The 115,343-nt window shown below is 64.1% G+C and carries 94 protein-coding genes, 1 tRNA gene and 3 pseudogenes (2 of these 98 cut by a window edge); 46 read left to right on the forward strand and 52 right to left on the reverse strand.

The window, feature by feature from the left end; translation table 11 throughout:
* A protein-coding gene (locus U0C82_RS07305; RefSeq protein ID WP_322186415.1) for a glucose/sorbosone family PQQ-dependent dehydrogenase crosses the window boundary here: on the forward strand, positions 1–712 show its final stretch. The gene continues 1,220 nt to the left of window position 1, outside the view; only the last 712 of its 1,932 coding nucleotides appear in the window; the start codon falls outside the window, past its left edge; its stop codon occupies positions 710–712.
* A 331-nt stretch (positions 713–1,043) separates the two neighbouring features.
* Here the strand turns inward: U0C82_RS07305 and U0C82_RS07310 are convergent, their stop codons facing one another.
* From U0C82_RS07310 to U0C82_RS07320, 3 genes are all read right to left on the reverse strand, one after another.
* Entirely contained in the window at positions 1,044–1,814 is a 771-nt protein-coding gene (locus tag U0C82_RS07310; protein WP_322186417.1) for an amino acid ABC transporter ATP-binding protein, read from the reverse strand.
* Positions 1,811–2,491, reverse strand: coding sequence for an ABC transporter permease subunit (locus U0C82_RS07315; protein ID WP_322186418.1), 681 nt, complete (start codon positions 2,489–2,491; stop codon positions 1,811–1,813). The genes U0C82_RS07310 and U0C82_RS07315 overlap by 4 nt, the downstream gene beginning before the upstream one ends.
* Before the next feature lie 124 nt (positions 2,492–2,615).
* Entirely contained in the window at positions 2,616–3,377 is a 762-nt protein-coding gene (locus U0C82_RS07320; RefSeq protein WP_322186419.1) for an amino acid ABC transporter substrate-binding protein, read from the reverse strand.
* Positions 3,378–3,708: 331 nt separating this feature from the next.
* Between U0C82_RS07320 and U0C82_RS07325 the strand changes: the two genes are divergently transcribed.
* From U0C82_RS07325 to U0C82_RS07345, 5 genes are all read left to right on the forward strand, one after another.
* On the forward strand, positions 3,709–4,647 hold the full coding sequence (locus U0C82_RS07325) for a 2-hydroxyacid dehydrogenase (RefSeq protein ID WP_322186420.1): 939 nt from the start codon (positions 3,709–3,711) through the stop codon (positions 4,645–4,647).
* A 285-nt stretch (positions 4,648–4,932) separates the two neighbouring features.
* Positions 4,933–5,619 (forward strand): pyridoxamine 5'-phosphate oxidase family protein, encoded by a 687-nt coding sequence (locus tag U0C82_RS07330; RefSeq protein ID WP_322186421.1) that lies wholly within the window; start codon positions 4,933–4,935, stop codon positions 5,617–5,619.
* Positions 5,620–6,041: 422 nt separating this feature from the next.
* Entirely contained in the window at positions 6,042–7,331 is a 1,290-nt protein-coding gene (locus tag U0C82_RS07335) for a PQQ-dependent sugar dehydrogenase (protein ID WP_322186422.1), read from the forward strand.
* 406 nt (positions 7,332–7,737) lie between these two features.
* The gene (locus tag U0C82_RS07340; RefSeq protein WP_322186423.1) at positions 7,738–7,986 is read left to right on the forward strand and encodes a hypothetical protein; all 249 of its coding nucleotides are present in this window, start codon (positions 7,738–7,740) and stop codon (positions 7,984–7,986) included.
* 261 nt (positions 7,987–8,247) lie between these two features.
* Positions 8,248–8,511: a hypothetical protein gene (locus tag U0C82_RS07345; protein WP_322186424.1), complete on the forward strand. Its 264-nt coding sequence runs from the start codon at positions 8,248–8,250 to the stop codon at positions 8,509–8,511.
* Here the strand turns inward: U0C82_RS07345 and U0C82_RS07350 are convergent.
* On the reverse strand, positions 8,505–10,010 hold the full coding sequence (locus tag U0C82_RS07350; RefSeq protein WP_322186425.1) for a VWA domain-containing protein: 1,506 nt from the start codon (positions 10,008–10,010) through the stop codon (positions 8,505–8,507). The two genes, U0C82_RS07345 and U0C82_RS07350, sit on opposite strands and share 7 nt — an antisense overlap.
* 220 nt (positions 10,011–10,230) lie before the next feature.
* On the opposite strand from U0C82_RS07350, the pseudogene U0C82_RS07355 reads away from it, so the two are divergent.
* Positions 10,231–10,377 (forward strand): annotated as a pseudogene (locus U0C82_RS07355) (IS3 family transposase); the annotation flags it as partial.
* 244 nt (positions 10,378–10,621) lie between these two features.
* Complete coding sequence (locus tag U0C82_RS07360) at positions 10,622–10,969, forward strand: hypothetical protein (protein ID WP_322186426.1); 348 nt, start codon at positions 10,622–10,624, stop codon at positions 10,967–10,969.
* A gap of 269 nt (positions 10,970–11,238) precedes the next feature.
* Here U0C82_RS07360 and U0C82_RS07365 read toward each other — a convergent pair whose 3' ends face one another.
* From U0C82_RS07365 to U0C82_RS07390, 6 genes and pseudogenes are all read right to left on the reverse strand, one after another.
* Complete coding sequence (locus tag U0C82_RS07365) at positions 11,239–11,907, reverse strand: helix-turn-helix transcriptional regulator (protein ID WP_322186427.1); 669 nt, start codon at positions 11,905–11,907, stop codon at positions 11,239–11,241.
* A gap of 226 nt (positions 11,908–12,133) precedes the next feature.
* Positions 12,134–13,329, reverse strand: a pseudogene (locus U0C82_RS07370) (IS256 family transposase).
* Positions 13,330–13,622: 293 nt separating this feature from the next.
* Positions 13,623–14,222 (reverse strand): hypothetical protein, encoded by a 600-nt coding sequence (locus U0C82_RS07375; RefSeq protein ID WP_322186428.1) that lies wholly within the window; start codon positions 14,220–14,222, stop codon positions 13,623–13,625.
* A 2-nt stretch (positions 14,223–14,224) separates the two neighbouring features.
* On the reverse strand, positions 14,225–15,538 hold the full coding sequence (locus U0C82_RS07380; RefSeq protein ID WP_322186429.1) for an HlyD family type I secretion periplasmic adaptor subunit: 1,314 nt from the start codon (positions 15,536–15,538) through the stop codon (positions 14,225–14,227).
* Entirely contained in the window at positions 15,528–17,252 is a 1,725-nt protein-coding gene (locus tag U0C82_RS07385) for a type I secretion system permease/ATPase (protein ID WP_322186430.1), read from the reverse strand. The genes U0C82_RS07380 and U0C82_RS07385 overlap by 11 nt, the downstream gene beginning before the upstream one ends.
* Before the next feature lie 99 nt (positions 17,253–17,351).
* Positions 17,352–34,058 carry a carbohydrate-binding protein gene (locus tag U0C82_RS07390; protein ID WP_322186431.1) on the reverse strand — a complete coding sequence of 5,569 codons (16,707 nt, stop codon included), beginning with the start codon at positions 34,056–34,058 and terminating at the stop codon, positions 17,352–17,354.
* A gap of 460 nt (positions 34,059–34,518) precedes the next feature.
* Here U0C82_RS07390 and U0C82_RS07395 point away from each other — a divergent pair.
* Positions 34,519–35,598: pseudogene (locus U0C82_RS07395) on the forward strand (IS5 family transposase).
* A gap of 231 nt (positions 35,599–35,829) precedes the next feature.
* Here the strand turns inward: U0C82_RS07395 and U0C82_RS07400 are convergent.
* Positions 35,830–35,919: transfer RNA gene (locus U0C82_RS07400), tRNA-Ser, on the reverse strand.
* A 492-nt stretch (positions 35,920–36,411) separates the two neighbouring features.
* Between U0C82_RS07400 and U0C82_RS07405 the strand changes: the two genes are divergently transcribed.
* The 7 genes from U0C82_RS07405 (at position 36,412) to U0C82_RS07435 (ending at position 44,116) form a co-directional block, all read left to right on the forward strand.
* Positions 36,412–36,696 carry a hypothetical protein gene (locus U0C82_RS07405; protein WP_322186432.1) on the forward strand — a complete coding sequence of 95 codons (285 nt, stop codon included), beginning with the start codon at positions 36,412–36,414 and terminating at the stop codon, positions 36,694–36,696.
* 108 nt (positions 36,697–36,804) lie between these two features.
* Complete coding sequence (msrA, locus tag U0C82_RS07410; RefSeq protein ID WP_322186433.1) at positions 36,805–37,473, forward strand: peptide-methionine (S)-S-oxide reductase MsrA; 669 nt, start codon at positions 36,805–36,807, stop codon at positions 37,471–37,473.
* Between the two features lie 195 nt (positions 37,474–37,668).
* Positions 37,669–38,610 (forward strand): nucleoside hydrolase, encoded by a 942-nt coding sequence (locus U0C82_RS07415; RefSeq protein WP_322186434.1) that lies wholly within the window; start codon positions 37,669–37,671, stop codon positions 38,608–38,610.
* A gap of 227 nt (positions 38,611–38,837) precedes the next feature.
* Positions 38,838–40,130 (forward strand): imelysin family protein, encoded by a 1,293-nt coding sequence (locus U0C82_RS07420; protein ID WP_322186435.1) that lies wholly within the window; start codon positions 38,838–38,840, stop codon positions 40,128–40,130.
* Between the two features lie 200 nt (positions 40,131–40,330).
* Positions 40,331–41,860, forward strand: coding sequence for a di-heme oxidoreductase family protein (locus tag U0C82_RS07425; RefSeq protein WP_322186436.1), 1,530 nt, complete (start codon positions 40,331–40,333; stop codon positions 41,858–41,860).
* On the forward strand, positions 41,860–42,990 hold the full coding sequence (locus U0C82_RS07430) for an imelysin family protein (protein ID WP_322186437.1): 1,131 nt from the start codon (positions 41,860–41,862) through the stop codon (positions 42,988–42,990). The genes U0C82_RS07425 and U0C82_RS07430 overlap by 1 nt, the downstream gene beginning before the upstream one ends.
* 7 nt (positions 42,991–42,997) lie before the next feature.
* Entirely contained in the window at positions 42,998–44,116 is a 1,119-nt protein-coding gene (locus U0C82_RS07435; RefSeq protein WP_322186438.1) for a DUF1513 domain-containing protein, read from the forward strand.
* Here U0C82_RS07435 and U0C82_RS07440 read toward each other — a convergent pair.
* From U0C82_RS07440 to U0C82_RS07455, 4 genes are read right to left on the reverse strand one after another with little or no spacing between them, the layout of a single operon-like run.
* Positions 44,086–44,505: a helix-turn-helix domain-containing protein gene (locus U0C82_RS07440; RefSeq protein ID WP_322186439.1), complete on the reverse strand. Its 420-nt coding sequence runs from the start codon at positions 44,503–44,505 to the stop codon at positions 44,086–44,088. The two genes, U0C82_RS07435 and U0C82_RS07440, sit on opposite strands and share 31 nt — an antisense overlap.
* Entirely contained in the window at positions 44,502–45,041 is a 540-nt protein-coding gene (locus tag U0C82_RS07445; RefSeq protein ID WP_322186440.1) for a Smr/MutS family protein, read from the reverse strand. Before U0C82_RS07445 ends, U0C82_RS07440 begins: the two co-directional genes overlap by 4 nt.
* Positions 45,038–46,111, reverse strand: a complete 1,074-nt coding sequence (gene mltA / locus U0C82_RS07450; RefSeq protein WP_322186441.1) for a murein transglycosylase A — start codon at positions 46,109–46,111, stop codon at positions 45,038–45,040. The genes U0C82_RS07445 and mltA overlap by 4 nt, the downstream gene beginning before the upstream one ends.
* Before the next feature lie 54 nt (positions 46,112–46,165).
* Entirely contained in the window at positions 46,166–46,888 is a 723-nt protein-coding gene (locus U0C82_RS07455; protein WP_322186442.1) for a Tim44/TimA family putative adaptor protein, read from the reverse strand.
* A 215-nt stretch (positions 46,889–47,103) separates the two neighbouring features.
* Between U0C82_RS07455 and U0C82_RS07460 the strand changes: the two genes are divergently transcribed.
* The 3 genes from U0C82_RS07460 (at position 47,104) to U0C82_RS07470 (ending at position 49,151) form a co-directional block, all read left to right on the forward strand.
* Positions 47,104–47,664, forward strand: coding sequence for an FxsA family protein (locus U0C82_RS07460; protein ID WP_322186443.1), 561 nt, complete (start codon positions 47,104–47,106; stop codon positions 47,662–47,664).
* A gap of 242 nt (positions 47,665–47,906) precedes the next feature.
* A complete protein-coding gene (secB, locus tag U0C82_RS07465) occupies positions 47,907–48,437 on the forward strand; it encodes a protein-export chaperone SecB (RefSeq protein WP_322186444.1) in 531 nt (176 codons plus the stop codon).
* A gap of 96 nt (positions 48,438–48,533) precedes the next feature.
* On the forward strand, positions 48,534–49,151 hold the full coding sequence (locus tag U0C82_RS07470; RefSeq protein WP_322186445.1) for a trimeric intracellular cation channel family protein: 618 nt from the start codon (positions 48,534–48,536) through the stop codon (positions 49,149–49,151).
* A gap of 71 nt (positions 49,152–49,222) precedes the next feature.
* On the opposite strand, the gene dnaQ is transcribed toward U0C82_RS07470, so the two are convergent.
* Entirely contained in the window at positions 49,223–49,954 is a 732-nt protein-coding gene (dnaQ, locus tag U0C82_RS07475) for a DNA polymerase III subunit epsilon (RefSeq protein WP_322186446.1), read from the reverse strand.
* A gap of 323 nt (positions 49,955–50,277) precedes the next feature.
* On the opposite strand from dnaQ, the gene U0C82_RS07480 reads away from it, so the two are divergent.
* Complete coding sequence (locus tag U0C82_RS07480; RefSeq protein ID WP_322186447.1) at positions 50,278–51,264, forward strand: DUF808 domain-containing protein; 987 nt, start codon at positions 50,278–50,280, stop codon at positions 51,262–51,264.
* 42 nt (positions 51,265–51,306) lie between these two features.
* On the opposite strand, the gene U0C82_RS07485 is transcribed toward U0C82_RS07480, so the two are convergent.
* Positions 51,307–51,438 (reverse strand): hypothetical protein, encoded by a 132-nt coding sequence (locus U0C82_RS07485; RefSeq protein ID WP_322186448.1) that lies wholly within the window; start codon positions 51,436–51,438, stop codon positions 51,307–51,309.
* A gap of 223 nt (positions 51,439–51,661) precedes the next feature.
* On the opposite strand from U0C82_RS07485, the gene U0C82_RS07490 reads away from it, so the two are divergent.
* Together U0C82_RS07490 and queF are read left to right on the forward strand one after the other, a co-directional pair.
* Positions 51,662–52,504, forward strand: coding sequence for a fumarylacetoacetate hydrolase family protein (locus U0C82_RS07490; RefSeq protein ID WP_322186449.1), 843 nt, complete (start codon positions 51,662–51,664; stop codon positions 52,502–52,504).
* Positions 52,505–52,519: 15 nt separating this feature from the next.
* Positions 52,520–52,987 (forward strand): preQ(1) synthase, encoded by a 468-nt coding sequence (gene queF, locus U0C82_RS07495; RefSeq protein WP_322186450.1) that lies wholly within the window; start codon positions 52,520–52,522, stop codon positions 52,985–52,987.
* A 46-nt stretch (positions 52,988–53,033) separates the two neighbouring features.
* Here the strand turns inward: queF and U0C82_RS07500 are convergent, their stop codons facing one another.
* Positions 53,034–53,933: a bifunctional helix-turn-helix domain-containing protein/methylated-DNA--[protein]-cysteine S-methyltransferase gene (locus tag U0C82_RS07500; RefSeq protein WP_322186451.1), complete on the reverse strand. Its 900-nt coding sequence runs from the start codon at positions 53,931–53,933 to the stop codon at positions 53,034–53,036.
* A gap of 518 nt (positions 53,934–54,451) precedes the next feature.
* Here U0C82_RS07500 and U0C82_RS07505 point away from each other — a divergent pair.
* Positions 54,452–54,949 (forward strand): MarR family winged helix-turn-helix transcriptional regulator, encoded by a 498-nt coding sequence (locus tag U0C82_RS07505; protein WP_322186452.1) that lies wholly within the window; start codon positions 54,452–54,454, stop codon positions 54,947–54,949.
* A gap of 117 nt (positions 54,950–55,066) precedes the next feature.
* Here U0C82_RS07505 and ggt read toward each other — a convergent pair whose 3' ends face one another.
* Complete coding sequence (gene ggt / locus U0C82_RS07510) at positions 55,067–56,893, reverse strand: gamma-glutamyltransferase (protein WP_322186453.1); 1,827 nt, start codon at positions 56,891–56,893, stop codon at positions 55,067–55,069.
* A 345-nt stretch (positions 56,894–57,238) separates the two neighbouring features.
* The gene (locus U0C82_RS07515) at positions 57,239–58,126 is read right to left on the reverse strand and encodes a branched-chain amino acid aminotransferase (RefSeq protein ID WP_322186454.1); all 888 of its coding nucleotides are present in this window, start codon (positions 58,124–58,126) and stop codon (positions 57,239–57,241) included.
* Positions 58,127–58,428: 302 nt separating this feature from the next.
* Between U0C82_RS07515 and U0C82_RS07520 the strand changes: the two genes are divergently transcribed.
* From U0C82_RS07520 to U0C82_RS07530, 3 genes are read left to right on the forward strand one after another with little or no spacing between them, the layout of a single operon-like run.
* Positions 58,429–58,974 carry a MarR family winged helix-turn-helix transcriptional regulator gene (locus U0C82_RS07520; protein WP_322186455.1) on the forward strand — a complete coding sequence of 182 codons (546 nt, stop codon included), beginning with the start codon at positions 58,429–58,431 and terminating at the stop codon, positions 58,972–58,974.
* Positions 58,971–59,693 (forward strand): response regulator, encoded by a 723-nt coding sequence (locus U0C82_RS07525; protein WP_322186456.1) that lies wholly within the window; start codon positions 58,971–58,973, stop codon positions 59,691–59,693. The genes U0C82_RS07520 and U0C82_RS07525 overlap by 4 nt, the downstream gene beginning before the upstream one ends.
* A 14-nt stretch (positions 59,694–59,707) precedes the next feature.
* On the forward strand, positions 59,708–61,204 hold the full coding sequence (locus U0C82_RS07530) for an ATP-binding protein (RefSeq protein WP_322186457.1): 1,497 nt from the start codon (positions 59,708–59,710) through the stop codon (positions 61,202–61,204).
* A gap of 121 nt (positions 61,205–61,325) precedes the next feature.
* On the opposite strand, the gene fae is transcribed toward U0C82_RS07530, so the two are convergent.
* The 4 genes from fae to U0C82_RS07550 form a co-directional block, all read right to left on the reverse strand.
* A complete protein-coding gene (gene fae / locus U0C82_RS07535) occupies positions 61,326–61,865 on the reverse strand; it encodes a formaldehyde-activating enzyme (RefSeq protein WP_322186458.1) in 540 nt (179 codons plus the stop codon).
* Between the two features lie 278 nt (positions 61,866–62,143).
* Positions 62,144–63,133: an MBL fold metallo-hydrolase gene (locus U0C82_RS07540; protein ID WP_322186460.1), complete on the reverse strand. Its 990-nt coding sequence runs from the start codon at positions 63,131–63,133 to the stop codon at positions 62,144–62,146.
* A gap of 195 nt (positions 63,134–63,328) precedes the next feature.
* Complete coding sequence (locus U0C82_RS07545) at positions 63,329–63,865, reverse strand: DUF1993 domain-containing protein (RefSeq protein ID WP_322186461.1); 537 nt, start codon at positions 63,863–63,865, stop codon at positions 63,329–63,331.
* 319 nt (positions 63,866–64,184) lie between these two features.
* Positions 64,185–65,024 (reverse strand): MOSC domain-containing protein, encoded by an 840-nt coding sequence (locus tag U0C82_RS07550; RefSeq protein WP_322186462.1) that lies wholly within the window; start codon positions 65,022–65,024, stop codon positions 64,185–64,187.
* Positions 65,025–65,474: 450 nt separating this feature from the next.
* Here U0C82_RS07550 and U0C82_RS07555 point away from each other — a divergent pair, with 450 nt between their 5' ends.
* On the forward strand, positions 65,475–65,615 hold the full coding sequence (locus U0C82_RS07555) for a hypothetical protein (RefSeq protein ID WP_322186463.1): 141 nt from the start codon (positions 65,475–65,477) through the stop codon (positions 65,613–65,615).
* A gap of 340 nt (positions 65,616–65,955) precedes the next feature.
* Here the strand turns inward: U0C82_RS07555 and U0C82_RS07560 are convergent, their stop codons facing one another.
* Complete coding sequence (locus tag U0C82_RS07560) at positions 65,956–70,860, reverse strand: NAD-glutamate dehydrogenase (RefSeq protein WP_322186464.1); 4,905 nt, start codon at positions 70,858–70,860, stop codon at positions 65,956–65,958.
* 192 nt (positions 70,861–71,052) lie between these two features.
* Here U0C82_RS07560 and U0C82_RS07565 point away from each other — a divergent pair, with 192 nt between their 5' ends.
* The 4 genes from U0C82_RS07565 to U0C82_RS07580 all read left to right on the forward strand — a co-directional run bounded on the left by U0C82_RS07565 (position 71,053) and on the right by U0C82_RS07580 (position 74,033).
* Entirely contained in the window at positions 71,053–71,310 is a 258-nt protein-coding gene (locus U0C82_RS07565; RefSeq protein ID WP_322186465.1) for a hypothetical protein, read from the forward strand.
* Positions 71,307–72,221, forward strand: a complete 915-nt coding sequence (gene pdxY, locus U0C82_RS07570) for a pyridoxal kinase (RefSeq protein ID WP_322186466.1) — start codon at positions 71,307–71,309, stop codon at positions 72,219–72,221. The genes U0C82_RS07565 and pdxY overlap by 4 nt, the downstream gene beginning before the upstream one ends.
* A 140-nt stretch (positions 72,222–72,361) precedes the next feature.
* Positions 72,362–73,015, forward strand: coding sequence for a carbonic anhydrase (locus tag U0C82_RS07575; protein WP_322186870.1), 654 nt, complete (start codon positions 72,362–72,364; stop codon positions 73,013–73,015).
* A gap of 448 nt (positions 73,016–73,463) precedes the next feature.
* Positions 73,464–74,033 carry a protease inhibitor Inh/omp19 family protein gene (locus U0C82_RS07580; RefSeq protein ID WP_322186467.1) on the forward strand — a complete coding sequence of 190 codons (570 nt, stop codon included), beginning with the start codon at positions 73,464–73,466 and terminating at the stop codon, positions 74,031–74,033.
* Between the two features lie 209 nt (positions 74,034–74,242).
* Here U0C82_RS07580 and U0C82_RS07585 read toward each other — a convergent pair whose 3' ends face one another.
* The 3 genes from U0C82_RS07585 to hemE all read right to left on the reverse strand — a co-directional run bounded on the left by U0C82_RS07585 (position 74,243) and on the right by hemE (position 77,411).
* Positions 74,243–75,709, reverse strand: a complete 1,467-nt coding sequence (locus U0C82_RS07585; protein ID WP_322186468.1) for a phosphomannomutase — start codon at positions 75,707–75,709, stop codon at positions 74,243–74,245.
* A gap of 115 nt (positions 75,710–75,824) precedes the next feature.
* Positions 75,825–76,349 (reverse strand): protoporphyrinogen oxidase HemJ, encoded by a 525-nt coding sequence (hemJ, locus tag U0C82_RS07590; protein ID WP_416186633.1) that lies wholly within the window; start codon positions 76,347–76,349, stop codon positions 75,825–75,827.
* A 42-nt stretch (positions 76,350–76,391) separates the two neighbouring features.
* Positions 76,392–77,411 (reverse strand): uroporphyrinogen decarboxylase, encoded by a 1,020-nt coding sequence (hemE, locus tag U0C82_RS07595; protein ID WP_322186469.1) that lies wholly within the window; start codon positions 77,409–77,411, stop codon positions 76,392–76,394.
* A 1,179-nt stretch (positions 77,412–78,590) separates the two neighbouring features.
* Between hemE and U0C82_RS07600 the strand changes: the two genes are divergently transcribed.
* The 5 genes from U0C82_RS07600 to U0C82_RS07620 all read left to right on the forward strand — a co-directional run bounded on the left by U0C82_RS07600 (position 78,591) and on the right by U0C82_RS07620 (position 83,476).
* Entirely contained in the window at positions 78,591–79,685 is a 1,095-nt protein-coding gene (locus U0C82_RS07600; protein ID WP_416186634.1) for an ABC transporter substrate-binding protein, read from the forward strand.
* A gap of 129 nt (positions 79,686–79,814) precedes the next feature.
* Entirely contained in the window at positions 79,815–80,666 is an 852-nt protein-coding gene (locus U0C82_RS07605) for an ABC transporter permease (protein WP_322186471.1), read from the forward strand.
* Positions 80,663–81,487 carry an ABC transporter permease gene (locus tag U0C82_RS07610; RefSeq protein WP_322186472.1) on the forward strand — a complete coding sequence of 275 codons (825 nt, stop codon included), beginning with the start codon at positions 80,663–80,665 and terminating at the stop codon, positions 81,485–81,487. Before U0C82_RS07605 ends, U0C82_RS07610 begins: the two co-directional genes overlap by 4 nt.
* Positions 81,484–82,536, forward strand: coding sequence for an ABC transporter ATP-binding protein (locus U0C82_RS07615; RefSeq protein ID WP_322186473.1), 1,053 nt, complete (start codon positions 81,484–81,486; stop codon positions 82,534–82,536). Before U0C82_RS07610 ends, U0C82_RS07615 begins: the two co-directional genes overlap by 4 nt.
* A 13-nt stretch (positions 82,537–82,549) precedes the next feature.
* Positions 82,550–83,476: a PHP domain-containing protein gene (locus tag U0C82_RS07620; RefSeq protein ID WP_322186475.1), complete on the forward strand. Its 927-nt coding sequence runs from the start codon at positions 82,550–82,552 to the stop codon at positions 83,474–83,476.
* A 290-nt stretch (positions 83,477–83,766) separates the two neighbouring features.
* Here the strand turns inward: U0C82_RS07620 and U0C82_RS07625 are convergent, their stop codons facing one another.
* Both U0C82_RS07625 and U0C82_RS07630 read right to left on the reverse strand, forming a co-directional pair.
* The gene (locus U0C82_RS07625) at positions 83,767–85,104 is read right to left on the reverse strand and encodes an 8-oxoguanine deaminase (RefSeq protein ID WP_322186476.1); all 1,338 of its coding nucleotides are present in this window, start codon (positions 85,102–85,104) and stop codon (positions 83,767–83,769) included.
* A gap of 145 nt (positions 85,105–85,249) precedes the next feature.
* On the reverse strand, positions 85,250–85,762 hold the full coding sequence (locus U0C82_RS07630) for an urease accessory protein UreE (RefSeq protein ID WP_322186477.1): 513 nt from the start codon (positions 85,760–85,762) through the stop codon (positions 85,250–85,252).
* Positions 85,763–85,911: 149 nt separating this feature from the next.
* Between U0C82_RS07630 and U0C82_RS07635 the strand changes: the two genes are divergently transcribed.
* On the forward strand, positions 85,912–86,562 hold the full coding sequence (locus tag U0C82_RS07635) for a hypothetical protein (protein WP_322186478.1): 651 nt from the start codon (positions 85,912–85,914) through the stop codon (positions 86,560–86,562).
* Positions 86,563–86,653: 91 nt separating this feature from the next.
* Here U0C82_RS07635 and U0C82_RS07640 read toward each other — a convergent pair whose 3' ends face one another.
* Positions 86,654–87,049 carry an MliC family protein gene (locus U0C82_RS07640; RefSeq protein ID WP_322186479.1) on the reverse strand — a complete coding sequence of 132 codons (396 nt, stop codon included), beginning with the start codon at positions 87,047–87,049 and terminating at the stop codon, positions 86,654–86,656.
* 264 nt (positions 87,050–87,313) lie between these two features.
* On the opposite strand from U0C82_RS07640, the gene U0C82_RS07645 reads away from it, so the two are divergent.
* From U0C82_RS07645 to typA, 3 genes are all read left to right on the forward strand, one after another.
* A complete protein-coding gene (locus U0C82_RS07645) occupies positions 87,314–87,919 on the forward strand; it encodes a hypothetical protein (protein ID WP_322186480.1) in 606 nt (201 codons plus the stop codon).
* 120 nt (positions 87,920–88,039) lie between these two features.
* A complete protein-coding gene (locus U0C82_RS07650; protein WP_322186481.1) occupies positions 88,040–88,687 on the forward strand; it encodes a hypothetical protein in 648 nt (215 codons plus the stop codon).
* 164 nt (positions 88,688–88,851) lie between these two features.
* Positions 88,852–90,678 (forward strand): translational GTPase TypA, encoded by a 1,827-nt coding sequence (gene typA, locus U0C82_RS07655; RefSeq protein ID WP_322186482.1) that lies wholly within the window; start codon positions 88,852–88,854, stop codon positions 90,676–90,678.
* Between the two features lie 396 nt (positions 90,679–91,074).
* On the opposite strand, the gene U0C82_RS07660 is transcribed toward typA, so the two are convergent.
* Complete coding sequence (locus U0C82_RS07660) at positions 91,075–91,641, reverse strand: Uma2 family endonuclease (RefSeq protein WP_322186483.1); 567 nt, start codon at positions 91,639–91,641, stop codon at positions 91,075–91,077.
* 396 nt (positions 91,642–92,037) lie between these two features.
* Here U0C82_RS07660 and mnmG point away from each other — a divergent pair, with 396 nt between their 5' ends.
* The 4 genes from mnmG (at position 92,038) to U0C82_RS07680 (ending at position 96,783) form a co-directional block, all read left to right on the forward strand.
* Positions 92,038–93,945, forward strand: a complete 1,908-nt coding sequence (gene mnmG, locus U0C82_RS07665; protein ID WP_322186484.1) for a tRNA uridine-5-carboxymethylaminomethyl(34) synthesis enzyme MnmG — start codon at positions 92,038–92,040, stop codon at positions 93,943–93,945.
* Between the two features lie 94 nt (positions 93,946–94,039).
* Complete coding sequence (rsmG, locus tag U0C82_RS07670; protein WP_322186485.1) at positions 94,040–94,750, forward strand: 16S rRNA (guanine(527)-N(7))-methyltransferase RsmG; 711 nt, start codon at positions 94,040–94,042, stop codon at positions 94,748–94,750.
* A gap of 249 nt (positions 94,751–94,999) precedes the next feature.
* Positions 95,000–95,800: a ParA family protein gene (locus U0C82_RS07675; RefSeq protein ID WP_322186486.1), complete on the forward strand. Its 801-nt coding sequence runs from the start codon at positions 95,000–95,002 to the stop codon at positions 95,798–95,800.
* 56 nt (positions 95,801–95,856) lie between these two features.
* Entirely contained in the window at positions 95,857–96,783 is a 927-nt protein-coding gene (locus U0C82_RS07680) for a ParB/RepB/Spo0J family partition protein (protein WP_322186487.1), read from the forward strand.
* Positions 96,784–96,952: 169 nt separating this feature from the next.
* On the opposite strand, the gene U0C82_RS18940 is transcribed toward U0C82_RS07680, so the two are convergent.
* From U0C82_RS18940 to urtA, 19 genes are all read right to left on the reverse strand, one after another.
* The gene (locus U0C82_RS18940; RefSeq protein ID WP_416186652.1) at positions 96,953–97,309 is read right to left on the reverse strand and encodes a hypothetical protein; all 357 of its coding nucleotides are present in this window, start codon (positions 97,307–97,309) and stop codon (positions 96,953–96,955) included.
* A gap of 191 nt (positions 97,310–97,500) precedes the next feature.
* Entirely contained in the window at positions 97,501–98,439 is a 939-nt protein-coding gene (locus U0C82_RS07690; protein WP_322186489.1) for a YVTN family beta-propeller repeat protein, read from the reverse strand.
* Positions 98,440–98,498: 59 nt separating this feature from the next.
* Complete coding sequence (locus U0C82_RS07695) at positions 98,499–99,035, reverse strand: SRPBCC family protein (protein WP_322186490.1); 537 nt, start codon at positions 99,033–99,035, stop codon at positions 98,499–98,501.
* A gap of 147 nt (positions 99,036–99,182) precedes the next feature.
* A complete protein-coding gene (gene ureG, locus U0C82_RS07700) occupies positions 99,183–99,812 on the reverse strand; it encodes an urease accessory protein UreG (protein ID WP_322186491.1) in 630 nt (209 codons plus the stop codon).
* 19 nt (positions 99,813–99,831) lie between these two features.
* Positions 99,832–100,521 (reverse strand): urease accessory protein UreF, encoded by a 690-nt coding sequence (locus tag U0C82_RS07705; RefSeq protein WP_322186492.1) that lies wholly within the window; start codon positions 100,519–100,521, stop codon positions 99,832–99,834.
* A gap of 3 nt (positions 100,522–100,524) precedes the next feature.
* Positions 100,525–101,112, reverse strand: coding sequence for an urease accessory protein UreE (locus U0C82_RS07710; protein WP_322186493.1), 588 nt, complete (start codon positions 101,110–101,112; stop codon positions 100,525–100,527).
* Positions 101,109–101,417, reverse strand: a complete 309-nt coding sequence (locus U0C82_RS07715; protein ID WP_322186494.1) for a BrnA antitoxin family protein — start codon at positions 101,415–101,417, stop codon at positions 101,109–101,111. The genes U0C82_RS07710 and U0C82_RS07715 overlap by 4 nt, the downstream gene beginning before the upstream one ends.
* Positions 101,392–101,673, reverse strand: coding sequence for a BrnT family toxin (locus U0C82_RS07720; RefSeq protein WP_322186496.1), 282 nt, complete (start codon positions 101,671–101,673; stop codon positions 101,392–101,394). The genes U0C82_RS07715 and U0C82_RS07720 overlap by 26 nt, the downstream gene beginning before the upstream one ends.
* Before the next feature lie 77 nt (positions 101,674–101,750).
* A complete protein-coding gene (gene ureC / locus U0C82_RS07725) occupies positions 101,751–103,463 on the reverse strand; it encodes an urease subunit alpha (protein ID WP_322186497.1) in 1,713 nt (570 codons plus the stop codon).
* 21 nt (positions 103,464–103,484) lie between these two features.
* Positions 103,485–103,922, reverse strand: coding sequence for a lysozyme inhibitor LprI family protein (locus U0C82_RS07730; RefSeq protein ID WP_322186498.1), 438 nt, complete (start codon positions 103,920–103,922; stop codon positions 103,485–103,487).
* A complete protein-coding gene (locus U0C82_RS07735) occupies positions 103,919–104,224 on the reverse strand; it encodes an urease subunit beta (RefSeq protein ID WP_322186499.1) in 306 nt (101 codons plus the stop codon). The genes U0C82_RS07730 and U0C82_RS07735 overlap by 4 nt, the downstream gene beginning before the upstream one ends.
* The gene (locus tag U0C82_RS07740; protein WP_322186500.1) at positions 104,221–104,400 is read right to left on the reverse strand and encodes a hypothetical protein; all 180 of its coding nucleotides are present in this window, start codon (positions 104,398–104,400) and stop codon (positions 104,221–104,223) included. Before U0C82_RS07740 ends, U0C82_RS07735 begins: the two co-directional genes overlap by 4 nt.
* Before the next feature lie 185 nt (positions 104,401–104,585).
* On the reverse strand, positions 104,586–104,888 hold the full coding sequence (locus tag U0C82_RS07745) for an urease subunit gamma (RefSeq protein ID WP_322186501.1): 303 nt from the start codon (positions 104,886–104,888) through the stop codon (positions 104,586–104,588).
* Positions 104,889–104,917: 29 nt separating this feature from the next.
* Positions 104,918–105,784 (reverse strand): urease accessory protein UreD, encoded by an 867-nt coding sequence (locus U0C82_RS07750; protein WP_322186502.1) that lies wholly within the window; start codon positions 105,782–105,784, stop codon positions 104,918–104,920.
* Between the two features lie 100 nt (positions 105,785–105,884).
* Positions 105,885–106,577, reverse strand: a complete 693-nt coding sequence (gene urtE / locus U0C82_RS07755) for an urea ABC transporter ATP-binding subunit UrtE (protein ID WP_322186503.1) — start codon at positions 106,575–106,577, stop codon at positions 105,885–105,887.
* A gap of 244 nt (positions 106,578–106,821) precedes the next feature.
* Positions 106,822–107,550, reverse strand: coding sequence for an urea ABC transporter ATP-binding protein UrtD (gene urtD / locus U0C82_RS07760; protein WP_322186872.1), 729 nt, complete (start codon positions 107,548–107,550; stop codon positions 106,822–106,824).
* 209 nt (positions 107,551–107,759) lie between these two features.
* Entirely contained in the window at positions 107,760–108,944 is a 1,185-nt protein-coding gene (gene urtC, locus U0C82_RS07765; protein WP_322186504.1) for an urea ABC transporter permease subunit UrtC, read from the reverse strand.
* On the reverse strand, positions 108,941–110,572 hold the full coding sequence (gene urtB / locus U0C82_RS07770; RefSeq protein ID WP_322186873.1) for an urea ABC transporter permease subunit UrtB: 1,632 nt from the start codon (positions 110,570–110,572) through the stop codon (positions 108,941–108,943). The genes urtC and urtB overlap by 4 nt, the downstream gene beginning before the upstream one ends.
* Positions 110,573–111,019: 447 nt before the next feature.
* Entirely contained in the window at positions 111,020–112,384 is a 1,365-nt protein-coding gene (gene urtA / locus U0C82_RS07775) for an urea ABC transporter substrate-binding protein (RefSeq protein WP_322186505.1), read from the reverse strand.
* Positions 112,385–112,796: 412 nt separating this feature from the next.
* On the opposite strand from urtA, the gene U0C82_RS07780 reads away from it, so the two are divergent.
* The gene (locus tag U0C82_RS07780) at positions 112,797–114,422 is read left to right on the forward strand and encodes a peptide chain release factor 3 (RefSeq protein ID WP_322186506.1); all 1,626 of its coding nucleotides are present in this window, start codon (positions 112,797–112,799) and stop codon (positions 114,420–114,422) included.
* Between the two features lie 8 nt (positions 114,423–114,430).
* On the forward strand, positions 114,431–115,150 hold the full coding sequence (gene recO / locus U0C82_RS07785) for a DNA repair protein RecO (RefSeq protein ID WP_322186507.1): 720 nt from the start codon (positions 114,431–114,433) through the stop codon (positions 115,148–115,150).
* Positions 115,151–115,195: 45 nt separating this feature from the next.
* Here recO and U0C82_RS07790 read toward each other — a convergent pair whose 3' ends face one another.
* Positions 115,196–115,343 carry the end of an MFS transporter gene (locus U0C82_RS07790; RefSeq protein ID WP_322186508.1) on the reverse strand. 1,097 nt of this gene lie beyond the right edge of the window, so only the last 148 of its 1,245 coding nucleotides appear in the window; its start codon lies off the right edge, out of view; the stop codon is at positions 115,196–115,198.

Here is a 115,343-nt window from a genome sequence, read left to right on the forward strand (position 1 = left end):
CCAGCCGCTGACCGAAGACGGCCAAGAAGCCAAGGGCATGCCGGTGGCGTGGTTCAACACCCAGAATCGGTATCGCGACATTCTCGTCTCGCCGGACGGGCGAGAGGTGTTCATAGCGACCGATGCGTTCGGCTCCGCCTCCCAGGCCTACGGCGAAGGGTTGAGCACAACCGTGCTGCATAATCCTGGCGCGATCCTCAAATTCACTTATGGCGACGAAGCCGCGAGCGCGGGACTTGGCCTTGGCTCAGCCGATCGAAATGGCGTTTTGACCGCGGCAGATGCGGTGACCGGGAGCGGCCCGGCGAACGCCGACCAGCCAAAGGAATGGGAAGATCCGGCCACCGGGGGAAGCGCCGCCAATGGCGTTTCCGACGGGAGCGAGGCAACCGCGTCCGACGCGGTCGAGGTCGGCGACGACTCCGATGTCGTCGAGGTCGCCGAACAGGGCTTACCGAAGTTCATCGCAAACTGTGCGAGTTGTCATGGGGCCAACGGCGAGGGCGGTGCCGGAGCCGTACTGGCGGGCAACGAAAATCTGGCCGACGACGGGTTCGTGGCTGAGACCATCGTCCACGGATTGGGCTATATGCCAGCCTTCGGCAACCAGCTGAGCAATCAGGACATCGCACATATCGGCACTTACATCCGCAATTCCTGGGGCAACGAGTTCGGCCTCCTGACGGAAAAGACGGTGGTCGAAGAGCGATAGATCGCACCACGCTGCGCGAAGCTGCACCGCCTCATGGGACCGTTGTTCTTCGCGTCCTCGATTTGGTGAATGAGGACGCAGGACACATACGTCGTTCGGACTGCTCCGGGCATTGGGTTCACGAGCAGTCCGCTTCCAGCTATTGACGGAAGCCGGACCCCATGCGCACGGCAGTTGGCGCTCGGCCCGCTCTTCTGACCGACCTGACATAGTCCATTTGCGGCCTTCTGGTGCGCATATGCGGTGGGCCGCAGGAAGTCGCGGCGCGGTCGTGACCATTCTGCGAAGCAAGCGGCCCGCCTGCGCGCCCGATCTCTTCTCTGAACGCCGATTAGTGCGTCTGCCCGTCAGCTTCGGTGGAAGCACTGAGCGTCCTGACAAAGCGGATGGTACGCGGATCCGATGGATGGCTGAACATTCGTTCGGGCGGACCTTGTTCGACGATTTGTCCACCCTCCAGGAATGCGACCTGATCGGCGACCCGTGCGGCGAGGCGAAGATCATGCGTTGCCATCAGCATCGTCGTGCCTTCTGCCGCGAGGGAGCTCAGGACCTCGACGACCTCGGCGGCAAGTTCGGGATCAAGGGCCGAGGTTGGCTCGTCGCACAGGAGCAGGGTCGGCGACGCCGCGATGGCCCTCGCGATTGCGACGCGCTGCTGTTGCCCCCCCGAGAGCGTGGCCGGCCATGCATCGCCCTTGTCCGACATGCCCACTTTCTCCAGGAGTTCCAGCGCGTGCCGTTTCGCCTTGTCGGTGGGCCATTTCCAGACCGTGACAAGGCCCTCCATGACGTTCGCGACGACGCTCCTGTGCGGAAAGAGCTGGAAGTTCTGGAACACCATCCCCGTTTGCCGCCGTATGTTGAGAATGGCGGACGGCTGGGGCTTGATCCCGTCCTCGAAGACGACGCGATGATCCCCGATCTCAATCGATCCGGCTTCTGGAAGTTCGAGAAGGTTGGCAGTCCGCAGGAGTGTGCTCTTGCCGCTGCCCGACGGACCGATCAGCGCGGTGACATGGCCTTCGGGGACGTCCAGATCGACGCCTCGCAGGACAAGATTCTCCCCGAAGCGCTTGCGAATTCCACAGAGGCGGATCACGAGCCCGACTCCATGTAGCCGCCGTAACGGCCGAAGCGCTTCTCCAGTCGCGCTTGAAGGGCCGACAGGACGGACGAAAGGACGAGGTAGAGAAGCGCGGCCTCGACATAGAGGATTAAGGGTTCATAGGTGGTCGCAACGATGCGCTGGGCCTGCTGGAAGAGCTCGGGAACGGTAATGGCGGCAGCCAGCGAGGTATCCTTCACCAGCGAGATGAACGAGTTCGACAAGGGCGGCACGGCAACGCGCACGGCTTGCGGAACGACCGTGCGGACCATGGCCTGGCGCTGCGTCATCCCGATCGCGTAGGCCGCCTCCCACTGCCCCTTCGGGATCGAAGAAAGGGCAGCCCGAATAATTTCCGATGTATAGGCGCCAACGCTCAACGTGAAGCCGATGAGCGCCGCCGGGAAGGCGTCGATCAGAATGCCCACGCTGGGCAGACCGTAGAAGATGACGAAGAGCTGGACGAGCAGCGGCGTGCCTCGGATGAACCAGACATAGAAACGCGCGAACAGCGCCAGCGGCCTTGGTCCGAAGAGCCGGGCAAGGGCCACAACGAACCCCAGCGACAGTCCGAACGCGAAGGACAGGATTGCGAGCGGAACCGTGAAGACAAGTCCTGCCCGAACCAGGGGCCAAAGCGAGTCGAGCATCAGTTGGAGGGTGGGAGGCACGGGCGGGTCCGCTACTGTCGCACGGGGGTTGAGCCAGGCCGCGAAACGCTGCGACCCGACGCATGGTAAAGGTCAAGGTAGCGCGGCGGCGCCGAAGGACATCCCCTCAGCGCCGGCGAGACATTCACCGCGATACGTCAGCGCCGAAATACTTCTCGGATATCGCCGCGTAGGTGCCGTCGGCCTTGATCTCATCGAGGGCACGATCGATTGCGGCGACGAGCTCGGGATTGCCCTTCTGGACGATGATGCCGGATGCGGAGGCTTCCTCCTGAGTCGCCACGATCTTCACAGGCGCATCTGGCTTCTGCTTCTTGAAATCGAGATAGGAAAGATTGTCGTTGATCGTGGCGTCCGCCCGTCCCGTCAGCACGAGCTGGATGGACTGTTCGAAACCCTCAGTGCCCACGAGCGAGGCCCCGGCCCCTTCGGCAAGCTTGCCGTAGTTCGATGTCAGCGACTGTGCGGCACGCTTGCCGGAGAGATCGCCGAAGCTGTCTATCTCGTTGTTGTCTTCCTTCACGATCAGCACAGCCTTCGAGACGATGTAGGGCTGCGAGAAGTCGAACCGCGCCTGACGCTCCTCGGTGATCCCGACCTGGTTGATGACCGCGTCGTAGCGGTCGGCGGCAAGGCCTGCGATCAAGCCGTCCCACTTTCCCTCGACGAACTCCGCCTCGACCCCGAGGCGTTCGGCGACCTCTCGGCCGATTTCGACGTCGAAGCCTACAAGCGCGTTCGAGGCATCGTGAAACGTAAACGGTGCATAAGTGCCTTCAGTGCCGATGCGCAGGGTGCCAGCGGACTTCACGTCCTCCAGGCTTCCCGCAATCGAGGTGGTTGTGAGGGCCAGGGCGGCGGCTATGGTCGCGAGCGTGCGTTTCATCGTATCTTCCTTCACGGATGGGAGCGGGTTACGCTGAGCCCGGAAGGTCGGCATTCGCGGGGTCGTCCACAAGGAATGGTTTGGTGTGGAACCGGTCGGCCGGAGTTTTTTCATCCGCGGGTGGCACGGCAGCAGCCGAAACGCGCAACCTCGTGATCAACAAGCTTCATTCACGGCGAAAACGACTGGGCGGGCGGGCGAACAGCAGCGGCTTCAGGCAGACAGGCCGCGAAGGCGAACCCGGCGCGCAATGGACGATGTTCTTCCGCGATCGGGCCGGTCATCCAATCAAACTGATAGGGTTCGCGAACGAAAAGGCGGTTTGTGCAGCATGGTAGCAGTTCCCTTCGTCCATACGATGCAAAGTGAAGAGGCTTCCGAATGGCAGGCCGAACTCCAATCGGCCTTGCCTGAATACAGGGTCTGTAGCCCAGGCTCGCTGTCAAAGGCGGAAGCGCAAGCCGTGAAGGTCGCCATCGTCGCCAACCCCGAACCCTCCGAACTCGATCGTTTTCCATCGCTCGTATGGGTCCAGAGCCTTTGGGCCGGCGTCGAGCGACTGGTGACGTCACTTCGAGACACGGTCGGCATTGTCCGTCTCGTCGATCCGGTGCTTGCCAACACCATGGCCGAAGGTGTGCTGGCCCATGTTCTGTATCTCCATCGGCGCATGCCCGAATATCGCGCCCAGCAACAAGAAGGGATCTGGCGTCCGCTTCGGCAGCCGACGGCATCCGAACGTACGATCGCGCTCCTTGGCATCGGAGAACTCGGGCGTAGCTGCGCCGACCTGCTCGTTCGCTGCGGCTTTCGCGTTATCGGCTGGTCCCGATCACCGAGCGATATGGAAGGCTTCGAGTGTCATTCCGGGAAAAACGCGCTTCCCGTGGTTCTCGAAAACGCCGATATCATCGTGGTGCTTCTGCCGTTGACTGACGAGACATTCGGGCTGATCGACGCCCGGATGCTAGCGAAATGTCGGCGCGGGGCGTCGTTGATCAATGTCGCGCGGGGACCGATCGTTCACACGAGCGCTCTCCTGAATGCGCTCGACGACGGACAAATCGCCCATGCAATTCTAGATGTTTTCGAGGTCGAACCTTTGCCTCGGACCAGCCCGTTGTGGACCCATCGCGCGGTCAGCGTGATGCCTCATGTTGCGGCGCCGACCTCCCAAAGGAGCGCCAGCTTGATCGCGGCGCGAAACATCCGCGCCTATTTCGAAAGACACGAGATGCCGACGAGCGTCGATCGCAGCATCGGGTACTGACAGATATCCACCGGCCTGTGACACGACCGATACCCGCTCATCCTGGGTCGGAATCGGACCGGTTGCTTCAGGCACAGCGGGCGGAAAGCCGCCATTCGGGGTTTCGACCCGACCCGGCCGTCCGGACCTTCATCGGCGCTTCTCGAAGGCAGGCGTTTGCCGGCCCTTCGTCAACTCCGGCGCCGGGTGGAAAGCCCACCTTACGCCGACGATCGCTGTATCGGCTCTTGACCTCCAGGACGCCGCAGGCTGCATAGGGTTCGACACAGCGAAGGGGGACAAACGATGAGCGTGTTTTTCGGTGCGACGCATCGGCAACTTCAGGACGAGCACGGCACACGCAAGCTGGCGGATCGATTGGAGGGGAACGCCCACGCTGTTTTCGAGCCTGCCGAGCGAATGTTCATCGAAAGCGTGACGATGTTCTTCCTGAGCACGGTCGATGACAACCTCCAGCCGACTGTGTCCTACAAGGGAGGTGCTCCCGGTTTTGTGCGTGTCGCGGGTCCAGACGCGTTGGTGTTCCCGAACTACGATGGGAACGGCATGTTCATGACGCTCGGCAATATCGCTGCCAGCGATCGGGTCGGCCTGCTGTTCATCGATTTCGAGCGGCCCCATCGTCTGCGTGTTCATGGCAGAGCAACGCTTACACAAGACAAGGATCTTCTCGGCCTTTATCCGGGTGCTGACTACGTCGTACAGGTCACCGCAACCGAGATCTTCGTGAACTGCGGTCGGTACATTCACCAGAGCAACGGCTCGAAGCTCTCGCCGCATGTCCCCAACCAGCATGGGCAGCAACCTTTCCCAGCCTGGAAACGATTGAACCTCTTCGAGGGTGCGCTCCCGGAGGCTGACGCCAAGCGCGTCGACAGCATCGGGGGAACGATCTCGCTCGAAGAATATCCCGGTGAAGCGGACCCGGCACCGAACCTGCGTCCAAGCGATCCAGTCCGCAATGGATCGTGAGCTCGAGCCGGCCGGTCCGCTTTCATGCTCTGCCATCCGAAAGCGGACCGGCTGAAACCCCACCCATGCCGGAAATGATTTCCAGTGCCGCGCCGGGAGCGAAAGACGACCGGCAGCGTCAGAGCCAATTTCCGAGACGAGGCGGCCGGTCCGCGCCCGACCCACTCCACTCGTTTTCCTTCCAACGACAGAGTGTTGAAGGCGGTCCTGTTCGCGGCTCGCGCGCTTGCAGACGGTCTATGAACCGTCCTGCCGGAAGGGCTTTGACCCGGTCGCCCGACGTTCGGATGGCGGGGGCCGGGAGGGCAGCCCGGGACGCCTTGACGTAGCCTCATGTCATGGTGAAAACCGCATATCGATGCCAATGCCCTACAGGCGTTGGTGCACTCGATACATGCTTCTCCAGGACAAGGCGGTCGACTATGGGAATTGTCGCGAAGGCAACGGAAGTCGTGGGTGGCGCTGTCGCGCTCGTCAGGCGCTTTGGGTCTCCGTCGCATCGAGCCGTCGGGCCGACACCCCGGATTCCGGAGGCGCGAAAACAGGGCATCATGACCTTGAAACTTCCCGCCGCGGAGGGCTGGAAGGAGGGGCGCCTGCCCACCTGCGCGCCGGGACTTCAGGTCAACGCCTTTGCGTCGAACCTCGATCATCCCCGCTGGATCGAGGTCCTGCCGAACGGCGACGTGCTCGTGGCGGAGTCGAAGGAACAGCCGGAGCAGCCGCGCACCCTCATGGACCATGCGCAGCAGGCCACGATGCGCCGCGTCAAGGCGATCGGCGAGAGCGCCAATCGTGTCACCCTTTGGCGGGACGCGGATGGGGACGGTGTCGCCGAGCGCCGCGAGGTCTTTGTGGAAAACCAGAACCAACCCTTCGGCATGGCGCTGGTCGGCGACCGGTTCTACCTCGGGAACACGGACGGCATTCGGTGTTTCGACTACCGGCCAGGCGATACGAGCCTCACGGGCGGTGGCGAAAAGCTCGTCGACTTCAAGCCGCACGGGCACTGGACCCGCAGCCTGATCGTCTCGCCGGATCAAACGAAGATCTATGCTGGCGTCGGATCGCTGTCCAACATCGGCGACAAGGGGATGGCGGCCGAAGAGGGTCGCGCGGCGATCTGGGAACTCGACCTTGCCAGCGGAAAGGCGCGGATTTTTGCCTCCGGGCTGCGAAACCCGGTCGGCATGGCCTTCGAGCCGGTCACGGGAAAGCTCTGGACCGTCGTCAACGAGCGCGATGGGATTGGGGACGAAACGCCGCCCGACTATCTGACGTCCGTCGAAGAGGGTGGGTTTTACGGCTGGCCCTATTGCTACTGGGGCAGGACCGTGGACGACCGCGTTCCGCAGGCTCCGGACCTCGTCGCCCGTGCCATCCAGCCGGATTATGCTCTCGGCGGCCACACGGCATCGCTTGGCCTGTGCTGGATGCCGGGCGGCACCTTGCCGGGGTTCGGCGAGGGCATGGTGATCGGCCAGCACGGATCGTGGAATCGCTCGACGCTCAGCGGCTACAAGCTGATCTTCGTCCCCTTCGACAATGGCGCACCGAACGGACCGGCTCGCGACATCCTGTCCGGCTTTCTGTCCAAGGACGAGAAACTCGCCTATGGGCGTCCCGTCGGCGTGGCGGTCGGCCCGGACGGCAGATCGCTGCTGATGGCCGACGATGTGGGAGACGTCATCTGGCGCGTGAGCGCTGCGTGACGCCGTCGCTCGGACCGGAGCGGTGATCGCGGGAGCCTGAAGTAAGGCCGTGGCCTGGAACGGGCGCCCGAAGGCGATCTCGATCATGCGACCGTCTCAACGGTGAGCCGCCGAGCCAATGGTCGAGCGATCGCACCGGATTGTGCCGGCGCAACAATGATGGGGATCGGTCAAGGCTGGATCGAAAGCGGCCGATCGAAACTCGAAACGGACTATGATGGGAGTGTTTCCAAACGATGAGCCTTGAGACATAAACCGAATTCAAAACCGATCCCGGTTGAAGGCAGGCGGCTTCAGCGATGAAACGCCTGATCCAGCCAAAACGCTCGGAAGGCGTATGAGAACGCTGTCGCCATTTACTGGGTACGATTGGATATATAATTTTTACTTTCAAGAGAGATGAAACATGTTTTTCGTTCGCGCCGGATCATTACTTGCTTGGCTGGGATTCGTGTTTGGAGTTTTTCAGTTGGCGGCAGGATTTTGGCTGGGTTTCAATTTGCCGATCGATGATCCTGACGCAATGGCGCAAGCTCAAGCGTTTTACGATCGACGGTATGGGGCGACGACTGGAGAAATGGTGACAAGAGGTATGTACCTCATACTCGGCTCTGTTGTTCTGGGCATACTTGCAAAGATCGCGCAGAGACAGTAATACAGCTTCGGAGCGCATCGTCGGGTTCGCTCTGTCTTTCCGTTATCTGTTTCGGTCGTTTGGTTTCGAGATTGAAACAGATCGGGTGATTGGGGTCTCGGCCTCTGCGGTTAGCGGACGTTCGTCGTCCGGGCTGAGACAAGGTTCGAGGACCGCAAACCCGTTGCCGCCTTCCACGATCTGAACCCTGCGCGGGGTAGAGAATGTCTCAAACTCGGCAAACATCTTCGAGTTGACGGCTCTGGAAACGGGCTGGGTAACATGAAGGTCGTCGTTCGAGACATCCGCCCTGCCTCGAACACGAAGCCCGCCTGCCCGATTGGCGGGACGGCGGACCGAAGCGCTGTCGGCAGCCGCACCAATGCGGCAACCCGCAGGATCGCAACCGACGATCTGCGAATTGTGAAAAGAGAGCCGTATCGTCGACCGACTGGTCCGCTCGGCTCTCGAGCAGTTCGATCCTTTGAACCGGAAACCGGCGATCTCGTGAATGCCCGACTGACCGATGCCGCACAAACCTATTGAGTGAGGCGTACACCCTTTATCCGGCCTGCAATATCAGCGAAAACCCCTCGCAATTCCGAGGCGGTCGTCACCGAGAAATATTGCTCCGGTTTGGAGGCACACTGTGTCAGGACAGCGGGATCTCCCTCGACCAGGTTGACCGCATAGATGCTGATCGGCGGATTCAGGCCACGCGCGTGGCGACATGCTGCGATGGTCCGTTCGTTGATGGCGCTTGTGTTCCCTTGATGCCACCGGTTTCTGGTATTCATTCCATCCGAGAGGATCACCATGAAGGCATCACTTTCGGCACGTCTGCCGGTCAGGGGGGACGTGGAAGACAGGGCTTCCATGCCCCACTGAACACCGATCGTCAGATTGGTGGCTCCATTGGCAGTCAATGCTTGAACCTGATTCAAGACGAGATCCAGATTGGCATTCAGGGGGCGAACTTCGCCGATCTCGGCCACATCGCATCTCGACGTCGGGTACTTCCGTCCCTTGCGATCCGGCGCATCATTCGTCGTGTCGAAGGGTTGGTCGCGGTCGATAACGCAGTCCTGTTTGCTGGGCTGGTCGTAGACAACGAAGCTCGATGGCCGCGTCACATGAAAGTCCAGGCATTGATCTCCACGGTTGCGTGTTTGCCGATCCTTACAAATCGCCTCACCCGCCCTGATTGTCGTTCTTCCGTTCAGAATGCTTGCCGTGTAAACGTTTGCTTTGTTTTTTCCGTCTTCCGTGACGTATGCGGCCGACGATGCAACGTAAAACCCGCGGTGTCCGCCGCCGCATAGCGAGCGGTGCATCTCATCCAGGCCCGCGCTGGGAGCGAGCAAACGGCAGTCTATGAATTCGAGATTCGTCTCTGATCGTGACAGGTTGAGATCGGACAATCGAACAGCGTTATGGAAAGGCACGAGGGCCACCTGGACAGCATCGTCGCTGTCTTCGAAGGCACCCAGGAATTCACCAACCGCCGCTTTGAGTTCCTGCATACGCTCCCCCTTCATCGATCCGGAATTATCCAGGACGAAGACGATGTCGTATGTCGACTGGTCCGAGCTCGCTTGAGCGACGACATTGATGTCGAAAGCGTCGATATTCGCGAACTTGAGAAAGCGGTTCGGCAATGTCGCGGAAGCTGAATACGAAAAGACACCGTCATTCTCGCTCAGCATCCCTGAGAAGGCTTCGCCCGTCTGGGACACATTCTGTCTGAAGACACCGTGAGCGAGGGCTTCGCGCTCCGCAAGAGTTGCCTTCACGCGCGAAGCGGCGGCAAGCGCAGCGACATCGGCCGCGTTCTGCATTTCCTGTTTCTTGTGGTGCAAGGCCGCGAACTCGACGGCACCGCCCGCGACAAGGATCAGGGGAACCAAACAAAGAGCAGTTATCGTCGCAAAGTTTCCGTGCGTGTCGGACCGGAAGGTCATCGACTTGCTCACCGCCGCATCCAGAACGTGGCGCGTTGTCTTCTTGAGATAGGAAAGCATAGAGTTCGATTCCAAATTCAGCAAATGCTACTCCGGACCCTCAAACTATACTCCATCAAGGAACTTAAATTTATCTGAATATCAGATTATAAGAGAACAATATTAAATAACGCTGTTAACAAGTGGATACTGCATGGCGCATCGTGTGCCTTTCGTGTGCCTTGCCCGCCCCCACTGGGGCTTGGCCTGCCCCCAATGACGCGGTCCTTCACGCAGTATGGTTTTTTAGCCATCGGAGGACGAGATCACGCCGAACACGAAGCACAAGCCTGAAGAGGTCGTCGCGAAGCTGCGCCAGGTCGATGTCCTGATTTCGCAGGGACGGAGCGTGGCGGAATCGGTCCGCGCGATCGGCGTCACGCAGTTCACGTACTATCACTGGCGCAAGGAGATCATCTCACGACGTTCGCGATCGCCGGCTTCGAGCTGGATTGATATCCCTTCGTGCATGCCCCCGACTCGCATGCGCATGCCCGCATTGGAATCACAAGAGGGACTCAACCATCTCGGTTAAACCACTAAAATAGAGCGCACCGATGCCGATCAAGTCTTGACCTGCGCGGCTTCTATCCGCTCAATTGGACCGAACTCTCCCGCTCGGTCCGGTTCCCTCGCGCCAAAGGTCGTTGTGAGCGATGCGCCGGCCGCATGCCCAGACTATCTGTCATCTTGGCGACGGTCGCTGGTACGATCTGGAGACCTCTTTCTGGCGTAACGGAAACGGCCGTAAACTGCGCACGAACTTGCCGGCGCCGGACGTGTTACCAGCAGAGTTCGCGACCCGCTTCACCAGGGTATCGCTCGCTTGCGCCCATCTCGACCACCACTTCCCGAACAACGAAGCGGCGAACCTCGCTGCCCTCTGCCAGCTCTGCCACATGATCCATGACGGACCGCATCATCTCGCCCGCTGGCGCATAACCTATCTCATGCGACGCACCATCGGCGACCTACTCTCGGGTCGATATCGGCAACTCGTTTAGATACGGTGGTCTGGAGACGATTTGCCTTAGGAGGCATGCAAATCCACTGCTGCCGGTCGTTTGAGGGCTATTGTGAGGATTCAATTAAGGCGGAGCCTTGAAATTCGTGTTCCTCGTTTGGAAAGAATCTGGTCAAGGCGAAATCGTTTCCGATTTCCCCGCTTACTGGGTAGTAGCGAGTCCGCTGACATTATATGGTGCATCAAATCCTCCCAACAATGCCGCCGTAATCTTTTTAGAACTTAACAAGTTTGAGCAGTAGACGCCATTTATTCGGCGGCGCTTTCATAAAGGGCTGACATAAGCGCAACTTGGGTACGGTTTTCAACTCCAAGCTTTCGCATAATCGATCGAATATGAAGTCGAACGGTCGTATCTGAAATTTCCAGCATTGAACCCAGCTTCTTATTGCCGTGCCCTCTACCCAAAAGCGATACAACTTCCCTTTCTCTTGCACTCAACAGATGGACTCGCTCTTTCGCGGCGTTCAACATGGGATCTAATTCTTTTCTTTCTACATTCGTTTCATTTGCGATTGCAGATTGAGCCTCCAGTTGCGGGAGAATTAAATAACCAGCTTGGATAATCTGGATCAGCAAATTAAAATTATGAATTTCGATATTATGACTAATAACCGCTAGAGTTCCTTCAAATTTCATCCTTAAAAGATCACTGCAATTGTTTTCGTCAACGAGGAAAAAGAAACGAACGTCATTCCGATTCCAGCATTCTCTAATAATTTTAGTCGAGTCCATGCCTAGATCGGCGACTTCGACAATCGCTAATGTTTTCTGTCCAGCTAATCTAATATCGCTTTTCAGTTTTTCAATTTTATCAATTGTTGTAACGTTGAAGCCTGACTCTTCAAGCTGCTGAGCTATCCCGTTGCGTGTAAAATAACGCGGCGAAATTACTACAATTTGAGAAAAATCTGGCATGATCTTCCAATAAAAATAACGTGAGAAATCCTGCTTACAAAAGTCAAACTATGGCCACGATTTCTATTACGCAACGACGTACTTAATTTTTGGTAAACGAACAGAATGGCTTACAGAGAATTCCCTTGGGTCTGCCTACATCTCTCTGCGACGCGTTCGGATCGTGTCCCAGGAGGTGGTGTAGCTTCGGCGCTCGCCGTGCCTTCCGGACAGATCCGGGAACGTGTCAGCTTGCCGCTGGCAGGCTGATGAGCGGATCATCGCTCATTGTGGCGATGGTCTCAAGGGTCCTGTATCGGGAGCGCTGGACGGCCCATTCGTCGTTCTGTTCAAGCAGCAGTGCGCCGACGAGGCGGACGATGGCGCCATCGTTGGGGAAGATGCCGACGACCTCGGTGCGCCGCTTGATCTCGCCATTGAGGCGCTCGATGGGGTTGGTGCTGTGAAGCGTGGTCCAGTGCTGCCTGGGAAAGGTCATATAGGCAAGCACGTCTTCTTCAGCGGTGTCCATGAGTTGGGCGAGCTTCGGCACTTTCTGCCTGATCTGGTCGGCGACGTTGCGCCACTGAGTGCTTGCGGTCTCCGGCGTATCCTGGGCGAAGGCCGTGGCGATGAAGGCGGAGACCACTCGTCGGCCGCTCTTTCCGGCATGGGCCAGTGCGTTTCTCATGAAGTGGACCCGGCACCTCTGCCAGGTGGGCGACGGGACCTTGGAGACGGCGGCCTTGATCCCTTCATGGGCATCGGAGACCGCGAGCTTCACTCCGCGCGGGCCTCGCTTGGTCAGCTTGCGCAGGAATTCTGTCCAGATTGGCTCAGCCTCGGATGTGCCGATCTCCATCCCAAGCACCTCGCGTCGACCGTCGGTGTTCACACCCACGGCGATGATGACGGCAACGGAGACGATGCGGCCGCCGCGACGAACCTTGAGGTAGGTGGCATCGATCCACAGATAGGGCCATTCCCTTCGATGGGTCTGTCGAGGAAGGCCTTCACCTTGTCGTCGATCTCTTCGCACAGCTGAGACACCTGCCTCCTGGAGATGCCCGACATGCCCATGGCCTTGACCAGGTCGTCGACGGAGCGGGTCGAAACGGCTTGGATATAGGCTTCCTGGATCACCGCCGTCAGAGCCTTCTCAGCCATCCGGCGCGGCTCAGGGAAGCTCGGGAAATAGCTGCCTGTGCGAAGCTTCGGAATGCGCGGCTCGACGGTGCCAGCACGTGTTTCACAGTTCCGGTCGCGATAGCCGTTACGTTGGGCAAGTCGGAAGTCATTCTTCTCGCCGTAGCCCGCGCCGGTCTTCGTGTCGACCTCCAGCGCCATCAGCTTCTCGGCAGCAAAGCCGATCCTCTAGCGCAGCAAATCGGCGTCGGCGCTCTTCTCAACCAGTGAACGCAGGTTCATCATGTCATCGGTGATCTTTCCATCAGGTTGGTCTTCAACAACCCGACCCTACCGGAAAAACACTGGTGACCGCCGCGACCCTGCTACACCACCTCCTGGGACACGATCAAAATTAATCGGACGAAGCCGTTCCAACACGATTATGAAATCGATTGAAAGGGCGCGATCTGTGTCGATCGACACAAACATCTCTGTCAACCTAGCAAGGAGGCTTCACAGACCCGATCTCTTAATATACGATAATAATTTAACAATTGTTGTTATTTCGATTTGAAATAACGCCATTGGACTGAGAGCCGCCCTGATTATTACCAAAAACGTCCGTCAAGTTCAGTCGTCTTTACGACAATCATCTCTACTATGTTAGACATTTTCGTCACCCCGGATCGAGCATAAGCGATCATTTGATCGATCCAAGGCTGAACTTCCGACACCACCTGCCATCCACTGTAAGTCCATACAAGAAAGACGTTCAGGCCAAACGAGATTGCGAACATCAAGATTATAAAGTGATTGCGGCGAGGCTGGGTAGCTACTTTGACCTTTTCTTCAATAAGAACGTCGATCTTCCCCATTAACGTGATCGCAAAATATGCTTCGAACGTTGCAACAGTTTTTTTAAGATCCTCTATCTCCGACGAAAACCTGGCGATTGCTTGAGATGTTTCGTTTTTATCATCGTCGATCGATCCGTTGTTCGTTTGTGTTGTCGAGGTTGCGCCTATCGATCCGGAAGTTGCGACCATCTTCGGATGTAGACGCGGTCGTCCAACGCTCACAGCAGAGGCTGTGTTGGCACCATGCGCATCAGCAGAAGAAATGGTTGGTTTCTGAGTTGGGGCAGATTGATCTGCTGTCCGGTCAGCAGGTATGTCGTTTGCCGACGATGTAGCATTTGCTGGAGCCATTCTCAGTCCTCTCGCATGGCATGTTCGATCTGGTCTCGCATTGGTTTGACGAGGTATGACAGGATCGATCGTTGACTTGTCTCGATAAATACTTCGACAGGCATGCCGGGTCGAAGTTCTTTGTCCTCGATACGTTTCGCCTGGTCCTCGGGAATCTTGAGCCGAGCGCTGAAGTATGTCATTCCGGTTTTCGGATCTTCAGTGGCATCCGGAGAAACATCGAGGACAGTCACAGAAAGTTCTGGAGTTGATCGCTGGTTAAGCCCCGTCAACCGGATTCGCGCCTTTTGCTTCGGCGCCACTTGATCGACATCGACGGGACGAAGCTTTGCCTCGACGATCAGGTCGTCGTCTGCCGGAACAACTTGCATCAGCGTCTCGCCGGGCGCTACCACTCGGCCAATGGTATGGACGTTCAAGGCATGCACATACCCTGTCATCGGGGCGCGTAATTCGAGACGAGTGAGACGATCGCGCGCAGCGATGCGCTCGTGGCGCAGCTTCGCAATCTCGACCCGTTTCTGGTCGAGCTCTGTTAGGACGGCTTCACGAAACTCCTTGTCGATCTGAGAGAGCGCAAGTTCCTTCTCTCCAATCGCTTGACGAGTTTCAACGATTTCTGCCGCCACTGCCGCTCTTGACCCCTTTAATGATGCGTGCTCACGTTTTACCGTAACGAGTTGGGAGTTAGCGATCAGACCCTTCCCATGAAGTGTCGCAATATTTGAAACCTGCTCCGCAAGGAGTGCAGCATTCTCATCGATTGAAACAGCCTGCGCATTCAGAGCCGAGACCTTCTCGTCCAATTGGGCAATCTGGGCATGAAGCTGTTCCTTCCGACCTAAGATCCCAAGTCGCCTTGCCTCGAACAATTCGATCTGACCCGATTTGAGGAGAGCGATGCGGTCTGTTTCTCCTTCGGCGAAGTCGTCTTCGGGGAATACGATATCTCGCCTACCAGACAGTTCGCTTAGGAGGCGCGCCTCCTGCGCCACCAACTGCTGCAGCTGTGCTTCGACGATGGCTAGATTTGCACGTACCAGAGTGCCGTCGAAGACAAAAAGGAGCTGTCCCGCGTCGACCTTTGCTCCTTCGTGAACTGCAATACGTTTCACGACACCGCCTTCGTTATGCTGAACCTGCTTTGAACGTCCCTCAACGATAATCGAACCCAACCCGATGACCGCGCCACCGATCTCGGCATAGGCTGCAACACCACCCATTCCGACGCTAAGTATCGTTGCTGCCGCAATTGCAGTCATAAGCTGTCGACGAAGCGACTTCGTAATCGTCCGATCAAGTACGTCAGCTGGCATGGGAAACTCTCCTGTCATCAGTGTTCGGGGCGTGGAACCCGGTGACTCCGAGTACGTCGTCGCGGTCGCCGAACCGCGTCTGCTGACCGTGAGCGATCACCAGCACCTTATTAACAACAGCGAGAACGTTTGGGCGGTGGGCGATTACGATAACGATGCAGCCGGCTTCCCGAAGGGTACCGATTGTCCGTGCGAGCGCCTGTTCACCTTCGGCGTCGAGATTGGCGTTTGGCTCGTCGAGCACGATCAGGAACGGTCGCCCGTAGATTGCTCTTGCGAGCCCGATCCGTTGGCGTTGGCCAGCCGAAAGGCGTGCGCCCGCCTCGCCGATCTTGCAGCCATACCCATCTGGGAGTTGTGCGATCAGCTCGTGCACGCCCGACATCTTCGCAGCAGCGATGATGTCAGTGAGTGAAGGATCCTCAGAAAAGCGCGAGATGTTCTCCGCGATCGTGCCTTCGAACAGCTCAATATCCTGGGGTAAGTAGCCCATGAAGGTCCCGCGTTCGGCCTTTAGCCAATGATCGATACTGGACCCATCCATGCGAACAGAACCCCGCATAAGAGGCCAGACCCCCATCACTGCACGGGCAAGGCTGGTCTTGCCGGAACCGGATGGACCTACAACCCCAAGAGCATCTCCAGCTTGGAGTTCGAAATCAACGTTCTGGAGGAGCAGAATCGGCTCACCGGGTGCGGTTGTCGCGAGCTGCTCGAGCTTCAAGCTGCGTTCCGGGCGTGGTAGTGACTTGGTGCCGCCCTCTGTTGCACATCGTTTCAGCGTGTCGGTAAGGCGTGCGGCAGCCTGGCGCGCGGCGACAAAGCTCGGCCACTGCGAAACTGCGATCTCGATAGGAGCAATCGCGCGGGCCATGATAATCGAGGCAGCGATCATGACGCCCGGCGAGACTTCCTGCAGAATAGCTAGATAAGCACCGAGACCGAGCATCGCCGACTGTAGAACCAATCGTAGCATCTTGGTCAAAGAGGAAAACGAAGAGTTGCGATCTGACGCGCGCTCCTGCGCCGCGTAATAGTCGCTCATCCGCTCTTCGTATCGCGCCGAGAAATTTTCGAACATGCCCATGGCGTGCATGACTTCGGCATTCCGCCGAGCGGTGCTCATAAGTGCGCTTTGCCCGGACGTCTGCAACAAAAGTTCGCGACTCGGAGCACGAGACATCATGTCGTTGACGATGACAATTGCGAAAATCAAAGCACCGCCCGCGAGTGCAAGGCCGCCTAGCAAAGGATGGAATAGGAACAGGATCAGGAAATAAAGCGGCATGAACGGGAGGTCGAAGATCGCCGCTGGCCCCTGTGAAGATAGAAAGCGCTTGATGAGATCAAGATCACGCGACGGGTCTACAGCCGTCGCCTTTGCTCCAAGGAGCAGTGGCATCTGGATATTGGCGAGAAATGTCGGACGCGACAGACGCGTATAGACGCGCATTGAGATCCGATTCAAAGCCTTCGACCGAAGCAAGTCGAGAAGGCCGCTGAAAAGGTAGAGGGCGAACGCAATTCCAGCGAGGACAAGCAGCGTGGGAATGCTGTTACTCGCGAGAACACGATCATAGACCTGGAGCATGAAGATCGGCCCGGTCAACATGAGAACGTTGAGGATCGCACTAATCAAAAAGACAGCGAAAAAAGCCGATCTGCACGTCGCCATAGCGCTTCTGACGGTCATTTGCTTGGGCTTCTGGAACATATTTGTCCTCACAGATCTTTCGAAGGCAATTTTACCTTCCGCAGGAACACCGCTTTTACTTAGAAAGAATGGGGCCGCGGAAGGCGGCCCCGCTGATCATTACGCAACGTCGAACCCGCTGAACGCGGTGCTGGGCGCTGTATCTGCCTCGGGATCTACATTGGTGACAGGGGACATCGCGGTAAAAAGCGGATCGATCTCAAAGGAGCGCAGGTCCATGGAGCCTCCGTTGAAGGTCAACCGAACAGTCTGCGTGCCTTCTTCGAGGTCCACCAACACAGACTGTGTGTCCTGGAAGGTTGTCCAGCTCCCAGTCGGATTAACGCTGGCCGCGTTTGCCGTCTCGTAGACAGTCCCATTCTGCTCGAAGGTTGCAGTGATGGTCCGCTGAGCTCCGCCCGTGCTTCCTTGTGCAGCGGACAAGGACAGCAGATAAGCGCCAGCCTCATCAACTTCGATCGTGTATTCGAGCCACTCGCCGTTTTCGATCCAGCCAATATCACCTGCTGCGGTCTGTTCGACGCTGCTACCAGCGCGCCCACCGTTGTTGCCGCCTTGAAGGCCGGGCGCATCATTATAGGCAACGCCCTGACCGCCAAGATCATAGTCGCTGGCGTCGACAATAAGCCCATCACCATCGACAGTGTGCGGACCATTGACAGGTGACTGCCCATCCACACCCTGCTCCAGGGTGAACGACCGGAGGTCTAGAACGTAGCCGTTGGAGGCCAGAGGTCCATCGAAGGTCAGGCGCAACGTCTGTTGGCCGGCAGGCAGTTGCAGCGTGATGGGAGCGCTCTCCGCAAAAGCTGCGCTGGAGAAGCTACTGCCTCCCGGATTACCATCGGCGAGCGCAACGGTTCCGAGTACCGCGCCGTCTGCCAGGCTAACTGCGATGGTTGCACCGGCGACCGGCGTCTTGGCGTTGGCTGTGAACGTGTAAGTCCCCGTCGAAGGGACGTCGACCGTGTACTCCACCCATTCACCCGGCTTGACGTGGCCGATGTCGTTCTGGCTGCCAACGAATTCCACGTCGCGGCCGGGTCGAAGCGTCTGGTTGCCGCCATCGAGACCCGCATTGTCGTTGTAGGCAATACCCTGGCCGCCTTCGTCGAAGTTGGTTGCGTCGACCGTGAGCGCTCCGTTGGAGAAGCCGGGCGCGGTGCCTCCGTAAGGCGACTGGGCCGGCGCGGGCGGCGCCACTGGCGTCAGAGTGAAGGACCGGAAATCCTGCCCGCCGGTGAAGGTGACACGCACGATCGTCAGGCCCGCTTCTAGTTCAATGCCGTCGACACCCCGCGAGACAAAATTTGTCCAGCTCCCGGTACTTGGGCTCGCGATCGAGCCGGAGGTTGCGTAGGGCGTGGTGTCACCGGCCCGGTAGAATGCCACCGATGCGAAGGACGATCCCGTGCCGCCATTCGACAGAAGCAGGTCGAGATCGTACTCGCCCGCCGCTTCCAGATCGATGGTGTATTCCAGCCATTCGCCGGTGGCGATCCAGCCGATGTCCCCGCCAGAGGTCTGCTCGACATCGCTGCCGGCACGGCCGCCATTATTGCCACCCTGGAGACCAGCCGCGTCGTTATAGGCGATGCCCTGACCGCCCTGGTCGTAGTTGGAGGCGTCGATCGTCGTGCCGTCGGCATCGACCACCGGAGCGGTCCCGCCGAAGGGCGACTGCGAGGCGACCATGTCATCGACATACTCGTAGATCGTTACGGCGTTGAGCGGCGCATTGTCGATGCCGTCGGATCCGGCGGAGTCCATGTTGATCGAAATGACGCCGTTGGTGACGGTCACAACCGCCTCGACCGCGATCGGCGTGTCGCCGCCGGCCTGCGCGAACGGGTCAAGGTCGTCAATAACCTGCTGGCCATTAACAAAGGCGTCAAACTGACGCTGGCCTGCCGAGTTCCAGTAGGTCTCCTGGGTATGCAGCACGACGATGTAGGTCCCGTTCGGCACCGAAATGCTGGCGGTCCAGTTGGAGCCATCCTCGTAGGTCTTGAAGGCCGAGCCGGCGACTGCGTTCGCACCGTTCGGGTTGGAGGTCTGGTCGAGACCCGCCCCCGGGTTCACGGAACCGGACACGGTGACGCGGGAATCGGACTGCGCCGCGAGCGCCACGCCGAGCACCGGATCGTTGGCGATCGCGCCGCCGCCGAAGTTCACGCCGAAGACGTAGTCGCCCCGGTTCTCTCCGCCGCCGGTGTTGCCGCCCCCATTGTTGTCGCCACCGCCGGTGTTGTTGTCCGGATCGAAGAAGTCGACCGTGCCGTCATTATCAGTGTCGTTTTGAAGTGCGTCGTTGACGCCGTCGCCATTGGCATCGTCCGCCGCCGTCAGCTCGTAGGCCTGGACGTTTTTGATGACGAACATGTGGTCGTTGTAGTCGTAATTCCCAGCGCCGGGATAATCTTGGATGCCGATGAAGGTGCCCTCGATCGCGTTCCCCGCGGCGTCGATCGCCTGGAAGAAGCGGATTAGATGGCCCTGATTGTCCCCGACGAGGTTGCCGAAGGATGGATCGAGGTTGTTGGCCTGCGGATCGGTCCAGGAGGCGTAGGTCGGGCGACCGTCAACCGTAATGTGCAAGCCGAACGGCGCATCGGAGTTGATTACGCCGCGCGCAGTGCCGCCCGCGCCGGTGCCAGGTACCAACTGATCCGGCATCACCGTCTGGCCCTGCTGGTCGTCATTCGCCATCAGGTTCGTCGTTGTAGCAGAATCCAGGCTGTGGAAGCCGAGCCGGGCGATATTGCCTTGGTTCAGGAAGGCCGCGATCTGAATCACCTCGACCGGACGCGAACCGTCAAGCCGCTGCAGGTAGGGTAGTAGGACCTCGTCGCCGATCGTCTCGACTACGCCGCTGCCAGCCAGTTCTTCTTGCGCGACATCGGTCGAGTAGCCGAGCGCTTCGACGATCTGCGCGACCGTCGGCTCCGAACCGCGTTCAGAGAACTCCTGCGCCAGACCCGCCAGCTGGATCACCTTGCTGCCACCCGCATAGGCGTCCGACTCGATGGTCAGCGTGGAAGTCAGCAGGCTTGCCCCCGACGACGTTCCGTCATGAGTTCCGACAAATCGGACAGTGATCTGCGCGCTGGAGCCGGCGGCGACTAACGTCGGCACGGCCCCAACGATCTCAAAGTCCAAGCCTACGCCGAGCGTGATGGCATCGATCGTGAGTGGCGCGAAACCATCGTTAGCGATAGTTACCACGGCCTCGTTGCGGAACTGCTGCGACCCGTCCGCCGGGTTGTCTATATTGGTGAAGATTAGTCGCTCGTCTGCCGCCGCGTCGTCCAGCCCAGACACAACCATGGTCTGACCGAAGCCGACCGGCGTAACGCCCTCGATAACGAACATGTTGTCGTTATAGTCGTAGTTAATGCCGGTATAGTCCATCACGCCGAGGAACACGTTCGGAATGACGTTCCCATCCGCATCGACAGCCTGGAACATCCGGACCGTGTAGCCATCGAAGACCTCGTTTCCGTCGGCGTCGAAGACTGTCCCGTTCTGGACCGTGTAGCCCTGACCTGGATACTTGGCATTAAGCTGAGCTTGAGTCGGTTGGCCATTGCCAGTCGGATTCAGCCGAGGATCGGTCGACAGACCTGCCACCTCGATGCCGAATACTTCGTTCCCTGCCCAGCCGTTGGGAATGGTTCCATTGTTAAAGACGGCGCTGGCGAAGTTGCCGTTGGTAAGCACCGGCAGGATCGACTGGTTGTTGTCTCCTGCATGGTTGGTGAAAGTGATTTCCGAGCCATTGTCCTTGTTGCCCGGCGCATGGATGCCGAGGGTCGCACCGCTAGGTCCGTGGAAGGCTGCGATCTGTGTGATGCGGGCCTGTCCAACCCCGTCGGCAAGCCTCCAGTAGGGCGAAAGGACCTCCGTTTCGTCTTGGGGAATGTACAGGTCGAAGAAGTCGAGCACCGAGCTCTCGCCGCCGCCCTGTAACCGCAGTCCCTCGATGACATTGCCGAAACCGAAGATCTGCCAGACCTCGTTGATGTTGGGCTCCTGACCGCCCTCGTCGCGTGCCTGCCAAAACCCAGCAAGGTCGATCGTCGTAATCGGATCGTCCGCGTCGTTGGTAACAAGCTTCAAAGAGCCCTGGAAAATCGTCGAAGTGCCATCGACGTTCGAGGTGGGCGGAGAGTAAGCTGCCCGGTTGAAGAGAACCGTCACATCGACGAAGCTGCCGGGCGCGATCGACAGTCCGTCGAGCTGTGCCGAATTGGCGAGCACGAACGGGCCGTCGAGCTCATAGTCAGTCAGCGTGAGTGCCTCTGTGCCCGTATTAGTGAGCCGAACGGTGCCACTATCCTTGAACTCGCGATCCGGCCCGTCCGGATTGACTGCATCCGGGTTCTCCAAGTAGCTGAAGTGCAGCCGGTTGTCGAAATATGCTGGGTCGAGGCTTTGCACCGCGATGTCCGCATTCGCATTGCCCGGAGCAGGACGAATGTCGAGATAGTCGAGTCCGTTTGCGCCGGCGCTGTCGGAGCGGATCGCCAGCTTGTACTGCGTGCCAGCGACGAGTTGCGCGTAGACGGACTCCTCCCCTGCATCGCCGACGCCCGGGAAATCGGTGTCTTCGAGTTCCACGCCATTGAGGAAGAAGGTCAGGCCCGCCCCGTCCGCAGCATTCGCATTGGCTGCGACGTCGAGGGCATAGACGCCGTCGGCATCGACTGTGAAGTAGAAGACAACCTCGTTGGCGTTGAGCGTCTGCGTCGTACCGTCCGTTGCTTCCAGTTCGATCCGCCCTTCGCCGTCGATCGCCGCGTAAGACGGCTCGAAGACGTCGATTGGGGCCTTGCTCAGGCGCAGGTAATCGACATTCGGGCCGTTGGCACCCGGTGCGGTTACCGTAATGGTGTGAACGCCGGCTGACAGTTGGACAGTGGTGGACTGCGGCCCCCAGGCGGTCTCCGCCGTGTTGCTGTTGGCGGCAAAGGCGAGTGTGTCCAAAGTCTGGCCGTCTACCGACAGTGTCATCGGGCGGGCGGCCTTGCCAACACCGAGTGCGTATAGGATGTCAAGCCCATAGCTACCGGCTTCGGTCACCTCAACCGTCCAGGTGATGGACTGGTCCGTGGTTCCGTCGAAGTCAACGAAGTCGCCGGACTGCGTCCGGTTTTCGCTAACGACGACCGGCCCGTCGAGAACCGCATTCTCCGCCTCGTACTTCACATAGGTGACGCCGCCCACCACGATCTCACCGTCGTTGGGCGTCGAGGACTCGAGCTGGTCCGGAACGATCCGGACACTGTCGATGTTGGGCGCGCCGTTGGCGCTCGTCTGGGCGATCGTGATAGTATTGACGCCCTTTTCCAGACGCAGCGTGACCGGGAACTCGTTCCATGTGGTGAAGGAGCCAGTCTGGGTATTGTCGATCGTGACGTTCTGGTCGCCCGTCTTGATCGCAATCGGCCGCGGCGCGGCGTTGCCGTCACCGTTAGCCATGCGGAAGATGAACGTGTAGGTCCCCGCCGCCGCCGCGTCGAAAGTGAAGGAAGCCTTGTCCTCCACGCCGCCATTCGGATCGAGATAGGCCTGACCGTCGTAGTTGTCGTTCATCCCGTCGCCATTGACGTCATTGCTGTTGCCCGGCTCGTACGTTGACGGATCGTTGATGTTGCGGATGACGGTCGCGTCGTCGCCGGTCAGCGTGCTGATTACTGTGAAGGCAGTGGCGTCGAGGAACGCGCCGGTGGACCCGGTCGATCCCGGGGCGACATTGGTTGCGGTCGTGGCGATGTTTCCGGCCTCGTCCTCGACCCGGAGCACCACTTCCACCTCGTTGCCGAGATCGGTCAGGTCAGCCAGGAAGCGGCCATTCGTCAGGGACACTGAGGTGAAGTTCGCTCCACCGTCGAAGCTGACGGTAATCGCTTCGATATCGTCGTCTAGGCCGGTTACCTGGAACAGGACGTCCGAGGGATCGGAGGAATCGATGACAAGAAGCGTCAGGTCGTTGCCGGCGTCGGCCGTGATGTCCTGCGTGACGCCTCCCGGTGCTGGATTGAGGAGCACGATGATGCTCTCGCCCGTGCCGCGGTTGAGCGTCATCAAGTAGAGTTGGCCTGTCAGGGGATTCTCGATGATATCCAGCGGGTCGATGTATTCATCGATGACGTCGCCGCCGGGCCGCCGCAGCACGTCGTCGCCGATGACGCGGCCGGTTTCCGGATCGACATTGATGACGCGGACATTGTCGCCGACCGAGAACTGCGCGATCAGGATCGCGCCCTTCAGGTTCGTGCCAAACGCGTTGCCGGTATATTCGACCGCACCGTTCGGGCTGCGGTTGAAGTCGAGCGAGTAGGCGCCGTCGATGTCGTAGTCGGGATCGCGAACGACCCCCGGTGCATACTGGTTGCCGCCATCGGGCGTATTGGCGCTGTTGTTGTCGCCGTAGATGTTGTCTGCCCCGCCGGCGCCGCCATTGACGACGTAGTGGCCGAGTAGCGAGTTCGGGTGACCGTAATAGCCGCCGCGCTGGACCTGGAACAGGTAGTCGTACTGCTTGTCGAGGTTGCTCAGCTGTTCGTTGATTGGCGTGTTCGGGTCGTCGAGCGTGTTGCCGCCTCTCGCGGTGCCGTTGGTCGGAACGTAGAGATTGCCGTTGGAGTGCCAGACGAGATCGTAGCCATTGCGGATACCCTCGCCGAAGATCTTTAGCACCGCGTCCGCGGCAAACGGGTTGTAGTAGCCGTCGACCGTGCCGTCGGCGTTGAAGGCGCCGGAGTCACGATAAGTCGGGTCATTGGTAGCCGGATCGTAAGGTTCGGTCTGGACGTTGAATCCGCCCTCATCCGGTTCGCGCCGCGGATCGATCTCGAGTGCAGCTGCGTTCAGAAGGCGCTCGGGACGGAAACCCCAAGCGTTGTCCGGCCGCCCAGCTGCCGAGTTCGAGCCCTGCATGACGTAGAGCATGTATTCCGGATCGGCCGCCGTGCCGATATTGCGGAACTCCAGACTATTGGTCACGTGGTCACCGCCAGAACGCGGCAGACCAGTGATGTAAGTCTGCACTTCAGCGCCGGTGAAGGAGCCGTTTTCGCCTAGAGTGATCCTCGACACCTGCCCAGAGAATTCCGGCGTCTGGTCGGCCTTGCCTTCGCGAGGCACCGGCGCGTTGTCGGTGATCCAGATGGTGTTGGGGTCCTCTGGATCGAAGACGAGACCGATGACGGAGCGTCCCTGAGTCTGCCCAATGGCGTTGACGTCCAACGTCTCCTTCGAGGCATTGTCGACCGTCCCGTCGCTGTTGACGGCCCAGCGGTGAATGTTGCCCATGATGTCGGAGACATAGAGCTTGCCGTCCGGTCCGAACTCGATCGAGGTGAAGGCCGCCGCTCCGTCGGTAATACCGTTTACGACGACCGTATCGGTGAACGCCACCTCGCGGGCCTCGACCTCCGGCGCTTCGCCGGTCACGAATGTCGTCGTGTAATCCTGCATCTGGCGCTGCGGGGCGCTGGAGTCGGTGAGGTCGCCTGCATCGAGCACATCGGCAATGTCTAGCGTGTAGGAGGTAAATTCCTTCAGCTCGACGAGCGGGCGGATGGTAAGGGAGTCCGTGCCGCCAGACACCTGCACGTTGATCGGCACCTCGATCCCGGTCAGTGTCTCGTAGAGCCGGATGCCGTCGACATAGGCGACGCTCGGGCCGCGATGGTCGATGGCCTGAAGCTGGACGCCGACGACTAGGCTGGAGGTCGGATCGATGCCGAGAGGCACTTCGCCATTCTCGCCGATCTCGATTGAGACCTGGCCGCTCTCGTTGGAGGCGGCGACCGCGTCAACGAACTTGGAATAGTCCAGATCGGCCGAGCGGTTGTCGTCCGGCGTCAGGTCGGGAACCTTCTCGACCTGCAGATACTGGATCTCGGTGTTGTAGCCGCCGATCGAGTCGATCGTCAGCCGCCCGTCAGTGACGGTCACCAGTCCGGTAACCAGCGTTGAGCGGAAACCTTCGCCATCGTAGGACGTGCTGTAGGTTGGGGTGCTGCCGTAGCCGTGGGACTCGCCATCCAAGGCGACTGGAATCCAGGACGGCATGAAAGACTGGCCTTCGACGTTCACGACGTAGGTCGAGTCGTACCGGCCGCCGGTGTCGCCGATTGACAGCTGCACCTGGTAGGTGCCGTTTTCCAGCGCCAACTCGAACGCCCGCTCGTTGTTCGAAGCGTCGGCGCCTGGATACTCGAAATGCAAATATGTCTTCTGCAGATCACTCGCGCCCGGAACGTCGTTCTTGTAGCGCGCCGAGCCGGTCGGCTGGGCGAGCGCGTTGTCGGTGACGGCGCCATTCTCGACGTCCACCCAACCGTAGCTGAAGCCGTTGCCGCGGTTTCCGAACGCGGCGCCGGTGTCGGCAAGGTAGCCCGTGGGCGTCGTGTAGCCGGCCGGTGCATTAAAGCCGCCATTGCCAGAGGTCGGGGCCTCGAAGTTGATCTTCACGACCGCGTTGAAGGTCTGTGCGTCCGCAGGCGTTTCAGTCTCGCCGCCGCCGCCATCGGTACCTGCGCGGCTGATCGTCACGTTGTCGATGTTCGGGCCGTTCGCGATCGTGTTCGTCAACGAGATCGCGTTGCTGCCGGCTGTCAGTTCGACATCGACGGTGACATCGGTCCAGTTCGACCAATGATCGGCAGTGACACCACCTTGAACCTGGGTCGAGCCGAAGTTGATCGTCTGCTCGATGCCATTGACCGTCAGCGTCATCGGTCGACCGTCTGTGCCGCCGTTCACGTAGCGAACGGTCAACTGGTAAGTGCCGGCGGACGGTGCCTCGACCGCGAACGATGCCTGGTCGCCGACATCATTGCCCATGTCGAGATAACCGTTGCCCTCATATCCGGGCCGCAGCCCGAATTCGTCGAATTCGGCGCGGGTCGCACTGCCCGGCGCGCCGCCGGTTTCGGGGTTCTCCGGTGTCCGCGCGACGGTATCGGCCGGCGTGGTGGCGTTCGCCTCGATATCGCCGATCGCGAAGGTCTCGCCCTCGACGGTGACCGAGAAGGGCGGGGTTGGAGTTCCGGTACCCTCATCGGCATAGGTGAACGTCAGTTTATCGATGTTCGGACCCGTGATGGCTTCGGCCGGGATCGCGAGCGAAAGCGTATTCGCGCCGGCCGCCAGTTCGACCGTCACGGTCTGCACCGCCCAGTTGTTGAAGCCTTCGGCCGGACCCGAAACGTTCGTCCCGGTTGCCAGGAAGGGCAGCGACTGCACTGTGCCGCCATTGACCGACAGGTCGAGCGGCCGGTCGGAGTTCGTCGCATAGCGGACGGACAGTGTATATGTGCCGGCCTGCACCGCGTTCACGTTGAAGGTGACCGTGTCGCCGGCGTCGTTGCCGAAGTCGACATAGCCGCTTCCGGTGAAGTCGGGACGCAGTCCGTTCTGCAGCGCCGGGTTGGTTTCCGGATTGGCGGGATCGCGAACCTGGGTCGAGTTGGCATCAGATGCCTGGGATAGCGCGATGGCGCCGCTTTCCGCCTCGACGACGATCGGATCGAGCGACACGTCCGGGCCGGCAACCGAGAATTCGTGGGTCGCGGAGGCTTCGTTGCCGGCACCATCGGTGACGATGATCGTCGCCGTCTGCGCCCCGGCCGCCAGATCCGATCCGTCGACGACGAAATCGCCGTCGGCATCAACGATCGCAGTGACGTCGATGCGCGTCGCCCCTCCGTCAAAGCTGATCTCGATCTTGACGATGTCGTCGTCTTCGCCCGTCACGTTGAAGTTGATCGAGGCGGCCTGGGTCTCGTTCAGTTCACCGGTCGGGCCGTCGAGGTCAAGCAGGAAATCATCGGCGTCGGCTGACGAATCGGCAACCGCGCCGGGTTTACTGATCGTGATCGCGTCGAGGTTCGGTCCGGTGTTGGCGCTGGCCGGGATCGCGAAGCTGAGTGTGTTCTCGCCTGCGTTCAACTGAACCGAAACGGTCTGGATCTGCCAATGGTCGAAGCCTTCCTCAAGCCCCGTCTCGTCAGGGTCGGTGGCAACGAACGGCAGCTGCGTCGCCGTCCCGCCATTGACCGTGAAGTCGAGCGGACGGTCGGTGTTGGTGGCGTAGCGGATGGCCAGATCGTAAGTGCCGGCTTCGGCGACGGTCACCGAATAACTGACCGTATCGCCGGCGTCATTGCCGAAGTCGAGATAGCCGGTTCCGGTGAAGTCGGGCCGCAGACCGGTCGGAAGGTTTGGGTTGGTCTCAGTGTTGTCCGGATCGCGGACCTGGGTCGAGTTGTCGTCGGCCGCCTGCGTCAGCGTGATGTCGCCGCTCTCCGCCTGGATCGTGACCGGATTGAAGACGCCCGGTTCGGCAACCGTCAGGGTGAACGAGACGGATTCCGAGTCCAGTTCGCCATCGGTGGCGAAGACGCGGACCTCATAGGCACCGGCGGGCAGCGTTCCGTCGATCACGAGACCCGTTCCGTCGATCGACAGGCCAGCCGGGAGGGCTGATCCGTCGGCCAGCGTGGCGACGTAGCTGATGGTCGCGCCCTCGTCCGGATCGGTGGCGCTGAGCAGCACGGCGAGGTCGATGGTCTCCGCATTGCCTGCTTCGACCTCAAAATCGTCGATTGAGATGCCATCGGCGAGAACCGGCGTCTCGTTGACGTCGGCAACGGTGACCTTGAGCGTCGACTGGCTGGATTTGCCTTGCGCATCGGTAGCCGTGACGACGACGTCGACGCTTGCCGCGTCTTCATGGTCGAGCGCGACGCCGTCCTTCAGCTTGAGCTGGCCATCGACGATCTCGAAGTCCGAAGTCGGATCGACGGTGAAGGCCACGTCTTCGCCTTCCGGATCGGTCGAGGCGAGCGTGCCGACGATCGCGCCCGCAACGTTCTCGTTGATGCTCGACGTATCGAGGACCGGCGCCGTCGGCGCGAGGTTCGGAGATTCAACGCGGGTGAAGGTGAACTTGTCCGTTCGCAGAAGCTCGCCATTCGCCTGGCCCGACAGGGTCAGGATCGCGCCGGCGGTCACGTAGACCGGCGTCTCGAAAGTGATGGTTTTGAGGTTGCCGGCCTGACCGGCATTTCCGCGAGCTCCGCTATTGTCGAAGCTGCCACCCTCATCGAAGGCCGCATTCGACGCCAGCACCGTATCGCCGATCGTCAGCGAGTAGGAGGCGCTGCCGTCCGTCTCGTCGTAGCGCGTCATCGAGACGGTGTACCAGCCTTCGAGCAGGCCGTTCTGCGACAAGTCGGTGCTGACAGTGCTCGGCGCGTTGGTGTTCGAGGCCCGAACGATCCGATCGCCAGAGGCGCCCGCCTGGCCGGTCGCGTAGAAGTTCTGTGCTTCGGAAAGCCCGGTGAAAGCTTCCGCTTCGATCGTGTAGACGTCTCCTGTCTCCGGCCCCTCGATCAGGAGATCGATCGAGATGGTGGCGGACAGGTCTTCGGGATCGGTCGCCCGGATGGTCACCGCGAACTCGCCGCCCTGCGTCGGCGTGCCGACGATGACGCCTTCCTCGTTGAGGCTGAGGCCTTCCGGCAGACCTTCGGCGGTGTAGGTCAGCGCATCACCGTCGGGATCGGAGAAGAAGCTTTCGAACTCGCCAAGGTCGATACCGGAAATCTCCGTTCCCGCTTCGAAGAAGTAGGGCTCGAATGCCGCGTCTTCGGCGACCGGTGCGTCGTTGACGTTGTTCACCGTGAGGACGAACGAAGTGCTCGTCGACGCGATACCGTCATCGGCCGTCAGGACGATCGTGTAGGTGCCGGGAAGTTCCGGCGCGTTGCCGCCAAGAACTCCGCCTGCGAGCGTCAGACCATGCTCGGTGAAGGCGACGCCATTGGCGTCGGTAACGGCGAAGCTGTAGGTCAACGCGTCGCCGTCGTCGTCGACGAAGGGCAGATCGACCTCGAGCGTATTGCCTTCATCGACCGCGAAGCTTCCGACGCCGCCCCCGACGACACGCGGTGCATTGTTGCCGGTCTCGACGATCGTTTCGGCGATGGTGACGTTGGAGAATGTGACCGATCCCTGACCGCTCGACAGGAGGTCATCGTCCGCCACGAGGGTCAGGGAATCGATCGACTTGCCCGCATGGGCCGACAGGTCGATCGTGAACCGCAGCGCGCCGCCGCCGATGTCGACGCCCTGTCCGCGCAGATCGATGAAACCGCCCTGAGTCTGCGTGCCGGCGAGCTGGTAGTTCGAACGATCCGACGTCTCGAAAGGGGAATCATCGTCGTCGAAGCCGAGCGACACGATCTCCGGCTGGAAGGCGCCGATCGCGATGTCGACCGTGATTACCGTATTGGCCGTGATCGTGTAGTCGGTGCCGAGCGAGGCACGCTTCCACAGATTGCCGTCGAGCGTCAGCGCCGCTCCGTCCTGGGAGACGGTCACGCTGCTGCCTGCGCCGCCACGATCCTGCGTGCCGCCATAGCTGCTGATTGTCGAGCTGGCGAAGTCGACGATGAACGGGCCTTCCGGCTCCGGCTCCGCCTGCACCGTCAGCGTGAAGGAGACGGATTCCGAGTCCAGTACGCCGTCATTGGCGAAGACGCTGATCGAATAGGCGCCCGGCACGACGTCATCGGCGACCACGATCGCGCCATCGACGAGACTGATGCCGGCCGGAAGCTCGGCGCCGTCGCCGACGATGGACAGAGTCGTGGCGTCGCCGTCCACGTCGCCCACGGTCAGGTCCGCGAGCGAGACCGAGCCGCCCGCCGCGACGGTCAGGTCACCAATCGTGCCGGAAAGGGTGGGCGCATCGTTGACCGGTGCGACCGAAACGCTGACCGTCGCCGATGCCATGCCGCCGTTGCCATCGTACACTGTGTAGGTGATCGCTGCGTCGCCGTTGAAGTCCCCAGCCGGAACGAAGACGAGTTCGGTGCCTTCGACCATGACGATGCCCTGCTCCGTCGGCACGCTCGCCGAGATCGTCAGCGCGTCGCCGTCGGCGTCACCGATGGCCTCCGCGATATCGACGCGGATAGCGTTGTCCTCGTCGGTGGATGCGGACAGGTCGTCGGCGGTCGGGTCCGTATTGGTCGGCTCTGACGGTCCGGCGAGGAAGTCGACGCTTTCGCCGGGCAGGGTCAGGGCGATGGCATCGATGTTCGGCGAGCCGTTGGTCGCCGACTGCATGATGCCGATCGTGTGCGGTCCCGAGCCAGTCAGCGTGATGCCGAAGGTGATCGTCTGCCAGTTGGCGAAATTGCCCGTGTTCGTATTCTGTGAAGCGCCCTGCTGTACGCCGTCGACGGCGATGGCGATCGGTCGGTTGAAGCCGTTGCCCGTACCGGTCGCACCGTTGGCGACCCGCAGGTGAAGCGAGTAGGTGCCGGCCGGTGCGTCGACGTCGAAAGTCGCACGGATTCCGGTCGTGTTGCCGTTGATGTCGAAATAGCCTTCGCCGGTATAGCCCTTGCGCAGGCCGTATTCGTCGAAGTCGGGCGCTTCCGTCGCGTTCGGAGCCGGAAGGTCGGGGCTGTTGGCGCCCTGGCGCTCCTGGTTCTGCGTGCGGGTGCGGATCAGCGTGTCGTTAGATACGTTGTTGTCACCATCCGGCACGATCGTCAGACTCTCGCCTTGGATGATCACGGTCTCGAAGGGCGTTGGATTGACGGTCTCCTCGGCTTCGACGGTCAGTGTGAACGAGATGGATTCCGAGTCCAGTTTGCCGTCATTGGCAAAGACGGACACTTCGTAGGCGCCTGCCGCCACGTAATCGGCGACCGAGATAGCACCGTCGACGAGCGTGATGCCGGCCGGAAGGGTCGCGCCATCCGTGCCAGCGATGGACAGAATCGTGGCGTCGCCATCGACGTCGCTCGCGGTGAGTGCGCCGAGCACGACCGAATCGCCGGCCGTGACCGTCGCGTCGTTGAGCGTGCCGGACAGGACCGGCGCGTCGTTCACCGCAGCGACGGCGACCGCGACGCTCGAGCTTGTCTGAAGGCCGCCGGTGTCGGTGACCGTGTAGGAGATCGTCGCATCGCCGTTGAAGTCGGCACTGGGGGTGAAGATCAGCTGCAGGCCGTTGACCGTGACGGAGCCGTCGGTGCTGCTGGCCGTCAGGGTCAGGCCCGCATCGCCGTCCTCGGCGTCGCCGACCGAACCGGACAGGTCGATCGTGACCGCCTGGTCCTCGTCGGTCGATGCGGACGCGACGGCAGCGGTCGGCGCCGTGTTGACCGGCGCTTCCGGAGCGTCGGTCACCGTGACTGTCAGCGTGCGCGAACCGGTCACCTCGCCGTCGCTGGCGACGATGGTGACCGAATAGCTGTTGGGTCCAGCCGCATCGAAGGTGGGGGCGGCGAAGGAGAGTTCGCCCGCCGCATCGATCGAGAACCGGCCGGCATTATCGCCTTCCAGCGTATAGGTGAGCGTGTCGCCGTCGGCATCGGTCGCGGCGAAGGTGCCGATCACCGAGTTGGTGCCCTCCTCGGCGCTCGCTGAGCCGGCCGCGCTTTCGAATTCCGGCGCTGAGTTGGCTGCGGGGAAGACCGGCACCGCGCCGACGGTCGTCAGCGCGACCGCATCGATGTTGGGGCCGTTGGTGTTGCCGGCGATGGCAAGCTTGAGCTCGTTGTCGCCTGCGGCGAGCTGGACGGTCAGTGTCTTGGTCACCCAGTTCTGGAAGCCGTTGCTGGCGAAAGATTGCGCCGCATGCTGCGTGGTGCCGCCGACGACGATGTCGAGCGCCCGGGCTTCGCTTCCGTTTGCGAAGCGGATATGGAGGTCGTAGAGACCGCCCTCGGTGACGTTGACGTTCCAGACGAGCGCCTCGTCGGTTCCGCTCTCGAAGTCGAGATAGCCCGTGCCGCTATAGCTGGCGCGGAGGCCGAAACCATCGATCGGTTCGGTGGTGGTTCCCTTCGTTCCGTTCGCCGGGCCTTCGGCGAACTTGTCGCTCGACTGGTAGCCGTCGATAAGATCGTCCAGACCCTTCGACTGCTTGCGAGCGTAGCTTTCGCCACCCGTGACGATGAGGGCGTCCTCGCCCTGCAGGATGATTTGCAAAATGACAGGCTCGGATGCTTCCAGAACGTCCTGGACCTCGACCGAGATGGGCTTCGAGACGCTCGTGAAGCCGTCACTTACTTCCACGATCAGATCGAACGTGTCGTTGCCGTCCGCATCGGACGGTGTCTCGAAGTCCGGGGCGGTCTTGAAGGTCAGTCGACCCGTCTGTGCGTCGATCGTCAGCTTGTCGGCATCGGCGCCGCCGACGATGCTGTAGATCAGCGCGTTGCCGTCGGCATCGCTCGCCGCGACGACACCCGCATCGGTGGAGTTCTCAAGCGACTGCAGGCTGTCGGTCGCGATCTTCGGCGCGGTGAAGCTGACGATCTCGCCCGGCAGAGCGATCGCAAGGGCATCGATGTTGGGCGCGTTGCCGCCAGATGCCGGAATGCGCAGGATAATCGAGTTCGCTCCAGCATTCGTGGTGATGGTGAAGGTTGCTATCTGCCAGTTGTTGAATCCCTCGTCCGGGCCCGTACCGTCCGGATCGGTGTCCGTGAAGTGCGATGTCGTTGCCGGCTCGCTGCTGATGGAGACGCCGTTGACGACAACCTCCAGAGGGCGGTTGTCGTTCGTCGCGTAGCGGATGTGGAGCACACGCTCGCCGCCGACCGAATCCTCGAAGCCGTACGTGTAGCTGTCGCCGGCGGCGCTGCCGTAGTCGACATAGCCGCTGCCGCTGTAGTCCGGACGCAGGCCGCTGAAGTTTCCGGTTTCGGGATTTTTCTCATTTCGGACAACTGTGCCGCTGCTATTGCCGGTACGAGGAACGCCATCCTCGGCCTGCATGTAGATCGCCTCAAACGTCCCCGGTGTTTCTGCTTCGTCTAGACCCACTAATGGACCCGATGGATTCGATACTCCGCCACCTTCCGACTGATTGCTGTTGGGCTCATCATCAGTAACTGCGTTCTCCGGATCTGGAGCGCTAACTGAAGACATAGATGTCTCAGAAAAATTGCTGAGCATCGTCGATTCGAATGAGTTTCCGCTGTTGGACACAGGTATCGAGGATACCCCCCCTACGCCGTAGGCTCCTACTTCAATTGGTGCGATCGCTAGGTCGAGGTGGCCAGCACGGTGAATAATCTCTACCGATTTTTCACCGTAAGCCTTCGCAACAGGATCCAGATTGTCTGTTGCGCTAGAGCTTGATCCAATTGCAGGTACGCTCCCAGTTTCAATTGGGTCTAATTCATTGGAAGGGTTTTCGGCCTCCCTCAAATTCTTTTGGCTTGATGAAGTCTCAGCCTCTTCAGATGCGTTTTTGCCGAGACTCGTCTGCTGCGTTGATGAAGGCTTATCGTTTGCCTGCGCCGCATCTGCAAACGCGCTGACAGCACTAATTGCGACCAAATTCTGGATTAGAACTATGCCGTCTGGACGCTCATCCCTTTCAGTCAAATCGTCGACGATTTGTTGTATGGTCAGCCCCTCGATTTGCGGCCCACTTCCATTGACTGACTCGAATAAGAAACGATGATTCCCACGATCGAGGTTCAGTTCAATTAATCTAGTTTCGAATGACGTCCAAGATCCCGTCGAGGGAAGCGAAAGGACGCTCTCGAACTGGTTCGAGACACTTAGAATAACGTCTCGAGGTTGAGTGAACCCATTGCTGAACTGTAGAATTACTTGATGCTGTCCTGCCTGGGCGACTGAAATATCGAACGTCTTGTCCCCAGTGCGAGATTTTGAATCAGAAGAACTCGCCGAACGCGTGACGTTCGACTGATCAACTTCGGCATCCTTAATGTCAGCGAAATGGTTGTCCATCGTCCCCTCATCCTCTTCTTCTGTCTGGCACTTCTGCCATCCAATTTTTCCGCCAAGTGAAAATATCTAACTTGGCTTCCGGAACGAAATGATGAACGAAACGTTAAGTGATCGCTATAACTATAATACCGACTTGGAAGTTTGATTTATAAGCATTTTGATACGACGCTATGACAAATTAAGCGTTTTGCTAGCATGCGTCGTCTTCAAACGCTCGTTTTGAAAGTGGCGATCAATCAGAAAGCTTTGATGCCGTCTGACTTACGCCGAGTTTTGTTAAGCCAAGAATTCGTTTCTAGCAGCTGTTTTCGGCGCCCTGCGTTTCCAGGTTGCCGAGCTGCGACAAAGGCTCAAAATTTAGCTCAATTTTTCGATGAATTGGTAAATGGAGGCCTCTAAAAACTTCCCCTTCTTGCGCGATTTATGATTCCATCGGTGTGATCGAGGTTGGGAGGATGGCATGCGGGGGCAGCCAGGTTTCTGGGATATCAACGAGCGTTACGGCCGACTGAGCGATGCTGGCGATCCGCTTGAGAAGCTGAACGCGATCGTTCCCTGGGATCTGTTCAGAAAGTCATTGGCGAAAGCATTTAAGCGCTCGGACGGCGCAAATGGCGGAAGACCACCCTACGACCCTGTTCTGATGTTCAAGGTTCTGGTTCTGCAGGCGCTCTACAATCTCTCCCACGACCAGGCGGAGTTCCAGATCCAGGACCGGCTGTCGTTCATGCGGTTCGTTGGACTCGGTCTGGCCGACAAGGTTCTGGACGCCAAGACGATCTGGCTGATCCGAGAGCATCTTGCCGAGGCCGGCGCGATTTAGAATCTGTTCGTTCGTTTCGACGAGCATCTTGCGAAGGCTGGCTATCTGGCAATGGGCGGCCAGATCGTGGACGCAACGATCGTTGCGGCACCCAGGCAGCGTAACACCGAGGAGGAGAAGACTGCGATCAAGGTCGGCGAAGTGCCGGAAGCCTGGAAGGACAAGCCCGCCAAGCTTCGCCAGAAGGATCGTGACGCTCGGTGGACGGTGAAGTTCTCTAAAGCCAAGCCGGCGGCTGAGGGCAAGCCGCAGCATATCGACATCGCCGTCCCGGCGTTTGGCTACAAGAACCATGTCTCGATCGACCGTCGACATGGTTTCATCCGTGGATGGACGGCAACGAGCGCGTCCGCTTGGGACGGAGCGCAATTGCCCAACGTTCTCGATCGGCAAAATACCGGTTCGAAGGTGTGGGCTGACACAGCCTATTGATCGAAGAAGAACGAGGAATGGCTGGATCGAAACGGCTTCAAGTCGGACATCCACCGCAAGAAGCCGAACGGCAAGCCCATGAGGGAACGAACTTCGCGCGCCAATGGGAGGCGTTCCATGATCCGCTCAAAGGTCGAGCACGTCTTCGCCCGTCAGAAGGGACCGATGGCTGCCTTCATCCGAACTATCGGCATTGTGCGCGCTGAGACGAAAATCGGCATGGTCAACCTCGCCTACAATCTCAGTCGTTTCGTTTGGCACCAAGCGCGAGGTGCGTCCGCATGACGGCGAAAACGCCGTTCGATCCGCCAGAAGGCGGACGATAAAGCATAAAAAACCAGATATCCGCTGCGGTCGAACTGTCAACCGCTCAACCTTGCCGATGTCCGACCTCAAATCTCGAAAACGACAGTACTTCGAGGTCTCCAGATACGATCATGATTGGGATAAAGGTTGGGATAGAGACTGCGTCGAAGCTAGAAGTACGAGATGATTCAAAATGTTAGCAGGAATAGATGGCGGTGAGAGAGGGATTCGAACCCTCGATACGGTTTCCCGCATACACACTTTCCAGGCGTGCGCCTTCAACCACTCGGCCACCTCACCACAATTCGCGATGGAACGGCCGGTCATGCCTCGGTTGCCAGGCATCGGGTGACGGGCCGCTTTTATGACAGCGAACGGCGCGGGACCTAAGACAGAAATCGTTTGGGTTCAAGCCATTTCGAACGGGCAGGCGAAATCTCTGCGCTCTGTCTCGGTAAAGGCTCAACGGCCCACGGCGGTTTTGCGCCGCTGCCGCCGGCCTTGCGGCACCGGCCGTTGCGTCGCACCCGGGTCCGTCCGACGACCCGGCGCGGCGAACGAGGCGCCGCCGCCATCGGACGGGACGGAGCCTAAGCCCTGTCGCCGCCCCGTTCCACCCCCGGCCGCCCCATGCGGGCGAGCGGGGTGGCGAGAGGCTTCCGCCGGACGTCGCCGACGGCGGGGCGGCGCGATCTGGCGGGCGTTGCCAAACGGGGCGGCGCGCACCATTTTAGGGGATCGGAGCGAAAACCGGCGCCCTGGCAGCCCCGTACGACTGGACCCTGACTTCCGATGCAATTCATCCTGCACTTCCTGCGACTGCTTGGAACCCTCTGCCTGGCCATCGCGACGGTGTTCGCCGTCGGCGACATTGCGCGTTATGTCGCGGACGACATCGTGCGCATGGCAACCATCGCCGAGATCGCCCAAATGACGGGGATCGGCGCAGGGCTGTTTGCGGGCGGATCGGCGACCGCCGGCGTCGTCGGCGGCTGGCCGTTCGCGCTCAGCGTCGCGGTTCTCGGCATGGTGCTGACGCTTCTGGGACGCAAGCGCCGACGGATCGGCCGCACCTGACGCAACGCCCGGCGGCCGACGCGTTCTGAAACGTCCGGCCCGTGTCGCCGGCGCGAGGACGACGAACGGCCCGGGCACCCACGCACGTTTTTGAGGAAAGTGACGGCAATGTATATTCTCGACATGTTCGCCCGCAAAACCCGGATGGTGAGCGAGGCCGACGCGCTGAAGGGCCGCTCGACCCCGATGCCCGTGCCCGAGGCCCATTTCGTCGCGGGCACGGCGCTGAAGCCGCCCTTTCCCGACGGGATGGAGACCGCGATCTTCGGCATGGGCTGCTTCTGGGGCGTTGAGCGCAAGTTCTGGCAACTCGACGGCGTCCATTCGACCGCGGTCGGCTATCTCGGCGGCTACACGCCGAACCCGACCTATCAGGAGGTCTGCACCGGCCAGACCGGGCACAACGAAGTGGTGCTCGTGGTCTACGACCCGGCGCGGATCTCCTATGCCGAGCTCCTGAAGACATTCTGGGAGGGCCACGACCCGACGCAGGGCATGCGCCAGGGCAACGACATGGGCACCCAGTACCGCTCCGGCATCTATACGCGCGACGCGGACCAGCAATCGGTCGCGCAGGAGACGAAGGCCGCCTATCAGGACGCGCTGAAACAGGCCGGGCACACCGGCACGATCTCGACGGAAATCCTGCCCGCCGGCGAGTTCTACTATGCCGAGGACTATCACCAGCAATATCTCGCCAAGAATCCGAACGGCTATTGCGGCGGCGGCGGCACCGGCGTGTCCTGCCCCATCGGCCTGAGCGTCCCGGCTCAATAGGCGCGGCACACCGCACCGACCGCGCCGGTCCGGCGGTCGTCGCAGCGCCCGCCGGTCCTTCGCGGTTCGGCGCGTCCGCGCCGTGGCGGCGGCGGGGACCGATCCGCCTTGTCGCCGGCCGGCGCTTCCCTCGGCGCGGCCGGCGCGATACCAGTCGGTCGCAGGACAGGGCAAACCGGCAGAGAGACGACAAGCATGGCGCAGAAGGTGATTTTCGATACCGATCCCGGCCAGGACGATGCGGTCGCGCTCCTTGCGGCGCTCGCCTCGCCGGACGAGATCGACATTCTCGGCATCGTCACGGTCGCCGGCAACATCCCGCTCGACCTGACCACGAAGAACGCGTTGAAACTCCTGGAACTGGCGAACCGCATCGAGGTGCCGGTCCATGCCGGTTGCGCCAAGCCGTTCGGGCGCACGCTCGTCACCGCCGAGCATGTCCACGGCAAGACCGGGCTCGACGGCCCGGACCTGCCCGAGCCGCAGATCGCGGCGAAGGAACGGCACGGTGTCGATTTCCTCGTCGAGACCCTGCGCGCCCATCCGCCCGGCACGGTCAAGCTTCTCTGCCTCGGGCCGCTGACCAATGTCGCGCTGGCGCTCGCCAAGGCGCCCGACGTCGCGGCGCGGATCCAGGAAATCGTCCTCATGGGCGGCGGCTGTTTCGAAGGCGGCAACATCACCCCCACCGCCGAGTTCAACATCTATGTGGATCCCGAAGCGGCGAGCGCGGTCTTCCGCTCGGGCGCGGCGATCACCGTCCTGCCGCTCGACGTGACCCACCAGATGCGGTCGACGAAGCAGCGGATTGCGGCGTTCGAGGGGCTCGGCAACAAGGCGGGCGCCGCGGTCGCCGCGATGCTGTCGTTCTCCGAGCGCTTCGATGTGGAGAAATACGCCTGGGAAGGCGCGCCGTTGCACGATCCGTGCGTGACCGCCTTTCTCCTTGCGCCGGAGATCTTCGAGGCGCGGCCGGTGAATGTCGAGATCGAGACCGGCTCGGAGCTCTGCCGCGGCATGACGGTGGTCGATTATTGGGGCGTGACCGCACGGCCGCAGAACGCCCGCTGGGTGCGCTCGGGCGATGCCGAGGCCTTCTTCCGGCTGCTGACCGAGCGGGTGGCCCGCCTGCCCTGAGCGCGGAGGACCGGACCGCGAAGTATAGAATGGTTCCAGACACCGCCTCTTACAATAGAATCGTTCCAAGCTTGAAGTAGAACGATTCCAGACCGGCGCTTTTTATTTGACATGGCCGGGCCTCTCGCTTAGCCGATGGGATCGAGGGGGCCCTTTCCCCTTCCGCATCCCACCGCTTCCGTTCGGCCGCCACTGGGCTTTGAATCCAGCAGGAGATTGACCCGACCATGATCTTTTCCCCATCCCGCACATCCGCCCGCCGGGCGTTGATCGCATCCGCCTCGCTCCTCGCCTTCGCGGCGCCGGCATGGGCCGAAACCCCGTCGAAACAGGCCGTTCTGGAAACCTATGCCGATATCGCGCTCGCATCCTATTCCGACGCGCTCGCCTCGGCCAAGGCGCTCGATGCGGCCACCGACGCGCTGATCGAGACCCCGAGCGCGGAAACGCTTGCCGCGGCGAAGGACGCCTGGCGCGCCTCGCGACCGAGCTACATGCAGACGGAAGTCTTCCGGTTCGGAAATCCGATCGTCGATGCCTGGGAGGGCCGCGTCAACGCCTGGCCGCTCGACGAGGGACTCATCGACTATGTGGCACCCGCCTACGGCACGGGCTCCGATTCCAACGCGCTCTACACCGCCAACGTGATCGCATCGGACGAGATCACGATCGGCGGCGAGAGCGTCGACGTCACCACGATCACCCCGGCACTGCTTCAGGACAAGCTGCAGGAGGCCGGCGGCGTCGAGGCCAATGTGGCGACGGGCTATCACGCGGTCGAGTTTCTGCTCTGGGGTCAGGACCTGAACGGCACGGAGGCCGGCGCTGGCGACCGTCCCGCGACGGATTTCGCCGAAGGCGAGGCCTGCACCAACGGGTCCTGCGAAAAGCGCAGCGCGTTTCTCGATGCTGCGACCGATCTCCTGATCACCGATCTGGAGGAGATGGTCGGCAACTGGGAGACGGACGGCGCGGCCCGCACCGCACTTCTGGAGGACGAGGACAAGGGCATCGCCGCCATCCTGACCGGCATGGGGTCGCTGTCCTATGGGGAACTGGCCGGCGAGCGCATGAAGCTCGGCCTGCTCCTCCATGATCCGGAAGAGGAGCACGACTGCTTCTCCGACAACACCCACGCCTCCCACTATTATGACGGCATCGGCATCCAGAACGCCTATCTCGGCCGCTACGAGCGGGCGGACGGCGGCGTCGTCGAGGGCGCGGCGCTGGCCGACCTCGTCGAGGCGAGCGCACCGGACGTGAACGAGGAGCTCAAGGCCGATCTTGAGGCGAGCATCGCCAAGCTGCGGGCGATCTACGACGCTGCGGAAAGCGGCGAGGCCTACGACCAGCAGATCGGCGAGGGCAATGCCGAAGGCAATGCGCGCGTCCAGGAAGCGATCGACGCCCTGATCGCCCAGACGCGGACGATCGAGCGGGCCATCGCGGCCCTCGATCTCGGCGCCGTCTCGATCGAGGGCTCGGACAGCCTCGACAACGCCTCGGCCGTCTTCCAGTAGGCGGCGCATCCGAAACCTCCGCCGGCATGCGGCGCGACGACGTTTCATCCGGCTTCGTTGCCCGCCTTGCGTGGGCAACGACGAGATCCGCAGCGTGAAGGACGAGGCGATCGCATCGTCCCGGGCGCTGCCCGCCGGGAGCGGACGCGACGCAACGCTCCCGGCCTGTTGAGAATGCACAGATCCCCGGGTCCCGATTCATGGTCTCCTGCCGCGCCCTCGCCTTCGCCTCGCTGAGCCTCACGACGCTTCTCGCCCTGCCGCTCGCCGCCGCGCTCGGCGAGCGGCAGGCGGTGCGCGGCGACCTGACGAAGGCCGATCTCGACCGCGTCCGGCGCGTGACCGCGCCGACATCGGACTTTACGCAGCCGGAACGCTTCGAGGCGATGCAGGGCGGCGCGGCGACCTTCGGGAAGGTCCCCAACCAGGACGCGTTCAGCCAGGTCTCGGCCAATCAGAGCTTTGCGGGCGAGGATCGCTTCAAGCTCGGCAATGCCCTGTTCCGCAAGTTCTGGGTGTCCTCCCCCTCCTCCACGATAGCCTCCGACGGGCTCGGGCCGCTCTACAATGCGCGTGCCTGCCAGAGCTGCCACCTCAAGGATGGGCGCGGCCGCCCGCCGGCCGAGGGCGAGGAGGCGGTCTCCATGTTCCTGCGCCTCTCCGTTCCGCCGAAGACGCGCGAGGAGCGCCAGGCGCTCGCCGACCGGACCCTGACGCGCATCGCCGAGCCGACCTATGGCGGGCAGCTTCAGAACTTCGCCGTTCCGGGGTATGAACCGGAGGGACGCATGGTCATCTCCTACGAGGAGATGGACGTTGCGCTCTCCGACGGCACCGCCGTCTCTCTGCGCAAGCCCACCTACAGCGTGGCGGATCTCAACTACGGACCGATGGCGGACGATGTCATGCTCTCGCCCCGCATCGCCAATCCGATGATCGGCCTCGGTCTCGTGGAGGCGATCGAGGAGGCCGACATCAGGGCGCTCGCCGATCCCGACGACCGCGACGGGAACGGCATATCGGGCAAGGTGTCGGAGGCGATCGATCCGGAGACCGGCGCGCTCCGTCTCGCCCGCTTCGGCTGGAAGGCGACGACGCCCTCGATCAAGGTGCAGAGCGCGGAGGCCTTCTCCGGCGATATCGGCATTTCGACGCCGCTGAAGACCGATGCGTTCGGCGAATGTTCGAACCTGCAGGATGCCTGCCGCACCGCGCCATCCGGGGTCCAGGCGCGCCTTGGTAAGGTCGAGGCGCCCGATCCGGTTCTGGGTCTCGTCACCTTCTATTCGCAGAACCTCGCCGTCCCGGCCCGCCGCGATGTCGGCGACGAGACGGTGCTCGCGGGCAAAGAGGCGTTCTACGAGGCCGGCTGCGCCGCCTGCCACCAGCCGAAGTTCGTGACCTCGCGCAAGGCCGAGGACGAGGCCCAGCGCTTCCAGCTGATCTGGCCCTATTCGGACTTTCTCCTGCACGACATGGGCGAAGGCCTTGCGGACGGGCGCCCGGTGGGCGACGCGTCGGGCCGCGAATGGCGCACCCAGCCGCTCTGGGGGATCGGGCTCACGGATGTCGTCAACGGCAACACGTTCTATCTTCACGATGGACGCGCGCGCACCCTCGAAGAGGCGATCCTGTGGCATGGCGGTGAGGCCGAAAATGCTCGCAACGCCTATGCCAGTTTCGACGCGGCGACCCGCAAGGCTTTGATCACGTTTCTGGAATCCCTCTGATGCTCATGATGACACGCCTTCTCGCCGCGGGCCTTGCCGCCGGATGTCTCGTCTCGGCACTGCCCGCGTCGGCGCAAGGGACCGGCGGGACGACCGGCGCCGAAGCCCCGGCGCTCGACAATGCCGAAGCGCTGGAACTCGTGACACGCGTCATCGACGATGCGATCCGTCCCGGCTACCGGGCATTCGCCGAGGCGGCGCGGGATGCGGCCCTGCGCATGGACACGCTCTGCGCCGAGCCGAGCGAACGAGCGCTCGAGACCGCACGAGACGGCTTCGGCGGCCTCGTCTCGGCCTTCGCGGCGATCGAGTTCGTGCGCTTCGGCCCGATCCGCACCGACAACCGGCTGGAGCGGATCCTGTTCTTTCCCGATCCGCGCGGCGTCACCCGCCGGCAGGTCGAACAGCTTTTGGCGGGCGCGGACGCCGGCACGCTGGACGCAGACACGCTCGCGCAGAAATCCGTCGCGGTTCAGGGCCTGCCGGCGCTCGAATTCGTGCTGTTCGGCGAAGGCTCGGACGCCCTCGCCGGCACCGGCGGGGCTGACCGTTGCAGCTATGGCGAGGCGATCTCGCAGAACCTCGCCGCGATCGCCTCCGATCTCGATACGGCCTGGGCGGACGAGACCGGCATCGACAGGCGGCTGACGCACCCCGGCCCCGACGATCCGGCCTACCGCACGCCGGCCGATTCGATCGGCGAGATCGTTTCGATCTTCACCGAGGGCCTCGAGATCATCCGGGACCAGCGGATCGGGCCGGCGCTTGGCGCCGACGATGAGCCGGCAAAGCCCTACCTCTTCCTCTTCAACCGGTCGGACAATGCGCTCGCTGCCCTGAAAGCCGATTTCGACGGCCTTGGAGCGATGTTCGAGACGGCGGAGTTTTCGCGCGTTCTTCCCGCGCAACAGGCCTATCTCACCGGAGCGATCGGGCTCGAATTCGACCAGATCGGCGCGACGCTGGAGGCGCTGCCGTCGCCGCTCGGCGCGGCGGCCGGCAATGGAGATTGGCGCGACAAGCTCGCATATGCGGCGATCGCGGCGGGGAGCATCCGCGCCCAGTTCGAGAGCCAGCTTGCGCCGGCGCTCGGGCTTGCGTCGGGCTTTTCGTCTCTCGACGGCGATTGAGCCGGGGATGATCCCGACCCCGCTGATATCACGCCGCGCCTTTCTTTCGGGCGCAGGCGCAGCCTTTGCCGCCGGGCTCCTGCCGCGCGAGGCGGACGCGCTCGCGGCGACGGACGCCCTGTTCGCCTCCGCCGTGCGCAGGGCCGACGGTTCGTATGGCTGCGCGGTCTTTGCCGAGGACGGCCGCATCCTGTGCGACGTGCCCCTGCCCGGCCGCGGCCACGACGTCGCCTTCGATCCGTTGCGCTCGCGCGCGGTCGCCTTCGCCAGACGGCCGCGGACCTTCGCCGTCGTCTTCGATCCGGTGTCCGGAACCATCACGCGAACGCTTGGCGCGCGCAAGGGCCGGCACTTCTTCGGCCACGGCTTCTTCTCGCCGGACGGACGTCTGCTCTATGCGACAGAGAACGACTATGCCGAGGCGCGCGGCCTCATCGGCGTCTACGACGTGGAGCGCGGGTTCGTGCGGATCGGCGAGTTCGAGACCCACGGCATGGACACCCACGAGGCGCTGCTCATGCCCGATGGCGAGACGATCGTCGTCGCCAATGGCGGCATCGAGACCCATCCCGATTACGGCCGCCAGAAGCTCAACCTTCCGACCATGGACCCCTCGCTCGTCTTCATCGACCGGCGCACCGGCGACCTGATCGGCCAGCACCGGCTGCCGGGACATCTGCACCAGCTCTCGATCCGGCATCTGGCGATCGACGACCGGGCCCGCGTCTGGTTCGGCTGCCAGTACGAGGGCCCGAGCGTGGACGCGCCACAGCTGGCCGGCTTCGCCTCACCCGATGGCGGACTGACCTTATGCGATTTGCCGCGCAAATCCCTCGTGCAGCTTTGCAATTATGTCGGATCGGTCGCGGCCAGCCGGGACGGCGCCCGCATCGCGCTGTCCTCGCCGGTCGGCGGCACGTTCCTGATTCTCGACGCGGGCACCGGACGCGTCGTCGGAACGACGGCCACACCGAACGGCTGCGGACTTGCCCCGTCCGGCCGCGGCTTCCTGACGACCGATGGCGACGGGCGCATCGGATCGATCGGGAACGCGGACAGCGCCCGGCATGCGACGGCACCGGTCAGCTTCGACAATCATGTCCTGTCGCTGCGCCGCTCGCCCTGAGAATTCGTCACGGGCCGGCCGCCCTTGGCCCGCCCTTCCGCGCGCTCGACGATGGCGAGGATATCCCGGCGATCATCGGCGGCGAGATAGCCGATGGTCTCGGCAAGCCGGTTGGCCAGATGGGTCGCGTCCGGGTCGAGACCGCCGGTGTCGATCGTGATTTTCGGATGGGACCGGTCGGCAAGTCGCAGCAGTTCCTCCGCATCGTCCCAGATCACGCCGAGGCAGCCGATGATCCGATGCACCAGATCGAAGGTCGGCTTGCCACGCCGGCCATGTTCGAGGGCCGAGAGATAGGCGTTCGACACGCCGATGGCTGCGGCCATCTCGGCCTGCGTCATCCCGCGTTCCCTGCGAAGCGCGCGCACCTGTTCCCCGAACGGCGTCACCGCTTGCGCACCCGCACATAGAGCGCGCCCTCGCCGCCATGGTGGCGGTCGGCGTTCTCGAAGGCCGAGACCAGCATCCGGAACTCGGCGCTGGCGAACCAGAACGGCACCATGCGCTTCAGGATGCCGCGCGCACCGCCGGGCTTGCCGCGCCCGGTGATGACGAGCACGTGGCGCATGCCCATCATCTGGGCCTGGCGCAGGAAGTTGGACAGGGCCGCATGGGCGCTGTCCTGGGTCATGTCGTGAAGGTCAATGCGGGCATCGATCGCGATTCGGCCCTTGGAGATCTTGCGCTTCGTCGGGCGCTCGATCGAGGGCTGGACCTTGAGGGCCCTCGGTTCGCTGTGCCGGCCGGGCGAGGTGGGCGCAAGATTGGGGCGTGGATCGAAGGGGGCGGGCGCGGGCCGTTGAGGCGGCGCCTCGGCCTCTTCGGGATAGCTCGGCAGCACCTTGTCCTTCAGGGGCACGGCAGTACGCGCGACGCCCGCCCAGAGCCTGCGATCCTCGGCCGAGAGGGTCTTGCGACGTCTCATGACGCAAGCCTTGCCGCAAGCGCATGGGGAACGAGCACCGAGAAGCCGGCCGCATGGCGCACCCGGCCGGCGATCTCGCCGGCCGCCTCGCCGGAGCCGACGAAGAGATCGGCCCGCGCATTGCCGAGGATCGCCGACCCGGTGTCCTGCGCGATCGCGATGCGCCGATAGGGTTTGCCCTCGATCACGAGCCTGGACGCATCGATCAGATAGGGCACGCCGTAGGTCGCCCTCTCCCGGTCGACGGCGATGGAGGCGAGCGGGAACAGGGGCACGTTCGCGGCGCCGATCGGTCCGGACGTCCCGTCCGGAACGTCCTTCACGGCAAAGAAGATGAAGGAGCGGTTGCGGTCGAACAACGCCCGCAGCCGGTCCGGATGACGATCGAGCCAGCCGCGAATGCCGTCCATGCCGGCCTCGTCCAACGAAAGTTCGCCGCTCTCCACCAGCACCTTGCCGATCGCGGTGAACGGATGGCCGGTCTTTCCCGCATAACCGACGCGTTTCACCCCGCCATCGCTCATGCGAAGGCGCGCCGAGCCCTGGATGTGGATGAAGAAGGCATCGACCGGGCTTTTCAGCCAGGCAAGTTCGAGCCCGCGCCCTTCTAGAAATCCCGCCTCGATCGCGGCCCGGTCGGGATATTCCTCCAAAAGCCCGGACGGCATGCGGCGGGCGAACCGGAAGCCTTCGTCCATGCCGGGCGGACGGCTGACCGCGTCGATCGGCACGAGATCGTCGGGTCGTGCGTAGAGCGGAAACCGGAACGCGCCGGTGCGGGTCGGCGACGCCTCGACCTCCGGCTCGTAATAGCCTGTGACGAACCCGCGCTCGCGCGCCGACCCCGGCTCGGGGCGAAGGTCGAGAAGCGTGAAATGGGCCAGGAAGAAGTCGCGCGCGTCCTTGTCGGAACGCGCGCCGGTCATGGAGAGCGCGGCGCGTGCGGCGGGCACATAGGCGGCCGGCTCGATGCCGAGGGACCCCATCGGATAAGCGCCGGCGAGAAGTGCTTCGGCGCTTTTGCGGAACGCGGCGAAGGCTTCGGCGAAGGCGAGATCGCCCTCTCTCAAGCTTCGGTCATCGGCTTTGGAAAAGGGCCCCATGGGTCGAGCGTCGGAGCGCGCCTATTCTTCGGACTCGGTGCCCACCAGCTTCCAGTTCGGATCGCGGGACTTGGTATCGCGGCCGAAGGTCCAGATATCGCGCACCTCGACCACGGTTTCCATGTCGCCGTCCAGCACCTCGCCACTGGCGTTCAGCGTCGCCGAGATCATCTCCGAGACGATGCGGAGCGTCACGAGAGCCTCGCGGCCCCTGAGTTCGGCCGAGACGATCCGGGCGTCGTCGATGCCGATGAAGGACGAGCGCATGGTCTCGCCGCTCTGCTCGCGTGCGGTGATCGCGGCCTCGAAGCCTTCGTAGACCTCAGGGGACAGAAGGCTCTTCAGCACCGTGCGGTCTCCCTGCGCGAATGCGTCGACCACCATTTCGTAGGCGATCTTCGCGCCCTCGAGAAATTCCCTCGGCTCGAAGTTCGCGTCGGCGTCCGCGATCTTGCGCAGTTCCTTGTTGAGCGGCGTGTCGGGCGCCGCGATCTTGTCGATCTCGCCATAGCGCGCCACGGCCGGAACCTCTTCGCCGCTGCGGTCGGGACCCCGGCGGTTCGGCAGCGTCACGACATTGTCGCCGGCCGCGTCCTCGCCCACCGGACGCCCGTCCTTGGAGCGGTCGCGGCTGTAGGGATCGAAGGGCGGGCGCTCGTTGCCGGTTCTCCGGCCCAGAACATTGTAGAGCTGGAAGAGGACGATCGCCGCCAATACGATAATGAAGATCGTCCCAAAACTCATGATCTGGCAAACCTTTGGTCTGTTGTTGACCGCAATGGCGGTGTTTGTCGACTTGCGTTCATATAAGGGGAAGAAGCCCCGCATTCAAATCGCGAAACAGGCTTCCTATCTGTTGGACACGAGCGTTTCGACGCGGGCGGCACGAGACCGTCCGTACCAGCCCCTTTGCGAAGACGGGTCGAGCGCAGCCTTACTGTCGAACAAGTGGTGACGCCATGCCTTTAGCCTTGATTCCGTTTCTGCTTCTCGTCGTTCCCGTCGTCGAGATCGCCGTGTTCATCACGGTCGGCCAGATGATCGGCCTGTGGCCGACGGTCGGCTGCATCATCCTGACCGCCATCGTCGGCTCGATCCTTCTGCGCCGCCAGGGCATTTCGACCCTGAACCGCATCCGGGCTGAGATCGACGCCAGGCGTGTTCCGGGCAAGGAACTCGTCTCCGGCGTGATGATCGCCATTGCCGGCGTGCTCCTGCTGACGCCCGGCTTCGTCACCGACGCGCTGGGCTTCCTTCTCTTCGTTCCCCAAGTGCGCAGCGCCGTCTGGTCGTTCCTGAAGAACCGGGTCACGGTTGTCGGCTCGCAGGCCGCCTCCCCGTTCGCCGGCCGCAATCCCTCCGCCCGTCCGCCGCACGGCCCGATCGACGAGGGCGATCTGCGCCGGCCTTCGGGACGGCCCGACGTCGTCGACCTGTCGGGGGACGAATTCCAGCGCAGGCCCGACCCGACCTCGCCCTGGAACGCCGACCGGAACGGGGACAAGCCGACCCTTCACTGACCGCAAGGGACGGGACGCAACCCGGGCGCCGGCCATCGGGCGGTCCGCGATGGCGTGCCGGTCGGACCGGCAGCCTTGTTCCGCTGCGGCGTGCGTGCTAGCCCGGCTGCGAGAAAATTCTCGCGGACCCTCGACCCGTCCGCTTCGATCAGACCGACACATCGATACTACGCGGGACGGGCAAGGCCTTCGGCGAAGGCCACGATACGGACCCCGCGGCAATCAGATCTCTGGGAGACATCATGTCCGAAACGAATGGCCAGGCCCCGAACGGCAGCGGTAACGGCAACGGCGCGCAGGGCGGCGAGGCCGCACCGCAGCTCAACATCCTGACGCAATATGTGCGCGACCTCTCCTTCGAGAGCCCCCAGGCGCCGGCGGCCCTGCGCGAGCGCACCCAGGCCCCCGGCATCAATATCGGCGTCAACGTCACGGCCAACCAGGTGGATGGCTCGCAGACCGATTTCGACGTGCGCCTGAAGCTCGACGCCAAGGCTGGCGAAGGCGAGCAGACCCTGTTCCACGCCGAGCTCGAATATGGCGGCGTCTTCCGCCTGCAGAACTTCAAGGACGAGCACCGGGTGCCGATCCTGTTCATCGAGTGCCCGCGGCTTCTCTTCCCGTTCGCACGCCAGATCATCGCCGACGTGACCCGCAATGGCGGCTTCCCGCCGCTGATGATCGACCCGATCGACTTCGCGCAGCTGTTCCAGCAGCGCGTCGCCGAGGAGCGCGCCCGTGCGCAGGTGCAGCAGCCCTCGCAGACGAGCTGAGCCTCGGCCCGGCGTCATACGGCGCGGACCTCGTTGCGCTATAGGAAAGGCCGGAGCGGACGACGCTTCGGCTTTTTTCATGTCCGGACGGTTTTCATGACGCTGCCATCGCTCGCCCTGACGCTCGATCTTCTCGGCACCTTCGTCTTCGCCCTATCGGGCGGCATGCTCGCGGTGCGGCGCAGCCTCGACGTCTTCGGCATCATGGTGCTCGCCGTTTCGGCCGGACTTGCGGGAGGACTTGCCCGCGACGCGCTGCTCGGCGCCCATCCGCCGGCCGCGCTTGCCGACAGCCGCTATCTCACGGCGGCGCTCCTGGCCGGGCTTGCCGCCTTCTTCGGCCACAGGCTCATCGAGCGGATGACCAAGCCGGTCATGGTCCTCGATGCCCTCGGCCTCGGCTTCTTCGCCGTGGCCGGCTGCCAGAAGGCGCTCCTTTATGGTTTGTCGCCGCTGCCCGCCATGATCCTCGGCGTCCTGACGGCGGTCGGCGGGGGCGTGGTGCGCGATCTCCTGGTGACCGAGATCCCGCGCGTGCTGCGCGAGGAGGTTTACGCGCTCGCCGCCCTCATCGGCGCGGGCATCGTGGTTCTCGGCGAGCATTTCAGCATTCCGGACGCCCTCACCGTGACCGTCGCGATCGCCGTCACCTTCGCGGTCCGGGTCCTCAGCGTCTGGCGCAACTGGCAGGCGCCCAGGGCGCCGGGGACCTGAGGCTTGTCCGGGCCCGCGCCGCAGCTTCCGCCGGGCGATCCCGCCGCCTGACGCGGATCTTCGCCGGCCGCCTATTCCGCCGCGGTCGCGACGCCTTCGCTGTCTTCCCGCGGCAGATGGCGCCACCAGAGCGCCTCGTCGCCGAGCGTCTTCACGAATGCCAGATGGCGCGCGGCTTCGTCCCCGGTCAGGCGCGGGGACAGCGGTGTCGGGCGCGGTCCGACAGAGACCTGACCGCCCAGATCGTCGGACAGGTCGTCGTCGGCCTTCATGCTGAGGCCGAGCGAGGACTGCCGTCCGCCGATCAGCTCGATATAGACGTCGGCCAGAAGCTCGGAGTCGAGGAGCGCACCGTGCTTTTCGCGCCGCCCGGTATCGATGGAGAAGCGCGAGCAGAGCGCATCGAGGCTCGCCGGCGCCATCGGGAACTTGCGCCGCGCCATGGCGAGCGTGTCGACGACGCGGGACGGCTCGATCGGCGGCTGGCCGACACGGCCGAGTTCGGCGTTCAGGAAGCCGATGTCGAAGCCGGCATTGTGCGCGATCAGCCGGGCGCCGGAGAAGAAATCCAGGAACGCGTCGCAGATCTCCTCGAACAGCGGCTTGTCCATGAGATCGGCATCCGAAATACCGTGCACGTCGAACGCTGCGGGATCCACCTTGCGACCGGCCGGGCGGATATATTGATGATAGGTCTTGCCGGTCGGAATATGGTTCCAGAGCTCGACGCCGCCGATCTCGATGATCCGGTCGACCTTGTTGTCGAGGCCCGTCGTTTCGGTATCGAAGACGATCTCGCGCATCAAATGCTTCCTTCTCGGTCAGACTCAAGGAATGGTTGAACCGATTGCCGGGGCGGGTTTCAAGCCCCACCCTTGCAACGCTTCGCGGTCATCCACCATCGCGTCGTTTCTGTTCCATGTTTGTTTCCATATCCTTACTGCGCGCCGGCATGTCTCGTGCCCGCCCATGCCGGGCACCCTCGCTGAAGGGACCGGAACGCCTATAATGACCCTCAAGGACAAGCCCCGGCAATTTGCCGGGCGTGCCACGTGACGAACCGTACAAGACGCGCCAGACCAAGCCTTGTGGCCGGAAGCGACCACCCCATGACGGAGACGAGCCCTTGAGTGTCGGACTGATCGCCCTTCTCGACGATATTTCTGCCATCGCGAAAGTCGCGGCCACGTCGCTCGACGATGTCGGCGTCCAGGCGGCGAAGGCGGGAACGAAGGCGGCCGGCGTCGTGATCGACGATGCCGCCGTCACGCCGCGCTACGTGACCGGCTTCAAGCCCGAGCGCGAGCTGCCCATCATCTGGCGCATCACGCTCGGTTCGTTGAAGAACAAGCTTCTCTTCCTGCTGCCGGCCGCGCTGCTTCTGTCCGCGTTCGCGCCCTGGGCGATCACGCCGCTTTTGATGCTGGGCGGGTTCTATCTTTGCTACGAAGGCGCGGAAAAGGTGTTCGAATGGCTGGTGCCGCACAAGGCGCACGCCCACGAGAAGAAGACCGGCGCAAGGCCGGAGGACCCCCAAAAGCTGGAGGACCAGCGGGTCAAGAGCGCGATCTCGACCGACTTCATCCTGTCGGCGGAAATCATGGCGATCACGCTGGCCGGCCTTCCGGAGGGCAGCTCGATCTGGATGCAGGTCGCGATCCTCGCGATCGTGGCGGTCGGCGTCACGGTCTGCGTCTATGGCGCGGTCGCGATCATCGTGAAGATGGACGATATCGGCCTTGCCCTGGCCAAATCGAACGCCGGCGGCTTCGTGCAGGCGCTCGGGCGCGGCATCGTCGTCGCCATGCCCTACTTCCTGAAGCTGCTCAGCATCGTCGGCACCGCCGCCATGATCTGGGTCGGCGGCGGCATCCTGATCCACGCGGTGGCAGGCTACGGGCTCGACGGCCCCGAGCACTTCATCGAGGGCATGGCCGAGAGCCTGACGCACGGCCTCGGCGCCATGCAGGGCTTCCTGCACTGGCTGGTGACCGCTGCCGGCGCCGGCGTCGTCGGCCTCGTCGCCGGCCTCGTCCTCATCCCCATCGTCGGCAAGATCATCGTGCCGATCTATCGGGCGATCTTCGGCAAGAGCACGGAGCCCGCGCACTGAGCGCCGGCATGCCTCCCCTGGCCAGGGATCCCGCGACGAGCCTCAATAGTTGGTCGCGGGCTCGGTGAGGACGTAGGCATTGTTCTCCCAGGCGGCATTGCGCACACCGGGCGCCGGCGCCGCGCAGGCCGACAGAAGAAGAGCGGTCGAAAGGGCGAGAAGGGTGGCGCGCATGGGTTCGTCTCCAATGGTTGGCGGGTTCGTCTCGAAACGTCGATCCTCTGTGCCACGGATCGTGCGGCCCGATCCATGCCTGTTCGGTGTCTGCCGTCCGAATTATCGGCGGCGATAGCTGAAACCGCGACGAGCCTTCCGGGCCACATGGACAAGGGCCGCCCGTCTGGCTTATGCCCTTGTCTCACATACGCAAACCGCCGAACCTTCGAGGAGATGACCGATGAAACTCGTTCGCTACGGCCCCAAGGGCCAAGAAAAGCCGGGCCTCGTGGGCGATGACGGGACGATCCGCGATCTGTCCGGCGAGGTCCGCGATATTGCGGGCGAGGTTCTCTCCGAAGCCGGACTGAAGCATCTCGCATCCCTCGACATCGCCTCGCTGCCCGTCGTCGACGGCACGCCGCGGCTCGGCAGCCCGGTGGCCGGGCTCCAGAAGATCGTCGCCATCGGCCTCAACTATTCAGATCACGCCGCCGAAACCGGTGCCGAACCACCCGAGGAGCCGATCGTCTTCATGAAGGCGCTCAACGCACTTTCGGGGCCGAACGACGATGTGGAGATGCCGCGCAATTCGTCGGCGCTCGACTGGGAGGTCGAACTCGCCATCATCATCGGCACGAAGGCGAAATATGTCTCGAAAGAGAATGCGCTCGCGCACGTGGCGGGCTATGCCGTGATGAACGACGTGTCCGAACGCGATTTCCAGACCAAGCGCTCGGGCCAGTGGACCAAGGGCAAGAGCCACGACACGTTCGGCCCCCTCGGACCATGGCTCGTCACCAAGGACGAAATCGGCGACGTCCACGATCTGGCGATGGAGCTCGACGTCAACGGCCAAGCGCGCCAGCGCGGCAACACGAACACGCTGATCTTCGACGTGCCGACTGTCGTGTCGTACCTGTCGCAGTTCATGACGCTGATGCCCGGCGACGTCATCACCACCGGCACCCCGCCCGGGGTCGGCATGGGCATGAAGCCGCCGCAATATCTGAAGGTCGGCGACACCATGCGCCTGTCGATCGCCGGTCTCGGCGAGCAGACGCAGACCGTGGTTTCCGCCTGAACGAAGAGCCCTTCGATGTCCGATACCAGCGATCTCTCCCAGCTCGGCCGCCATGCCGAGACGCCCGCCTCCCCCGAAGATGCGGTTCTTGAAACGGTGCCCTTCGACGGCGGCGGCGAGAACGGCCCGCCGACCCTCGTCCGGTTCACGGCGCCTGAATTCACCTCGCTGTGTCCGGTGACCGGGCAACCGGACTTCGCCCATCTCGTCATCGACTACGCGCCGGACAAGCGGCTCGTGGAATCGAAATCCCTGAAGCTGTTTCTGACGAGCTTCCGCAATCACGGCGCGTTCCACGAGAGCTGCACGGTGATGGTGGCCAAGCGGATCGTCGCGGCGACGCAGCCGCTGTGGCTGCGCATCGGCGGCTATTGGTACCCGCGCGGCGGCATTCCGATCGACGTGTTCTGGCAGACCGGCCCGGTTCCCGAAAACGTCTTCCTGCCGGACCAGGGCGTGCCGCCCTATCGCGGCCGCGGCTAGGAACCCAAAACATACGCCGGCTTACCTATACTATTGATATGCCGGCTTAGCTGCGTGCCAGGACACCGCATTCCCAGCCCAGCATCGCCCGCTTGCGCGTGATCCCCCAATGATATCCGGTGAGCGCGCCGCTCTTGCCGACCACCCGGTGGCAGGGCACGACGAAGGAGATCGGGTTGCGCCCGACCGCTGCCCCGACCGCCCGGGCCGCCTTCGGCACGCCGATCGTCTCGGCAATGCCGGAATAGGTTGCCGCGCGCCCGAACGGGATCTGCGTCAGCGCCTGCCAGACCCGCACCTCGAAATCGGTTCCGATCAAGACGATCCGCAACGGACGATCCGCGCGCCATGCCTCGGGACTGAACACGCGCATCGCGTAACCGCGCGTTGCGCCGAAATCCTCCCGGAAGACGGCATTCGGCCAGCGCCGGCGCATGTCGGCCAAGGCATCGGTCCGGCCCTGTGGTGTTTCGTCGGCAAATCCGATGCCGGCAAGGCCCCGGTCGGTCGCGACGAGGATGGCGAGCCCGAACGGCGTCGGGTGATAGGCATAGGCGAGATCCAGGCCCTCCCCCTTTGCTTTGTAAGCGCCGGGAGACTGGGCCTCGTGCTTGACGAAGAGATCGTGCAGCCGGGACGGACCGGAAAGCCCGACTTCGAACGCGGCGTCCAGAAGCGGCATTCCGTCGGACAGGAGCCGCCGGGCGTGATCGAGCGTCACCGCCTGCAGGAATGCCTTCGGCGTCAGTCCGCACCAGCGCTGGAACGTCCGCGCCAGTTCGGCTTCGTCGACCTCGAGACGATGGGCAAGTTCTGCAAGGCTCGGCTGATCGCGATAATCGAGCGACAGCCGCTCGATCGCCCGCCTGACGAGATCGTAATCGTCCGCCCCCGAGGCGCCCTCCTGCGGCGGCCTGGATCGGGTCTGCTCCAGCGTCTGCACCATGGCACGTCACTCCTCTTCGGTGATGACAGTTAGACGTCGCGACGGCCAGGGCGCCACCCGGTTTTTTCGCGATCGGCGACGACCGCAGTAGGGAACTGTTTACAACCCAGACGCGTTTCCTGCTTGTTTCTGAGTTATTGCCCCTATGCTTTATCGATGGTCCATCGTAAACATTGCCGAAGAGAAGAAGAGTCACCTATACCGGGTCTGCAAGGACTTACCCAGAGTAATCCTTCTGCGCGCCGGACGCATAACGGCGCGGAGGGTAGGCTGGTCTTGCGCATGGCCCCGTCTATCGAGGATCCGGCCTTCAAGCGAGGATTTGGCCCATCGCCTCCCAGGCGTGAATTGCATTCGCCGCAACCTTTTCAAGGACTTGAATGCCGCATGCTCATCGTTGCCCATCGTTTGGCCGCCCGTTCCGCTCAGCCGTCCACCGGAGTTGATCAACTTCTTATGTTCGCTGCGTTACAATTCCCGATAGATTTTCCGGTCCAAATGGACGAAGGATCCGTCTCATGACATTTGCAACAAGCCAACAGATCACCCTGGCTCTTCTGGACGTATCCCGACTGCTGCGGGATGCGTTCGAAGACGCCTATCGCGATATGAAGATCACTTGGCCCCAGATCCGGATCATCCGCAGACTCTACATCGAAGAAGGCGTGGGTCAGTCGGAAGTCGGCACCCAGATCGAGATGGACGCCATGACGATCTCGCGTCAGATCGACAAGCTGGTGGATCTCGGTTTCGTCGAGCGGCGCATGGAGGCAGGCGATCGCCGGTTGCGCAGGCTTTACCTCACCAATCATTCGCGCGGTCTGCGCGAGGAGATGGAAACACGCATGGAGGGCGTCCTCCAGGGGGCCTTGCAAAGCCTCGACGAAGCGCAGCAGGATGCGTTCCTTGCAATGCTGAACGCGGTTGCCGGCGACCTTTCGGCGAAGACGGCGGCAACCTCGTCGAAGCACCGTTCGAAGAATGCGAATGCGGATCAGGCGATGATGGCCGAATGACCGGAATGCCCTGACAGGCGCAAGGCCCGTCAGGGAACGAAGGGGCGACAGGTCCTTCGGCCGCGAACACCGCAGGCGAGCGGTTGCGAACGCCCCGACCGATCGTCCGAAGCTGTGTCAGTCGCCGATCGCAACGCCCTCGCGGCGCGGATCCGCCCCGCCGACAAGGCCATCCCCGGTCAGTTCGATGATGTGCAGCCCCGAATTGAGGTCGCCCACATTGACCTCGTAGCCCATGTCCGCGAGGGGCGCGGCCAGATCCGCGGCGGGCGAATTTTCCTCGATATCGAACGGTCCGAACCGGTTGACGAGATGCGGCAGACTCGCCGCGGCCTGCGGGTCCATGTCCCAGTCCAGAAGCGCGACGAGTGCGCCCGCGACATAGCCGATGATCCGGCTGCCGCCGGGCGAGCCGAGCGCGTAGACCGGCCTGCCCTCCCGCATCACGATGGTCGGCGCCATGGAGGAGCGTGGCCGTTTTCCCGGCGCGACGGCATTCGCGATCGGAAATCCCTCTTCATGGGTGGCGAAGGAGAAGTCCGTCAGTTCGTTGTTGAGGAGGAACCCGCCCACCATCAGCCGCGAGCCGAACCCGTTTTCGATCGTGGTCGTGATCGAGACGACGTTGCCGGCCTCGTCGACGATGGAGAAATGGCTGGTCGAGGGGAACTCGATCGAACGGTCGTCGCCCTGGAGCCGCGCATGGTCCCAGGGCGGGGAGCCCGGCACCACCTGATCCTTGGCAAGAATGCCCGCCTCGGGAATCAGCGCCGAGCGCGCTGAAAGATAGGCCTCGTCGAGAAGGCCGCGCGCGGGCACCGCCACATGATCGGCGTCGGCCATGTACCGTCCCCGGTCGGCGAAGGCGAGGCGGGACGCCTCGCCGATCAGCCGCCAGGCCTCGGCATCGAGGGGGCCGAGGCCCGCAAGGTCGAACCGGACGAGCATTCCGAGAATCTGGCCGAGGGTCAGCGCGCCCGAGGAGGGCGGGCCCATGCCGCAGACCTCGTGCTGGCGGTAGGTGACGCACACCGGTTCGCGCTCGATCACCCGGTAGGCTTCGAGATCGGACCGTTCGAGGACGCCCGGATTGCCTTCGGCGCCCTGGACGGTTTCGACGATCCGGCCTGCGAGCGGCCCGGTGTAGAACGCGTCCGCACCGCCGTCCGCGATCAGCCGCAGGGTCTGGGCATAAGACCGGTTGACGAATGTCTCGCCCGCCTCGAGCGGGGTCCCGTCATCGTGGAAGAACGTGTCGCGGGTGGCCGCGAACCGGGACAGATGGGTCGCATCCTCCTCGATCGCCTCGGCCAGGCGCGGCGAGACGGGAAAGCCGGTCTCGGCCAGTTCGATCGCCGGTTGAAGCACGGTTTTCCAGGGAAGCCTGCCGTACCGTTCATGGGTTTCGCCCATCAGTCGAACGGTGCCGGGGGTTCCGACGGACCGGCCGCCCACCACCGCGTCGAAGAATTCGAGCGGCTCGCCGGCCTCGTCGAGAAACAGCGTCGGCGTGGCCCGGGCGGGCGCCGTCTCGCGGCCGTCAAACGTGGTGAGCGCACCGCTCTCCGCATCGAAATAGACGAGAAACGCTCCGCCGCCGGGGCCGGAGGATTGCGGCTCGACGAGGCCCAGCACGAACTGGGTCGCGACCATGGCGTCGATCGCGTTGCCCCCGGCGCGCAGCATGGCGCGTCCCGCCTCGGCGGCCAGCGGATGGGCCGCGGCGACCATGTGCCGGGAGGCGTTCACCGCCGCCCGGGCTGTCTCCGTCTCGCGCAGCGCTGTCGTGCCTGTCTCCGGCTGCACCGCGTCGCTCGCCTGGGATTGCGCCTTGCCGACCCCGGGAGCCGCGCAGGCGAAGGCGAGCGTCAAGCCGACGACCGGACCGAAGGCGGGACGCAGGAAGGGGCGAACGGCGAGGCGGACTGTGAACTGACGACGCATGCGGAGGGTTTCCTCGTTAAATTGCAAAATCGCAATCTTGAGGATCCGTCGGCGTGCCACGCCCGTCAAGGCCCGCAAGGGCGCGTCATGCGCCGATGGAGGGAAACATCACATTGCGAGGCCGAACCGGTTCCGATGCAGACCGATCGGGCAAGCGCTCGGCGCAGCAGCGAGACCTGGCAGCGCCCGGACGGAGCGCAGTCTTGTCCAGCCTGGCGCATCGGCGCGGTGACGCGAAAAAGGCCCGCCGATCGCCGATCAGCAGGCCTTTCGATGAGAGGGGAAGATCCGGACGGTCGCGGACCGGCCGTTTCACGTGAAACAGTTCATATTGGCGGGACGCGCCTATTCGGCGGCCTGGCGCTTCGGCTGGACCTCGTTGCTGTAGTCGCCGATTAGCTGGCGGGTGATGTCGCCGGGCGTGAAGCGCCAATCGGCGATCTCGGCCACCGGCGTCACTTCGGCGGCCGTGCCGCAGATGAAGCACTCGCTGAAACCGGACAATTCTTCGGGCATGATCGCGCGTTCACGCACCTCGAGGCCCCGCCGGCGGGCAAGCTCGATCACCGTCTGGCGGGTGATGCCGTTGAGGAAGCAGTCCGGATCGGGCGTATGGATGACCCCGTCGCCGACGAAGAAGATGTTCGCGCCCGTTGCTTCGGCGACGCGACCGCGCCAGTCGAGCATCAGCGCGTCGGCATAGCCCTTGGCCTCTGCCGCATGCTTGGAAATGGTGCAGATCATGTAGAGGCCGGCCGCTTTCGCGCGGGACGGCGCGGTCATCGGATCGGGCCGGCGATATTCGGCCATATCGAGGCGGATGCCCTTCATGCGCTGCTCGGGGTCGAAATAGCTCGGCCAGACCCAGGCGGCGATGGCCACGTTGATCGTGTTGTTCTGCGCCGAAACACCCATCATCTCCGACCCGCGCCAGGCGACCGGGCGAACATAGGCGTCGACGAAGCCCTGGCGTTTCAGAAGTTCGTTGGTCGCCGCATCGAGCGTCTCGGCGCTGTAGGGAACCTTGAAGCCGAGAATGCGACCGGATTCGATCAGGCGCTCGGTGTGGGCGCGCAGCTTGAACACCTCGCCGCCATAGGCGCGCTCGCCCTCGAAGACGGAGCTCGCATAATGCAGCCCGTGGGTCAGAACGTGGATCTTGGCGTCCTTCCACGGCACGAAGCTGCCGTTCATCCAGATGTCGCCGTCCATTTGATCGAAGGGAACGCCCATGGTCACAAAACCTCCCGCGCCCGCCGCAGCGATGCGCACTGTTCAACATACGTCACGGACCGGTCGCCAAGCCGCCGGCCCTGCATTCGACCGCGCCGGAACCGTGCCCGGCGCATCGTGCCCTTCAGCCCCCGTGCCGGCACGGACATGCCGTGGATCGTTCGTGTCCGCCGACCGGCGGCCCGGCCGTCGTACGACCGTCGTATCGATACGCCGTGCGTGCCCTCGGCCCGACAGTTTTCAACACTTGCGCAAATGTGTAACGTGGTCGTAAAAATGCGTCAATAGTGCTGACCTATTTCATGAGCAATCCTATCGCACTCAGTTCAAAAGTCGGGCAGGCGTGCGATATCGTCGCCGAGCCCCTGCAGACCACCGGTGCCGTCGACTTCCGGTTCATCGAATTGATGTTCTTCGCCTATCGGCAGTTCACGACCGATGCGGACACGATCCTCGCATCCTACGGGTTCGGGCGCGCGCATCATCGCGTTCTCCATTTCGTGAACAGATCGCCCGGCATCACCATCGCCGATCTGCTCGATCTGCTGAAGATCACCAAGCAATCCCTGAGCCGCGTGTTGCGACAGCTGATCGATGACGGTTTCGTCGCCCAGCTCCCCGGATCCACCGACCGCCGCCAGAGACGGCTCTACCCGACGCAAAAGGGACGCGACCTGACGCTGGAATTGTCCCGCCAGCAGGCCGCCCGGATCGATGCCGCGATCGGCAAGATCGGCACCGAGGGCGCAAGCGCGGTCGCAAGCTTCCTCGTCAGCATGGGCGGCGGCGAGGATCCGGCCAAGGCCTGGCTCGAAACGAACGTCCTGAACGAGGGGCCTGTGACATGAGCGACACGCCGATACGCGAAAGCCAGGGCCAGGGCCCGGACGATGCCGCCCCCCATATTCTGATCGTCGACGACGACCGGCGCATCCGCTCGCTCCTGTCGCGGTTCCTCAGCGAGAAGCGGTTCCGCGTCTCCACCGCGCAGGATGCCGGGGAGGCGCGCCGCATCCTGTCCGGTCTCGATTTCGATGTTCTGATCGTCGACGTGATGATGCCGGGCGAGAACGGGATCGATCTCGTGCGCTCCCTGCGCGAGACCCGCGACTGTCCGATCCTGATGCTGACGGCGCGCGCGGAGATCGATTCCCGCATCGAGGGCCTCGAAGCCGGCGTCGACGACTATCTGGCCAAGCCGTTCGATCCGCGCGAACTCCTCCTGCGGTTGAACAATATCCTGAAGCGCGGCACGAACCCCGCGCCGGCGCCGATCGAAACGGTCTGTTTCGGTCCGTTCGCCTTCAACCTGCCGAGGCGCGAACTGAAGCGCGGCGGCGAACTGATCCGCCTGACCGACCGCGAGCAGGACATCATGGCGCAATTTGCCGCCAAGCCGGGCGAAACGGTGCAGAGGCTCGCCCTCGTCGGCGAGGACAATGAGATCGGCGAGCGCACGATCGACGTCCAGATCAACCGCTTGCGCCGCAAGATCGAGCCCGATCCCGGCAATCCCCTCTGGCTTCAGACGGTTCGCGGTGTCGGCTACCGGCTCAACGTCGATTGAGGAGGGGCGCGCGCGTGACCCTCATCGAGCGCCTGAAGGATACGGGACGCAAGTCCCGGCACGGATCGATGCAGGCGCTCGGCCTCGCACGGGACTGGGTCGGGCGCTGGCCCGATGTCTGGGGATGGCGCTGGCTCGGTCGCCTGCCCCGGCCCTCGCGTCTCGACATCTGGCGCGGCCCCCTGCGGCCGATCCCCCGTTTCTTCGGACGCTACGTCCCGAAGAGCCTTTACGCCCGCTCGCTGATCATCATCATCGCGCCGATGGTGATCCTGCAATGCGTCGTGACGATCGTCTTCATGGAGCGTCACTGGGCCCTCGTCACCCGGCGCCTGTCGGAGGCGGTGGTGCGCGACGTCGCGGCCCTCGTGGCCATGGTGGAGACGATCCCGGGCCCGGAGGGGGACGCGATCGCGATCCAGATCGCGCGCCGGGATCTCGATCTCAACGCCGCCGTCCTGCCGCTGGAGCCGCTGCCGCCGCCGGCGCCCAAGCCCTTCTTCAACATTCTGGACAGCATTCTCAGCAACGAGCTCCGCACCCGGATCGGGCGACCGTTCTGGATCGACACGGTCGGCGATTCGCGGATCGTGGAAATCCGCATCCAGCTCGAGGGCAGTGTCCTGCGGATCTTCGCCCCGCGAAACTCGGCCTATGCCTCGAACACGCATATCTTCATCGTGTGGATGGTGATCACTTCGCTGGTTCTGCTTCTCATCGCGATCCTGTTTCTGCGCAACCAGATCCGGCCGATCCAGAACCTTGCGGCGGCCGCCGAGGGCTTCGGGCGCGGCAAGCCGATGCCGCCGGACTTTCGCCCGCGCGGCGCCTCTGAGGTGCGGCGCGCCTCGATCGCCTTCATCCAGATGCGCGACCGGATCGAACGCCAGCTCGAACAGCGCACCCAGATGCTGAACGGCGTCAGCCACGATCTGCGCACCATTCTCACGCGGTTTCGCCTGCAGCTCCAGTTTCTGGGCGAAAGCGAGGACATCGAGGAGCTGAACGCCGATATCGCCGAGATGCAGCGGATGCTGGAGGGCTACCTCGCCTTCGCGCGGGACGAGGCCGGCGAAGACGTGGCGGAGGTCGATATCGAGGATGTCCTTGCCCGCTTCCGGAGCGAAGCCAAGCTGAAGGGCAAGAAGCTGAGCGTGCGCGTGGCCGGCGATCCCCGCCTGACAGTGCGGCCGGACGCCTTCCAGCGCATGGTGACCAACATTGTCGGCAATGCGATCCGCTACGCCGACCGGATCGTGGTCGAAGCCAACCATGAGGGCCGCTGGCTGACCCTCGAGGTCGAGGATGACGGCCCCGGCATTCCGCCGGACATGCGCGAGGAGGTCTTCAAGCCGTTCGTGCGGCTGGACGATGCCCGCAATATCGATGCGGGCGGCACGGGGCTCGGCCTTGCGATCGCGCGCGACATCGCGCGCGCCCATGGCGGCGACATTCTCCTGTCGAGCAGCGATCTGGGCGGCCTGCGCGCCCTCATTCGCCTGCCGGCCTGAGATCGGCCCCGTTCAAGACGAGAGCCGTGAGCGGCAAGCCGCTTCGACGCCTCGCCGGAGCGCCTGTATCGACGCCGCCGCCGCGGGCAAAGCCGCCGCGGGGCCGACACCAGACGCGGCGTCAGTAGTCGATCACGCCTTCGAGGGCGTAGTGCTTCACCGACTTGCGGTTCTCGATCAGGGTCTCGATGCTCGGCTCGCCCTTCAAAGCCCGGCCGATGGCCAGCTTCGTCGCCTCGTAATTGGTGCGGTAGAGATCGGCCTTGTCGAGATTGTCGTCCTCGGCGCAACGCGGATCGAGCCAGATGGTGACGATCATGCAGATATCGTCGACGATCTCCTTCGGGATGATCCCCTCGATCACGCAATCGACGATGGCGTCGCCGGTCGCGGCCTGAACGACGCCGCCCAAGAGCTCCACATAGGCCTCCGTATGGATCGTCGCCTTGGTGGTCATCATGGTGGCCGGACGCACCATCTGGTTGAGGTCGCGGACCACGAACATGCGCGTGTGACCGACGGTCTGTCCCAGCATGCCGGCAAAGGCGTGGCCGACGGGGCCCGACAGGGAGCCGATGACGATCTCGGGCATGGCGTCGGTCACCTGGCCCTCGGCCGCCAGAACCGTCGCTTCGCCGGTGCGCATGATGATATCGGTCATGGGAGGTCTCCTGAAGAATGGGTCGCGATGGACTGTTTGCAGGCGCCGAACCCCGCCGGCGCTGGTCGCCCGGCTGCGGGTGGCGCCCGCGACGTCGCAAGCCATACACTGCCGGGCGCGAAAGTGGCATCCGGTTTTTCGTCGATTCGCCACGAAACCGTCTCGCCCGGCAGCGTGCGGTGCAGGCCGACCCCGATCATGCGACCGGCGATCGGCCCGGCGGCTTTACGATGGCGCCCGTGCCAGGCTTCGCTTCCGCTTCCGGCCTGCTGCTGTCGTCAGTGAGCTGCGCCGCTCAGATCGAGAACGCCGCCCGGCTCCGGCGCGACGAAGCGGTCCGGATCGATCCCGCGTGCCGCAAGCGTTTCGGCCAGACGGGCAGGCGGTTCGTGGCGGGGCTCGTCGGTGAGCTGGAACGTGCCCCAATGGATCGCGAGGGCGTGCCTCGCGCCGATCGCCTCGAAGACGTCGACGGCTTCTTCCGGGTTCATGTGCTGGGACTGCATGAACCAGCGCGGCGCGTAGGCGCCGATCGGAATGAGGGCGAGATCGGGCTCGCCGTGCCGTTCGGCGATCTGCCGGAAGATCCCGCCGTCGCCATAGCCGGAATCGCCGACGAAATAGACCTTAGCCCGCGGCGTCTTCAGCACGAAGCCGCACCATAGCGCCATGCGGCGGTCGCGCACCCCGCGCGACGACCAATGATGGGCCGGCGTCAAAGCGACGCTCGCGTCCTTGTCGATGGACACCACGTCACCCCAGTCGCCGGCCGTCACGTCGAGACCCGGGATCGCCTCGCGCAGGAAGCGATCGTTGCCCAGAGCGGTGACGACGCGCGGGCGAAAGCGTTCGTCGAGCGCCTTCAGCGTCGCGACATCGCAATGGTCGTAGTGATTGTGGGACAGGAGGACGAGATCGATCTGGGGCAGGTCCGCAAAGCGGATGCCGGGGGCCGCGACCCGCCTTGGCCCGGCGAACGAGACCGGGCTGACCCGTTGCGAATAGACCGGATCGGTGAGGATGTTGAGGTTCCCCACCTGCAGCAGGACGCTCGCATGACCGATCATGGTGGCCCGGCAGCCGCCCACCCGTGCCTCGGGCCGGATCGGCTCGACGGGAACCGCCTTCGGCCAGGGCGCGGTCTTCTCCCTCAGCTTCCAGCGCAAAAGATCGCCGACCGACTTGTCGGTGGACAAAGCGCCGGGACTGAAGAACCGCGTTCCGTCGAAATGATCGGTCTTCGGTCCGGCATAATAGGGGTTTTTCAAGGGATGGGCCTTCTGGAAACGGGGCCGGCGGCGCCGATACGCCATCACAACGCCCGGCCGCCCATCTCGTTGCGCCGGCAGGAGACGCGAAGCATCGCGCCGCGCGTTCGGACGCTGGATCGGCTCACATGCCGCGTGCGCTCGACCCGACCGGAGGGCACCCGGCCTTCGCGGCCGGACGCCGCGTGCGATCGTTCATTCGGCGCGCTTACGGGCGTAGGCGAACATGTAGGGCACATAGTCGGCCTTGCCGAGACCGACGCCGTGCCGACGCAGGATCGCATAGGCCGTGACGATGTGAAAATAGAACTGGGCGAGGGCCCAGTCGCGCACGAAGTCCTCACCCGTCATGTCGAAGATCAGGTCGCCGGGAAGCACGATCTCGACGGGCCGTGTCTCGGCACCGTCCCAAAGCGTGGGGTCGGCGCTCTTAAGGGTTCGAACCGTCTCGGCGATCAGGGCCCTCGCCGCCGCGATCGTTTCGATCCCGGCGACCGTGTCGATGGCGCGGACCGCGGCCCCGGTCAGGCGATCCATGCATTCGAGGCTCTGGAAGCAGGCGAACCGGACCTGTGTCGCCAGCGGGAACATGTCGGGCGCAAGCCGCGCTGTCAGCATGTCCGAGGACGCCTCGCCCCTGTCGTTCGCGAAGGCTTCGGCCTTCGCCAGCTGGCCGCCAAGGGCCTCGAGCATGTGGATATGGGTGGGAACGGTCCAGCGATGGAGGGACATGCGAAACGCCTTTCGTGCGAAGAAGTCGGTCGGTGTCGTCGTTCGGCCGGTGTCGCGGGATGCGGCTTGCGGCCGCGTCGCATTCCGGCCGAGGCCGATCGTCAGGGTGTACCGCCCCTTTTGTGACGATCGCGTGACCTTTCCGCGGCGAGCCGCGGGAAAACCGGATGATACCAGCGGTCCCGACAAGGGACCGGGGGTATCCCGCGCCGACTGGCGCGGCGGCGGCTGATGCCGCCGTCTCGCCCGGACCTTCGACTTATCGACGGTCAGGGCCCTTGCTAGGATCTTTCGTCTCCGGGTGCGCCGCGCACGCGTATCACCCGCGCACGACGTCGCCGCTGCGCCGTTCCAGAATGTCGACCGCGTCTCCCACGTCGAGCCGGCCCTCGCCCCGGGGCACCGCGTTCCAGCCGAACAGCATGCCGGGAACCGACCGATCGGCGGACATACGGATTTCGCGCAGGATCTTGAGCGGCTGCTCTCCCGAAACGACACCGTCGAGTTGGTCGACGGTGGTCATCGTGCAGCGTGCGCATGGCTTCACGAGATCGAGCACGACGCCACCGATCTGGATCGTGCGCCATTCGTCCTCGCCCCAGGCGTCCGCATCCTCAATGACGATGTTGGGGCGGAAGCGGCTCATGGGAACCGGGTCGAAACCGGTTTGAACGAGCCGCGCATTCAGATCGCGCAGCGAGGCGTTCGTCGTGACGAGGAGCGGAAAGCCGTCCGCAAGGGTGACCGGGCTCTCCGGCGGTGCGAAGGTCTCGTCCGCCGTCCGTTCGATCCGGTCCTGATAGACGAGCCGCACCTCGCGCTTCAGCCAGCGCGACAGGGCGGCATGGGTCTCCTCGCCGGCAAGGGCGACGTCGAGACGATCCTTCCAGAGGCGCACCGTGATCCGCTCCCCGCCGTCCGGAAACGGCACGAAGCGCTCACCCTCGTCCGCAAGGACGAGGATCAGCCCGTCCTCGGTCATCTCGGCCTCGAGCCTTGCGAGCGCCGGCATCTCGCGCTGGGTGATGAAGGTGCCGTCGGCATTCACCAGCATCCAGCGCCGATCGCCGGCAAGTCCCTCGCGGTTGATCTCGGCGGTCCTGAGGCCGATCGCCCGTCCGCTCTTGACCGGATGGATATGAAGAGCGCCAAGTTTCACGGATGCAGTGTCCTTGCGATGGGGGCGGGCGAAGCGGTGGCAGGCGAAGCGGTGCCACCGGGTGGTTCGGGCGCGCCGGCTCGGCGGGCAGAGAACCCGAAGCGGCAGGGGGATGCAACCGGTGCTCCGCCTGCATGCCAAGGGTGCGCGTGCGCGGCGTCCGCATTCGGCTGGTCCCTGCGCTTTTCACGCCGATTTGCGACGCGAAGCGCGCAGCGCCATGCTAGTCTGCGTGCCGGACCCTGTCATCGGATCACTGTCGATCCGCAGACCGTTCGGCCCGTTTTCCAAGAGGGACGATCGTGTCGGATCGCCCGATCCTGCCGGTCTTTCGATTTTCGCGCCGGGTGGCCGAAAAACCGGATGCCCATTTCTCACCCGGCGCTGTAACAATGTCGCGCGAACCGGCAGTCAGGCCGTTCGAAAAACTGCGACCGGAGGACGAACATCATGGCCAAAGGCCAAGTACGCGGCAACAAGGAAGTGCGCAAACCCAAGGCGGACAAGAAGGCTGCCAAACCGGCCGCCGTCGAAGTCGGTACACCGGCAAAGTTCGCCAAGTCACAGGACGAGACCAAGAAGAAGAAATAGGCCCCGCGCCCGAAAGGTTCGGGCAGCGGTTTCGCTTGGGCGGCTGGTTTCGGCCCGTCCGGGCCAGTGCGCGTCGGCCATAGGCCTGGCGCGGCGACGAAAAGCCTTCCTTGAGGGGGCGTCGAAGCGCGTCCATGCCATCGACGGGGCCCGTCGATGGCCCGCCGTCGACTTCGATGTGCGTTTGCGTCGATGCGAGGGTCTCCGGCGCCCCCGTCCGCCGCTCTCGGGCAGGCGCGGTCCCGGACGGACGGCATCCGGCCCCGTCGGCCGGACACGCCGTCATTCCGCCGGAATCACGGGGCGATCGCCTGCCGACCGGATATCGCCACCGCGTTCCTCATCCCGCCAGATCGGCGAGCAGGCCGGCCGCCACGGTGATGCGCGGAACGGAGGTTTCGCCGCTTCCCGTCAGCGTCCGGATCTGGCTGCCGATCCGCTTCGCGCCAGCGCCCTGCTCGCCGGCCCAGGCTTCGACCGGATCGTCCTCTCCGCCGAAGCGTTTCAGCGCCACCTCCGTAAGCTTTCGCCGGGCTTCCGCGATCTGGCTGCCCGCGCGGTCGAGGGCGAGGATCTCGTAATAGTCGCCGGCTTCCAGCGCGAACATCGCCGATTCCAGGCGGCCGATCTCGAAGCGTTCGGTCATGCCGAAATAGGTCCGCATCACCGTACCCGCATCCGCCGATGTTTCACGTGAAACGAAGGCGATATCCGGCACCAGGGCGATCAGCGGCAGGAGCGCCAGATCATCGGCGAGATCCTGCGGCACACCGGCGTCCACCCATCGCCCGGCTTGCGCCTTCGTCTCCGTGCGCGACGCCTCGGAGGCGAGATCGAGGAGTCTTGGCCGCAACTGTTCCATCGCGTTCCGGCATTCCACCACGACCCCGGTGAGACCGTCGGCGAAGCCCTCGTTGCGCACGAACCAGCGTGTTGCCCGGCGCAGGAACTGGGCGACGGCCTCGTAGAGTTCGTTCTGCAGGGCACCATCGATCTTGGTGTCGAGCCGGTCGAGCCGGTCGAACAGGTCGGCGGCGGCGAGCCCGTCATAGGCGGCCACGAAGCCGCGTACGATCTCGGAGGGCGATGCGCCTGTCGCCTCCCGCACCACCGTCAGGAAGGTCGCGCCGCAGCGATTGACCAGATCGTTGGCCAGAACCGTCGAGACGATCTCCCGCTTCAGGCGATGGTTCTCGATATCGCGGGCGAAATCGTGTCGCATCGGCTTGGGGAAATAATCGTGCAGCCGGTCTTCCAGATAGGGATCGTCCGGAAGCGGGCTGTCGACGAGCTGGTCGAACAGCGTCAGCTTGGCATAGGCGAGAAGCACCGCGATTTCCGGGCGGGTCAGTCCGGCGCCCGAGCCTTTCAGATCGGCCAGCGCGCTGTCGCCGGGCAGCACCTCCACCGTCCGGTCGAGATCGCCGGTCTCCTCGAGCGCAGCCATGAAACGGGCCTGCAGCGGCAGGATCGCATCGCCCTTCCGCCTGTCGAGGGATATCGCCAGGGTCTGCTCGTAATTGTTGACGAGGACGAGCTTGCCCACCGCCTCGGTCATGGAGGCGAGCAAGGTGTTGCGCGCCTCGCGCGCAAGCCGCCCGTCCTCCATCGCCGACTTCAGCGCGATCTTGATGTTCACCTCGACGTCCGACGTGTTGACGCCGGCCGAATTGTCGATCGCGTCCGAATTGATCCGGCCGCCGGACCGGGCGAACTCGATGCGGCCGCGCTGCGTGACCCCGAGATTGGCGCCCTCGCCCACCACCTTGGCACGGACATCCTTCGCGGCGATGCGGACAGCGTCGTTCGCCCGGTCGCCGACCTCGGAGTTCGATTCCGTCGAGGCGCGGATATAGGTGCCGATACCCCCGAACCAAAGAAGATCGGCCGGGCATTTCAGGATCGCGGTGATGATCTCGGAGGGCGTGCCGCTCTCCTTGGCAAGGCCGATCGCCTCGCGCGCCGCCTCGGGCAGGGTGATCCGCTTTTGCCTGCGCGAGAAGACGCCGCCGCCTTCCGAGATCTTCGACGGGTCATAGTCGGCCCAGGACGAGCGGGCCTTTTCGAACAGGCGCTTGCGCTCCTCGAAGCTGATCTGCGGATCGGGGTTCGGATCGATGAAGATGTCGCGATGATCGAAGGCCGCGATCAGCTTGGTCTGCCGCGACAGGAGCATGCCGTTTCCGAACACGTCGCCCGACATGTCGCCGCAGCCGGCCACGGTGAACGGCTCGGACTGGATGTCGTGGTTCATCTCGCGAAAATGGCGCTTCACCGCCTCCCAGGCACCGCGCGCGGTGATGCCCATGGCCTTGTGGTCGTAGCCGACCGAGCCGCCGGAGGCGAAGGCATCGTCGAGCCAGAAGGATTCCGACTGGGCGATGGCGTTGGCCGTGTCGGAGAAGGTCGCCGTGCCCTTGTCGGCGGCGACCACGAAATAGGGATCGTCGCCGTCGAGCCGCTTCACCTGTTCCGGCGGCACGATATCGGTGCCGACGATGTTGTCGGTGATCGACAGGAGCGAGGCGATGAAGACCACATAGGCGGCCTTTCCGGCCGCGAACCAGGCGTCGCGATCGACGCCCGGGTCCGGCAGGCGCTTGGGGTAGAAGCCGCCCTTGGCGCCGACCGGCACGATGACGGCGTTCTTCACCTGCTGCGCCTTGACGAGGCCGAGCACCTCGGTGCGGTAGTCCTGCGCCCGGTCGGACCAGCGAAGCCCGCCGCGCGCCACCTTGCCGAAGCGCAGATGCACGCCCTCGACACGGGCATCGAAGACGAAGATCTCGCGGAACGGCACCGGCTGCGGCAGGCCTTCCACAGCCGCGCTGTCGAACTTGAAGGCGAGCGCCGGCGCGACCTTGCCGGGCTCGGCGTCGAGTTCGCTGCGCGTGCCGTCGACCGCGAAATAGTTGGTGCGCAAAGTGGCGAGGATCGCGGCGATGTAGTGGCGCAGGATCCGGTCGTCGTCGATCGAATCGACATCCTCCAGCCGGGCGATGAGGTCGCAGAAGAGCCCGGTCACGCCACGCGTCGCGGCCCGCTCGTAGAGCGCGGGATCGAGGCCCGGAACGCCCTCGGCGGCCGATTGCGCGTCGACCTCCTGTTCCCCACCCCCCGTCGCCGGATCGAGCGCCTTCTCGAACAGGTCGAACAGGGACCGGGCAAGGCTTGCACGGCGCGTCAGGGCCTGGGCCAGATAGCCCGGCGAATAGGGCAGACCGCCCTGGCGCAGATAGCGACCGTAGGCACGCAGCACGTTCGCCTCCCGGTGGCTGAGGCCGGCCTCCAGAACCAGCGCGTTGAAGAGGTCGTTCTCGATGCACCGACCCCAGACCGCCGAGAAGGTCTGTTCGAGCGACCGGCCGTCGTCGTTGAGGTGGATTTCGCCCCCGTCGCGCCGCATGAGGTCCATGTCGTGCAGGTGGACGTGCTCGCCGTCGGGCCTGCGGATCTCGAAGGTGCGCTCCGAGACGACCGAGAAGCCCATGTTTTCGAGGATCGGCACCCTTGTCGAGAGCGAGACCGCCTCGCCCAGATGATAGATCTTCAGGCGCACGATGGTCGCCGGATCGTCGCTGCGACGATAGAAATCGAGGGAGAGCGGCAAGGTGCCGGCGAGATTTGCGATCACCGAAACGTCGGTGATCGCCTCTTCCGGCGCGATCACGTCGCGGTAGCTTTCGGGCAGTCCGGCGGCGAAATCGGCCAGCTCCGCGTACCGGCCGTGCTGGGCGAGCCTTGTCTGGAACGTCTCGCTCCAATTGCGCGCGAACCGGCGGATCTCGTCTTCCAGCGCGGCGATATCGACGTCCGGCGTAACGTCCGAGCGCCGGCCGATGATGATGTGGACGCGCGCGAGAGGTCCCTCCGGAAAGGCGGGATAATAGGCCGAGACGCGGCCCTCATAGGCATCCGCCAGAAGCGAGCCGATCTGCTCGCGCAGCCGCGAATCGTAGCGCTCGCGCGGCACGTACACCATGATCGAGACGAAGCGGTCGAACCGGTCCAGCCGCGGCATGATCTTGATGCGCGGGCGCTCGTTCAGGCCGACGGTGGTGGTCGCGAAGTCTTCGAGCGTCTCGACGTCGATCTGGAAGATCTCGTCGCGCGGATAGGATTCCAGGACGTTGAGCAGCGCCTTGCCCGAATGGGAATCGGAGCGGAAGCCCGAGCGTGCGATCACGGTCTCCGCCTTCAGCCGCAGATAGGGGATCGACAGGATCGAGCGGGTATAGGCCGTCGAGGTGAACAGGCCGACGAAGCGCACTTCACCGACGAGATTGCCGTCATCGTCGAACTGCTTGACGCCGACATAATCCATGTAGGCACGGCGATGGACGTCCGTCTTGGCGTTCGCCTTGGTCACGATCATCGGCTGCGGCGCATCGAGAAAGGCGCGGATCTCGGGCGTGATCTGGGCGGGCCCTCCCTGGCGCCCGAGGATCGAGACGCCGGGATCGGCCAGGATCCCGAGGCTGTCGTCTTCCCGGCGGGCGAGGAAGTCGCCGTCGCCATCGTGGGAAAGGCCGTATTCGCGGCAGCCGAGAAAGATGAAATTGTCGTCGCGCAGCCATTGCAGCAATTCGGCCGATTCATGGACGAGCGCCCTGTCGGCCTCCGCCACCCGCGTCGCATGCTGACGCAGGGACGCGATCGCCTCGTCCGCCCGGGCCCGCATCGCCCCGAAATCGGCATTGGCCAGCATGACATGGCTGAGAATGCGCTCGATCGTGTCTTCGAGCTTGGTCGTGCCGTCGGGGTCGGCGAAGCGGTCGAGCGCGAACTGGATGATGCTGATGCGTTCGGCCTGTTCGCTTTCGGGGCCGGTGTAAACCGAGCCGGAAAAGGAGGACACGGTTCCGTCCGGCTGCCGGATCACGTCGAGAATCGGGTGGGAGATATAATGGATGTCCGAGGAGCGGGCGGCCAGTTCCCCCGAGAGACTGTCGAACAGGAACGGCATGTCGCGCGTCACGACCGTCACCAGAAGCTGGCGATTGCCGTTGCGCCGGAAGTTCTCGGGCTCCTCGACGCGCACGATCGGCCCGTCCCCGGTATGGTCCAGAAGCGCCGCGGTCGCATGGCCGACGGCAAGCGCCAGGGACGCGGCATCGAAAGCGGCGAGATCCTCGGCGGGCGGGCGGGCGAACAGCAGCGGCGCAAGGCTCATCGACGGATCGCCCTCGTGAAGCAAGTCGACGACGGCCTGGAGCGTCTTCGCTTTGGTCGATCCGATCTGCATGTTCATAAGTCCACTCCGCGTTTCGCTTCGGTCGTCTTCGGCGTCATCATGCGCTCGCCATGGGTCAAAATACAGGCTTGCGGCGCAAGACAAGGCCGAATCCGGCATTCGCCGCCCCGTTTTCGGGACCGTTCGCGATCGACGCCCCCGGCACTCTTGCAAACCGGGCGGCGATCGCGGACATCTTGTGCCATGGGACGAAGAGACGACGATGACAGGGAGCGCGCACAGGAAGCCCGGCGCATTCTCAAGCAGATCCGCGAAGAGACGGATCCGCAGACGGGCACCCATGTGCAATCCTGGCTGCTGCGCCCGAAAGCCTTCTTCAACGCCTCCGACGCGAACCCGCACGACCGGATCGAGGTCATCGGCCTGAGGGTCGGGCGGCTTCTCGGCCTCGTCGGGTTTGCCGTCTTCGCGATCATCGTGTTCTTTCAGCTGACGACATGAAATCGATCTTCGACCAGCGGCGCGAGCGAGGCGGCGGCACGCGCGAGGCCGGGCCCGATCGGGCGACCGTCCTGTCGATCTCCAGCCATGTGGTGCGCGGCGCGGTGGGAAACCGGGCGGTGGTCTTCGCGCTCGAAAGCCTTGGCCATCAAGTCTGGTCCGTACCGACGATCACCCTGCCCTGGCATCCGGGCCACGGGGCGGGCACGCAGATCGTACCGGACGACACCGCCTTCGAGGCCGTGTGCCGGGATCTGGCCGGATCCCCCTTCGCCCTGGAGATCGAGGCCGTGATCACCGGCTATTTCGCCTCGAAGGCGCAGGTCGAGGCCTCGGCCGGGCTGATCGCGGCGCTGCGCCGGACCAATCCCGATCTCGTCTACTGCCTCGATCCGGTGCTTGGGGACGAGGGGCGGCTCTACCGGCCGCCCGAGGTTCTGGCAGCCATTCGCGAAAGCCTCATGCCGCTCGCGAACCTTGCGACGCCCAACCGCTTCGAACTCGAATTCCTGACCGGGCTCGGCGCGCATGACAACGGGGATCTGATCGATGCGGCCCGCACGCTCGGTTGCCCGCAGGTGCTGGTGACGTCGGCCTTCGCCATGCTGTCGGGCAGCATCGGCAACCTGCTCGTCGGCGAGCGCAGCGCCGAACTGGCCGAACACAGGCTGATCGCGAACGGACCGAACGGCGGCGGCGACCTGACGGCGGCCCTGTACCTCGCCCGGCTGCTCGAAGGCCAGAGCCCGGAAAAGGCCCTGCGCCTTGCGACCGCCTCCGTGTTCGAGATCGTGGCCCGCACGGCGAGGACGGGCCACAACGAGATGGCGCTCCAGAAAGAGGCGGCCTCGCTTTCCCATCCGATGGCGATGGTGCAGATGCGAACGCTGGCGGGCGCGAAAAAACGCTGATCTTCGAAGGACTTGGTAAGAATCGGCACCGATTTCCGGCGATGCCCGTGCGGTGCCCCTCGCGTGAATGTGCGGATTTGGCTCTGCAAAATGCAAAATTTTCGTTGATGGCCGGCCCCGTGCGACCTATCAACTCGTACATGACCCATCATCTTCCCGAACATCTCGTCGCTGGCTATCGGACCTTCCTTGAAAAGCGCCTTCCCGCCGAGCGGGAACGGTTTCGCGAACTCGCGGAAGCCGGTCAGCATCCGCCCACCATCGTGATCGCCTGCTGCGATTCCCGCGCGGCGCCGGAGACGATCTTCAATTCGTCCCATGGCGAAATCTTCGTGGTGCGCAACGTCGCCAATCTGGTGCCGCCCTACGAGCCGGACGGCGAGTATCACTCGACCTCGGCCGCGCTGGAATTCGCCGTGCAGGCGCTGAAGGTGGAGCACATCCTCATTCTCGGCCATAGCGGCTGCGGCGGCATTCACGCCGCGCTCTCGCCCAATGCCGACCCGCTCTCGCCGGGCGACTTCATCGGCAAGTGGATGAGCCTTCTCGATCCGGTGGCGAAAGCCATGAACGGCAACGAACAGATGACGTCGCGCGAGCGCCACGCCGCCCTGGAGCGCGTCGCGATCCGCCATTCGATCGGCAATCTGCGCACCTTCCCGATGATCCGGGACCTCGAGGCCCAGAACAAGCTGACCATTCACGGCGCATGGGTCGATATCGCCAATGGCGATCTCTGGTCGATGGATCCGGAAAGCGGCGATTTCGAGCGGATGAACTTCGAGACCGCCTGAACCGCGCCGGGGCTGGAAGCGCCCCGCGCGCAACGCATTCGGCATCACGCTTCGATCGCCGATCGCGTGCCGTCTCGGACCCTTTGGATGTTCGCGCCGCCCTCGCCCCGTCGAAGCCGGTTCGACCGTGGCGGCGATCCGTGCGGCGATCCCGTGATCGGCGGGCATGTTCAAAATTCAGCCGCGTTTTCCTGACCTAAGGGGCTCTCGAAGGCAGGCAGGCCATGGGCGTGTTTCGAATGGCTTTGCCGGGGACGGGATCGGGACCGGACTGTTGCGCAATTGCACCCGCGTTGCAATTTGGCACAGCGACGGGGCCCCATGCCCTTGCCTCGAACATGATCGGGCCCTCTAGTGGGACTACGACACGAAGTTCGGAAAAAGCCGGATAGGCACTCGCTTCTTGAGACAGCGAGCGATCAGGGGAAGCATTCGACCGATGACCAGAATGATGAAAACAGGAACGGTGCTTGCCGTCATGCTGATCGCGGCCGGTTGCTCGCGCTCGGTGCCGGAGTTCGGTTCCAGCAGCGGGCCCGCGCCGCTGACGCCGTCGCCGACGCCCCAGGTCTCGGCGAACCGGCTTCCGCCGCCGCCGCCCCCACCGCCGCCGGCCGCCACCACGAACCCGTCGACGCCGGCGACCGGGACCGACACGCAGACCGCCGCCCTCGACCCGAACGCCGGTTCAGCCGCCGGCAGCACGCCGACGCCTCCGCCGGCAAGTTCGGGCGGCGCCGCGCTGTCGCGCAACAAGGTTCTGGGCGCCTACAAGGTGACGACCGCGGGCGGCAACTGCCAGATCATCCTGTCGCTCACCAAGTGGAGCGGTGGCTACCGCGCCGCCTCGCGCGGATGCCCGGGCGCCGTCTCCGACATCTCCGCCTGGGACGTTTCCGGCAACAATGTCGTCCTGAAGAATTCCAGCGGCTCGCAGGTCGCCAGCGTCGCATCGTCCGGCGATGCCCGCTTCGACGGCCAGACCAATGGCGGCGAAGCGATCAGCCTTTATCGGTAAGCCTTTCCGATCAGAACCCGACGAAAAGAACCCCGGCGGAAACGACCGGGGTTTTTTGTCGGACCCGGCGATATGGCCGCGCCGGGCGGGAAGAGGCGCGAGGACTTTCGGCCGGTCGGCGCCCAAACGCGAACATTCCTGCGAAAGCGGATGATCGCCCGCTGACGACGTCCTGCAGCGCCGATATGAGGTGACCGGGCGAAGCCGGGTCAGCCGAGCGCTTCGCGTGCCGCTCCCAGCCCCCAGGCGAGGCGCTGGAGCGCATCCTCCCGGCTGCCCGCCTCGATGTAGCAGCGAAGCTCCGGTGCGTTGCCTGAGGCCCTGTAGTGGATCACCTCGCCATTGGCGAAGATCGTGCGAACGCCGTCCATGGCATCGATCGCGGCGATGGCGCCGACCGGTGCGAACAGGGCTTCGGCGAAGCCGCGATCCCCGGCGAGCCGTGCAAGGAACGGCGCGCTTCGTTCGGCCGGCACGTCCTGCAGCCGGTCGGCGGCGGTGAAGCCGGCGTTCAGATCCGCGACGACGCCCGACAGCGGCTTGCCGGTCCGCACGATTTCCGACATGGCGCAGAGGATCGGCAGCACCGCGTCGCGGGTGGGAAGGGCGTCGAGCGTCCGGCCGTCGCGGGAGACGTCGGAGCCGAGCAGCACGCCGCCATTCGCCTCGAAGCCGACGATGCCGGCGCGACCTTGGCGGGCCGCCTCGGCCATGCCGGCGATCACGAAGGGCGAGCCGACCCGCGTGCGCACCACGGTCTCGGCGAAATCCGCAGCTTCGATCGCGGAAGAGGAGGTGACCGGCGTGACGATGGTGCGCAGGCCGAGATGGTTCGCCGTCATCATGCCGAGGACGTCGCCGCGCAGGATCGCACCCGCCTCCCCCGCCACCAGTGGACGGTCGGCATCGCCGTCGGTCGAGACGATGGCGTCGAACCCGTGGTCCCGCGCCCAGCCGGCGATCAGTTCGACATCCTCGGGCCGGTGCGCCTCGGTGTCGACGGGGATGAACCGGTCGGACCGCGCCAGGCCGGTGGTCGTGGCGCCGAGCGCGGCAAGAACGATCGTCAGGACGTCGCGGGCGACCGAACTCTGTTCGTAGACGCCGATGCGCAGGCCCTTCAACGCGTCTTTCCCGAAGAAGTCGGTGTAGCGCGCCACATAGGCGTTTATCGCCGCAGGCCCGGCATGTTCGACGGAGGAAAGATCGAGCCTGTGCGCGGCTTCGCGGATCTCGGGCACGAGATCGTCGTGGGCCAGGCGGATCCCGCCTTCGTCGGCCTTGTCGATCTCGCCGGCCGGAGAATAGAATTTCAAGCCGTTGCGATCGTCGGGAATGTGGCTGCCGGTGACCATGATCGCGGCCGCGTCCCGCGCCATCGCCGCCATGGCGAGCGCCGGCGTCGGCAGCGCGCCGCAGGCGACGACACGCCATCCCGCATCCTTCACCGCGGCGGCACAGCGCGCGGCGATCGAGGGGCTGGACGCGCGCAGATCCTCGCCGACGAGGACGCTCTTCGATCCGACCTGGCCGGAGCGCTCCAGATGGCTGACGAAGCCCCGCGTCCACGCATAGGCCGGCGCGCCATCCAGATCGATCACGAGGCCGCGCAGGCCGCTGGTTCCGAATTTCAGCGAGGACATGGCTTGAAGCTCCGAGCGTTGTCGTCGGCGCATCTATAGGACGTTCACGGCACGGCAGCCAGCCCGGTATCCCCGCGCCACCGACGCCCGCGCCGCTGATATGGGCAGGGCACGTCCGTCCCCTCGCCCCAGATGGGTCGAGGCGTTTTCAGAACGGCTTCACCACGACGAGGACGATGATGACGGCCAGGAGCACGGCCGGGACCTCGTTGGTGATCCGCCAGAATTTGGAGGAGCGGGTGTTCTCGTCGTTCGAAAACTTGCGCAAGGACGCGGCCAGGAACATGTGCAGGGCCGTCAGGACGACCACGAGCAGCATCTTGGCGCCGAGCCAGCCGCCCTGGAACTCGAACATCTTGGCGGCGAGCCACAGGCCGGCGGCCCAGGTGACGATCATCGAGGGGGTGCCGATCCCGCGCAACAGCCGGCGCTCCATGATCTTGAAGGTCTCCGACTGCGGCGTCTTCGGCCCCGCCTCGGTGTGATAGACGAAGAGGCGCGGCAGGTAGAGCAGCGCCGCCATCCAGGCGACGACGGCGAAGATGTGGATCGACTTGATCCACGGATAGGCCTCCTGCGGAATGAACCACAGGACGCCGCCGATCACGGCCAGCGCGACGATCGGAACGATCATCTTCATCGGCGATGGCTTGCTCTTGGTCGTCTCGCTCACGGGTCTTCAGTCCTTGCGTGATGTTGGAACGGTCTGCAGGCGTCAGCCCCGGATGCGCGTCAGGAGTTGCTCGACATGGGCGATCGGCGCGTCCGGGGTGATGCCGTGGCCGAGATTGAACACGAACGGTCCGCCCGAGAGCGCTTCCATGATGGCGTCGACGCCTTCATCGAGGGCGCGGCCGCCGGCGATGAGGCGCAAGGGATCGAGATTGCCCTGCACCGCGCCATCCTTCTGGAGTTCCCGGCCGAAGGCGAGCGGAACCTGCCAGTCCATGCCGAGGGCATCGACGCCGGTGTCCTGGCGGTAGGTCCGCAGCCGGTAGCCCGCGCCCTTGGCGAACCCGATGATCCTGGCGTCGGGAATAGCGGCCCGAACGCGCGAGACGATCAGCTTCACCGGCTCGATCGCATAGTCCCGGAAGCTCTGCTCGTCGAGAACGCCGGCCCATGAATCGAAGATCTGGACGCAGTCGGCGCCGGCCCGCAACTGGCGGATGAGATAGTCGGCGCTCATTTCGGCGAGCAGCGTCAGGAGCTGCTTCATGGCTTGCGGATGCTGGTAGCCGAACATGCGGGCCGGCGCCTGATCGGGCGTGCCATGGCCGGCGATCATGTAGGTCGCCACCGTCCAGGGAGCGCCACAGAAGCCGATCAGCGTCGTCTCCGCGGGCAGCTCCTCTCGAAGCCGCGCGACCGTCGCTATGACCGGCGCCAGATGGGTTTCGGCACGGCTCGGATCGAGACGCTCGATCTCGTCCACGCGGATCGGCGTCATCTGCGGGCCTTCGCCCTTGACGAAGGAGACGCCGCGATCGAGCGCGTCGGGAATGACGAGGATATCGGAGAACAGGATCGAGGCATCGAAGCCGAACCTGCGGATCGGCTGGAGCGTCACCTCGGTCGCGAAATCGGGATTGTAGCAAAGGTCGAGAAAGCCGCCGGCCTGCTCGCGCGTCTCGCGATATTCGGGCAGGTAGCGACCGGCCTGGCGCATCAGCCAGACGGGGGGCGGGAAGACGGTCTCGCCATTCAGGACTTTCATGAGTTTCTTCTCGGTCATCCCGCCGCGCTCCCCCTAAAGAATCCTTTTATCAAAGGATATTTGATTCTTCTTAGAGTCGGTGGATAGCGAGAATCCACAAAATGCATGGCCCCGTGGGCGCACCGACCCCGTTTCTGCCCCGTCTCGTACCCGTGAACACGGATGCTGTCGAGAAGTGCGGGGACGAAGCGTCGAAACGCCATGGGTCTGAGCATGTTCGGGTCGCGGCACCCCAGGCGCGCTGCGGTGGACAAGCTGTTGGCATAAACCCCTTGGCCGGGTGATTCGTCCACAAATTCCCGTTGACCTTCGCCGCCCCCCGGCGCCGCCTGGTTTTGGGGACAAGTCGGCGGATACCAACAGGGCTTCGTCCAAGGCCCCGGTCTATCCCCGCCCGTCCCGGTTTCTCAACAGGGACGTAGAGAATCGCGGGGGTTGTAGCGCCGGGATATTGCGTTCCGGTGACGAATCGAGTCCGATGGGTCCAGCCAGTCTTCCCGTGATGTTCCGGGCGTGGCGGGACTTTTGATGTCGAGGCTGCTCGTTCCGGTCCTGAACCGATCGGAAACGGAGTGGGACACGCCGCCCCGTGCGAATGGCGACGGCCAAGGCGCAATTGCGAACCGGGCGGCGGATGGCCATCGGGACATGCCGTCGGAAGACGCCTTCACGACGCGCGACCGCGGATCCCCGCTCCACGCTCTGGTCATCATCCACCTCCATCGAGGTGGAATCCGAGCCAGACGTCCGGATCACCCTCGCTGCACATCCGATCGATCCGAGGAAGTGCTCCAGCATGTCGGTCGTGCCCCGAGCCTTGGTGTCGGAACATCGATGTGGGAGGAGCCGGACTGTCCTGTCGGGCGGCGGCCCGCTCGGACATTCGACACGGCGATCATCGCCGAGGATGCCGCGTGTATCCGGCGTAACCTCGCGACGGGCGTTCGGCACAGGGCCCGCGCCCCGTCCGCGCCCGACAAGATGCCGTCAGCAGCGTGTCTCGTCGATCCCGTTCCCGGCCTGCCGCGCTGGCGGCGGCGTCGAACGGAACACGACATCCCCGATGGCAAAACAAACGCAGGACAGGGACTTTTCGCACCTGCGGTACACATGTCTGTCATCTCGGTTCGTTAGGCGCTTCGGGCACGCGAAATGGTTTTCGTGTCCCGCCCAGCGTCCGTTTCGAGGAGACTTCGAATGATCTCGTCCATGCAAAGCAAGATCGCGGTCGTGCTCGCGGTTTCGACCGCACTCGCCTCTTCAGCCCTGGCAGAACCGTCCCAGGAATTGATCGACGCGGCCAAGCGCGAGGGCATGCTGACCACGATCGCCTTGCCGCACAATTGGTGCAATTACGGCGCGGTCATCCAGGGCTTCAAGGACAAGTACGGTCTTAAGGTCAACGAGCTCAACCCGAATGCCGGCTCCGCCGACGAACTGGAAGCGGTGAAGGCCAATCGCGGCAATACCGGCCCGCAAGCGCCGGACGTTCTCGATGTCGGCCTCTCCTTCGGCCCGGCGGCGAAAGCGCAGAACCTGTTGCAGCCGTACAAAGTCTCGACGTGGGACAGCATTCCAGACGATGCGAAGGATCCGGAAGGCTACTGGTATGGCGACTATTACGGCGTCCTCGGCTTTGCGGTGAACAAGGACATCTTCCCCGAGGCTCCGACCAGTTTCGAAGCGCTGAAGGACAGCTCCTACGGCAGTGCCGTCGCGCTGCAGGGCGACCCGCGCACGGGCAATTCGGTGATGATGGCGGTGTACGCCGCCGGCGTTGCGGAAGGCGGCGAGCCCGGCGAGGACGCGATGAACAAAGGAATTCGATACTTCAAGACCCTGCAGGACAACGGCAATCTCGTGCCCGTGAACGGCAATGCCCAGAACCTTGCACAGGGCACCACACCGATTTATTTCGATTGGGATTACAATCTCCTCGCCATGCGCGACGAGCTCGACGGGAACCCGCCGGTCGAAGTGATCGTCCCCTCCGATGCGGTCATCGCCGGCGTGTACGTGCAGGCGATCTCCGCCTATGCGCCGCACCCCAATGCCGCCAAGCTCTGGATGGAGTATCTTTATTCCGACGAAGGCCAGTTGAAGTGGCTTGATGGCTACTGCCACCCGATCCGCTTCAACGACATGAACGAGCGCGGCATCATCTCGAAGACGATGCTCGACAAACTGCCCCCTGCGCAGAACTACGCGAAGGCCGTCTTCCCGAGCCTTGCCGATCAGGCGGCCGCCAAGAGCGCCGTCGCGGCGAACTGGGGCACGGAAATGGGTCAGTAGCCGTTCGCCGCAGCGACGCGCAGAGCGAGACCAAGCCTTTTCCGACCGCTTCGTACCTGTTCCGGGAGACCCGTTTTGGCCGAGTTCATCGAACGGCGGAAAGAGACCGCGTGCCGGGCTTCCTCGCCCATGGCGTGGAAGCCGGACTGGAATTGGCTGGGGGTCGTCCCATACCTTCTCTTCGCCTTCCTCTTCCTGGTGCTCCCGGTTCTCTATCTCGTCCAGGGTGCGCTTCAGACACCGGACGGGCGCTACTCCCTTGAAACCTTGATGTCCCTGTCGGAGCCACAGATCGCGGGGTCCTACTGGCTTTCGATCCGTCTCAGCTTCGTTTCAGCCACGTTCGGCGCATTCTTCGGCCTGATTCTCGCCTGCGCCCTCGTCCTTGGCGGGCTGCCTTCCTGGGTCCGGCGCGCCTTCATGACCTTTTCGGGTGTCGCCTCCAACTTCGCGGGCGTTCCCCTGGCCTTCGCCTTTATCGCAACTTTGGGCCGGCTTGGCCTTGCCACGCTGCTTCTGCGCGACGTCTTCGGCATCAATATCTACGCGGCGGGTTTCTCGCTCTTCTCCTTCTGGGGTCTGGCGATCGTCTATCTCTACTTTCAGCTTCCGCTCATGGTGCTGATGGTGACGCCGGCGCTGGAGGGCCTACGTCCGCAGTGGAAGGAGGCGGCCGAGAGCCTCGGCGCGAAAGCCTCGCAGTACTGGTTGCATATCGGCTTGCCGATTCTCGCACCGTCCGTCCTCGGTTGCTTTCTCCTCCTCTTTGCGAACGCCTTCGGCACGCTCGCGACGGTCTATGCCCTCACCTCCGCGAACTTCCCCGTGGTGCCCATCGTGCTGTTCCAGCAGATCCGCGGCAACGTTCTCTACAATCCCAATCTCGGCTACGCGCTCGCGCTCGGGATGATCCTGATCATGGCGGTGACAAACAGTCTCTACTTCGTCTTGCGCAAACGCGCGGAGAGGTGGAAACAATGAAACGGATTGCCTTCGTCCCGGCAGCCGTTGCGGTGGTTGCGGCGATCTTCTTTCTGGGTCCGCTGGTTGCGACGTTCGACTTCTCTCTGCGCATGGTTCGGGGGGACCTGACCCTGGAAGCCTATCGATCGGTGCTGTCGAGCGAGGTCTTTCTCGGCGCGCTGGCGTTCTCGTCCGCGGCGTCTCTTGCCGCGATCGTCCTCGGGGCGCTTCTCGTCGTGCCGACGGCCTATTGGGTTCGACTGAAACTGCCGCGTCTGCGCTCGCTCGTCGAGTTCGTCAGTCTGATGCCGCTGATCATCCCGCCGGTCGTCCTCGTGTTCGGCTTCATACGCGTGTATGGCAGCAGCTCGGTTCTTCCGCTGACGACCAGCGAAGTCGGCATCAATCTGTTGCTCGTCATCGGCTACGTGACGCTGTCGCTGCCCTACATGTTCCGGGCCGTCGACAACGGGCTCGGCGTCATCGACATCGTCTCGCTGACCGAAGCGGCCGAATCGCTCGGCGCATCGAAGTTGCGCACGATCGCCACCGTGATCTTTCCGAACGTCCGTTCGGCCATCGTCTCCGGCGCCTTCCTCACCTTTTCGATATCGCTTGGCGAGTTCGTCATCACCTCGCTTCTGAACCGTCCCGGCTTCGGGCCGTACATGGTGCGGGTCGGCCAGGACCAGGCCTATCAGCCAGCCGCGCTCGCCATCATGGCCTTCGCGTTCACATGGGTCTGCATGGCCTTGATGGAATTCTTCGCAACGCAACGACCGGGGACGCTCAAGGTGCCGATCCGCTTTCCGAAATTCATGCGAAGGAACGTGACGTGAGCTATCTGACGCTTGAAAAGGTCGGTAAGATCTTCGGGTCTTCGTCCGTCGTGAGCGATTTCGATCTTGCGGTCGAGCGCGGCGAATTCGTCTCCGTCCTCGGTCCGTCCGGCTGCGGCAAGACGACGGTTCTGCGCATGGTGGCCGGCTTCGAACGGCCGAGTTTTGGCTCGATCCGCATCGGTGGCGAGGATGTGACGGTGCAGCCGGCAAACCGACGTCGGATCGGCATGGTCTTCCAGGCCTACGCGCTCTTTCCGAACATGAACGTTCGCGACAATGTGGCCTTCGGCCTGAAGGTCGCGGGCATGGATCGCCGGGCGATCGCCGGGCGCGTGGAGGAGATGCTTTCGCTGATCTCCCTTGGCCATCTTGCCGAACGCTATCCCTATCAGCTTTCAGGCGGGCAGCAGCAACGCGTCGCGCTTGCGCGCGCGCTCGCGCCCCGGCCGAAACTCCTCCTTCTGGACGAGCCTCTTTCCGCGCTGGACGCCAAGATACGGGTCTCGCTTCGCGAGGATATCAGGCGCATTCAGCGCGAACTTGCCATTACCACCCTGTTCGTGACGCACGATCAGGAGGAGGCGCTGTCGATCGCCGACCGCGTCGTCGTCATGCATCGCGGGCGCGCAGACCAGATCGCGTCGCCGCTCGAGATCTACAACCGCCCCGCGACACGTTTCGTCGCCGAATTCGTCGGCACGCTCAACCTGTTCGACGCCGAGATGGCGCAGCCGGGCGTGCTGCGCTTCGCCGGGCTGAACGTCGAGACCCCGATGGCGCTGACCTGCCGGGCGGACGAGAAGATCGTCGTCGGGCTGCGTCCCGAAACTTTGTCCCTGGAGCGCCGGACCGAGGACGATCTGTCGGTGACCGGTACGATGCTGTCGACGAGTTTCCTTGGCGCCGTGATCCGCGCGCAAATCGATGTAGACGGTCGCGTGATCCGCCTGGACATGCTGAACCGGGGCGCCGGGCGCCTTCCCCCCATCGGCGAGACCGTCGAACTCCGGTTTTCGAAACACGATCTCCTCGTCCTTTCCAATTGAGGGTTCCAGTTCGATGGCGTTCGACACCTTCGCAAGACCGGGCCGGTTCCACCGCGGCAATCTCCATACCCATTCGAACCGCTCGGACGGTGTGCTCGACCCGGCGGAGGTCTGCCGGCGTTACCGCGCGCAGGGCTACGACTTCATCGCCCTCACGGACCATATGCTGGGTCTCTACGGCTATCCGCTGACCGACACGTCGCCCCTACGCGGTGAGGGCTTCACGACATTGCTGGGTGCGGAACTGCACTCCGGTGCGATGTCGAACGGCGAGATCTGGCACATCCTCGCCGTCGGGCTGCCGGCAGACTTCGACGCGCCGAACGCGCCCGATTACAGTCCATGCGAGAACCAGGAGAGCGGGCCGGAACTGGCGGCCCGCGCGGTTCGGGCCGGCGCGTTCGTGGCGATCGCGCATCCGCAATGGTCCGGCATGACCCTCGCCGATGCCTGTTCGATCGAGGCGGCGCACGCGGTCGAGGTCTACAATCATGGCTGCGCGGTAGGCTGCGACCGCGCCGACGGCTTCCAGATCGCCGATCTCCTTTGGTCGCAAGGGCGCAGCCCGAACCTTGTCGCGACCGATGACGCGCATTTCACCGAGCCGGACCATTTCGGGGGTTGGGTCATGGTCAAGGCCGTGGAGAACGAGCCCGAAGCGCTCCTTGCCGCGCTGAAAGCCGGCGACTTCTATTCCAGCCAGGGTCCGGAATTTCACCATGTCGAGATCGACGGCGACGCGGTGTGCATTCGATGCAGCGCGGTCGTCACCGTGATCGCACAGGGGGCCGGTTGCGCGGCGAAGGCATTGCACGGTGAATCGATGACCGGCATCCGGATGCCGCTCGACCATGTCGGCCGCTCCGCCTGGATCCGCTTCACGATCGTCGATCGCGCCGGTCGCCGCGCCTGGACCAATCCAGTGCGCCTGAAACAGTGAGACCATGCACCCCGTTCGGCGCCGAGACCGGATCGCGGTCGGGAACGGTCCTGCGGCATCCGTGCCGTTTATCGCCGCATCCATCGACGGTTTCGGCGACGGTTTCGGCGAAGGAGCCCGACGGGCGGTCCCGGCGGGCCATCCTGCGTCCATTCAGTTGCGCCATGCCCCGGCGATCGCCTTGGTTTCATGCAGCGGGCCTTCCGAAATGCGACTGGGATTTTCGGGCCGAGCCTGCAAGGACCGTTCGCCATCATGCATGCCGGATTCCGCGTGACGAACCTCATGTTTCACGTGAAACGTCCGGCGGCGGCGCCATGCTCGCGGCGCAACCTCGCAAGGTCGAGCCCCAGCGGCAAGCCGTCCACCACGCGCCATTCTCCTCGGATCATCACCCGGTCCGCGCGGGTCGCCCCGCACAGGACGAGCGCGGCGATCGGATCGTGCGCGCCCGAAAAGCGCAATTCGTCGAGGGTGAAGAGGGCGAGATCGGCCTGCAGCCCGGGAGCGATCCGCCCGATATCGGTGCGGCCGAGACAGGCGGCCGAACCTGCGGTTGCCATCGCCAGCGCATCCCGAGCCGTCACGGCGGACGCCGAGCGATAGTTCAGCCGGCCGATCATCAAGGCATGGCGCACCTGTTCCATGAGGTTCGAACCATCGTTCGAGGCCGATCCATCGACGCCGAGGCCGACCGGCGAGCCGGCCGTCTTGAGCTCGTTGACCGGGCAGAAGCCTGAGGCGAGCACCGCGTTCGAGGTGGGACAGTGGCACACCCCCACCTTGTGCCGTCCGAGGCGGGCGCATTCGTCCGTGGTGAAATGAATGCCGTGGGCAAGCCAGGTGCGGGGCCCGAGCCAGCCGACCTCCTCCAAATAATCGACGGGCCGGCAGCCGAAGATCTCCTGACAGTAGGCGTTCTCGTCCTCGGTTTCGCCGAGATGGGTATGCAGCCGGCAGTCGTGCCGATCGGCAAGCGCGGCGCTTTCCATCATCAGCTCCCGCGTGACCGAAAAGGGCGAGCAGGGCGCAAGCGCGATCTGCGTCATCGCACCGGTCGCGCCATCGTGATAGCGCCCGATCAGGCGCTCGGCATCCTGAAGGATCACGTCCCGGTCCTGGACCACGCTGTCGGGCGGCAGGCCGCCATCCTTCCGGGAAAGATCCATCGCGCCGCGGGTGAGCGTGACCCGCATGCCGAGGGCCTCCGCCTCCGCCGCCTCGATATCGATGGCGTCGTCGAGCCCGCCCGGAAAGAGATAGTGGTGGTCGGCCGCCGTGGTGCAGCCAGACAGCATCAGTTCGGTCAGGGCGAGCCGCACCGACAGGCGAAAGCTCGGCGGATCGAGCCGGGCCCAGATCGGGTAGAGGCTCTCGAGCCAAGGAAAGAGCGGCTTGTCGATGGCCTCGGGATGGGCCCGCGTCAGGGTCTGGTAGAAGTGATGATGGGTGTTGATCAGGCCCGGCAGGACGACATGGCTCGACGCGTCGAAGGTTTCGTCGACCGGCGCCTCCGGCTGCCCGCCGGACGGCAGGCAATCCACGATCACCCCGTCCTCGACGACGATGCCGCCCTCGGCCCCGTCCGCGAGGATGGCGAGCGGTGCGCGGATGAACAGTCGGCTCATTCGGAAAATCCTCGTCCCTGTCGTGCGATCGGCGTGGCCCTCAAAGATCGACCGGTGATCGGCGGCGTGTCGTTTCGTAAGAAGCGCATATCGTCCGGCCGAGTATCATGGGCCCCGATCCGGTCGTCGGCCCCTGTTCGCAGGATCATCCCTCGAAAGCGGGCTCCTGCCCCGTCAAGATTACGTCGGCGCCGTCCCGTCCCGCTGCCCGTTCCGGCGATGGGGGCAAGGCCGATCGCGCCGCGCCGACCTGCGGGTCGAAGCCGCTCTCCACCCGCTCGAGGGTCGCGCCGAGGCCGGCCAGAAGTTCGGCCATGGCGCTGTCCTCCCGGATGAGAATGCGGTGATCGTGGATTTCCGCCGCCAGGTGCCGGCTTCCGATCTGCCAGGCGAGAACGAGGAGATGATCGGTGTCGCGGGCGCGGATCTCGATAAGGCGCTCTGGCTTCGCCGCGACCGCGATGAGACGGCCGTCGTCGAGTTCGATCGCATCGCCGCTTTTCAGGAAGCGGGAATCTGCAAGGTCGAGGAGGAAGGCGATGCCATTGTCCGAGACCATGGCCATGCGCCTGCGGTGGCGCGTCTGCTCGTCGAGAGTGATGGTGTCGGCCGCCCCGTGCCATTCGCCCCGACCCTTGACGGACGTTCCAACGATCATGACGCTCGGCTCCCCTTAAAGACCCTGCTGACGGTGCGTGGACCGAAGATACAGATATTGCCGCCCCGCCGAATTTACCAGTCGGGTGCGATCGATGGAATTTCGGGCTATGCTGCCGCGTCGAGGACTCCGACATTCGCGAGACGGACATGCCCTTGCAAAATCGCATCCTGCCGACCGGCGCCATCGTCGCCCATCCCTCGAAAGAGGGGCTTTTCATGGGCAATCGGGGCATGCTGCACGATGCGGCGACCCGGACGCTGGGCAGGCGCTTGTGGCAGCACAGGCACTGGGTCGTCTGCGTGACGGAGCGCAAGGGTCGCACACGCTCCATCATGGCGAAGGGCCAGTACACCGAACTGTTCTTCCTCGACGATGCGGTGGCTCTCGCAGCGGGCCACAGACCCTGCGGGGCATGCCGCCATGCCGATCTGAAGGCCTATGCGGCGGCGCTTTCGCAGGGTGCGGAAAAAGCTCCGGCCGCAGCCGAGATCGATGTCGCGCTGCACCGGGCAAGGGTCGATCCGCTCAGCTGTGCGCAGATCACGATGAGGGCGGATGCCCGGACCCTGCCGGACGGCGCCTACATCCTCGTCGAGGGCATGCCATGGCTCGTGCTCGGCGACCGGATCCTGCGCTACACGCCGGCCGGCTACGATGCGGCCCGCGCCAGACCCGGTTCGATCGTCACGGTTCTGACGCCGGGTCCATCGATCGACGCGTTGCGCGGCGGGTTCGTGCCCGTTCTTCATCCGACTGCGGCGGGCGCGCGGATCCGGAGTGCCGTGCGTCTTTCCTGACGCACGCCAGTCCAGCCATTTCTCCGGTCTCACGCATCCGGGCACTTTGAAGATCGATTTTTCGATTTTCGGGCCGAGGCTCCGGCCTCTCCTACCCCCGCTCGACCCTGCAGAGGATCGAGCCGGCGATGCCGCCCTGTGTCTCGTCGTAGAGATCGCCCCGCGGCCCACGGGTCCACCAGACCTTGGCGCCCGAGACGTAGCGCGCGCCCGAGGCCGAGACGACCGAGGCGAACAGGGTGGGGTGGCCATCGACGGGCACGATGGCGAGATTGCTGTGCGGCAGGTTGATGTAATCGACCGTGATGCGGTTCGGTTCGGCGTCTTCCGAGGCCCGGCACGCATAGGTCACGCTCTGGCGATCGACCGGTCCTTCCAGGGACAGGGTGATCTCCTCCAGAACCCGGGGAGCGGGCTCGGCCGCCTGCTGTGCGAAAGAAACCGACGAAAGTCCAGCAAGAGCGGCCGCGGCAAGGAAGCTGCGCATCGGTAAAGGCATCGGTAAGGGCCATGGCCGCATCGGTCGATTCATCCTTCGAAGAGAGCGTGTTGGTCGATTGCCCCTTTCCTATACCCGTCCCGCAGGACCGGCGCCATTCTTGGCATCCCATGGCGTCCAATGGCGTCAGTGTGTCGTGGAATCCCGGCATGCATGTCGTCCGGCCAGGGACCCGGCGCCGCGGTACGATGGGCTCTTTCGCTGGAGCCCTCCCCTCCCCGTCTCAGCTTCCGCGGGGGACCTCGCGGGCACGTGAGTTTCCATCCCTCTTCGAACCGTGCGATGCTGGCGCCCATGATCGCACCCCTCGACGTCTCGGCCAGTCAAATGTCCGCCTTCCTCACCGCAGATCGCGGACGCTTCGCCCGATCGCGCCGGACATCGATCGTTCCTGGGCGGTTGCTCCCGATTGCCGTCGCTGCGATGCTGGGCCTGTGCGCCATGCCGGCTGGAACATTGGCCCAACCCCTCGGTCCGGGGCCCGCAGGCACCCTGCCCGGCACGTCCATGGCCGACCTGCCGATCGTCGGTGCGCCGCGAACGAGGCCGGGTATTCCCGGTGCGGAGATCTTCGGCGACACCAATGCGGAGCGGCGCTACGGCAAGCCCTTCGACGACAGCTATCTGAGGCCGAAGGTGATCCGGCCGGACGCGGGAAACTCCGCCGCGCGCCAGGCCATTCTTGGACGGCCCGATCTCAACGGCGTCTCCGCGGAGATTTTTGCGCGGGAAGGGCCGTCGGCGATCGGCGGAAGTGCGATTTCGCGGGGTCAGAGCCGCGGGCGCGACCTTCGGCGCACCGCTCCCCCGCAAAGGCCGCATCCGGCGACCGGCGGCAGGGCGATCATTCGCCGATGAACCGCCGAGGGCGGGTGGATCGCCTGTCCGGCCGGCACCGGCCGGGAAGGCTTGAACTTCCCGTTGCAAGGCCAATGTGAACGTGTAAGCATCCTTTTCCGATCGTTCGAGAACCGGCCCATGCGTATTCAAAAGCTCTCGCTTCTCGCTCCCCTCGCCCTTGCCGGCTGCCTTGCAGCTTTTCCCGCGGTCGCGCAGGTCGGCGGCGGTGTCGGCGGCGGTTCGTCGCTCGGCAACCCGGCCGGCGGCGGATCGACGACCGGCGGCGTCGGCACGGGCTCTTCGACGGGTTCGTTCGGAACCGGGAGTTCCGGGATCGGCGGTACGGATGGCGGTCTCGATTCCACCACGGCGCCGGGCGCCGATCTGGGCGGTGCGGACAGCGGTCTGGGTTCGACCACCGCACCGGGGGCCGATCTTGGCGGTCCGGATGGCGCGGGGTCCTCGATCAGTCCGGGAACCGGCGCCTCCTCGCCGAACGACACCAACACGCTTCGGGCAACCGAAGGTTCGTCCTCCATCGGGGAGATCAATGCCGGCGCGTTCGCCCGGTCCGGCAATGCGGGAACGTCGGGCGCGACGAGCCTCGGTGGTGAAGGCGGCGGCATGGCGACATCGTCGTCGGGAAGCGGTTACTCCTACACGCCGGGCGCCGGATCCAATGCGGACTACCGCATCCCCACGCCGCCCGTCGGGATCGACCTCGATGCGATCCGGTCCGGACTGCGCAATGCGCCAGGCGCCACCCCGAAGCCCAACGGCGACTGATCAAGACCTTTTCGTGACAGAAGGCCGGTGGCCTTTCGCACTTGCGTAATATCCTGTATAGGGTCCCCCAAGAATAATGAGCGGCAGCCGGCCGGGGCGTCCAATTCGCCCGTCGGCCGTTTCCGCTCGTTTGGTCAATTTCCGTCTCCAAACCGGTGAACTTCATGAAGCTTCGCAATATCGCGATCATCGCCCACGTCGATCATGGCAAGACCACGCTCGTCGACAAGCTGCTCTCCCAGTCCGGCACGTTCCGCGACAATGAGCGCACCCAGGAACGGGCGATGGATTCCAACGACCTCGAAAAGGAACGTGGGATCACGATCCTGGCGAAAGCCACGTCGGTCGAGTGGAACAATACGCGCATCAACATCGTCGATACGCCGGGCCATGCCGATTTCGGGGGCGAGGTGGAACGTATCCTCAACATGGTGGACGGCGCGGTCATCCTGGTGGATGCCGCCGAAGGCCCGATGCCCCAGACCAAGTTCGTGCTCGGCAAGGCCCTGAAGGTCGGCCTCAAGCCGATCGTGGCGATCAACAAGATCGACCGCCACGACGAGCGCCACAAGGAAGTTCTGGACGAGATCTTCGATCTGTTCGTGGCGCTCGACGCGACCGAGGAGCAGCTCGATTTCCCGGTTCTTTATGGTTCGGGCCGCGGCGGCTGGCTCGCGACCGAGCCCGATGGTCCGCAGGACCAGGGCCTGACGCCTTTGTTCGATCTCATTCTCGACCATGTGCCGGAGCCCAGCACGGGCACCCCCGACGAGCCGTTCAAGATGATCGGCACCATCCTCGAGGCAAACCCGTTCCTCGGCCGTCTCATCACGGGCCGCATCCAGAACGGATCGATCAAGCCGAACCAGCAGGTCAAGGTTCTCGACCGCGATGGAAAGCAGCTCGAATCGGGCCGGATCTCCAAGATCCTCGCCTTCCGTGGTCTCGACCGCGTGCCGCTGGACTATGCCGAAGCCGGTGACATCGTGGCGATCGCGGGCCTTTCCAAGGGCACGGTCGCCGACACCTTCTGCGATCCGTCCGTGAGCGAGCCTCTTCACGCCCAGCCGATCGATCCGCCGACAGTCACCATGAGCTTCATCGTCAACGACTCCCCGTTGGCCGGCACCGAAGGCGACAAGGTGACGAGCCGCGTCATTCGCGACCGTCTGATGAAGGAGTCCGAAGGCAATGTCGCGCTGCTGATCGAGGAAGCGGCGGACAAGGATTCGTTCTACGTATCGGGTCGTGGCGAGCTGCAGCTGGCCGTCCTCATCGAGACCATGCGCCGCGAGGGCTTCGAGCTCGGCATTTCGCGTCCGCGCGTCGTGATGAAAGAGGGCGAGAACGGCGAGATGCTGGAGCCCATCGAAGAGGTCGTCATCGACGTCGACGAGGAGCATTCGGGTGTCGTCGTCCAGAAGATGTCCGAGCGCAAGGCCGAGATGAAGGAGCTTCGCCCATCGGGTGGCGATCGCCAGCGGCTGGTCTTCCATGCGCCGACTCGTGGTCTCATCGGCTACCAGTCCGAGCTTCTCACCGATACGCGCGGCACGGCGATCATGAACCGCCTGTTCCATTCCTACCAGCCGTTCAAGGGTGAACTCGCCGGACGCAACAATGGCGTTCTGATCTCCTCGGAAGACGGCGAGAGCGTCGCCTATGCGATGTTCAATCTGGAAGATCGCGGCCCGATGGTCATCGATGCGGGCGTGAAGGTCTATGCCGGCATGATCATCGGCATCCACACCCGCGAGAACGATCTGGAAGTGAACGTGTTGAAGGGCAAGAAGCTCACCAACATGCGCGCCTCCGGCAAGGACGAAGCGGTGAAGCTGACCCCGCCGATCCGCATGACGCTCGACCGTGCGCTGTCCTGGATTCAGGACGACGAACTCGTCGAGGTGACGCCGAAGAACATTCGTCTTCGCAAGCTCTATCTCGACCCTCATGAGCGCAAGCGCTTCGAGAAGTCCCGCAAGGCGGCGTAAGATCGGCTGATCGGGGCTGAAGCGTCAGGCTTCAGGCCCGCGCTTCCCGCAGGCTTTTTTGGCAGAGAACGAGGCTGGTGTTGTTCTTCCGATCATGGAAGGGGAGCACCGGCCTTTTTCATGGGATCATCTCATCGGGCCCGTTGCACCGGGTATTCTCGATCGCAGGCATGCCGTGGCGTTTTGGCGTCACATGGATCAGTTCGGGCGCCATGCCATGCTTGATAAGCCGGCTCATTTTCGCTGCGGCGTTCTCTTCAGTTCTTCCTGCCGGGGAACTGAGCCTGTTTGTTTCACGTGAAACAAACAGGCTCCATGGGTGAGGGCGTTCGTCCTATGCTGCGATGAGCGCCCGATGTCTCTTTGAGCCGTGGTTGCGATCCAAGCACGCAGCCGTCAGTCGAAGAGACCCGCATAGATTTCTAAGACCGGGATCTGGATACCGGCACCCGTCAGGTCCAGCGTTTGATCAATCCCGTTCAGCATTTCAGTCTCCCACACAGCGTCGCCGGACGTTCGGGACACATGAACCAGGCTGACGAGTGTCGGTTCGATGATCACGATATGGCGCATGGTCGAGACCGATTTATACTCCTCCACCTTGCGGATCCGATCGAAATCCCGTGTCGATGGCGAGAGCACTTCGAAGACCGCCGTCGGCGCTTTCGCCATATAGGCATCGAGATCGGCCTTGCCGCAATCGATGCCGGCATCGGGGCGCCGGATCTGGCCTGGAAACGTTTCGACGGCGCCATCGGCCGTGAAGGGACGACACGGGCTCCCGCGCAATCGGTTGCGGAGTTCGGCGAGAATATTGACCGCCACGAGATCGTGGCGGTTCGAAGCCCCCGTCATCATTTTCAGCGGAAAGCCGCCGACCAGCTCGAACCGCTCGCTCTGACCCTCCTGCCAGGCGAAGAATTCCGGAAGGGTCCAGGGCTCGAAGTCTCGAAGATCGCTCATCTCAAATCTTCCACCAGTTCGGTCGACGCCCGAACTTTGCTTGAACAGTCGGGCATGTCCGTTCGGTCGGGCGACATTGCCGGTTCTTCCTCGAACGATTATAGACATGGCAACGCTCATATTGCATGCGATTATTCGTGCGAACCGCTGTTCCCCTGTGTCGGCAACCAGGCTTCGCTGGTCCGATCCATAGGAATATGACCGGGCGCATGTGAAATGTGTGGAGCCGGGTCGAACCATGGGAACAGCCTGGCATGAGGGGCTGTCGCTCGTGTCCCTTGAACGACATGTGGCAGGGCCGGGTCGGATGCGGTCGTCCTGGTGCTTATGGACCCCGGACGGCTCCGCATTTCATCCGGCATTCGGCGCGTAGACAGCCGCAAGAAGGACTTTTCGATGACCAATCCCCACGCAGACCGGCCATTCCCCGAGAAAGCCGATGTCATCATCATCGGCGGCGGCCATGCGGGCTGCGAGGCGGCCAGTGCGGCGGCGCGGCTAGGCGCAAAAACGCTTCTCGTCACCCACCGCTTCGATACGATCGGTGCGATGAGCTGCAATCCGGCGATCGGCGGCATCGGCAAGGGCCATCTGGTGCGCGAAATCGATGCGCTCGGCGGGCTGATGGGCGAGGTGGCGGACGCTGCCGGCATTCAGTTCCGGTTGCTCAATCGCAGCAAGGGTCCGGCGGTGCACGGGCCGCGCACCCAGGCCGACCGCAAGCTCTATCGCGACGCGATGCAGGCGCGGATTGCGGCCCACGACAATCTCACCGTCGTCGAAGGTGATGTCTTCGATCTCGACCTCGATTTCGATATCGACGAGAGGCCGAGCGTTGCCGGCGTCGTGTTTGCCGACGGGCGGCGGATCGGCTGCGCGGCGGTCGTGCTGACAACGGGCACGTTCCTTTCGGGGCTTATCCATATCGGCACCCGGCGCATTCCAGCGGGCCGCATGGGCGAAGATCCCTCCATGGGCCTCTCCGGGACGCTAAGGCGGCTTGGGCTCGCCCTCGGGCGCCTGAAGACCGGGACGCCGGCGCGGCTCGACGGCCGCACGATCGACTGGGCGGCGATCGACAGCCAGGAGGCCGACGCGACGCCGGTCCCGTTCTCCTATCTCACCGACCGGATCACCAACCGGCAGATCGCCTGCGGCGTCACGCGCACGACGCCCGCGACCCACGCGATCATCCGGAACAATCTCCAGAAATCGGCGCTCTATTCCGGCCAGATCGAAGGCGTCGGACCCCGCTATTGCCCGTCGATCGAGGACAAGATCGTCAAGTTCGGCGACCGGGACGGTCATCAGATCTTCCTGGAACCGGAAGGACTTGACGATGACACCGTCTATCCGAACGGGCTTTCGACATCGCTGCCCGAAGAGGTGCAGCGCGAATTCCTGCGGTCCATTCCCGGGCTCGAGCGGGTCGAGATCCGGAAGGCGGGCTATGCGGTCGAATACGACCATGTGGACCCGCGCGAGCTCGATCGCCATCTAAGCGTCAGGCGGGCGAGGGGGCTCTATCTGGCCGGCCAGATCAACGGAACGACGGGCTACGAGGAAGCCGCCGCGCAGGGCCTGTTAGCCGGCTTGAACGCAGGTTGCTTTGCCGGCAAATCCGAACCCGTCGCGATCGGTCGCGCCGATGCCTATCTCGGCGTGATGGTCGACGATCTGACGCGAACCGGCGTGTCCGAACCCTATCGCATGTTCACGTCGCGCGCCGAATTCCGGTTGTCGCTGCGCTCCGACAATGCGGACCGGCGGCTGACGCCGTTGGCGATCGAGCTCGGCATTGCGGGTGGCATGCGGACCGAGCGGTTCCTGAAGAGCGAAGAACGGCTGGCATGGGCGAGGGCAATGCTCGAGGAGCGCCTGCTCACCCCCAACGAGGCGGAGCGCCATGGGCTTTCGCTGAACAAGGACGGACGCCGCCGCTCGGCCTGGCAACTCCTGTCCCAGGCGGACATCGATCTCGACCGGCTTTCGGCGATCTGGCCGGAACTGCGCGCCCTCACCGGGACGGTTCGCGAGCGCACGGAAATCGAGGCGGCCTACGACGTCTATCTCGACCGCCAGCGCAAGGACCAGGATCGGCTGCGGCGTGACGAGAACCGGATGATACCGGCGGCCCTCGATTTCGAAAGCTTGTCGGGTCTGTCCAACGAGCTTCGCCAGAAGCTGGCGGTCCGGCGTCCGGCGACGCTTGCCGAGGCCGAGCGGATCGACGGCATGACACCTGCCGCCCTGGCGCTCATTCTGGTGGCGATCCGGCGCGGCGAGGTCAGACATGCCGCGTGAGAACAGGGGGCCGCGTGAGGACAAGGGGCCCCGTGAGGACGGAGGGCCGCCTGAGACGAAGGGGCGGGCCGATGCGATGAGGGCCGATGCGGCCATGCCCGTTGCGCAAACGGGTCGGGCGGCAGGCGAGCGTAAGCCGAAATCCCTCGGGATGGAGCCGGAGGCGCTGGCGAGGCTTCAGACGGAAGGCCGGGACCGGTTCGAGGCGGAGTTCGATGTTTCACGTGAAACACTTGCTGCGCTCGATCGGTATGTCACGCTCCTGACCGAGTGGCAGACGCGGATGAACCTTGTCGCCACCTCGACGCTCGGAGCGGTCTGGCAGCGCCACATCGCCGATTCCATGCATCTCATCGCGCTTGTGCCGCGCTTCGAGACAGCGGCGGATCTCGGCTCCGGCGGCGGCTTGCCGGGCATCGTCATGGCGATCGTGCGACCGGCGAGCCGCGTCCATCTGATCGAGAGCGTCGGCAAGAAGGCGACATTCCTGCGGGCGGTCGCGGACGATCTGGGGCTCAACACCCATGTCCATGCGCGGCGGATCGAGACCTGCGGGCAGGCGCTCGCCCAGTCCGATATTATCACGGCGCGGGCTCTGGCCTCGCTCGACACGCTTTGCGGTCTCGTCGCCCCCCATCTGAAACCGGGCGCGCGGTGTTTCTTTTCCAAGGGCGCGAACCATGATGCGGAGATGGAAACGGCCCGTGCCCATTGGTCGTTCGAGGTGAAGCAGCATGCGTCGCCGCTCTCGGAAGGCTCGGTCATCCTGGAAATCGCCGGCATCAAGCGGCGCCGGAGGGCATGAGACCGCGCCGGGACGGCCGATGACCGCATGGAACCGGTGGACGATGATGGCTTCGGGATACCGGTTGAAGCGGCAAGCGACTATGATGCGCCGTCAGTTTTGCGCGTTGGCGGTGCCAACGGCATGGCTTGATCGAAGTCCTTGCTGTAAACGAACGGATCAGAAACGATAACGGGACGAAGACGCGTGTCGGGGCCCGCCGTCCGGACCCTGGATGCGAGCAGACCCCTTGAACGCCGATCGATAAGGATGATGAAACCCGCCATGCGCGTCATCACCATAGCCAATCAGAAGGGCGGCGTGGGCAAGACCACGACCGCCATCAATCTTGCAACGGCGCTCGCCGCCGTCGGCAAGCGGGTGTTGCTCGTGGATCTCGACCCGCAGGGCAATGCCTCAACGGGCCTCGGCATCGACCGCGACGAGCGCGAGATCTCCTCCTACGACGTGCTGACGGAGCGCGCGGAGGTGGAGGCGGCCGCGATGGCGACGGTCGTGCCGGAGCTGTTCCTCATCCCCTCGACCCTCGATCTTCTCGGGCTCGAAATGGAAATATCGAGCGCCGACCGACGCGCCTACCGGATGCGCGACGCGCTTGCCCGGCACGAGGAGGGGGGCGCGAAATACGATTTCGTGCTGATGGATTGCCCACCCTCGCTGAACCTCCTGACAATCAATGCGATGGCCGCGGCGGACTCCGTCCTCGTGCCGCTCCAGTGCGAGTTCTTCGCTCTCGAAGGTCTCAGCCAGCTCCTGCAGACTGTGGAAGAGGTGCGCGACGGGCTGAACCCCGATCTCGACCTGCACGGCATCGTCCTCACCATGTTCGATGGCCGCAACAATCTCGCCGCCCAGGTCGTGCGCGACGTGCGCGCCTATATGGGCGACAGCGTCTACCAGACCGTCATTCCGCGGAACGTACGCGTGTCGGAAGCGCCGTCCTTCGGCAAGCCGGCGATTCTCTACGATATGAAATGCCCTGGCAGCCAAGCCTATATCGCGCTCGCATCGGAAGTGATCCAGCGCGAGAAACGGCTGGTGGCGGCATGATGAAGCCCCGCACCGTGAACGCAAGCGAGACCGGGAACGACGACAGGACCGAACCGATGAGCGAAGATCGATCACGCCAGAGACTGGGCCGGGGCCTTGCCGCCCTGATCGGCACGGAAGGCCGGTCCGGCTTCCAGGCGTCGCGGCGCGAGCGCGAGCCGGACGCCGTGGTGCGTCCCGACCGTGAGGTCGCCCTCGCTGCGGTCACGGCCAATCCCAACAATCCGCGCCGAACCTTCGGCGAGGAGGATATCGCCGATCTCACCCAGTCGGTGAAGAAGCACGGCATCGTCCAGCCCCTCCTGGTGCGCCCGAACCCGGACAAGGCGAATAGCTACGAGATCGTGGCGGGCGAGCGCCGGTTCCGCGCGGCAAGGGCGGCGGGCCTCGAAAACATTCCGGTCGTCGTGCGCGATATCGACGACCGCCAGTCGATCGAGATCGCACTGATAGAGAACGTGCAGCGCACCGACCTCAACGCGGTGGAGGAGGCGCTGGCCTATGAACGGCTGATCGACGAGCATGGCTACACGCAGGCGGATCTGGCCGAAACGCTGGCCAAGAGCCGTAGCCATGTGGCCAACATGCTGCGGCTCCTGAAGTTGCCCGAAGGGGTTCGCGAGATGATCGTGACGGGCGCGTTGTCGCCGGGAGCCGCCCGCACCCTGATCGGCGCCGACGATCCGGAGGCGATGGCCCGGCTGATCGTCAAGGAGGGTCTCAGCGTGCGCGAGGCGGAAGATCTGGCGCGCGGTACTGCCAACTCCGGCGAGGCGGTGACCGATCTTGGCGCAGGCCAGGGCGAGGAACCTCCGTCCCGCGTGAGGACACCGAGCGCCGACATGGTCGATCTCGAACAGCGCCTCGCCGACCATCTGGCGATGAATGTGAGCCTCAAGGGCAAGCGCGGCAAGGGCAGCCTGAAGATCGACTACCGATCCAGCGAGGAACTCGAGGACATCCTGGCGCGGCTCGGCCTGTAGGTCGTCGATCATCGGCGCGCGGGCGCCTTATCCGCATGTTCGCACCCGATGCGCCAGGACGCAGGACGGATTGCCGGAGCCCCCGGGCAGGCTACGATCCCCGCGCGTCCGCTTCCTCGCCGTGACGAGCTGATGGGAGCACGGGCTCGTCGCGGCCTGTCATCGATGTCTATTCGAAGCAGCGCACTTCGGCTTCGGCCTGGGCCCGGCGAAGATTGCCGACCGCTTCCTTGGCCCGGGCGCTCGAATTGAAGAGCACGCCCTTTTCGCCCGACACCTGCCCCATGGAAAGGAAGGTCGAGGCCTCGACATAGTCGACATAGGAAATCAGCGATGCCGTCACGTCGAAGGAGCAGGAGCACTGTTCGAGCGCGGTGCGCGACTGGCCGTTCGTGGCCATGCAGCCGAAGACGTAGTCGGCCGCGACGATCGTCGGATAATCGGCGGTCGAGGCGCTGGCCGTCTGGCCGGGAAGCGATACGGTTGCTCCGCCGGGGCCGACGACAGTCCGGGCCGGAACCGGCATCGATCCGGCGGCGGGGGCTGCCGGTGGCGTTGCCGATGCCTCTGGCGGCGCGATTTGCGTCGCTTCCGCCGGGGCGGGCGCTGCGCCGGGATCGGCCTGTGCGAAGCTTGGGGTCGGGCCTGCCGCAAAAAGCGTCGCGGCGAAGCCGGCGGCGAGAACGCGTCGGACGCGCAAAGAGAGGGTCACGTGTGTCATCGTCCCTTGTCCTTTCCTGTCGCCTTCCCGGCGATGAAGTTGCCGAACGCGCGCGGCCCATTGCCGACGTCGACTGTTTCGGTGATGTCCAGCGTGTCGGTGTCGACTTTGGCGAGCGTGCCGTCGAACCAGTTGGCGACGTAGACGAAGCGTCCGTCCGCGCTCGCCTCGATGCCTTCGGGATATTCGCCGATGGCGATCTCGCCGAGCGCGCGGTATGTCCCCGCGTCGAAGACGGAGAGCGTGCCGCCATACTGGTCGGTCACGAAGACCTTGACATTGGCTTCCGCGGCTGCATAGGGATGCGAGCCGACTGGAACCGTCGCGAGGATCTCGCGTGTCGTCATATCGAGCACCGTCACGTCGTCGCTGCCGACATTCACGGCATAGACCCGGCGCTGATCGGGGGAGATCGTCACGCCGAACGGGCGCTTGCCGACGCCGACGCGGGCAAGCGCCTCGCCGGTCTTCGCATCGATGAAGGAGACCTGGTCGGAATCGCGATCGGCGGTGACGATCATCGTCCCATCGGCGGACACCGCCACGCCGGAGGGCGATTCGCCCGTTTCGAACCGTGCCGTGACGGTCCGCGTCTCCGGATCGACGACGAGCAGCGAATGGGAGAACCAGTCGGCGACGTAGACCGGGCTGCCGGACGGGTGAACCGCGATGCCGAGGGGCCCGCCGCCGGTCTCGATGTCGGGCAGGACCGCGCCGGACCGAAGATCGATGACGCCGATGGCCTTGGCCTCCGGCCGCGAGACATAGGCGTACCGGTCGGTGACCGCGATGCCGGCGGGCTTGCCGTCCATCGGGATCGAACCGATGACCTCCATCGTGTCGAGTTCGACGATGGAAACCGTCTCGCCATCCTGGTTGGTGACGAAGGCCCGTTCACCTGCATGAGCCGGCGAACCAAACGCGAGAGCCGCCATCGTGAAGCCGGCGAGGAGGGGCAGGCGCGCGCGCGCCCGCCGCCTCGAATGCCGCGGGATCACGAGCCGGCTTCGACAGCCTTTTTCAAACCGTCGAGACCTTCGGTGATGTAGGTGCCAACGCCCGTGACGGCCGCTTCGTCGTTGAGTTCCGCCGGCGGATCGTTGTTCGGATAGCCGCGATAGAAGGCCGCGCTCCAGGTGACCTCGGACGTGCCCTCGGCATCGCCGGGCTTGACCGAGACGTTGGACGAATAGTTCGTCGCAGGGATGACCTTGATGTTGGTCTGGCCGATGAACGTGCCGAAGCGCATCTTGTCGGCGTCGTAGCGGGAGAGTTCCTCCTCCATCGTCTCGCCGGAGGCGTAGGTGATGGTCCGGATCGAGCCCTTGTTGTTGCCGTCGGTCGCTTTGACCGAGGTGACCTGCGGATGCCAGGACATGTCGGAGAACTCGCCGAGCACGGCCCAGACCTTGTCGGGCGCGGCGTTGATCTCGATGCTCTCGCTTGTCTTCTGGCGCGTCGGGCCATGGGCGAATGCGAGCGACGGGACGATGACGAACGCCGCGGCGATACTCAACAAATGTCTGGACACGTAAACTTCTCCTCCTCAGGGTCACACGGTGCCTGACGCTCGATCGGTTCTCCCGATGCACCGGTTCCTGGCCGACGATATCGGAAAAGGGACCGGCAAGGGAAGCCTTCCGGCGGAAGGCTCACGGGATTGGGAAGATTTCCGCCCCTATCGCCTTGAGTTTCCGGTGGTTTCGCCAAGGCCGCCGGTGTCGAGGACGAACGCCACGATATCGGCAAGGCCCGTTGAGCGCTTCAGATCGGCAAACACCGTGGCGCGGCCCTTGCGTGCGGCCTTCGCGTCCGATCGCATGCGTTCGAGATCGGCGCCCACATGGGGCGCAAGGTCGGTCTTGTTGACGATGAGAAGATCGGAGCGGTTGATCGCCGGCCCGCCCTTTCGCGGGATGTCGTCGCCCTGGCAGCAGGAGATGACGTAAAGGGTCAGGTCGGCGAGATCGGGCGAAAAGGTCGCGGCGAGATTGTCGCCGCCGCTCTCGATGAAGACGATGTCGAGATCGGGGAAGCGGGCGTTGAGCCGGTCGATCGCCCTCAGATTGATCGAGGCATCCTCGCGAATGGCCGTGTGCGGGCAGCCGCCGGTCTCCACGCCCTCGATCCGGTCCGAAGAGAGCGCCTGCATGCGCACCAGCGCGTCCGCGTCTTCGCGCGTATAGATGTCGTTGGTGACGACGGCGATGGAGAAGCGGTCGCGCAGCGTCTCGCAGAGCCGCGCGGTCAGCGTCGTCTTGCCGACACCGACGGGACCGCCGATGCCGACGCGCAGGGGACCGTTCATAAGGGAGCTCCGGGGTTCGTCACGACAGGAAAAGGCGGCCGTCGAGGACCGCATGGCGCAGGCTGTCGATCTCTGCGGCAAGGCAGCCGGAGCCGAGATCACCCAAATCGGCGTCGGCCGCGCGGGATGCGGTGGTGAGAATGGCAGGTTCGAGCGCGGCCATCGCCTTGGCGGCACCGGTCTGGCCGATCAGTGAAAGGCGGATTGCGGCCTGCAGCTGGGCCGAGACGGCGGCGTGGAGAAAGACGGTGATCGTATCCAACGCCGTGACGCCATGGGCAGCGGCAGCGGCACCAAGATGGACGGGGAAGGGGGTGTCGCGTCTCGATTGGGCAAGCGCCGATTCTCCCGCCATGTCATGGGCCTCATCCTCCGAAGCCGGCACCCAGGGCGTGACGGCCTTGGCGAAGGACCGACCCTGGTCGAGTGTTTCGGCAAGGCGCTCGGCGGACCCGGCGAGCGCTGCGGCGTGAAGGGCGAGATCGCCAAGAGCGGTCATGTCCGGATAGGCGCGAAAGGCGCAGGCGATCAGGACCGCGTCGTTCCAGAGCGTGCCCTCGCGCACGAGGTGCTGCGTTCGCTCGATCAGCGCCTCGAGCGTTGCGATGCGCTCTTCGGCAATCGCCGTTTCGAGGCCGCCCGAATAGGCAAAGCCACCGGTGGGAAAGACCGGCGACAGCCAGGACAGAAGGGCAAGCGGGAAAACCATTGGTTAGCCGGCTTTGATAGAGTGAGAGGCAGGCGCTGCGGCAGCCGATTGGGGCATGTCCGGCGCTTCGCCATGGTGGGAGTGGCCATGCGCGTCCCCGTGGGCATGGGCGTGGGCATGATCGCCCGTGTGAGCCCCGTGATGATGATGCCCGTGGCTCTCATCATGGGAATCGCCGTAGGCCCCGCCTTCGGGATCGAACGGCTCGTCGACGGGGGTGACCGTCGCACCGAGGCCGGTGAGCATCGCCTCGATGACGTGATCGCGGCGGATGAGAATGCGGCCGTCCTCGATCTGCGCGGCCAGATGCCGGTTGCCGATCTGCCAGGCGAGCGCGTGGAGATGGCGTGGGTTCTCACCCGAGACGGCAAACAGTGCTTCCGGCGCGGCGCGCACCTCGATCACCCGTCCATCGTCGAGGAGAAGGCCCTCGCCATGGCGCAGGAGCCTGGCTGCCGGCAGGTCGAGCAGAAACGACAGGCCGCCATCGGAGGTGAGCACCATGCGGCGGCGATGGCGTGCCGTCTCGTCGAGCGTGATGGTATCGGCGGCCTCATAGGGCCGCGCCGCGATCTGGCTGGCGCGGATCATCGTGATCCGGCTTTCGCCGCGCGCACATAGGCTGCGAGAATATCGTTCATCCGGGTCTGGTACCCTCGCCCCTCGGACTTGAACCAGTCGACGATCTCGGCATCGAGCCGGATGGTCAACTGCTTCTTCAAAGGCAAGGAACCGCCGGGCGCGACCAGCCGCATCTCGGCCAGCATTTCGGGCGTCAGCTCCGGAATGTCTGAGAAGTCGATGTCTTCGTCCGAAAGAGCGTCGTACCGTTCCAATTCTTCTTTTGACGGCTCTGGAGGCTCATTCGGATCAAGTCGGTAGCGGACGGTTGCCATAGACTGCCTTCTCTCTCTCATTGCCTTTGCGCGCGGAGATGATGCGGATTTTCCCGCTGCGTTCGGTGAAAATGACGACGTAGAGACGCGGCCCTATCAGGCCCATGACAATGAATCTCCGCTCGCCATAATCTTCCCGCTCGTCTTCGAACACCAGACGCGCGGGATCGTTGAAAACGGCTGTTGCACTTCGGAAGCGAATCGTATGCTTGCGAAAATTGCTGATGTCTTTCGCTTCATCCCATTCAAAGTCCATATGTAACTACACTCGTCGTTACAATCAATCGGATCCGGCAACCGAAGCAGGCAATTCATCCTTGCGAAGGATATTCCTCAAAAAAGGAAATAGCGCTGGGCCATCGGCACCACCTTCGCCGGCTCGCAGGTGAGGAGCTCGCCATCGGCGCGCACCTCGTAGGTTTCCGGATTCACCTCGATATGCGGCATGGCGTCGTTCAGCTTCATCGCCGCCTTGCCGATGCCGCCGCGGGTGTTCTCCACCGGAACCATCGTCTTCGCCGTCTGCAGCCGGTCGTGCAGGCCGTTCTGTTCGGCCGCCTTCGACACGAAGGTGACGGAGGCGTTCGTGCGCGCCTTGCCGTAGGCCCCGAACATGGGGCGCATGTGCACCGGCTGGGGCGTGGGGATGGAGGCGTTCGGATCGCCCATGGGAGCGGCGGCGATGGTGCCGCCGATCAGCACCATGTCGGGCTTGACGCCGAAGAAGGCGGGCGTCCACAGCACGAGGTCGGCCCGCTTGCCGACCGCGATCGAGCCGGTATGACGGTCGAAACCGTGGGTGATGGCCGGATTGATGGTGATTTTCGCCAAGTAGCGGCGCACGCGCAGATTGTCGTTCTCGCCGGTTTCTCCCGAAAGGCGCCCGCGCTGGCGCTTCATCTTGTCGGCGGTCTGGAAGGTGCGGATGATCACCTCGCCGACGCGGCCCATGGCCTGGCTGTCGGAGGCGATGATGGAGAAGGCGCCCAGATCGTGGAGAATGTCCTCCGCCGCGATCGTCTCGCGCCGGATACGGCTTTCGGCGAACGACACGTCCTCGGGAATGTTGCTGTCGAGGTGGTGGCAGACCATCAGCATGTCGAGATGCTCGGAGATGGTGTTGACCGTATAGGGCCGCGTCGGGTTGGTGGAACTGGGAATGATGTTGGGAAGGCTGGCGACCCGGATGATGTCCGGCGCGTGGCCACCGCCCGCGCCCTCGGTGTGGAAGGCGTGGATGGTGCGGCCGGCAATGGCGTCGATGGTCGATTCCACGAAGCCGCTCTCGTTCAGCGTATCGGTGTGGATCATCACCTGCACGTCGTATTCATCGGCGGTCTTCAGGCAGGTGCGGATCGCCTCGGGCGTGGTGCCCCAGTCCTCGTGCAGCTTGAGCGCACAGGCGCCGCCGAGGATCATCTCCTCCAGCGCCGCCGGATGGGAGGCATTGCCTTTGCCGGCAAATCCGATGTTCATCGGAAACGCGTCCGCCGCCTCGATCATCCGCTGAAGGTGCCAGGGGCCGGGCGTGCAGGTGGTGGCGAGCGTGCCGTGGGCGGGCCCCGTGCCGCCGCCGATCATGGTGGTGACGCCGCTCATCAGCGCCTCCTCGATCTGCTGCGGGCAGATGAAGTGGATATGGCTGTCGATCGCGCCGGCGGTGAGGATGCGGCCCTCGCCGGCGATCGCCTCGGTGCCCGGGCCGATGACGATGTCGACACCGGGTTGCGTATCCGGGTTGCCGGCCTTGCCGATGCCGACGATCATGCCGTCGCGCAGGCCCACATCGGCCTTGTAGATGCCCGACCAGTCGACGATCAGCGCATTGGTGATGACGGTGTCGACCGCGCCGTCTTCCCGCGAGACCTGGGACTGGCCCATGCCGTCGCGGATCACCTTGCCGCCGCCGAACTTCACCTCCTCCCCATAGATGGTGAAATCCTTTTCGACCTCGATGATGAGGTCGGTATCGGCAAGGCGCACCCGGTCGCCCGTCGTCGGGCCGAACATGTCCGCATAGGCGGCGCGGGAGATGGTGGCGGGCATCGTGCGTTCCCTCGTTCTCGTTCAGGGCTCTGGATTGATGAAGGCTTCGAGTTCGGCGATCCGCGCGGCGGTCAGCCCCGCAAGGCAGTCGTTCTCGACCTGCGGGCGCATTGAGCCGCCATAGAACTGCAGGCCCGTCAGGGCGCAGTGATTGTCCTTGTAGGCGATCCAGCCGCGTTGCGCCTTCAGGAGCGCATCCCAGGGCCCGTCATCGTCTTCGGATAGCGGATTGTACGCGTCGGCTCGCAGTTCGCCCTGGCGCTCCCTTGCGATCCGGCTCGCCTCGTCCCAGAGCGTATTGAGGCGCTCGTCGAGCCGTCCGGCGGCTTCGGCCGAGCAGATGGTCATGTCGAGCTGCGTCTGGGGATCGTCGCAGTCCGGGCCGTCCTGTGCCATGGCTGCGCCCGTGCCCAGACCGAGGCCGAGACCCAGAACGCCGAGACGAACGAGCGATCTCATCGGCTTGCCCGATATTCACCGCGAAAGCCGGTGATGTTGCCGTTGCCGCCGAACGGGACGAGTTCGACCTCGCGCTCCTGGCCCGGTTCGAACCGCACCGCGGAACCGGCGGCGATATCGAGGCGCATGCCCCGGGCCCGGGCCCGGTCGAAGTCGAGCGCGGGATTGGTTTCGGCGAAGTGATAATGGCTTCCCACCTGTACCGGCCGGTCGCCGGTGTTGGCGACGACGAGGGTCAGGGCCTCGCGGTCCGCGTTGAGCGTGATCGTGCCGTCGCGGACGAAGAGTTCGCCCGGGATCATCGCCTGCTGTTCCGGCGCACGAGGGAGAAGCCGGCAAAGCCGACGGCCGCCGCGAGGACGGCGAGAAGGCCGATCGTATCGAACGCGCCCATATGGGTGTGCGTGACGGCCACCTCATGGGCCCGCGCGCCGGCGGCGGTTATAAGAAGGATCGACAGGGTGGACAGGGATCGCATGAGAAGACAGCTCCTGGATTTCATGAAAGATGTCGGGGCGGGATGGTGAAGCGCCGGTGGTCGTTCGGACAGGCCGCCAGGCCTTCGTGAGGAATGGCCGCCGTCGCGAACGGCACGCGGCAGGGGGGGGCGGGGATGTCCGGCAAGGTCCGGCCGGCGATGAATCATGGTCCGGTCGTCCCCCCTCAGCGGATCGGTTCGTGGACGGTGACGAGCTTGGTGCCGTCGGGAAAGGTCGCCTCGACCTGAACGTCGTGGATCATTTCGGCGATGCCCTCCATCACCTGTTCGCGGGTGAGGACGGCTGCGCCCGCCTCCATGAGGTCTGCGACCGAACGCCCGTCGCGCGCGCCCTCGACCACGAAATCGGTGATCAGCGCGATGGCTTCGGGGTGATTGAGCTTGACGCCGCGCTCCAGCCGCCGCCGCGCGACGTTCGCCGCCATGGCAACGAGGAGCTTGTCCTTTTCGCGAGGGGTCAGGATCATCGCAGAAGCACTCCGGTTTTCGAGGGACGTCAGACGGACCAGCAGCGGGGCAAGGCATAGCCGCCGCGAAGGTGGATGAGAAGGGGGACGAGACGGCGGCGGAGGGCGAGCGCGCTGCCCGCCATCATCCGCACGACGAGCTTGCCGCCGACATAGCTCGCGCCACCCGCATCGCCGACGATGGCGCGCGCCCGCGCTTCCAGCGCCTCGCCCTGGGGGCCGACGAGGAGGACGCTCGCATGGGCGATGGCGCCGCGCGCGACGGCGGCGCTTTGGAGCTTGTCGTCGATCGCCCCGTTGAGCCGAAGCGCCTCGACATGGACGGGCCGGCCCGCCTGGCGCACGGTCCACCGGTCGCGGAGGGTGCCGGTGCGCACCCGCTCGTTCATGGCGCCGCGCCCGAAGATCAGCGGCTCGCAGACGAGGAGCGAAGCGCCTTCGGACAGATCGCAGTCGATGGTCCGCGAGAAGGCCGCGCCATCGAAGGCGATCGTCTCCTGCGCCAGCCAGTGGAGCGCGGCATCCTCTTTGACATCCAGCCGGATCGTCGTCTCCGCCCGACCCTGCGGCGCGCGATAGAGCCGTTCGGCGGTCTGGCTGGCGAGCGTCAGATGGGTTCCGGGTCCCGCCTCGCAGTTCCAGGACATCCGGTCGCCGCCGGTCATGCCGCCGGAGGTGTTGAGAAGCACGGCTTCGAGCCGGCCGTTCGAGTGACTGTTCGGCAGGCGGATGCGCGCCGAGCCTTCCTGGTAGAGGGTCTGCAGCCTTGTAGCACCGTCCGGGGCGGATTTGGCGACGATGCGGCCGGTGCCGAAGCTGCGCTGCATGCGAACGCCGGGCCTCGCGGCGTCCGGATCGCGATCGGCGATGATCTCGAGGGCGGGCTGTGCCGTCACGGTCCCGGCGCTCCTGTCCTGTCTTGCGGCGTCGAAGGAAGCCGAGGGGACCATTGCCGGACGGCCGGGTCAAGCGGGATCATCGGGCAGCGCTCCGCCATCAGACCGTGAGATGCCGGCGGACATCGTCCCGGTCGAGATCGCCGGCCACCCCTCGATGGACGACCTCGCCGCGATCGAGGATGGCGATCTGGTCCGCCAGTTCCCGGCAGAAATCCAGATATTGCTCGACGAGAAGGATCGTCATGCCGAACTCGTCGCGCAGATAGCGGATGGCCCGCCCGATATCCTTGATGATCGAGGGCTGGATGCCTTCGGTCGGCTCGTCGAGGACGAGGAGCCTCGGCCGCGTGACCAGCGCACGGCCGATCGCAAGCTGCTGCTGCTGGCCGCCGGACAGGTCGCCCCCGCGCCGGGACAGCATGTCCTTCAGAACGGGAAACAGCTCGTAGACATGGTCCGGCACGGTCCTGTCGCTCTTGAGCGGGGCAAAGCCGGTCTCAAGGTTCTCGCGCACGGTCAGCAGCGGAAAGATCTCGCGGCCCTGCGGCACGAAGCCGATGCCCTTGCGGATGCGGGCATAGGGCGCGGCTTTGCCGAGCGGCTCGTCGTCGAGCAGGATCGAACCGCGCCGGATCGGCTGCTGGCCGACGATGGCGCGCAGAAGCGAGGTCTTGCCGACGCCGTTGCGCCCGAGGACGCAGGTGATCTCGCCGGTCTTCACCTCCAGGGAGACGTTCTTCAGGGCATGCGCGGCGCCGTAGTAGAGATCGACGTTGGAGATGGTCAGCATGATGAGGTCTCGCCCCTGTACGGATGGGTGGAAAGGCTTTTGCCGTGCGTTTCCGATGTTCTCGCGTCTGCTGCGATGGGCCGGGCAAGACTGCGCTGCGCGGAGAGAGACCGAGAGTGCCTCGATATGGGCCCGCGAGCTGAACCATTCCGGATCCCCGGGACGGGGCCCGAGGATCCGGAATGGCCGCGATCGAAAACCGGACCCGATCGGGACGCAGAACCGGCACCACGAACCACGTCCCTCATCGTCCGAGATAGACCTCGATCACGCGCTCGTCCTTCGACACATGGTCGAGCGTGCCTTCCGACAGGACGGTGCCCTCGTGCAGGCACGTCACCTTCACGTCGAGCATGCGCACGAAATGCATGTCGTGCTCGACGACGACGACGGACCGGGTTTCGGCGATCTTGCGCAAAAGCCGCGCCGTCTCTTCCGTCTCGGCGTCGGTCATGCCGGCCACCGGCTCGTCGACGAGAAGAAGTTCGGGGTCCTGGGCCAGCAGCATGCCGATTTCCAGCCATTGCTTCTGGCCGTGGGACAGGTCCGCCGCACGCACGGTCCGCTTTTGGGTCAGCCGCGTCTCGTCGAGGATGTCCTCGATCGTGTCGGCCTCCGCCGCGGTCCTGCGATGGAACAGGGCCCGGAAGATCGAGCGCGACCCGTCCATCGACAGGCGCAGATTGTCCTCGATGGTGAGGCCCTCGAACACGGTGGGTTTCTGGAACTTGCGCCCGATCCCCATGGAGGCGATCGCCGCCTCGTCGTGCTGGGTGAGATCGACGTCGCCGGCAAAGAACACGTCGCCGGAATCGGGCCGGGTCTTGCCGGTGATGATGTCCATCATCGTCGTCTTGCCGGCCCCGTTCGGCCCGATGATCGCCCGCATTTCGCCGCGCTGGACGACGAGGGAGAGATTGTTGATCGCCTTGAAGCCGTCGAAACTCTTGGTGACGCCATCGAGATAAAGCAGCGTTTCGCGCCGTGCCCCGAGGGCCTTTTCCCTGGCGACGCGCTCGCGGGCAAGGTGCGTGGCGTAAGGGTGCGGGGAGACGAAAGGCTCGCCGCTTCGCTCGCCCCAGCCCGATGCGGCGGTCGCGCCCGGAGCGTCTTCGAGGCGGGCGCGGTTCCCGTGGATTGGCGCGGGCGCGCCGTCGCGTGCCGGCGATGGATCGGTCATGGTCATTCTGCGGGCCTCGCGGCGGCCGTGTCGGGATCGGGAGCGTGCGGCGCGCTGCCGCCATCAGCCTCGCCCCGTTCGCGCGCGGCGGCGGCGCGGCGGTTCTTCCAGCCGCCGAAGCCGTGGTCGAGGGTGCCGACGATGCCGCGCGGCAGGAACAGGGTGACGAAGACGAAGAGGCCGCCGAGGACGAAGAGCCAGTATTCGGGCGCGAGCGAGGTGAAGACGGTCTTGCCGTAATTGACCACGAGGGCGCCGAGCACCGGGCCGACGAGCGTTCCGCGGCCGCCGACGGCCGCCCAGACGACGATCTCGATGGAGTTCACCGGATCGAACTCGCCCGGATTGATGATGCCGACCTGCGGCACGTAGAGGGCGCCGGCAATGCCGGCCATGATGGCCGAGACCGTGAAGCCGAAGAGCTTCACATGTTCCGGGCGCCAACCGATGAAGCGGGTGCGGCTTTCCGAATCGCGCACCGCGATCATGAGATTGCCGAGCTTGGAGCGGGTGATGGCGCCGACCGTGAGAATGCCGAGTGCCAGCGCGACGCAGCTTGCCGCAAACAGCGTGGCCCGGGTTTCGGGCGCCTGGATCGAAAAGCCCAGAATGTCCTTGAAGTCGGTGAGGCCGTTGTTGCCGCCGAAGCCCATATCGTTGCGGAAGAAGGCGAGCAGCAGGGCATAGGTCATGGCCTGCGTGATGATCGAGAGATAGACCCCCGTCACCCGGCTTCGAAAGGCGAAATAGCCGAACACGAAGGCGAGGAGGCCGGGCGCGACGACGATCATCAGGGCCGCGAACCAGAACTGGTCGAAGCCGTACCAGTACCAGGGCAGCTCCTGCCAGTTTAGGAACACCATGAAGTCGGGCAGCACCGGATCGCCGTAGACGCCGCGCGAGCCGATCTGCCGCATCAGATACATGCCCATGGCATAGCCGCCGAGCGCGAAGAACGCGCCGTGGCCGAGCGACAGGATGCCGAGATAGCCCCAGACGAGATCGAGCGAGAGGGCGAGGAGGGCGTAGCAGATATACTTGCCGATCAGCGGCACCGCGTAGGGCGGCACGTGGAACGGGCTGGATGCGGGAAGCCAGAGGCTGGCCATCGGCACCAGCACCGCCGCCGCCACGAGAAGCAGGATGAGGAACCAGACGCGGGCTCCAAGGTAGCGGGCGAAGATCATGCGTCCACGAAGCGTCCCTTTTGCGCAAACAGGCCGCGAGGGCGTTTCTGGATGAAGAGGATGATGAGCACGAGGACGACGATCTTGCCCAGAACCGCGCCGGCATACGGCTCCAGGAACTTGTTGAGGATGCCGAGGCTCATCGCCCCGACCAGCGTGCCCCAGAGATTTCCGACCCCGCCGAAGACGACCACCATGAAGCTGTCGATGATGTAGCCCTGGCCGAGATTGGGGGAGACATTGTCGATCTGGCTGAGCGCGACGCCGGCAATGCCGGCGATCCCGGAACCGAGCGCGAATGTCAGCGCGTCCACCCAGGGGGTGCGGATGCCCATGGCCGACGCCATCGGCCGGTTCTGGGTGACGGCCCGCATCTGCAGACCGAGCGCTGTCCTGTTGAGGACGAGCAGCAGCCCGGCGAAGACGACGAGGGAGAAGACGATGATCCACAGCCGGTTCCAGGTCACCGCCATCAGCCCGACGTCGAACGCGCCGGACATCCAGTCCGGATTGCCGACCTCGCGGTTGGTCGGGCCGAACGCGCTGCGCACGGCCTGCTGCAGGATGAGGGAGACGCCGAAGGTGGCCAGGAGGGTTTCGAGCGGCCGGCCGTAGAGAAAGCGGATCAGGCCGCGCTCCATGACGAGGCCGACGAGGCCGGACACCAGGAAGGCGAGCGGAAGGGCGATGGCGAGCGACCAGGCGAAGAGGTCGGGAACATGGGTGCGGATGAGTTCCTGGACCACATAGGTCGTGTAGGCGCCGAGCATGACCATCTCGCCATGGGCCATGTTGATGACGCCCATGACGCCGAAGGTGATGGCAAGGCCGATGGCGGCCAGCAGCAGCACCGAGCCGAGCGACAGCCCGTACCAGACGTTCTGCGCCTGGTTCCAGAAATTGATGTTGGACTGGATCTGCGCGGCGGCGGAATTGGCCGCCGTTCTCGCCGTCTCGTCCCCGGTGGAGGCGGCGAAGGCGTTCAGGATGGTCATCGCCTCGCGGCTGCCGCGGGTCGCGAGCACCTCGGTGACGGCGGCCTTCTCGACGTCCGGGCGGTCGGAATTGAGGATCGCGGCGGCGCGCGCCTGCTCCATCGCCAGCTTGACGTCGGCGTCCTCCTCCGCCGCGATGGCGGCCTCCAGCGGCTCGATCATCTCCGGATCGGCCTCGCCGAACAGGGTGTCGGCGGCGCGCATGCGCTGGGCCGGATTGTCGGAGCGCAGCGTCAGGGAGCCGAGGGCGCCGGTGACGGCGTTGCGGATCGAGTTCTTGACGCGGACCTTCGTCATCTCGCCGCGCGGGGCGGTGCCGGCATCGGCGCCGGTCAGGGGATCGGCGAGCGCATAATCGTCGCCGTCGCGTTCGGCGATGAAGACCGCCGCGTCGCTTTCCCGCCAGTAGAGATCGCCTTCGCGCAGCGCGCGCAGGGCCAGCGACACGGCTGGGTCGCCCGTCGCGGCGAGGTCGGCGATGACGGCTTCGGTCTCGTCATAGCTCTGCTTGCCGCCGAAGCGCTGGATGATCGCGGCCGGGTCGCTTGCGGTGTCGTCGGCCGCAGCGGCGGGTGCCTGCCGATCCTGCGCGTGGCCCGGCGCGGGAAGGGCGAGGGCGGCAAGGACGAACATCAAGGCTGCGAGCCGGCGCATCGCGCAGGACGCCCTCATGCCGCGCCACCGTCCCGACGATCGCGGAGACGATCGCGGAAAGGCTTCGTCGAAAGAAGCTGAAATGAAACTGCACGCATGATCTTGTCCATAATGGGCCGACATCCCTTGGCCGCCCGGGAAAGGCCGACGGCGACGCGCGTCCCGGAAACGGGAACTCGGCGTCACCGCGAATGTCGCTGCGTCAAGAAAAACGAAAATGGGGCGGCCACCTTGCGGTGCCCTATGGCCGCCCCGACGCGTCTGGCTTGGGAGAATCGACGCGTATCCCGTGCGAGCCCGCTCGGCTCGAAGCCTTGCCCGCAGGATCGTGCGTCTCTCCAGACGCCCGATCCTGCGGCTCTCTTTCTGACGTCACGCATCACGCCTTCCGAAAATCGAGTCCGATGTTCGGGGCGATGCTCTCGTCTAGTTGGCGGCCGGCTCAGCGGCAGGTGTTGCCGCCGCCGCTTCTTCGGCGCCGGCACCGCCGCAGCTCTTGGTCTCGGTGTTGTAGTTGCCGCAATTGATCGGCTGGGTCCAGTCGGCGACGAGGCCCTTGGATTCCGGCAGGAAGTCCGACCAGGCGTCTCCTTCGACGACACCGTCGGTCTCGGAGACGATGTCGAACTGACCCTCGTCGTTGATCTCGCCGATGAGGACGGGCTTGGAGATGTAGTGGTTCTTGCCCATGACCGACGTGCCGCCGGTGAGGTTCGCCTGCTCGATGCCCGGAAGCGCCTCGATGACGGCGTCGGCATCCGTGGTGCCGGCCGCTTCCACGGCCTTCACCCACATGTTGAAGCCGATATAGTGCGCCTCCATCGGATCGTTGGTGACGCGGTCCTCGTTGCCGATGAACGCATGCCACTTTTCGATGAACTCGGCGTTTTCGGGCGTATCGACACTCATGAAATAGTTCCACGCCGCCAGATGGCCGACGAGGGGGGCCGTGTCGATGCCGGCGAGTTCTTCCTCACCCACCGAGAAGGCGACGACGGGAATGTCGGTCGCTTCGATGCCCTGGTTGGCCAGCTCCTTGTAGAACGGCACGTTCGCATCGCCGTTGACGGTGGAGACGACGGCGGCCTTCTTGCCGGTCGCGCCGAATTCCTTGATGCGGGAGACCTGCGTCTGCCAGTCGGAGAAGCCGAACGGGGTGTAGTTGACGAGAATGTCCTCGGCGGCAACGCCCTTGTCCTTCAGATATTGCTCGAGGATCTTGTTGGTCGTGCGCGGGTAGACATAGTCGGTGCCTTCGAGCACCCAGCGTTCGACGCCTTCTTCCATCAGATAGTCGACGGCGGGAATGGCCTGGGTGTTCGGCGCGGCGCCGGTGTAGAAGATGTTGCGCGAGGATTCCTCGCCCTCGAACTGCACCGGATAGAAGACGACCGTGTTCAGTTCCTCGGCGACCGGCAGGATGGATTTGCGCGAGACCGAGGTCCAGCAGCAGAAGACGACGTCGGCGTCGTCCTGGGAGACGAGCTGGCGCATCTGCTCGGCGAACAGCGGCCAGTCGGAGGCCGGATCGACGACGACGGCTTCCAGCGGCCGGCCGAGAAGACCGCCCTTCTTGTTCTGCTCGTCGATGAGCATCAGCATGACGTCCTTGAGGGTCGTCTCGGAAATCGCCATCGTGCCCGACAGCGAGTGGAGGACGCCGACCTTGATCGGCTCGCCGCTCGGCGCTTCCGGGGTGGCCGCATCCTGCGCGAAGGCACCTGTCATCATGGCCGAGCCGACAAGAGCCGCAGCGCCGAGACGTCTCAGCCAGTTCTTCGGTGAATTCATTGAAGCTCTCTCCTGTAGGGTTCCCGCTCGTGGCGGCGGGCTCACGAAGGAGTGAAGCAATTGGTGTGCCAGACTGATCATCGGCGGCGGCGCGCAGGATGAAGCCGTGGTTTCCCGGCGCCAGGAAGGCGGCGGCGCGGCGTTGTCGGAGGGATCGGAGCGGCATCCGGGCGCGGATTATGATTTAAAAATAGGCAATAGTGGCAGAATATACGCAGATGCGAAGATATTGCCCTTATTTTGCCCACGATCGGTCGGCGCGGTCGCACCGGCGCGGGTCGATGCGGCAGGCGGTTGGTCCGAGATGTTTGTAACTGATCGCGCGAACCGCCATAAAGCATGCCAATGACGACGCTCCGCAGGCAGAGCGCCCCCCGATGATGATGTCCACAGATCCAAGAAAGCCCCGACCATGAGCAGCGTCGCGATCAAGACCGAGCCAGAGGCACGCCCCGCGCGCGACATGACGTCGGCCTATTCGAACCGGCGCACCTTCGCGATCATCTCCCATCCGGACGCCGGCAAGACGACGCTGACCGAGAAACTGCTCCTGACGGGCGGCGCGATCGAGATGGCGGGCGCCGTGCGCGCCAAGGGCAACAAGGCAAGGGCCAAGTCCGACTGGATGGAGATCGAGAAGAACCGCGGCATCTCGGTCACCTCCTCGGTGATGACGTTCGAGAAGGATGGCATCAACTTCAACCTTCTCGACACGCCTGGCCACAGCGACTTTTCCGAGGACACCTACCGGACGCTGACGGCGGTCGACAGCGCGATCATGGTGATCGACGCGGCCAAGGGCATCGAGGGCCAGACCCGCAAGCTGTTCGAGATCTGCCGCCTGCGCGACATTCCGATCATCACCTTCGTCAACAAGATCGACCGGGAAGGGCGCGATCCGTTCGAGCTTCTCGACGAGATCGAGGAGCAACTCGCGCTCACCGTCGCGCCGGTGATCTGGCCGGTGGGGCAGGGCGGGCTGTTTAAGGGCTGCTACGATCTGGCCGCCAACGACTTCATCTCCGCCAAGGGCGCCGGCACCCGGCATTTCGAGGGGGGGCTCGACGATCCGGCCCTCAGGCAGACGCTCGGCGAGGACGCCTATGCCGCGTTCCGGGATTCGGCGGAACTGGCCGCCGAGGGCTATGCCGCGTTCGACCCGGTCGCCTATCGCGACGGCCATCTGACGCCCGTCATCTTCGGCTCGGCGCTGGAGAACTTCGCCGTCGACCGGCTGATGGATTTTGTCGCGACCCACGCGCCCGAGCCAAGGCCCCAGCCCTCCGACAAGGGGCCCGTCGATCCGTCGGGCGACAAGGTCTCGGGCTTCGTCTTCAAGGTGCAGGCCAACATGGACCCCAAGCACCGGGACCGCGTGGCGTTCGTCCGGTTCTGCTCGGGCCATTTCAAGCGCGGCATGAAGCTCGACCATGTGCGCTCGGGCAAGGCGATCGCGGTGTCGAACCCGATCTACTTCGTGGCGCAGGAGCGCTCGCTGACCGAAGAAGCCTATGCCGGCGACGTGATCGGCATTCCCAATCACGGCACCCTGCAGGTGGGCGATACGCTGACCGAGGGCGAGACCTTCCGCTTCACGGGCCTGCCGGCGTTCGCGCCGGAAGTGCTGCGCCGGGTTCGCCTGGAGGATACGATGAAGATGAAGCAGCTGCGCCGGGGCCTCGAGGACCTTGCCCAGGAAGGGCTCGTCCAGGTGTTCCGACCGACCTTCGGCTCGGACTGGATCGTCGGCGTCGTCGGCCCGCTGCAGCTCGACGTTCTCGCCTCGCGCATCTCGGGCGAATACAAGGCCGACGTCACCTTCGAGCCGGTGCAATACAATGTGGCGCGCTGGATCCGGGCCGAGAGCGAGGTGAAGCTCAAGCAGTTCATCAAGGACAATACGACCCAGGTCGTGCGCGACCGGGACGACCGTCCGGTCTATCTGTGCCGCGACGAGTGGGACCTGCGCTACATCATCGAGCGCAACAAGGAGATTTCCTTCGACGCCACCCGCGAAATCGTCGGCCAGACGGGCTAGGCCAGCCGATGGAGTGGCGTGAGGAAGGGATCGTCCTCGGGGTCAAGCGCCATGGCGAGACGAGCGTCATCGCCGAACTGATGACCCGCTCGCGCGGGCGCCATCTGGGCCTGGTGCGCGGCGGCCGATCGCGGGCGATGCGTGCCGTTCTCCAGCCGGGCAACACGGTCTCGGTGCATTGGCGCGCCCGGCTCGACGAGCATATGGGGGCTTTTTCGTTGGAGCCTCTGACGCTGCGCGCGGGCGCATTGATGGAAAGCGCGATCGGGCTTCACGGGGTGCAGCTGGCCGCCAGCCATCTGCGTCTGCTGGCCGAGCGGGAGGCCCACCCCCGGCTCTATGACGGGTTCCTCGTCCTTCTCGACAATCTCACGGGCTCCGGCCTGACGGCGGGCGAACTGATGCTGCGATTCGAACTCGCCATCCTGGAAGAGCTCGGCTACGGCCTCGACCTGACGCGGTGCGCGGCAACCGGTGCGAGCGCCGATCTTGTCTATGTGTCGCCCAGAAGCGGGCGCGCGGTGGGGCGGGAGCCCGGCGAACCCTACAAGGCGCGCCTTCTCGCCCTGCCGGACTTCATGACCGCACGCGATCTCGCCGCCGACGGCGCGGGGTTGCGGACGGGGTTCATGCTGACGCGCTATTTCCTCGCCCGCCATGTCTACGAGCCGCGCGGAATCGAGGAGCCCCTGTCGCGCGTCAGCTTCGTCGCCGCCGCGAGTGAATGAGCGCGGCGCGCCCGACGGATCGTCGCGCAGGTTCGTGGCGCGGGTTCAGGGTGTCGCGGCGCTTGCGGTCAGCCGGGGCGCGGCCTCCTCGCGGATCGGCCAGTGGACGAGCGCCGCGAACAGGCCAAGGCCGACGCCGAGCCACCAGACCGGATCGTAGGTGCCGTAGATCGAATAGAGATAGCCGCCGAGC

The organism is Fulvimarina uroteuthidis (assembly GCF_034321785.1).
GTDB classification, from domain to species: Bacteria; Pseudomonadota; Alphaproteobacteria; order Rhizobiales; family Rhizobiaceae; genus Fulvimarina; species Fulvimarina uroteuthidis.

Excerpts from the sequence above, each read along its gene's own strand:
- U0C82_RS07320 (WP_322186419.1), bottom strand. The coding sequence starts at position 3,377 with ATGAAACGCACGCTCGCGACCATAGCCGCCGCCCTGGCCCTCACAACC.
- U0C82_RS07325 (WP_322186420.1), top strand. The coding sequence starts at position 3,709 with ATGGTAGCAGTTCCCTTCGTCCATACGATGCAAAGTGAAGAGGCTTCC.
- U0C82_RS07330 (WP_322186421.1), top strand. The coding sequence starts at position 4,933 with ATGAGCGTGTTTTTCGGTGCGACGCATCGGCAACTTCAGGACGAGCAC.
- U0C82_RS07335 (WP_322186422.1), top strand. The coding sequence starts at position 6,042 with ATGGGAATTGTCGCGAAGGCAACGGAAGTCGTGGGTGGCGCTGTCGCG.
- U0C82_RS07340 (WP_322186423.1), top strand. The coding sequence starts at position 7,738 with ATGTTTTTCGTTCGCGCCGGATCATTACTTGCTTGGCTGGGATTCGTG.
- U0C82_RS07345 (WP_322186424.1), top strand. The coding sequence starts at position 8,248 with ATGAAGGTCGTCGTTCGAGACATCCGCCCTGCCTCGAACACGAAGCCC.
- U0C82_RS07360 (WP_322186426.1), top strand. The coding sequence starts at position 10,622 with ATGCGCCGGCCGCATGCCCAGACTATCTGTCATCTTGGCGACGGTCGC.
- U0C82_RS07365 (WP_322186427.1), bottom strand. The coding sequence starts at position 11,907 with ATGCCAGATTTTTCTCAAATTGTAGTAATTTCGCCGCGTTATTTTACA.
- U0C82_RS07375 (WP_322186428.1), bottom strand. The coding sequence starts at position 14,222 with ATGGCTCCAGCAAATGCTACATCGTCGGCAAACGACATACCTGCTGAC.
- U0C82_RS07380 (WP_322186429.1), bottom strand. The coding sequence starts at position 15,538 with ATGCCAGCTGACGTACTTGATCGGACGATTACGAAGTCGCTTCGTCGA.
- U0C82_RS07385 (WP_322186430.1), bottom strand. The coding sequence starts at position 17,252 with ATGTTCCAGAAGCCCAAGCAAATGACCGTCAGAAGCGCTATGGCGACG.
- U0C82_RS07390 (WP_322186431.1), bottom strand. The coding sequence starts at position 34,058 with ATGGACAACCATTTCGCTGACATTAAGGATGCCGAAGTTGATCAGTCG.
- U0C82_RS07405 (WP_322186432.1), top strand. The coding sequence starts at position 36,412 with ATGCAATTCATCCTGCACTTCCTGCGACTGCTTGGAACCCTCTGCCTG.
- msrA (WP_322186433.1), top strand. The coding sequence starts at position 36,805 with ATGTATATTCTCGACATGTTCGCCCGCAAAACCCGGATGGTGAGCGAG.
- U0C82_RS07415 (WP_322186434.1), top strand. The coding sequence starts at position 37,669 with ATGGCGCAGAAGGTGATTTTCGATACCGATCCCGGCCAGGACGATGCG.
- U0C82_RS07420 (WP_322186435.1), top strand. The coding sequence starts at position 38,838 with ATGATCTTTTCCCCATCCCGCACATCCGCCCGCCGGGCGTTGATCGCA.
- U0C82_RS07425 (WP_322186436.1), top strand. The coding sequence starts at position 40,331 with ATGGTCTCCTGCCGCGCCCTCGCCTTCGCCTCGCTGAGCCTCACGACG.
- U0C82_RS07430 (WP_322186437.1), top strand. The coding sequence starts at position 41,860 with ATGCTCATGATGACACGCCTTCTCGCCGCGGGCCTTGCCGCCGGATGT.
- U0C82_RS07435 (WP_322186438.1), top strand. The coding sequence starts at position 42,998 with ATGATCCCGACCCCGCTGATATCACGCCGCGCCTTTCTTTCGGGCGCA.
- U0C82_RS07445 (WP_322186440.1), bottom strand. The coding sequence starts at position 45,041 with ATGAGACGTCGCAAGACCCTCTCGGCCGAGGATCGCAGGCTCTGGGCG.
- U0C82_RS07455 (WP_322186442.1), bottom strand. The coding sequence starts at position 46,888 with ATGAGTTTTGGGACGATCTTCATTATCGTATTGGCGGCGATCGTCCTC.
- U0C82_RS07460 (WP_322186443.1), top strand. The coding sequence starts at position 47,104 with ATGCCTTTAGCCTTGATTCCGTTTCTGCTTCTCGTCGTTCCCGTCGTC.
- secB (WP_322186444.1), top strand. The coding sequence starts at position 47,907 with ATGTCCGAAACGAATGGCCAGGCCCCGAACGGCAGCGGTAACGGCAAC.
- U0C82_RS07470 (WP_322186445.1), top strand. The coding sequence starts at position 48,534 with ATGACGCTGCCATCGCTCGCCCTGACGCTCGATCTTCTCGGCACCTTC.
- dnaQ (WP_322186446.1), bottom strand. The coding sequence starts at position 49,954 with ATGCGCGAGATCGTCTTCGATACCGAAACGACGGGCCTCGACAACAAG.
- U0C82_RS07485 (WP_322186448.1), bottom strand. The coding sequence starts at position 51,438 with ATGCGCGCCACCCTTCTCGCCCTTTCGACCGCTCTTCTTCTGTCGGCC.
- U0C82_RS07490 (WP_322186449.1), top strand. The coding sequence starts at position 51,662 with ATGAAACTCGTTCGCTACGGCCCCAAGGGCCAAGAAAAGCCGGGCCTC.
- queF (WP_322186450.1), top strand. The coding sequence starts at position 52,520 with ATGTCCGATACCAGCGATCTCTCCCAGCTCGGCCGCCATGCCGAGACG.
- U0C82_RS07500 (WP_322186451.1), bottom strand. The coding sequence starts at position 53,933 with ATGGTGCAGACGCTGGAGCAGACCCGATCCAGGCCGCCGCAGGAGGGC.
- U0C82_RS07505 (WP_322186452.1), top strand. The coding sequence starts at position 54,452 with ATGACATTTGCAACAAGCCAACAGATCACCCTGGCTCTTCTGGACGTA.
- ggt (WP_322186453.1), bottom strand. The coding sequence starts at position 56,893 with ATGCGTCGTCAGTTCACAGTCCGCCTCGCCGTTCGCCCCTTCCTGCGT.
- U0C82_RS07515 (WP_322186454.1), bottom strand. The coding sequence starts at position 58,126 with ATGGGCGTTCCCTTCGATCAAATGGACGGCGACATCTGGATGAACGGC.
- U0C82_RS07520 (WP_322186455.1), top strand. The coding sequence starts at position 58,429 with ATGAGCAATCCTATCGCACTCAGTTCAAAAGTCGGGCAGGCGTGCGAT.
- U0C82_RS07525 (WP_322186456.1), top strand. The coding sequence starts at position 58,971 with ATGAGCGACACGCCGATACGCGAAAGCCAGGGCCAGGGCCCGGACGAT.
- fae (WP_322186458.1), bottom strand. The coding sequence starts at position 61,865 with ATGACCGATATCATCATGCGCACCGGCGAAGCGACGGTTCTGGCGGCC.
- U0C82_RS07545 (WP_322186461.1), bottom strand. The coding sequence starts at position 63,865 with ATGTCCCTCCATCGCTGGACCGTTCCCACCCATATCCACATGCTCGAG.
- U0C82_RS07555 (WP_322186463.1), top strand. The coding sequence starts at position 65,475 with ATGGCCAAAGGCCAAGTACGCGGCAACAAGGAAGTGCGCAAACCCAAG.
- U0C82_RS07560 (WP_322186464.1), bottom strand. The coding sequence starts at position 70,860 with ATGCAGATCGGATCGACCAAAGCGAAGACGCTCCAGGCCGTCGTCGAC.
- U0C82_RS07565 (WP_322186465.1), top strand. The coding sequence starts at position 71,053 with ATGGGACGAAGAGACGACGATGACAGGGAGCGCGCACAGGAAGCCCGG.
- pdxY (WP_322186466.1), top strand. The coding sequence starts at position 71,307 with ATGAAATCGATCTTCGACCAGCGGCGCGAGCGAGGCGGCGGCACGCGC.
- U0C82_RS07575 (WP_322186870.1), top strand. The coding sequence starts at position 72,362 with ATGACCCATCATCTTCCCGAACATCTCGTCGCTGGCTATCGGACCTTC.
- U0C82_RS07580 (WP_322186467.1), top strand. The coding sequence starts at position 73,464 with ATGATGAAAACAGGAACGGTGCTTGCCGTCATGCTGATCGCGGCCGGT.
- U0C82_RS07585 (WP_322186468.1), bottom strand. The coding sequence starts at position 75,709 with ATGCGCCGACGACAACGCTCGGAGCTTCAAGCCATGTCCTCGCTGAAA.
- hemE (WP_322186469.1), bottom strand. The coding sequence starts at position 77,411 with ATGACCGAGAAGAAACTCATGAAAGTCCTGAATGGCGAGACCGTCTTC.
- U0C82_RS07600 (WP_416186634.1), top strand. The coding sequence starts at position 78,591 with ATGATCTCGTCCATGCAAAGCAAGATCGCGGTCGTGCTCGCGGTTTCG.
- U0C82_RS07605 (WP_322186471.1), top strand. The coding sequence starts at position 79,815 with ATGGCGTGGAAGCCGGACTGGAATTGGCTGGGGGTCGTCCCATACCTT.
- U0C82_RS07610 (WP_322186472.1), top strand. The coding sequence starts at position 80,663 with ATGAAACGGATTGCCTTCGTCCCGGCAGCCGTTGCGGTGGTTGCGGCG.
- U0C82_RS07620 (WP_322186475.1), top strand. The coding sequence starts at position 82,550 with ATGGCGTTCGACACCTTCGCAAGACCGGGCCGGTTCCACCGCGGCAAT.
- U0C82_RS07625 (WP_322186476.1), bottom strand. The coding sequence starts at position 85,104 with ATGAGCCGACTGTTCATCCGCGCACCGCTCGCCATCCTCGCGGACGGG.
- U0C82_RS07630 (WP_322186477.1), bottom strand. The coding sequence starts at position 85,762 with ATGATCGTTGGAACGTCCGTCAAGGGTCGGGGCGAATGGCACGGGGCG.
- U0C82_RS07635 (WP_322186478.1), top strand. The coding sequence starts at position 85,912 with ATGCCCTTGCAAAATCGCATCCTGCCGACCGGCGCCATCGTCGCCCAT.
- U0C82_RS07640 (WP_322186479.1), bottom strand. The coding sequence starts at position 87,049 with ATGCGCAGCTTCCTTGCCGCGGCCGCTCTTGCTGGACTTTCGTCGGTT.
- U0C82_RS07650 (WP_322186481.1), top strand. The coding sequence starts at position 88,040 with ATGCGTATTCAAAAGCTCTCGCTTCTCGCTCCCCTCGCCCTTGCCGGC.
- typA (WP_322186482.1), top strand. The coding sequence starts at position 88,852 with ATGAAGCTTCGCAATATCGCGATCATCGCCCACGTCGATCATGGCAAG.
- U0C82_RS07660 (WP_322186483.1), bottom strand. The coding sequence starts at position 91,641 with ATGAGCGATCTTCGAGACTTCGAGCCCTGGACCCTTCCGGAATTCTTC.
- mnmG (WP_322186484.1), top strand. The coding sequence starts at position 92,038 with ATGACCAATCCCCACGCAGACCGGCCATTCCCCGAGAAAGCCGATGTC.
- rsmG (WP_322186485.1), top strand. The coding sequence starts at position 94,040 with ATGCCCGTTGCGCAAACGGGTCGGGCGGCAGGCGAGCGTAAGCCGAAA.
- U0C82_RS07675 (WP_322186486.1), top strand. The coding sequence starts at position 95,000 with ATGATGAAACCCGCCATGCGCGTCATCACCATAGCCAATCAGAAGGGC.
- U0C82_RS07680 (WP_322186487.1), top strand. The coding sequence starts at position 95,857 with ATGAGCGAAGATCGATCACGCCAGAGACTGGGCCGGGGCCTTGCCGCC.
- U0C82_RS18940 (WP_416186652.1), bottom strand. The coding sequence starts at position 97,309 with ATGCCGGTTCCGGCCCGGACTGTCGTCGGCCCCGGCGGAGCAACCGTA.
- U0C82_RS07690 (WP_322186489.1), bottom strand. The coding sequence starts at position 98,439 with ATGGCGGCTCTCGCGTTTGGTTCGCCGGCTCATGCAGGTGAACGGGCC.
- ureG (WP_322186491.1), bottom strand. The coding sequence starts at position 99,812 with ATGAACGGTCCCCTGCGCGTCGGCATCGGCGGTCCCGTCGGTGTCGGC.
- U0C82_RS07705 (WP_322186492.1), bottom strand. The coding sequence starts at position 100,521 with ATGGTTTTCCCGCTTGCCCTTCTGTCCTGGCTGTCGCCGGTCTTTCCC.
- U0C82_RS07710 (WP_322186493.1), bottom strand. The coding sequence starts at position 101,112 with ATGATCCGCGCCAGCCAGATCGCGGCGCGGCCCTATGAGGCCGCCGAT.
- U0C82_RS07715 (WP_322186494.1), bottom strand. The coding sequence starts at position 101,417 with ATGGCAACCGTCCGCTACCGACTTGATCCGAATGAGCCTCCAGAGCCG.
- U0C82_RS07720 (WP_322186496.1), bottom strand. The coding sequence starts at position 101,673 with ATGGACTTTGAATGGGATGAAGCGAAAGACATCAGCAATTTTCGCAAG.
- ureC (WP_322186497.1), bottom strand. The coding sequence starts at position 103,463 with ATGCCCGCCACCATCTCCCGCGCCGCCTATGCGGACATGTTCGGCCCG.
- U0C82_RS07730 (WP_322186498.1), bottom strand. The coding sequence starts at position 103,922 with ATGAGATCGCTCGTTCGTCTCGGCGTTCTGGGTCTCGGCCTCGGTCTG.
- U0C82_RS07735 (WP_322186499.1), bottom strand. The coding sequence starts at position 104,224 with ATGATCCCGGGCGAACTCTTCGTCCGCGACGGCACGATCACGCTCAAC.
- U0C82_RS07740 (WP_322186500.1), bottom strand. The coding sequence starts at position 104,400 with ATGCGATCCCTGTCCACCCTGTCGATCCTTCTTATAACCGCCGCCGGC.
- U0C82_RS07745 (WP_322186501.1), bottom strand. The coding sequence starts at position 104,888 with ATGATCCTGACCCCTCGCGAAAAGGACAAGCTCCTCGTTGCCATGGCG.
- urtE (WP_322186503.1), bottom strand. The coding sequence starts at position 106,577 with ATGCTGACCATCTCCAACGTCGATCTCTACTACGGCGCCGCGCATGCC.
- urtC (WP_322186504.1), bottom strand. The coding sequence starts at position 108,944 with ATGATCTTCGCCCGCTACCTTGGAGCCCGCGTCTGGTTCCTCATCCTG.
- urtB (WP_322186873.1), bottom strand. The coding sequence starts at position 110,572 with ATGTTCGTCCTTGCCGCCCTCGCCCTTCCCGCGCCGGGCCACGCGCAG.
- urtA (WP_322186505.1), bottom strand. The coding sequence starts at position 112,384 with ATGAATTCACCGAAGAACTGGCTGAGACGTCTCGGCGCTGCGGCTCTT.
- U0C82_RS07780 (WP_322186506.1), top strand. The coding sequence starts at position 112,797 with ATGAGCAGCGTCGCGATCAAGACCGAGCCAGAGGCACGCCCCGCGCGC.
- recO (WP_322186507.1), top strand. The coding sequence starts at position 114,431 with ATGGAGTGGCGTGAGGAAGGGATCGTCCTCGGGGTCAAGCGCCATGGC.